The following is a 113,979-nucleotide window of genomic DNA, read 5'->3' on the forward strand; positions in this document are numbered from 1 at the left end:
GATGCGCTGCACACTCACCGATTCGGCGGTGCCCAAGTGCTGGGCGAAAAGACTTAACCGCAGTTCTTCGAGCATCCAACGCGCCCGAGCGATCTGTGGCTCGGGATGCTGCTCAAGCGGAAGAGTTCCGCCGGCATCTTTGTAGCGACGGGTCGCCAACTCGACTTCGGACATCCAACCACGGTCGCGACCAGGATTCTCGGTGAGTTTCGCAACGCGATGCTCAATGCCCTTGAGATAGACGGGCACGCGGCGTAGTTGAGTGAGCCCGGTGGCCGAAACGAAGCCCGGATAGACGAGCGCGTCGAGCTGTTCACGTGCATCGCCCAGGGGCGCGATGAGGTGCATGCTGGTGGCGGCCCGGATCGCTTTATCGGCCAGTCGCGTGCCCGAAACAATGGATGCCACGAGCGATACTGTCGCAAAGAGCGAGTCGACCAGTCCTGCCGAAATTTCGTTGCGCAGCGCCTCGAACTCGGCTTGCGCGAAGATCTCGCGATCTCCCACCACAGAGTCAACGCACGCGCGCAAACAATCGTCGAAGAGAGCATTCGTGGAGCGATACGGGCTCTGCGCCAACACTAGTTTTTCGTTGCCGGTGAGGTGTTCGTTGATGTAGCCGAGCGGCGAGGGAATCGCCAGCAGCAAGAGTCGGCGCACACCGCCCTGGTGCGCGATGGCCTGATCGTAGGGCGTCGACATGAGGCGAATGGAGACCGAGTCACCGTCATCCACGAGGGCAGGGTAGGCGCGGATCGTGTTGCCGCCGTGCTTGGTATCGCGCGATCGATCGAGGTGCCCGAAGTCCCACGCGGTGATTCCTGAGCGTTCGAGAGTGGTGGCCGCCCGTTCTGTCGAACCTTTGTCGGCGCCCTCAACGGCACGAGCAACGCTCTCGCGGGCAACCGGCTTGAGGCTTGCCTGCAGGCTGCGCAGCGACTTATTGGCTCCGACCTTCTTGCCGCGTTCGTCGATGACAGCGAAGGTCACTTTCAAGTGCGCGGGAACTCGCTCGAGTTCAAAGTCGGATGCCACCACCCTCACATAGGTCAGGCGGGTGATCTCTTTAGCGAGGTATTCGGTCAGGCCAGGGCCGTCGTCGAGGGCCGCAGCGGTCGGATCGGTGGGAGCATTTTCGAGCAAGCGACGAGCCCAGTCGGCCGCGGGCACGACGTTGCGGCGGATTGGCTTGGGCAGCGCTTTGATCAGCGCCGTCACGAGCTCTTCGCGCAGTCCAGGTACTTGCCAATCGAAGCCTTCCGGGCGAAGGCCGGCAAGCAGCGGCAGCGGCACGGCGACGGTGACGCCGTCGTCGTCAGTTCCTGGTTCAAAGCGATACGTCAGGCTGAGCGTTTGATCGCCGCGCACCCACGTGGACGGGAAGGCGTTCTCGTCGACTTCGGCGTCATCCGCGTTTTCGAGGAGATCGTTGGTGGTGAGGGTCAGCAGGTCAGGGGAGTCGTGACGGGCTTTCTTCCACCAGCCCTCAAAGTCGCGCACCGAGGCAACGGTGGCGGGGATGCGCTTGTCGTAGAACTCAAAGATTGTTTCGTCGTCGTGCAGAATGTCGCGTCGGCGGCTGCGCTCTTCGAGTTGTTCGAGGTCGCGGCGCAGGGCACGGTTGGAGGCATCGAAGCCCCACACACGCTTGTCCCGCTTAGTTAGGTCGTCTTCACCCTCGACGAGCGCATGACGAATAAAGAGTTCACGAGCGGCGGGTAAGTCAACGCGAGAGAACTGGATGCGGCGGCGGGCGGCAAGCGTGACTCCATAGAGCGTTACACGTTCGAACGCGACGGCGGCTCCCTGCTTTTTCTCCCAGTGTGGCTCTGAGTAGCTACGCTTCACGAGATCGCCGGCGAGCTTCTCAGCCCAGACGGGGTCAATCGCGGCGTTGGTGCGCGCAAAGAGCCTGCTCGTTTCCACGAGCTCGGCGCTCATGATCGCGTTGGGCTGTTTCTTGGCGAGAGCCGAGCCGGGGAAGATGACAAAGCGGGTCTGACGCGCGCCGATGTAGTCGCGCTTCGCAACATCCTTGAGGCCAATATGGCTGAGCAAGCCAGCCAACAGTGAACGATGGATGCCGTCGGGGTTCGAGTGGACGTCACCGATCACTAGCCCGAGCGGTTTGGCCATTCGGCTCAACTGTCGGTAGACATCGTGCCATTCGCGCACGCGCAAATGGTTGAGATATTCGCTTTTGCACATACGTCGAAACTGGTTGCCCGAGAGCTTTTTCTGCTTCTCTTCAAGATAGTTCCAGAGATTGAGCAGGGTGAGAAAGTCGCTCGTGGGGTCGATGAAGCGGGCGTGCTGTTGGTCGGCTTGCGGTCGCTTATCGAGGGGGCGTTCGCGGGGGTCTTGAATACTGAGGGCCGCGACGATCGCCATCACTTCGCGCGTGGTGCCGTGCTGCTTCGATTCGATCACCATGCGGGCAAGGCGAGGGTCGATGGGCAACTGCGTGAGCTGCTTGCCGATGCGGGTGATTCGCGGCGCGGCTTCCTTCGCGGCGCCATTCGCGGTGCGGGGGCCGTTGACGCTCGATGAGGTTTTCGTGCTGCGAATTGCGGCGATGTTCTCGACCGCGCCAAGTTCGGTGAGCAGATCGAGACCGTCTTTGATTCCGCGCGAGTCTGGCGGTTGCAGGAAGGGGAACTCGGCGATGTTGCCGAGGCCAAGCGACACCATCTGCAGGATGACCGCCGCAAGGTTGGTGCGCAGAATCTCGGGCTCCATGAACTCAGGCCGAGAGTTGAAGTCCTCTTCGGAGTAGAGCCGAATCGCAATACCGTTACTCGTTCGACCGGAACGCCCGGAGCGCTGATTGGCGCTGGCCTGGCTGATCGCTTCGATCGGCAATCGCTGAATCTTTGCGCGCGTGCTGTAACGACTGATGCGCGCCGTTCCCGCATCGATGACATAGCGGATGCCGGGCACAGTCAAACTGGTTTCGGCGACGTTGGTGGCCAGCACGATCCGGCGTCGCGTGCCGGGAGTGCGTCGTGACTCGAAGACTCGGTGTTGTTCGGCGGCGCTCAGGCGGCCGTACAGCGGCAGCACCTCGGTGCCTTCGTGCAGTCCGCCACCGCTGATGCGGCCGCGAATCGCCTCTTCGGCATCCCGAATCTCGGTTTCACCCGAGAGGAATACGAGCACGTCGCCGTCGCTTTCGAGCGCGAGTTCGTCGAGCGCGTCATTGATGCCTTGGAGGTAGTCGCGGTCGGCGCGGTTCGCGGCCTCTTCTTCGGCGTCGTCTGCTTCCAGCTCTTCGGCAACGAGCGGGCGGTAGCGAATCTCGACCGGATAGGTGCGGCCAGACACTTCAATGATCGGTGCGTTGTCGAAGTGCTTCGAGAAGCTCTCGGGATCGATCGTGGCGCTCGTGATGATGATGCTGAGGTCGGGGCGTCGGGCCCGCAATTGCTTGAGGTAGCCAAGCAAGAAGTCGACCGTGAGACTGCGCTCGTGGGCCTCGTCGATGATGATCGCGTCATACTTCTTGAGGTCGCGGTCTCGGTGAATTTCGTTGAGCAAAATGCCGTCGGTCATGAGCTTCACGCGAGTGTTCTTGCCCACACGGTCGGTGAATCGCACTTGGTAACCGACGAGGTCACCCATCTCGGTTCCGAGTTCTTCCGCAATGCGCTCGGCAACTGTTCGCGCCGCAATCCTTCGCGGCTGCGTGTGCCCGATGGATGTCTTGCCGAGTTCCAGCAAAATCTTGGGTAGCTGGGTGGTTTTCCCGCTACCGGTCGCGCCGGCAAGGATCACGACTTGGTTATCGCGGATGGCCGCAAGGATGTCGTCTTTGCGCTGGCTGACGGGCAGCTCAGGCGGGTATGTCACCACCACGTCAGCGGGCAGCGCGGCTGCGGTGCTGGCGGAGTGAACCTCTGATGCAGACATAGCCCTTCAGCTTACTTGCTGTGGGCGGTAACTAGGGTGTCGGCGACAACCAGCGTCGCAGCATCCGGGTCACTGCGGGCAGCAGTAGGTAGGTCATGATCGGCGTGAGGCACAGAGTGGTGATGAGCACATGCACGAGGATCGGGAGTGCATCCCACCCCGGAACGAGCAGGGTGACGACGTAGGTGAAGAGCAGGTTGAGCGGAAAGAACCCGAGCCAAATGATGACCGCTTGTTTCCACCGCGGGGGAGCAGCAGGCGCGCCAGAACTCGTGCCTGCATGTTCAACGGTGATCTCGGTTGGCTCATCGAACCAGCCCTCGATTCCGGTGCGGCGTTCGGTGCGTTGATCGTGCACGAACCCGCTGCCGCTTTGCAGCCACCACGCACGTTCGGGGGATTGTTCCCAGTGCAAGAGTGCTGCATCATCCGCAAATCGGTACAGCATGTGCCATGTGGTGCTGTTGGTGCCGGCACGCACCCAGCCTGAGCCAAGAAAGCCGGGGTAGCTGGTGGCAAGGTTGATGCCTGTTTGCATCCAGGCGGTGGCTTCGGCGATGCGCGCGGGGTCAACGGTGCGTTCAATAGAAATGGTGATGGGGGCGTTCTCTGGGGGCATCAGCGCACTCCTTTCTGTTGTCCAGCGGCAACAGTGACAGCCGGTGTGGGCTTGGCTGTGTTCAATTCTACGGCGGATGCTCGCCGCTCAGTCTTGGCTGATGTTAAGTTCTTGCGACACCACGACACCTCTGTAGCGTCAACAAATGTGGCTCCCGCCCTACCCTCGCTCATCCGCGCATCACCCCTCTGTGGGTTAACGACAGTTAACTGACGCACGATTATGTCGATCTTGTTTCAAATTGTGCGAATCGTCAGTTTTCCTTGCCTCAGTGTTCAGGTTTGGGGTGTAATGGCGGCCATGGGATTGGTCTATGCCGTCCCCTCGACCACCTTTCTACTGGAGGAAAGATGAAGAAGAAGCGCGTCTCAGCTGTCATAGCTGTGCTCGCGGCTGGAGCTCTCGCCCTTACAGGGTGTACTCCGCCGTATGAGTCCGAAGTTATTGCCGACACCGAAATTACAGTGGCGTGGAATGACCTGATCGACAACTTCAACGGAAGCAGTGCAGCAGGTAACAACACGGCGAACGCAGTCGTGCTGTACATGATGAACTCGTCGTTCCTGTACTACAACGACAAGCCAGAGCTTGTTCGCAACACCGACTTCGGATCGTTTGAGAAGACGAGCGATGACCCGCTGACGGTCAAGTACACACTCAACGACAATGTGACGTGGTCGGATGGAACCCCCATCGACTCCGCTGACTTGCTGCTCGCGTGGACCACCATCTTCGCCGGTGTTAAGGATGCAGACGACGCTCCGCTCTTCACCCACGCCAACCCGCGTGGCGACCTCGCTTCTGCGATGCCAGAGATCGACGACAAGAGCATCACGATCGTCTACGACAAGGCCTACGTTGACTGGGAGATCCAGTTCGACCTCGGCGTTGCCGCCCACGGTGTTGTTCAGCTTGCGTACCCCGACATCACCGATGTTGATGAGGCCAAGTCGCAATTCGTCGAGGCTGTGCAGAACGATGACGTCGAATGGCTCACCCCAGTAGCCAAGGCATGGAACGACGCCTACCAGGCCCCGAGCACGCCGGACAATGAACTTGTTGCGCTGTCGAGCGGTGCCTATGTTCTCGACGAGCTCGTCGAGAACGAGTACGTTGCGCTGAAGGCAAACCCGCTCTACACGTGGGGCCCTTCGCCGAAGTACGAGCGCATCATCGTTCGCCAGATCGAGGACTCGACCGCTCAGGTTCAGGCCATCGAGAACGGTGACGTGCAGATTGCTGCCGGCCAGCCGACCCCCGACGTGCTTGAGCTCGTCAAGGGACTCGACAACGCCGACTACGTCACCGCGGATGAGGCCACCTACGAGCACATTGACCTCACCTTCAACAACGGTGGCCCCTTCGACCCCGCCACTTACGGCGGAGATGAAGACAAGGCAAAGGCTGTTCGTCAGGCATTCCTCAAGGTTGTTCCTCGCCAGGAAATCCTCGACAAGCTGATCACGCCGCTCAACCCCAATGCGACTCTGCGCGACTCGATCCTGCAGATCCCCGGTGCTCCCGGATATGACGAAATTGCGTCAAGCAACGGTTCGGATGCGTACGCCGAGGTCGATGTTGACGGTGCCAAGCAGTTGCTTGCTGATGCCGGAGTAACGACTCCTGTTGAGGTCAAGTTCTGGTACCCCGAGGGCAACGTGCGTCGTGCAACCGAGTTCGAGTTCATCCAGCAGTCGGCAGCACTTGCCGGCTTCACGGTTGTCGACGACTCAGAACCCACGTGGGCCTTCACCGATAAAGAAGCAATGCCGATTAACCCGCACGACGCGACCATCTTCGCGTGGCAGTCGACGAGCCTCGCGCTCACCGGCTCCGACCAGTACCTCGGTACCGATCAGCCAAGCAACTTCGGTGGATACTCCAACACCACCGTTGATGGTCTCCTCAAGGACCTCGAGACCGAGCTGGACCCTGCGGCCCAGAACGAGATCCAGGTTGAGGTCGAGAAGCTGGTATGGGATGACGCTTACGGCGTCACCATCTTCCAGTTCCCCGGCATCACCGTGTGGAACAACTCAGTAACCAACGTCAGCCCGAGTCCGCTGTCGCCGACCTACTTCTGGAACTTCTGGGAGTGGGCACCGGCCGACGCTGAATAACTCGGTAGTGCCTTAAGGGTGGGCCGGGCTTCAAGCCCGGCCCACCTCGCACACGTTCTCTGCCGCCCAGCGGCACTGTTTTTGTTCCGTACTGTCATGCCCCCGAAATGAGGACCCCCGGTGTTGACCTTTGTCGCCAGGCGCCTCGTGGCCACTATTCTTGTGCTTCTTGTGGCCTCGTTCGTCGTCTACGTTCTCACCGCGAATTCCGGTGATCCGCTTCAAGAACTCCGGGGTAGTCGAGACCCCAGCGCTCAAGACCAGATCAAGTATTTGAGCGGTGTCCTCAATCTCGATCAACCGCCGGTGCTGCGCTACTTCTCGTGGCTTGGCGGTGTCGGAGCCTGCTTCATCGGTCAGTGTGACCTCGGTATTTCAGTTGCGCGAGGCGAACAGCCCGTGATTGAAGCCATCAGCGGAGCGCTCGGCTCCACTCTCCAACTCGTTCTCGCCGCGACGATTCTTGCGATCGTGATCGGCGTTGCTATCGGAATGACCACCGCACTTCGTCAGTACAGCGGGTACGACTACGTGGTCACTTTCCTTACTTTCGTCTTCTATTCGCTGCCGATCTTCTGGGTGGCGGTACTGCTGAAAGAATTCGGCGCTATTCGCTTCAACGAATTCTTGGGTGATCCCGTCATGCCGTGGTGGTCGATTGTGCTTGTCGCGCTCATCATGGGCTTCATCGCCTCCGCCGTCGTCGGCGGAGAGTTGCGAACGCGTGTTATCGCTTTTCTCAGTGTTGGTGGTGGAATAGCCGCGTTGCTCATTCTGCTCGACGTGACTCGCTGGTTCGAAAGCCCGTCGATCGGCTACGTCGGTATTGCGCTGATGTCCGTGGCGACGGCGGCGGTCGTGCTCTTCACCTCGACCGGGTTCCACAACCGTCGAGCTCTGCTCGCAGTAGGAATCGTCGTCGTGCTGACGATCGCATTGAGCTGGCCGTTCCAGTTCCTCTTCTACTACCTCAACAGTGCGTGGACCGTGTTGCTCGTTATCGCGATCATGGCGGGGCTGGGCATCGTGGTCGGCTTGCTGGTCGGAGGCGACGGCAAAGCGGTCATTGCGCGAACTGCGGGCCTCGTCGGAGGCTTGGGCGTTATCCCGCTCGTGCTCGACCAGATGTTTATCCGTTGGGATGAGTACGTGGCGCGCATCCCGCTCAGCAATGGTGTTATCGCGACGATCGGGGCTTCGACGCCCGCTATCCGACGCGTGGATGACACGTGGTTGAACATGCTCGATTCGCTCACCCACATGCTGCTGCCCACAATCGCGCTCATGATCATCTCGCTCGCGGCCTACACGCGCTACGCTCGCGCCAGCCTGCTGGATGTCATGAATCAGGACTACGTGCGCACCGCTCGGGCCAAGGGCCTCGGCGAACGGACGGTCGTTATGCGTCACGCCTTCCGCAATGCCATGATTCCGATCGCCACCATCATTGCGCTCGATTTTGGTGCGGTTATTGGTGGAGCAGTGATCACGGAAAGAGTCTTCGCCTGGCAGGCCATGGGTTCCCTCTTCAATGAGGGTCTTCATCGCACCGACGTGAACCTCGTGATGGGCTTCTTCCTCGTCACCGGTATTCTCGCCGTAATTTTCAACGTTGTCGCCGACCTGTTGTACTCGGCCCTTGACCCCAGAATTCGGGTGAGCTGATCATGACCGACAAGAACCCGTTAGCCGACGAACAGTCGGTGGGCCAAGAACTCAGTATTGAGCAGCGTGCGACCGTCGGACTCAGCCAAGGTGCGATCGTGCGTCGCCGCTTCTTGCAACACCGTGGCGCGGTCATCTCAGTATTTGTGTTGATTTTCCTCGTGCTTCTCGCGTTTACTTCGGTGGGCACTGTCATCGGCGGCACGGGCAAACTCACCCCCGATGCATCCTCGACTCGCCTGATTATTGACGGTTTCCGTATCCCCGGCTGGTGGAGTTCCACGTGGTGGGAACGCTATGACATCGTTCTGCCGGGCGGTGCCCCCACTTTCACGTGGTGGCCCTTCAGCTTCGGCGAGCACCCCTTCGGTCAAGACAACACAGGCAAGGATGTCTTCGCGCGAGTCATGCGCGGAATGCAGCAGTCACTCAACGTCGTCTTCATCGTCGGCATCATTTCGACCGTCATCGGCGTCGTACTCGGTGCGCTCGCAGGGTACTACCGCGGTTGGATCGATCAGCTCATCATGCGCATCACTGACGTCATCATCATCGTGCCGCTGCTCGTGCTCGGCGCCGTGCTGGGCCGCACGATCGGTGGTGATGCGTTCTTGCTGGCCGTCATGATCGGTCTCATCGCGTGGACCGGAATGGCGCGACTCGTGCGCGCCGAATTCTTGAGCCTGCGCGAGCGGGAGTTCGTTGATGCGGCGCGGGTTGCTGGTGCGAGTGACTTCCGCATCATCTTCCGCCATATCCTGCCGAACACCGTCGGCGTGATCGTCGTCAGCGCAACACTGCTGATGAGCGCGGTCATCCTCCTCGAGACGTCGCTGAGCTTCCTCGGATTCGGCATTACCCAGCCGGATATCTCCCTGGGGCAGATCATTAGCGAATACAACGAAGCGTTCAAGACTCGGCCCTGGCTGTTCTGGTGGCCCGGGCTGTTCATCGTGATTATTGCGCTGTGCATTAACTTCATCGGCGACGGATTGCGCGATGCATTCGACCCTCGGCAGAAGCGAGTTCCGCGTCAGCGCAGCCTCGGCTCCGAAATCACGACCTTCTTCAAGGCGTACATTCCCGGGGCGCGTCCCGGCGACGGAACGTCCAACAAATGAAGGCCGCGCAGCTAGACGAGCGTCGTGAGCGCGCCGAGCACAATCAGAGCAACGAAAGCCGCGATGGTGCGCCAGTGCCACGCAACTCGCAGCTTCGAGAACTCGCTCGTCGCGGCATCCAAATGACCGTCGTCTCGCAACTGTTCCCAGTGGCGGCGGATGACGAACGCGGCTTGGCCAGAATCCGACGTGATGAGATCGCCGGGTCGCACCGTGCCCGCCAAGTAACTCGATTCGGGCAAGTTCTTGCCATCTTGGCGAACGGCGCTGTACACGGAGTGACGGCCGGGAGCGGGTGCAGCCCACGCAGTAACCGTGCCATGCGCTGTCTCCAGAGTGAGCGCGTATTTGGTATCGATGCGGCGGATTTCAGGCCACGCGACGTCAACCGTGCGCAGCACATTGCGCAGGCTCACGCCGGACGCAGTGACGCGAACGTTAGGGCGCCAGAACATCGCCCACGTGAGCAGGCCGAGCAGTCCGAAGACGGGCGTGACCTGCAGGGCATCCAGCCATCGGCCCTGAAGAGCCGTGACTATAAGTCCTGCAGCAAAGGCAGCAATGACGACGATGGAAAGTACGCGCCCGAATCGCGAGTGCAGGGTGAAGTTTGGCGACACGGAACTATGTTCCCACGAGCACACCGCATCCAGGGTGAAGGGCGAAACTCCTGATGACTGAAACAGCAACTACCGCGACTACTACCAAGGTTCCGGCAATCGAGGTCACTGACCTTGGCGTCGACTTTTGGGTCGAAGGCGAATGGGTTACCGCGGCCAAGAATGTGAGCTATAGCCTGCAGGGAGGCGAAGTCCTCGCCATTGTGGGGGAGTCGGGTTCGGGCAAGAGCACGAGCGCGATGGGCTTGCTCGGGCTGCTCCCTGAGAATGGTCGCATTTCGGGCAGCGTCAAGCTCGCGGGTGAAGAACTCGTCGGGGCATCCCTGCACCGCTTGCGCCAGCTGCGAGGTGCGGGGATCGCGGTGATCTTCCAAGAGCCTATGACCGCACTCAACCCGGTCTATACGATCGGGTTCCAGATCATTGAGGCTCTTCAAGTGCACCACCCCGGCATGCTGCGAGTCGATGCGCGCAAGCGTGCCCTCGAGCTGCTGGCCATGGTCGAACTTCCCGACCCACAAAAAGCATTTGACTCGTACCCGCACCAGTTGTCTGGAGGGCAGCGCCAACGCGCAATGATCGCCCAGTCGATTTCGTGTGAGCCGCGCGTGCTCATCGCCGATGAGCCCACGACTGCTCTCGACGTCACGGTGCAGGCCGAGATTCTTGAACTCTTGCACCATTTGCGCTCCAAGCTCGACAGCGCGATCATCCTCATTACTCACGACATGGGTGTTGTCGCTGATCTCGCTGACCGCGTGATGGTCATGAAAGATGGCGAAGTTGTGGAGACTGGAACAGCAGATTCGCTGTTCGCGGGCGCCACGCATCCGTACACCCAGGCCCTGCTGGCTGCAGTGCCGCACCTCGGCGAAGCGGGCGACGCGTCAGCATCGAAAGATGACCGTGAGGTCGTTCTCACGATGTCGAGTGTCGCCATTGAATACCCGAAGCGCGGCCGCGTGCCCGCGTTCCGCGCTGCCGATGACATCAACCTCACTATTCGTCAGGGTGAAGTGCTCGGGCTTGTGGGGGAGTCTGGCTCGGGCAAGACCACGATTGGACGTGCCGTTGTTGGTTTGCTTCCCGCCGTCGAAGGAACCCTCGACATCGTCGGCACCAACATGGTGGGGATCAACAAGAATGATCTGCGCGCCGTGCGTCGCGATATCGGCATCGTCTTTCAAGACCCAGGTTCGTCACTAAACCCGCGTATGCCGATTGGTGAGAGCATCGGAGAACCGTTGCGCCTTGGTGGTGGCTTCAGTCGCAAAGATGAGGAAGCGCGCGTGAGCATGTTGCTCGACCGAGTGCAGCTTTCCGCCCACATGCGAAACCGCTACCCGCACGAGTTGTCTGGTGGTCAGCGCCAGCGAGTCGGAATTGCACGCGCTCTCGCGCTCAGCCCCAAATTGCTGGTCGCGGATGAGCCGACGTCAGCGCTTGACGTTTCGGTGCAGGCGAAAGTGCTTGAGCTCTTTCAGGAACTCCAGAAGGAACTCGGCTTTGCGTGCCTCTTCGTTACCCACGACCTTGCGGTCATTGACATTCTTGCCGATCGGATTGCTGTGATGCACCGCGGAAAAATTGTCGAGCAGGGAACGCGTGATCAGGTGCTGCGCAGTCCGAAAGAGGAATACACGCAGCGACTCATCGCCGCTGTTCCTCTGCCCGATCCAGAGGAACAGCGCCGACGTCGCAGCGTGCGCGAAGGACTCTTCTCTTAGCCGTCGGTGTCGGCCGGGGCAAGATCCCCGGCCCCACCGGTAGTTCCGCTGCCGTCAGAGAGCGACTTGATTTGTTCTGTGGTGAGCGGAGCCCACGGCGTGCCGTCGGGGTCTGATGAGAATGCGGCCGGGCTGTCGCCCTGGTTCCACCACTTTGCTTCGTAGGGAACACCGTCGAACAGAACGCGATCGCCTTCTTCGTACGCTGACGTTCCGTTCCAGTTGGAGTAGGTGCCTTCGGGAACCGTCGGTACTTTGACGGGAGTTTCACCATCGAGCACGGGGCCAACAAGTGTCCACGGGGTTTCCCACGAGTTGAGTACGGGGTTGTCTGGCACCTCGCCTCGCGTCCACCACTTGGCCTGATACACGTTGCGGTGCCACACGATCTTGGCGCCGGCAAGGTAGCTCGCGTCCTCCTGCCAGATGGCATAAGGGCTTGTTGCGGGGTCATCCACGAAGTCGGCGGGGTCAGCAGGTTCTTCTGTTGTGATGGTCTTTGCAGAGCTCGCGACGTGGCCGTCGTAGCCTTCAGCAAGAACGTCGGCGAAGAACAGATCGCCCTGAGCCACACCACTGCAGGCGTCGGAGACTCGCGTGACATCGGCATAGTTCGGGCCACACGTGGTGTCGCGGTTGAGCGACCACATCGACATGCGACCTGTGCCCTTTTCTAGCGCAAACTCGTTGAGCGCCACGGCGTCTTTCATGGTGAAGACTTCATCTTCGTTGTCGTTCTGGCCGATCATCGGGGTTGCCCCGAGCTTGGTCCAGATCGTAGCGTCGGTCAGTTCGATACCGGCTTGGTCGTAGAGCACACCGAGTTGACGGTGCGTCTCCTGGAGCGAACGAATGGATGCTGCTCCGCTCGTTTCGCCATCGGCCAAGCTCTCGCCGAAGTTCATCGTCATGATGTTGACGCCGGAGACGTCAACCCCAGCATCCAGCATTTGGGCGACGGCGGTTGTGCCGTCTTCCGTAAGGCCGAAGGTCGCAGCGGGAAGCGTGAGCCAGACAGCGAGATCCTCGCCGGCAGCCCGGCGCGACTCTTGCAAGCTGGCGATTGCAGCAGCGCGGCGCTCACCGGCGGCAGTATCGGTCAGGTTCTCGCCCTCAATGTCGAGGTCAATCGTCGTGGAGGCGTAGCGGTTGAGCACCGAATTGTAGGCGGCGACGAGAGCGTTGTGGTCGGTGCATCCGGTCGCGAGCTCGTCGTTGAGGAGCCCGCCGAACGAGATACCCACGTCGCCACCCTGCTGTTGCAGACGTGCGATGCGGCGGTCGAGGTCGAGGGAAACGGCGGCCTCATCCATCGTGTAGGCGGTGCCCCACGTGGGAGTGCATGCGCCATCCTTCGCCGCAACGATGAACGACAACATGACCTCTTTGCCGCTCTCCTTCGTGGCGGACTCGAACTCGTAGCTAGGAGTTGCAGTCACATCCACGTAGGCAGCGAACCAGGGGTCAGGCGCGGGATCCGCCTGATTGGATGCCCATGCTTGATAGGCGAAGAATCCTCCTGAAGCGACAGCGATCGCTACGACAATGGCCATGACTAGTCGCCGGAAGGAGAGTCTGTGGGTTGCGGAACTCATGATCGTACCTCTCTTGCTTCGTCTACGGGTGGGAGCATCTCGGCAAACACAATTGAGTCGCGCACCTTGGTGTGCACCCCGCTGTCATCGCCGTAGTACAGAACCGAGCGCCAGTCGAGGGTTGTCGGCTCAACGACGACGTTCTCCTTTTGCTTTGATTTCTTGCGGTCTCGCTCGACGAAGAGCGGGCGAGTGACGCCGAGCCAAATATCGACGACGGTATTCCAGATGCCGATGTACGACACGAGCGCGAGTCCAGCAAGAATCGTGTTGAACGCAGCAAAGGCGGCGTTTCCCCAGTTTTCGGCGTTAAGGTCGCGCCAGAACGTGAAGGCCGAGAATCCGATAATGATGAGCGGCGAGATGACGTACAGCAGCGGGGTCGCGGTGCGGTTACGCACCTTGGGAGTGCGTGCGAAGGGGATCTTTTTGCTAGTGATTGCCTGTTCGATTGACTTGATGACCCCGGCAAGGTTGACGGGAAGCAGAATCAGGTTGAAGCCATAAATGCGGAAGATGTCGGTGAACCGATAACCGCAATACCGAAGGTCGGCCCCCATCGACAAGAAGTAGGGAACCGCGGCCAAGAGCACGACTGGGCTCAAGAGTCGGCTGTCGTAGGGGTAAGCGAGCAAGAAGACGAGCCCGAAACTGGCCCAGGCGATCGACGTCATGTAGTTCACACGCAGGAAGAACTCAGTCCACTGAACGGTCTCGCCGCGAGCGCGACGTTCCCGCATTTGGCGCAAGAGCTTTGGCATGATCAACAGACCACCGTTGGCCCAGCGGCGACGCTGAACGACGAGCGAGCCGAAGTCGGGCGGAGTTGCGCTGTAGCTCAGGCGCTCGGGGTAGTTTACGAGCGTCCAACCGTGAGCGCCCAGGTCGATGCTGGATTCGGTGTCTTCGATGACCGTGCGGTCTTGAACGAAGCGCTTGACGGTGAAGCCGCCCACGGTTTCGGTCTCGACAATGTCATCCAGAGCAGCCTTGCGAATCACAGCATTGGCGCCTACCCAGAAGGTTGCGCCGTAATAGGACTTGCCCTGATGCAGGATGTGCTGCAGGTCGGTAGTGGCTCCCGCCAAACGTTCGATGCGCGTGCTGGCACCGCGGAAAGAGGAGTAGGGAGTCTGCGTGACAGCTACCCGCGCGTTGTCTGCCTGCTCAAGCAAGTAGACGAGACGGAGGCAGTAGTCGCGCAAGAGCAACGAGTCGGCGTCGAGCGTGAGGAGGTATTCAGAGTCGGGGATGGAGAGATCGCCAGCTTCAGGGCGGCTGACGGGACGCAGCACTGTTCCATCGGGAGTCTCTTCTGGACGGTAGTGGCCGCCCATGAGTCCGATGTACGCGTTGAGGTTCATCGCCTTGTTCGCCTCGTGTGACACGGACGCGTAGAGCTTGCGTTCGAAAGTGGAAAGCGTTGCATCGAAAGTGCGCGAGAGGCGGCGGTAGAGCTCGTGCAGGCGCGCCGTCGGAGGAACCATGTGCTCGTCGAGGGCAGCGCCGAGGGCGTCTGCCGTGAGCTGTAATTCGTCGGCGAGGCCCTGAAGGACCTGAGTGACGAAGAACTCATCAACGTGGTCGATACGCTGTTCGTTGTCGGCCTTCGTCTGTAACCATGCTGCGGCCCAACGGTACTCGTCGGCGAGAGCGTTCACTTCAGACAGCCCGAGCGGGCGGCCCTGTTCTAGGCGCCACTCAAACGAGGCAAGCGCGTCGCCAAAGCGTTTACGCGGAACCGAGAGCTCTGACTGAATCTGCTCCGTCAGCATCCGCGACTTCGCAAGCTGAGCTGCGGCATCCGGGTCTTTGGGGAAGGGCGGGTCGTCGAGCAAGAGCACGACGCGAAGGCTGGGGTACTCCTGAAGGCAGGCAGACCACAGAGTGGCGCGCACGACATCCGGCTCTTCACTGTAGCTAGGGACAAGAACCGTGATTGAGCCTTGGTTGTCGGCAAAGTGTCGGTCTAGTTCGGCCCGCGGCACTCGAGCATGAGCGCGAAAGCGCTGATAGGCGCCGTGGCGCGCGATCAGGTACATGAGCGCAGAGAACGTCAGGAACGTCACGACGATGAGATACGAAACGGCTTCTGCCGTGAAGCGGAAGCTTTCGGTGCCATTGTTGATGAACTGGCGCAGGATCGTATAGATCACGTACACCAGCCAAAACACAACTGTGGCGACAATCGAGAGACGTGCGAGCGCAATAGTTCGGTCGCTCGGAGCTGGGTGGACGGTGGGTAGCGGTTCGAGGCGCGATTCTGCGCCCCATTGGCGTCGCCGGGCAGGCGCAACCGTAGGATTTTTGGGCATGTTGGTTAGGTCCCCTAGTGCAAGATCGGCATCTTTCGGGTAGACGCCGGCGGGTAATCCTGCACCGCCCAGTATTTACACTGGGAGTTTCTTAAGCAACCCGATTCTATTACCTACAGAATTGGTCTACCCCGAGAATTAGGTCTAGTAAGCTGCGCAAATGCCGTGAATAAAGTGGTTCACCTAGGGAGGTATGGATGCCGCAGTCGATCGCGATCATCGGCGCTGGTCCCTCTGGATTAGCCGCCTCCCGGGCTCTCGCCAAGGCGGGTCTTTCGTACGTCGGTTTTGAGTCCGCCGACGGCGTTGGCGGACTCTGGAATATTGATAATCCGCGCAGCACAATGTACGAGTCTGCGCACCTCATCTCTTCGCGTACTACGACGGAGTTTCGAGAGCTGCCGATGACCACTGCGGCGGATTATCCGAGCCACCGCGAGCTTCGCAAATATTTCCAGGCGTACAGCGATCGCTACGATCTGGGAGAGAATTTTCGCTTCTCCACGACGGTCGACCGAGTCGAACCCGCTGACGGTGGCGGGTGGAACGTGACGAGTGTTCGTGAGGGAAGCGCACCAACCATCGAACACTTTGACAGTGTCGTGCTGGCCAATGGCACCCTCGCGCACCCCAATATTCCGCAGTTTGAGGGTGAATTCACGGGCGAGATCATCCATTCCGCCGACTACAAGAAAGCCACGGTCTTCGCGGGTAAACGAGTACTCGTGGTAGGGGCAGGAAACAGTGGATGCGACATCGCAGTCGATGCTGTGCACCATGCGGACAGTATCGATTTGAGCGTGCGGCGGGGCTACTATTTCGTTCCGCGATATCTGTTTGGCAAACCCGCGGACACATTCGACCAGGGGCGCCCGCTGCCAGCTCGCCTCAAACAATTTATCGACACCCGGCTACTGCAGATGTTTACGGGAGATCCCGTGAAGTTTGGCTTTCCTCGTGCCGATTACAAGATCTATGAATCGCACCCCATCGTGAACACTCTCGTGCTCGGACATCTGGGGCAAGGTGACTTGAAAATTGTGCCCGCGCCGAAACGTTTCGACGGAAACTCCGTGCATTTCACCGATGGCACGCACGCTGATTACGACCTCGTCGTTCTTGCGACGGGCTACACGCTTGCGTACCCCTTTTTGGGGCGGGAGCATTTAAATTGGTCTTCCTTGGCTCCAGAGCTCTATCTGAATATTTTCCCGCCGAGCTTCAACGGTCTATACGTGATCGGAATGATCGAGGCGAGTGGGATCGGGTGGCAGGGTCGTTATGAACAAGCTGAGTTGCTCGCCTCCTACCTTGTCGCTCAAGAAGAGACCCCGCGCGCCGCCGCGCATTTTCGCACGCTGGTTGAAGAACCGTGGCCCGACCTCACCGGCGGCTACAAGTATTTGGCCCTGGAACGTATGTCGTACTACGTCAACAAAGACGCCTATCGGCGCGCGGTGCGGCACGCTCGAGAGACCCTCACCCGTAAGGCCCGCGCCATTAAGGAACGGCCATGAATATCGATGATGCGCTGCTCAACTTCAGCCCGGGCTCGCTCGTCGCGCTCAGCGTGGTGCTCGGCCTCATCATGTTCGGTATCGCGCTCGACACGAGTCTGGAAGATTTTCGTGCCGTACTGAAAGCTCCTCGCGCTTTCGCAATTTCGCTGGTCGCGCAGCTCGTTCTCTTGCCTGCCGTCACCTTCGGGCTCACCCTGTTGCTGCAGGTCGGGCCGTCGATCGCTCTCGGGATGATCCTCGTCGCTTGCTGCCCGCCGGGGAACATTTCCCAAGTGCTCACCTACCGAGCGCGGGGCAACGTCGCCCTCTCGGTCTCGATGACTGCCGTCACCAATGTGATCTACATCGTTATGTTGCCGGTGAACCTGTCGCTGTGGGGTGGCTGGCACCCGACAGCATCCGCGATTCTCGAAAGTGTCAGCCTCAACGGTTGGCAAATGCTGCTCGAGATCGTACTGATTATTGGGTTGCCGTTTGCGCTAGGTTTTGCCATCAAGAATCGGTGGCCCGCCTTCGCTAAAAAAGTGCAGCCGACGGTGAAGTGGATCAGTTTGCTCGCCCTACTCGGGTTCATCATTGCGGCGCTCGCGGGCAACTTCCCGTTCTTCATCGCCTACGTTGGCGTTGTTCTGTTGGCTGTCTTTCTGCACGACGCCGTCGCGCTCGGACTCGGCTACGCCAGTGCGCGACTCGGCGGACTCGCCCTGTATGAAGCGAAAGCTGTCACTTTTGAGGTCGGGATTCGCAACGCCGGGCTCGGCCTTGGCCTCGTCTTTACCTTCTTTGGGGGGCTAGGCGGGATGGCCGTTGTTGCGGGATGGTGGGGCATCTGGGACATCATCGCGGGACTCGCACTCGCCACATGGTGGGGACGCCGTACGGCGCGCAGTGCCAAGAGCGGGACTGGGCGAGATTCCGGTCCCCCCGCGAATGAACCGGAGGTCAACGCATGAGTCGAGTACTAGTGACGGGCGGCAACGGATTTCTGGGTACCTTCGTGGTGGCGGGGTTGACAGCATCCGAATCGATTGAGTGTGTAGTGAGTGCGGATATTCGCCCGCCGAACCCCGGCGTGCGGTTGCCAGGGGTGCGCTATGAGCGAGTCGACGTCACGGATGCTGCGGGCTTGCCCGACTTGCTTCGCCGGCAGAACATCGACACCGTCGTTCACCTCGCGTCGATCGTGAACCCCAGCAGAAGCACGACCGTGAGTCAAGAATTTGCGGTGGATGTAGAGGGCTCGCGCGCAGTGTTCGCTGCCTGTGTTGAAGCCGGAGTCTCGCGAGTTGTTGTGTCCTCCAGCGGTGCAACCTATGGGTACCACGCGGATAACCCTGAATGGATTACGGAGAGCACGCCCTTGCGCGGCAATGACGATTTTCCGTATAGCCGCCACAAGCGCCTAGTCGAAGAAATGCTCGCCGATCTGCGCGTGACCGCCCCGCACATGTCTCAAACAATTTTTCGCATCGGCACCATTCTCGGACCAGGGTTAGAGAATCAGATCACAGCGCTCTGGAACTCTCGCCGGTTGCTCACGATCGCTGGCTCAGAGAGTCCCTTTGTGTTCGTGTGGGTCGACGATGTCGTCGCCGCCGTGGTCCGTGCGGCGACAGGAGGCCCTGCGGGTATCTACAACGTTGCCGGTGATGGCAAGGTCACGATTAAAGAGATCGCCCAAGCTCTTGGCAAGAAACAGTTGATTCTGCCAGCGTGGGCGCTCGCGGCCGCATTGTGGGTTAGCCACGCTCTGCGTCTCACGGCGCACGGCCCAGCTCAGGTAAATTTCTTGCGCTACCGACCGGTGCTCTCGAATACGGCTCTCAAGGAATCTTTCGGCTTTATCCCGAGCAAGACAAGCCGCGAAGCGTTGGACGCCTATCTTGAGGCACGCTCTCTCCAGTAGCTCATGACTGAGTGCCGAGAGGCGCAGAAGGGCTCCAGATGTACGGTGTCGTGCTTGTAATCTCGACGAATCCGCGGCGCTGGAGAATGGGGCTGCTCTCCGGTGATGCGTCGACCTGAAGAAAGCGCACGCCTCGTTGCTGAGCGCGCTGAGCTCGGGCCGCCGCGAGGGCACCGTAAATGCCTTTTCCTTGCCACGCCGGTGCGGTCGACCCGCCCCAGAGCCCGGCGAAGTCGCTGCCGGGAGTGAACTCTATTCGTGCTCCCGAGACGATTGTTCCTTCCGCCTCGGCGACGAAGAGCACTGTCAGTTCGGGGGCGGCGGCGAGCTGCGCTTCTAGTTGCTCAATGAGCCAGGAGAGGTCGTCATTCCAGACCTCGGAGAGCATCGTGCTCAAGCCGACGATGTCGTTGTGATCGTTGGTCTCGCGAATCACAACACCGGCAGGCAGTGGCCGCGCGACGAGGAGATCGCTCGTATGCCCGACGAGAACGGCCTCCTTTTCTTGCGCCTCAAATCCGGTACGTTCGAGGCGTTGAGGGATATCGGCGGGCAGGTCGTGAGCTCTGGTCTTCCACTCCACGGCTTCGCCTCGCGCCGCGAAGTGGTCGCGGTGCTTGGCTATCAGCGCATCGAGTTCGCCACCGCTGAGGCCGAGGTGTTGGGTGGTCTCGACGAACCCTTCGCCGCGCCCCGTGACGCGCATAACGCCGTCGGTGACCTCGAACGTGACCCCGGCGGGCGGATGCTCGGGCACGACGAGTCGCTGTTGGGAGTCGTAGAGCGCCAGAAGTTCGGCGGGAGAAGTCATGGCTTCACACTACGGTGGAGCGGAGCTCGAAGGCGCGCACGTCGCGACCACTGCGAATCTGTATACATTTCATGAAGAATTCGCCTTGATTTCTCCCTAAGCAAGCCTAGACTGAAGTTCTTGTATACAAATCACGGTGTGTGGCTCGCTACGCCGCACACTGCTCGCGATTCGAGGAGGTGCGTGTGGCGATACCTATGAGGGCAAGCGAACGCGCCTACCAAGCCCTCCGCGACGACATCGTCGAGTGGCGCCTCGCGCCAGGCACCATCCTTGGCGAGGTCGAGCAAGCTGCACGTCTCGGTGTTTCGCGCACTCCGCTACGCGAAGCCCTCTCTCGGCTCATGGCGGATGGGCTCGTGGCAAGCCAATCCGGTCGGGGACTCGTCGTTACTGACGTGTCGGTTGACAACATCCGTGAACTTTTTGATGTGCGCAAAGCACTCGAAGTGAAAGCGGTGCGCATCGCCGCCCGGCAGCACACCGGCAGGGCCTTCGCCGATCTTGAGCGTGAGTTCGCCACCGTTCCTGAATTGCTGGCGCGCGACGATGGCGATCGCAGCGCGTACTTCGATTTGGTGCGGCGCTTCGATAACGCAGTCGATGATGCGGTGCGCAACGACTACCTCACGGGGGCGCTCAATTCGTTGCGGACTCACCTCGTGCGCGTGCGCCGACTCGCGAAAGACAACCCGGAGCGCCTTGCCGCTGCCGCCCGCGAGCACCTCCTTATTGTGCAAGCGATCGTCGCTCACGATGCTGAACTTGCCGCTCATGCCACCCATGTCCATCTCCATTACGCGCTCACGAGCGCTCTAGCCATGGCCGCAGATTCTCCGCTGCGTGCCGCCAATTGAAAGGCTCCATAGTGAAAGACCACGCTCTCCGCGTTTACCGCAGCGACGAAAATCTCGCTCGCGAAGATCAGCTCGCCCACAAGATTGCCGCCATCGCTGCTGAACAGCTTGAACCAACGGATGCCGTGACCGACATGGTCATTAACCGTGTAATTGACAACGCTGCTGTTGCCACCGCATCCCTCACTCGTGCGCCGGTCGTTGCTGCTCGAGCGCAGGCCGAGCGTCACCCATACTCGCCCGGAGCCACCGTGTTCGGTTCCGACCTGCGCGTCAGCCCGGAGTGGGCGGCCTGGGCCAATGGTGTTGCCGTGCGCGAACTCGACTACCACGACACGTTCCTGGCGGCCGATTATTCGCACCCGGGCGACAACATCCCGCCGATTTTGGCTGTTGCTCAGCACACGGGTCGCACGGGTGCTGACCTGCTGCGCGGGATCGTTACGGGCTATGAGATTCAGATCGACCTCGTGAAGGCGATCTGCCTGCACAAGCACAAGATTGACCATGTTGCCCATCTCGGCCCGAGTGCGGCCGCCGGTATTGGAACCCTCCTCGGCCTCGACACCGAGACAATCTTCCAGGCCGTTGGCCAAGCGCTGCACACAACGACAGCCACGCGGCAGTCGCGCAAGGGTGAGATCTCCACCTGGAAGGCTCACGCCCCGGCATTCGCGGGCAAGATGGCCGTTGAAGCAGTCGACCGTGCCATGCGCGGCCAGACCAGCCCCACCCCGATTTATGAAGGTGAAGACGGCGTGATTGCGTGGATGCTCGACGGTCCAGACGCGCACTATGAGGTTCCGCTGCCCGAGCTGGGGGAGGCGCGCACCGCGATCCTCGACTCGTACACGAAGGAACACTCGGCCGAATATCAGGCGCAAGCGTGGATCGACCTCGCCCGCAAGCTGGGGCGCGAGCATCCGGAACTAGTGGAAGAGAACATCAACCGCATCGTGCTGCACACGAGTCACCACACGCACTACGTGATCGGCTCCGGGGCCAATGACCCGCAGAAGTACGACCCCAACGCGAGCCGTGAAACCCTCGACCACTCCATTCCCTATATCTTTACGGTTGCCCTGCAGGATCAGGAATGGCACCACGTCAACAGCTACGCCCCCGAGCGTGCCAACCGCCCAGACACCGTTGCGCTCTGGAAGCGCGTCACGACTCAAGAAGACGCCGAATGGACGCGTCGTTACCACTCGATCGATCCCGCCGAGAAGGCTTTCGGCGGTCGTGTCGAGATAGAGCTGACCGACGGCAGCCGCATTGTCGAAGAGATTGCTGTTGCTGACGCGCATCCGCTCGGTGCTCGACCCTTCGCCCGCGAACAGTACGTCACCAAGTTCCGCACCCTCGCGGATGGTGTGCTCGCGAGCGACGAAATCGAACGCTTCTTGGCTGCGGCCGAACGACTGCCGGAACTGTCGGCATCCGAACTGGGCGAGCTGACCGTGCGCGGCAACTTCCCCGCCACGACCGCCAAAGGAATCTTCTAATGCTGTACGCCCAGACCGATCCAGCGACCAAGCGTGCCCAGTTTCGCGAGCGTCTCGCGAGTGGCGAACTGCTGCGCGTGCCCGGTGCGTTCAACCCATTGAGCGCTCGCCTCATTCAAGACAAGGGCTTCGACGGTGTCTACATTTCGGGGGCCGTTATCAGTGCCGATTTGGGCTTGCCCGACATCGGCCTGACGACCCTCACTGAGGTGGCTGGTCGTTCGCAACAGATTTCGCGGATGACCGACCTCCCGTCGCTCGTTGACGCCGACACCGGTTTCGGCGAGCCGATGAATGTGGCTCGCACCGTGCAGACTCTTGAAGATGCGGGGGTCTCTGGCCTCCACATCGAAGATCAAGTCAATCCGAAGCGCTGCGGGCACCTCGACGGCAAAGCCGTTGTCGACACCGACACTGCCCTCAAGCGCATCCGAGCGGCTGCGGACGCGCGACGCGACCCGAACCTGCTGATCATGGCTCGCACCGACATCCGTGCCGTTGATGGTTTGGATGCTGCGATGGATCGCGCGAAGCAATTAGTTGACGCGGGTGCTGACGCAATCTTCCCCGAGGCGATGAAAGATCTCGGCGAGTTCGAGGCGATGCGCAAGGCGGTGGATGTTCCGATCCTCGCAAACATGACAGAGTTTGGTAAGAGCGAACTTTTCACCACAACGCAATTGAGCAATATCGGCGTAAACATTGTTATTTACCCTGTAACCCTGTTGCGTAGTGCAATGGGTGCAGCAGAGCGCACCCTCGATGCAATCAACGCCGACGGCACCCAGCAGTCTGCCGTGGCTGAGATGCAGACGAGGGCTCGCCTGTATGAACTGCTCGACTATGAGAGCTACAACTCTTTTGATTCGTCGGTGTTCAATTTCACTCTCGATGGCCACTACTAACTGAAGACTCACACAACACTTTCACTGACAGCCCGTCACTCGACAGACACCACCGAGGAGCAACATGACTGACTCAACCGGAACCCCCGAGAATGAGATCCGCAAGGGCCTAGCCGGCGTCATCGCTGACACCACCGCGATTTCGAAGGTCAACCCCGAAACGAACTCGCTGCTTTACCGCGGTTACCCCGTGCAAGAGTTGGCCGAAAAGTGCACCTTTGAAGAGGTCGCCTACCTGTTGTGGCACGGCGAACTGCCGAACGCCGAGCAGTTGGCAGCATTCGAAACATCGGAGCGTGCCCAGCGTCACCTCGATGCGCACACGAAGCGAGTGATCGACGAGTTGCCGCTCTCCGCGCATCCGATGGATGTCGTCCGCACCGCGGTCAGCGTGATCGGTGCCCTCGACGACACTCTCACCGACCCCGCGAGCATGATCGACGAAGAACTCAACCAGAAGCGTTCGCTCACCCTCTTTGCGAAGCTGCCCGCGATCATTGCGTACGATCAGCGTCGCCGTCGCGATCAGGAGCTCGTTGAGCCGCGTGATGACCTCAGCTATTCAGCAAACTTCTTGCACATGACCTTCGGCGAGGTTCCTGACCTCGTGGTCGTTAATGCGTTCGACGTTTCGATGATTCTGTACGCCGAGCATTCCTTCAACGCGTCGACCTTCACTGGTCGAGTCGTCACGAGTACGCTCAGTGACCTGTACAGCGCTGTCACGGCAGCCGTTGGCGCCCTCAAGGGCCAGTTGCACGGTGGAGCGAACGAAGCCGTCATGCACGTCTTTGATGAGATCGGCTCAGCCGCAAACGCTGAGCCCTGGCTCGAGACGGCGTTGTCAGAAAAGCGCAAAATTATGGGCTTCGGTCACCGTGTCTATAAGAACGGCGACTCACGCGTGCCCACGATGAAGGCAGCGCTCGAAACTCTCGTGACCGAGTTTGATCGCCCAGACATGCTTGAGCTCTATGACGCTCTGGAGTCGGCGATGACGAGCCGCAAGAACATCAAGCCCAATCTTGATTACCCGAGCGGCCCGGCCTACAACCTCATCGGGTTCGACACCGACATGTTCACGCCGCTGTTTGTTGCTGCGCGGATCACCGGATGGACGGCTCACATCATGGAGCAGGCTGCGTCGAACTCGCTCATCCGTCCGCTCGCTGCGTATTCGGGAGTTGACGAGCGCCACATTTCGTAGCGGCGGCGTTCGCTAGGGGCTTGAGCGACGGGGATGGAACCTCCAGTTGTGAGTGGCAGGATGGGGATATGACTGTTCCCCAGATTCAACTGAACGACGGCAATTCCATCCCCCAGCTCGGTTTCGGTGTCTTCAAAGTGGACCCCGAGGAGACCGAGCGCATTGTCACTGACGCGCTCGAAGTTGGCTACCGCCACCTCGACACCGCCATGATCTACGGCAATGAGCAAGGCGTCGGCAACGCCATTAAAGCGTCGGGCATCCCGCGCGAAGAACTCTTCATCACGACGAAGCTGTGGAACAGCGACCAGGGCACAGACTCTGCTCGCGACGCCATGGATCTCAGCCTCGAGAAGTTGGGCCTCGACTATGTGGATCTGTACCTCATCCACTGGCCCCGCCCCGACCTTGACCGCTACCTTGACAGCTGGCTCACGCTTGAGCAGCTGAAAGAAGAGGGCAAGACACGTTCGATCGGTGTCAGCAACTTCCACCGCCCCCACCTCGAGAAGATCATTGCGGGCAGCAACACTGTTCCTGCGGTTGACCAGATCGAGCTGCACCCCGCCTTCGCTCAGCGCGACCTGCGTGCGTATGGCGCAGAGCTGGGGATGCGCATTGAGGCCTGGGGCCCTCTCGGGCAGGGCAAGTACGCCCTGTTCGGCGAGACTGCCCTCGAGACTGCCGCCGCAGCACACGGTGTTTCACCCGCCCAGGTTGCTATTCGTTGGCACCTGCAGAACGGCATCATCGTGTTCCCCAAGTCGAACTCGCGCGAGCGTATGGCCGAGAACTTCGATGTCTTTGGCTTCGAGCTTTCCGCGGACGAGATGGCATTGATCGATGCGATCGACCGCGACCAGCGTGTCGGTGCGAACCCCGACGAAGCTACCTTCTAGGGCGCACTTTTCGTTTCTGGCACAGGCCGGCATCCTCACTCACTTCGGTGCATGGATGTCGGCCTGTGTGGTGCGGCCCGCTGGTACGCTCGACATTTACAGAGTGTTTCTCGGGTTAGTGCATCCGGGCGCTAGACGACCATTTGAGCGGCGAGGACCAGAGTCATGACAAACCCCGGTCTCTATCAGGCCCCCACCGAAGGCTGGGCATTCATACCGTTTCTCGGTGCCGTGGCCACTTTCGGGATCGCCGTGATCGCTGTGCTGTATTGGTTTGCTGGGCCTGGGCGCACGTTTCGGCTCCGAGCGTGTGCGCTCACTGTTCTGGCTGTTGTTGCGGGGGCGGCGAGCGTGCTTGGCCTGATCGCGGCAGCGGAAAGCTTCGAGGAACGGGATTCGGCTGCCTTCGCTCAGTACACGACCGCAGTACAAGAGTGGGCTGCTGAGAAATACGGTGTCACTCTCACGCACGACGACGTTGCGGACATGATGCGCGGACGTCCCGCGGTAGTTGAACGAAACGGCGCGGACTGGCAGGTCTTGCTCGAAGTTTCGGCACCCAACGGCAACGTCGAACTGCGCGACGCTCGCGAACTACCGGCACAGTGACCTGCAAGCGAAAGAGGCAGCATGGATAGGTCTGTTCTACTGGCGTGCCTTCAGAATGTTGCCCGCCGCGAGCTGCTCCACGGGCTCGCTTCGAACAGTCCGCGTAAGCACACCAGGGAGTTGCGGGTGCGATTCGCCCCTCCGGATGCTTCGTTCTGGCCACCGCTGCCGTTACGTTAGGGGAGTGATGCGAGGAATCCGACGAACGCTCAGCGTTGGCCCGTGGCCTGTTGTGCTCAACGCCTCGCTGTTCGGCGCAGTGGCTGGCCTCATGCTTGCGCTCGCAATGGTTGCCCCAAGCTGGGGTTCCGATATGTTCGGCATCTTTCTACTGGTGTTTCTCATCTTTGCGCCTATCGGAGGTGGCATTGTTGGGCTTGTCTCGGTCGGCGTAGGACTTGGCCTCCGCGCTCTCCTCAGTTTTGGCGGTCACCTCAGTAGCACTTTTGTGGCTGTTACTTCTAGCGCCGGTCTCTTGGCGGTCGCGCTTCTATTGATATGGATCGTGAGCGGACCCCTCGGTCTAACTCTCTTGGCGTGGCTGCCGATCATCTCGGCGATTATCGGCGTCGTGTGGTTCGGCGTCTGGTCACGAATGCGGGCGGTTCCTTCAGCCCCAACGAAAGAGGAATTTCTCCGGCCAACCTCGGAAAGCTATCGATCCCCGACCGAGGCAGAGCTGCGGCTTTTGCGTGCTTTGGTCGAACGAGCCCCGCGGTTCTCGGGTTCGCTTGCCACCCTCTCAGCGCTGACCGTTGCACCAATCAACGATGGCGGTATGGGCAGTTTGGCGATCGGCCCTCCTTCGCTAGAACGACGTTTCGAGGATTAAGTAGCGGAGGCAACCTTCTTTGATGTTGACGGCATGTGGGTTTCCGCCACGCTGAACGTGGATCAGTTCGGTGAGCTATTTGAGCTCGACGTGTTCGAAGGTGATTTTTCTCCGCTGCGAGAAATCCCCCAAACGTTTCGGCGAGAGGCCAACCGGGACACTTAGCGTCACAAGGTTCGAAGGTGTCGAGCGAGCGTTCAGATTAACGGAGACAACGCTGGCGTAGCTCTAGAAGTTGATCGGCTTTGGTCGCTCGGGGGTATGGCTTTTCCCGTCGGCAAGTATCGCGGTCACCATTGATACCGCTCGGGGGTCGAGGCTGTCACCCGGGTAGAAATCCTCGTACAACTCGTCAGCGTCGTCGAGGGAGCTGATCTCGCACAAGCTCAGGAGTAGTCGGATGTCGCGGGTGTCGCGACCGGGGCGGTTGGCGCGCAGTTTCATCGCCAAGAGTGCCTCTTTGGATGCGACCTGAATGACGATGTCGTCGCGATCATAGATCGTGTCCCATTCAACAGCGCGGCCGAGGGCCGGCAGAGCATCCGCTTTGGTGACTTCAAAATTGAGCCAGGTGGGATCCCAATCGTGGCGTTGCGCAACACGGGCGGCGGCGGAGGCGACCGCAGCATCACTCCCCGGGCGAACGTGCAGTGAATCGAGATCTTGGGTGGTTCCGCGGTCGAAATAGCGCAATGAGAGGGCCGCTCCGCCAACCAACCGGATTCCTGCCACTTCGCCCTCGGCGCGTAGCTCGGCAATCAGTTCACGCAATCCGGTGATGATGTCATCCCTGTCGAGAGTGGTTGCCACGATTACACGCTCTCGAACGTGTCACGCCACGCAAGAACGCCGCGTTTAGCGAACTCGGCGGGGACTTCTGCGAGGGGAGCAACAGGGTCTGCGGGATCTACGTCAAGATTTCGGTGTTTGCTGAGGAACCGGTTGGGGAGATCGACCCACTGCGGCAGAGGAATTCCCTCGTCGGAGAGGCGCCACGCTACAAGCGCTGCTAGTGCGGCATCCCACGCCGGGTCTCGAGTCGACTCGGGCTCGGCAAGCCCGAGGACTCCGCGAATCAGTCCGTGCTCGGCCACAAGGTTGTCGTTGAGCTGCAGCAGGGCGCGAAGGGCTCTGTCTTTGTCGCCGGCAGCGAGCTGGTGACGGATTTCGGTAGCGGCGGTTGCGGCGTCGTCCCGGCGAGTGGGGGCCGAATATAACCGGTGCCCCGCTCCAGCTAAAAGGCGGTCAATCGTGTCGAAGCTTGCATCGCGCCCTCGTTCAGAGCGGGAAACGCTGCCCTGATCGATCGAGGAACGAGAAGCAAGCTGCTCCTGGGTGAGGTGTCGACTTTTTCGGGCAGCGCGAACCAATGTGGATGCATTCGCCATAGTGATCACCGCCCTTCTTGCTTCTAAATATAGCTTGGAAAACATATTTTGGTGAGGCCAGGTAATTTCGGATGCTCCCGCTCGCTGGGCTGTCCACGATCACTAGCGAGATCGCTCGTCATTAGACTCGAGTGCAGGAGGCAACATGAGCAAGCGCGGGCAGAAATCTCCATCTAAGGTGCGGATGATGGCTATGGCACTCGTCGACGAGAGTGGCCTTCGCTGGGAGTTCGATACCTCGTTGGGCTATAGCAATGGCCGCGCTCTCTCGGAATTCGTGGAGCGACCTAGCGTGAAGCGGGTGCTTCTCCAGCGCGATCGAGACGTGAGCGACATCACCGCGAACTCGACGAAGCGCCGAGAACTGATGAATCCCGAACATGGCAAGCGCATCAACCCTTCTGAGGAGTACGACGCCGGAATCTATCGACGTGGGCCGGACGAGATCGCAGTGATCTCGCTCATTCACTGAAGACGCTCATCGGTTGGGGACGCCCGAGGTGCGGATAGTGGGTAGATTTCTCAGCGGGGATGTTCCCCAAGATTCGGATGGTCATGGAACTGCTAACGTCAGGCCCAGGGGCGCCGATCCCGGCAACCAATGCCCAAGGGTTTCTATTTCTCGGCATGTTGTTGCTGTTCGCTGCCACATACACTTGGACGCAGCGAAAAACTTATGCGCGCAAGAGTCGCGAGCGTTTCGAGAAATTGGGTTGGACGTGGTTTGCGCGCCGGATGCCCGACCGTAGGTGGCACCGGATATCAGTTGTCTTCGCGGTGGCCTGGGGCGCGATGGGGATGCTGTCTCTCCTGGCCGGCGTTGTGTTTGTCTTCTTGGGCACGTAGCAAGGTCTACCGTGATGAGCTAAGCAGGACGTCGTTATTCGACCTGCGAAAGTCCTACCTCCACCGCTGCCCCTGGCGGCGTCTCCACGAGCAACCCCGTCCCCGCGAACGCAGCCTCGAGGTCGGCACGGGTTTCGGTGAAGTGTCCCCACCCTTCGGTGTGGAGGCCAACCACATGGGTGGCGCCCAAGATGTTGGCGGCTTCTGCGGCATCCGCTGATGTCAAAGTGAGAGGGCCGTTGACCGCGGAGATGCGGGCAGCACCCGCGAAGAGCACCGCGATGTTGATGTCGGGGAAGCGGTCGGCGATTTGCTGCACGAGCGGCAGGGAGGCGTTGTCGCCGCTGACGTAGATGGTCGGTTCGCCCTCGGCCTGCAGTACGAATCCGGTGACCGGGCCGAGTCGGGCCTCGGAACCGGGAGGGCCGTGCAGTGCGGGCACCGCGGTGACGGTGACGGCACCGACCACGACGGATTCCCACGAGTCGAGGCCGACAACGCCGCCGCCGAAGAGGTCAGAGCCCGCCTTCATGGTGCTGATCGTCAGCACGCCGGTGGCGAGAAGTTCGAGCCCCTCGTAGTCGAGGTTGTCTTGGTGCTCGTGATGCGACAGCAACACCAGATCGACAGCGCCAACATCCGCTCGGCTCAGCGCCGGACCCGCTGTCTTGGTGAGCGGCACACCGCCCTCGTCGGGGTAAAGCTGCGGGGCATCGAATGTGGGATCAGTCACAATGCGCAATCCCGAATATTCGAGCAACGCGGTGGGGCCGCCAATGTAGGTCACGGTCAACTTCGACATACTCTGAGACTATGCCCAATCGTCTGGAAACTGCTGCGAGCCCGTACCTGAGATCACACGCCACCAATCCGGTGGACTGGTGGGAGTGGTCTGCCGAAGCTTTTGCCGAAGCGGAACGCCGCGATGTGCCCGTGCTCGTCTCCATCGGCTACTCCACGTGCCACTGGTGTCATGTGATGGCGCGCGAATCATTCAGCGACCCCGTACTGGCCGCCTACCTCAACGAGAACTTTGTAGCGATCAAAGTCGACCGCGAAGAGCACGCCGAAGTGGACTCCACCTACCTGGCGGCGGCATCCGCCTTCACGCCCAACCTGGGCTGGCCCCTCAACGTGTTCGTCACGCCAGCGGGGCGAGCATTCTTTGCCGGCACCTACTGGCCGCCGACCGCTGTGGGGCAGCATCCGGCATTCCGGCAAGTGCTCGAATCGGTGGCGGATGCGTGGCTCACCCGCCGCGAACAGGTCGAGACCAGCGGCAGTGCGATAGCCCAAGCGCTCGCCCAGAGCCGCGGTGTCGAGAGTGAGCTCGTCGCCGACTTCGCGCCCGTAATCGATGCGCTTGCTGCCGCCGAAGATCTCGAGCATGGCGGATTCGGCGACGCCCCCAAATTTCCGGTGACGCCGGTGCTGCGGTTCCTTCTCGATCGCGGTGCCCGCTCCGCCGAACACTCGCCCGAGGCAGCCGGTCTCGCTGACCGCACGCTGAAGGCGATGGCGGCATCCGCCCTGCGCGACCCGGTCGATGGCGGCTTCTTCCGCTACTCCACCCAGGCCGACTGGAGCGACCCGCACTACGAACGCATGCTCTACGACAACGCCCAACTGCTCGCCGCGTATGCGCTCGCCGACTCGGCCAAGGTTGCCACAGGCGTCGCCGAGTTCTTGCGCGACAAACTGCTGCTGCCCTCGGGAGCTTTCGCATCGGGCCTCGATTCCGAGAGCACCGTCGACGGCAAGCGCGTCGAAGGCTTCTACTATTCGCTGGATGCCGCGAGCCGCGCCCGCGTCGAAGCCCCGCCCCGCGACGACAAGATTCTCACCGGCTGGAACGGTCTCGCCATCGAAGCACTCGCCTTGGCCGGCGCACGTCACGGCAACCCCGAGTGGATCGCGCTGGCCCGCGGTGCCGCCGACTTTCTGCTGGCTGAGCACGTGGGTGTTGGTGGTGCTGGCGATGCGGGGAAGCGGCTCGTGCGCACGTCGATCGACGGCATCCTCTCCGAGGCGGCAGCAACCCTCGAAGACAGCGGGATGCTCGCTCAAGGTCTGCTCGAACTCTCGATCGCTACCGGCGAGGTTCGCTACGCGCTTGCCGCGCGCGACCTCATCGACGGAGCGCTCGCAGCGGGCGCCGCAGGGTCAGGTAGCTCACCCTTCGGCCTCCCCGGCGGCAGTGATTCAGTGCTCGCCGCCCAAGGTCTCTCCACCGAAGCTGACATCAGCGACGGAGCCCACCCCAGTGGCCTCAGCGCGATGGCCGCCGCCGCTCACACCCTCTTCGCCCTCACCGGCGACGCCCAATACCGGGATCCCGCCGAAGCGTCCATGAAGCTGGTCGGCCAACTCGCAGCCCAGCAACCGATCTCGTTCGGAACCGCCCTCACTCTCATGTCGGAGCTCGGTGCACCCTTGCGCCAGCTCGTCGTCGTGACCGGGGATGAGGCGGGCGACGAGCTCACGATTCTGGCCCGCAAGCTGCACCGCGCTGGAGGCATTGGTGTCGCGGTCTCGCAGACTCAGGCAGACGCTTTTGCGGCATCCGGTTTCGAGCTGTTTGCTGCACGCACCGCCACTGACGGCGCACCCACGGCCTACCTGTGCGAAGAGTTTGTGTGCCGCTTGCCACTCACGGATGCGCGTGCGCTGGAGGCGCTGCTGAGCGCGAACTAGCGCGTGTAGACGTCGCGCCGATGCCCCAGCGTGATGACGACTACGAGCAACACGTCATCCTGAATTGTGTAGACGATGCGGTAGTCACCGATGCGCACGCGAAACCCCGGAAGCCCCTGAAGCGCCCTGGCACCCGGAGGCCGTGGGTCTTGGGCGAGCAGTGCGATCGCGCCACGAATTCTGTCGCGATGCTGATGGTTAACCCGTTCAAGGGCGCGCGCCGCGGCGGGCGTGACCTCGATGCGATAGGCCATTACCAGCCCAGATCTGCCTTGACCTGATCCCAAGGAATGTTCGGGCCCTCGTCGGCCATCGCTTCGTCAAAGGCAGCAACGTCTTCAGCATCTTCTAGTGCATCCATCATGCGCTCATACTGCTCTGGGCTCACGACAACGGCCGCGCGCTGTCCGCGACGCTCGATGAACACAGCTTCGCGCTCCGACGTGGCGATGACCTCGGAGAAGTTCTTGCGGGCATCCGCGATGCTGGTGGTTGACATAGCTCAAGTGTACGTTTGCAACCCTGAAATGTACATCACGAGGCACAACGCGGCCGCCAAGACACCAGCGCCTGCGAGCTAGAGAATCCCCAGCGCCTGCCGCACGTGCACGTATTGGGTGAGGAAGGCACGTTCGTCGAGGCGTTTGCGGCGCATCCACGACGTCACTTCGCTGTTGCTTTTACTCGCGTTGCACGAGCCGCAGGCGGGCACAACATTGCCGACGGTGTAGCTGCCGCCGCGGGAGATCGGCTGCACGCAGTCCTTCTGGAGTGCAGAGTCGGTGGCGGTGCAATAGGCGCAGCCGCCCCATTCGCGCTTGAGTTCCTCCCACTGCTCAGCAGTGAGATCGTTGTCGGCTGCATCGACCCGACGTTTGCGGCGCCGTGCAGCACGCGCGCGTCGAGTCTGAGCTACAGCCATACCGCTAAGTTAGTGCACCGTCGACCTCCGCCTAGGCTGAAACCATGGACGGATTTCTTGCCGGCGGAAACATGAACGCCGTCGAACGCAGCGGCAACACTGTATTACGCAGCGTTGGTGCGTGGACGCCGACGGTGCACCGCTACCTCGACTATCTTGCGGTGGCGGGAATCAATTGGGCACCGCGTCCACTCGGCATCGAGAGCGGCCGGGAACGCCTCTCCTTTATTGAGGGCGATGTGCCGCTGTATCCGTTGCCCGACTGGGTGTGGCCGGATGCCGTGCTTGAGCAGGGCGCCCGCCGCCTTCGGCAGCTTCACGACGCCAGTATCGGATTCGGTCTAGACGGTGCTGTCTGGCAGTCGCCGGCGAAGATCCCAGCAGAGGTCATCTGCCACAACGACTTTTCACCCCACAATCTGGCCTTCGTTGACGGAGAGATCGTAGGAGCAATCGACTTCGATATGTGTTCGCCAGGCCCCCGGCTCTGGGATCTCGCCTACTTCGCGACGCGAGCCGTGCCGCTGACATCGGTGACCCCCGACAACGCGCCGGGGATGGATGATGCCCGTCGCCGAGTAGAGCTTCTCTTGGCCGCTTACGGTTCGGATGCGACGTGGAGCGACATTCTTCGTGTGGCAGCTATCAGACTCCACGACCTCGCGCAGATGTCTCTCGACAAGGCTGTGGAACTTGAGAAACCGCACTTGCGCGACGAAGCCGCTGAGTATGACCGCGACGCGAACTTTCTGCGCGAGCTCATGGCCGACGAGCGTCGAACGAGCCAGCAACCGAACTGAAGGCCGGTCGTCTAGCGCCCTGCGCGACGCGAGGAGATAACCCCGGTATCGAAGCCGAGCAAGTGCAGCCCGCCGTGGAAGCGTGCGTGTTCGACTTTGAGGCAGCGGTCCATGACGACCGAGAGTCCCTTCGATTCGCCGTAGACGGCGGCATCCTGATTCCAGATTCCCAGCTGTACCCAGACGGTGGGGGCACCGATGGCCAGCACGTCATCGATGACGGCGGGGATGTCGCTCGCTTTGCGAAATACGTCAACGATGTCGGGAACTTCGGGAAGCGAAGCGAGGTCGGGGTAGGCCTTGTGGCCCAAGATTTCGTCGGCGTTCGGGTTCACGAAATACACGCGGTAGTCGCTCGACTGCAGCAGATACGTGCCCACGAAATAACTTGAGCGGGCAGGGTTCGGCGACGCACCCACAATCGCAATCGACTTCGCTTGACGCAAAATCGCGAGGCGTTGTTTCGCGTCGGGTCCCACCCAGGTGCGCTGTGATTTCAGCAACTTCGCGAGCGGTGAACTGGCCGGCAGATCGCACGTGAGCCCGTTGCTGAGCTGGGTGGTCTGCACTTCTTCTGACGACATCCTTAGCCCTTCGTCGCTTCGGTCAGTGCCTGATCGAGGTCATCGATGATGTCTTCGGGGTCTTCGATGCCGACGCTGATGCGCACCACCCCGGGCAGTACGCCCGCATCGGTGAGCTGCTGCTCGGTGAGCTGCGCGTGCGTTGTGGATGCGGGATGAATCACGAGCGTTTTCGCATCGCCAATGTTGGCGAGATGGCTGGCCAGCTCCACGCTTTCGATGAACTTCTGGCCAACCGCACGGCTGCTCTGCGTTCCTGTTGCACGAACCTCAAACGAGAAGACCGAACCGGCACCCTTCGGCAAATACTTCTGGGCGCGTTCGAAGTGTGGATGCCCCGGCAAACCAGCCCAGTACACCTTCTCGATGCGCGAATCGGCCTCAAGCCATTCGGCAACCAGACGCGCGTTGTCGACGTGCGCCTGCATGCGGAAGGGAAGCGTCTCCACGCCAGTCGCAAGCAACCACGCAGAGTGCGGCGAAAGGGCGGGGCCGATGTCGCGAAGCTGCTCAGCCCGCAATCGCGTGAGGAAGGCGTATTCGCCGAAGTTGCCGCTCCAGTTGAGGCCGCCGTAGCTCGGCACTGTTTCATCGAAGAGTGGAAAACGGTCGGTTGCCCAATCGAAACGGCCGCTCTCCACGACAACACCGCCGAGAGTTGTGCCGGCACCGCCGAGAAACTTGGTTGCCGAGTGGGTGACAACATCCGCGCCCCACTCGATCGGCCGGTTCAGATACGGAGTGGCCACCGTCGAGTCGATGATGAGGGGCAGATTGTGGGCGTGTGCAACCTCGGCCAAACCCTCAATGTCGGCAATCTCGCCCGAGGGGTTGGCGATAGTTTCCGCAAAGATCAGCTTCGTCTTGTCCGTGATGGCCGCCGCATAGTCGGCAGGGTCGGAGGAGCGCACAAACGTGGTGTCGACGCCGAAACGGCGCAGCGTGACATCCAACTGCGTAATCGAGCCGCCATAGAGATTGGCACTCGAGACAATGTGATCGCCAGCACCCGCGAGCGAAGCAAAAGTGATGAACTGCGCACTCAGCCCGCTGCCGGTCGCCACAGCGCCGAGTCCGCCCTCAAGCGACGCCACTCGTTCCTCAAAGCTCGCGACCGTCGGGTTGGCAAGCCGAGAATAGATGTTGCCGTACTTTTGCAAAGCGAAGCGGGCTGCGGCATCCGCAGTGTCATCAAAGACATACGCGCTCGTTTGATAGATCGGCAGGGCGCGAGATCCTGTCGCCTCATCAGGGATGTTGCCCGCATGAATCGCGCGCGTGCGAAAACCATAGTCTCGATCAGCCATAGGCTCAGGCTACAGAAACGGATGCCGTCGGCGGACTTTCGACGTAACAGAACGCCATGAAGTGGCCGGGTTTCGACCGCGAAAGGCCGAACCCGGGCTGGCCTAAACCCAGGTGGGCAACCACCAGCGCAGTCGCAGCAGGTCGTAGTCGATCGTCTGGCCGGTCCAGAGCGGCCAGAAGAACACGCTGACCGCGATGGCGACGACGACAAAGACGGCGGCGACGCCGAGCCCGCTCGTGCGTCGGTAGCGATCGTCGTCGGATCTGCCGATGATCACCCCGAGCGCGGCAACGAGCGCCAAAATCAGGTACGGCTCGAACACGATTGTGTAGAACTGAAAAACGGTGCGGTTCAAGTACAGCAACCACGGTAGGTAACCCGCGGCGACGCCCATCAGAATGAAACCGGTCTGCCACTGGCGGTAGCGCACAAGTCGATACACGAGGTAGAGCACGGCTGCGGTGGCCGCCCACCAAATGATGGGGTTGGCGATTCCCGAGATCGAAGCGCCACAGGCATCCGCAAGACAGCCGTCTTCGCCGCGGGACAGGTTTTCGTAGAACATGCTCGTCGGGCGGATGAGCAGCAGCCACGTCAGCGGGTTGGCTTGATAAGGGTGCGGTCGGCTTTCGCCCACGTGGTAGCTGTACACGCTCGACTGAAAATGCCACAGACTTTGGATGTCGAGAGGCACCCAGCTGAAGGCTCCCGCCCACGCATTGCCATCGGTCTCGGCCCACGAGCGGTCGTAGCCGTTGTCGCTGAGAAACCAGCCGATCCACGTGCTGAGGTACACGAGCAAAGCTACCGGCACGGTGAGTAGAAAACTGACGGGGGCTTGCTTGAACAGGGTGCCGGAACCCCAAAAGCTGATGCCGGCGCGACGGCGAGCCAGGGCATCCACCACGAGGCTGTAGACGGCGAAGGCGGCCAAGAAATAGAGGCCGTTCCATTTGACCGCGGCGGCAAGCCCAAAGGCGATGGCGGCGGCGATGAGCCACGGTCGCCACCACAGCGCTGGCCCCCACTCAGTGCTGGCGCCTCGCATCCCGCGTCTGCTGATCCACATCGCCAACCGGGAGGCAGAGTGCTCTCGATCCAGCAGCATCGCACCAACACCGAGCAGGGCGAAGATCATCACAAAGTTGTCGAGAAGCGCTACCCGGCTCATGACAATGGCGTTTCCGTCGATCGCCAGGAGCAGCCCCGCGAGGGTGGCGAGCACAGTGGAGCCGAACAGTTTCTTGGCGATCAGCATGAGCACGACGACCGCGAGAATGCCGACGATGGCGGTGGCGATGCGCCAGCCGAAAGGGTCTTCGCCTCCGCCCGGCAGCATGCCCAAGCCGATCAACCATTTGCCAAGCGGCGGATGCACGACAAACGACGGATCGTTCAAGAAGATGTTGACTTTGCCGCCGTTGAACAGGGCATCCGCTTCGGCGGGCCACTGCGCCTCGTAGCCGAGGTTCACAAGAGTCCACGAATCCTTCACATAGAAGGTCTCATCAAAAACCAGCGACGACGGATGCCCGAGGCCCACCAATCGCGTGAACGCCGCGATCACCAGCACTATCGCCGGCCCAGCCCACCCGAGCCACCGCTGGAGCACGGGATTTCTCGCCGCCCACCAGTCATCGAGGCGGGAACCTTCATCGTGGTGACGGGGTGTGTGCGACGGTGAGTGAGGGAGAGGCGATGCGGCGTTTTCGCTTTCACCAGAGGTGTCGGGGGCGCTCGACAGTAGTTCATCGAAGTCGCGCGGGGTTCTCTGGCTCACCCCGCAATGTTACTGAGCGTTGTGCCGTGCTGCTGCCGAGCGCAGCCCGAGTGAGGACAGTATGCCCTCGCGGATCACTCGGGCGGTGCCGTCCAGCGCCCGCTGGGGGTGCCGAATGATTGCCAGATCCACGCGACAGCGGTTTCTGCAGCTGGGCGCGGATCCATCGCGAGCCAGGCTTCGATGATGCCGAACGTTGCGCCGGTGATGCTTGCGCTTTCAATCTCCAAGGCGAGGTCGTCTCGGTGCTCCGCGCTGTGGCTCAGGATTCCTTCGCGCACAATCTTCTTCAATCGAGCCCGCATGCGGGACGCGACAAGGGCGGAGCCGCGCGGGCTGAGCGCGCTCGAATAGACCTCTGAGTTCGAGTCGATGTGAGACAGGTAGTTGGTGAGGGCGGGCGGGGCTTCGTCACTTTCGGGATCGAGGTCGGCCAGTTGCACGCCTGCTTCATCTGCGGCTGATTCGATAGCGAAGGCGAGCAGCGTCTCTTTGTCGGCGTAGTGCTGGTAGAAACTGCTGCGATTTACTCCGGCACGCTCGGCGATGTCGCCGACCGTCACTTCGTCAAGAGGGCGCTCTTGAGTGAGGGCGAAGAGTGCCTCTTGCAGGCTTCGCCGGGTTCGTTCTACTCGAGCATCCATCCGTTGATTCTGACAGATGTTTGCCCTGAAACCGTGAGTTTTCCGACAACTGTTGGAAAAGCGCTAATTCTGCGAATACCATGGTCACTGGCCCAACGACGTGCTCGTTTTATATCCCCAACGAGAGGTCTCTTTCAGCATGGCTGAACTCCTTTACCGCCTTGGCCGATTCTCGGCCCGTCGCGTGTGGCTTGTCATCGTGAGCTGGCTCGCCGTCTTGGGTTTGGCCGTGGGCGCTTTCGCTCTCTTCGGTGGCACCCTCACCTCATCGATGTCGATTCCGGGCACTGAGACAGACCGGGTCTCTGCAGAGCTCAGTGATCGAATCGGAGACGTGAGCGGTGCATCCGCGACAATCGTTTTCGCCTCCGAAAGTGGCGACAAGTTCACCGCCGAGCAACGCGAGAAGATCACCACAACTCTCGAAGACTTGACCCCGCTCGACCACGTCAGCGGCGTTATTGATCCCTTCGAAACGGATGCTCAGCGCAGCGAACAGGCACAGGAACTCTCTGACGGCCGCGATCAGATCGCTGCCGGAAAACAGCAGCTCGTTGACGGTCAGACGCAACTGGATGCGGCGAAGCAGGAGCTGCAAGCCGGTCAAGCGCAACTCGATGCTGCGATCGAACAAGCTAAAGCAGCCGGTGTCTACGACGCATCGGTAGCGCAATTTGAGGCTCAGCAGGCCCAAATTGATGCCGGCATGGCACAGATCGATGAGCAGCAAGCCACGATCGATGACAACGCTGCGACGATCGAAGAGAACGAGCAGAAGCTCGAATATGGCGAGCGCCTCATGGAGGCGGCAGCCAACATCACCACAATCTCCGACGATGGGGCGACGGCTTTGGGCCTCGTCACGTTCGACGTCGACCTTTTCGATGTGTCGGGAGAGCTCAAGAGCACGATCGCATCGCAGCTCGAGAATGCCGATATCCCGGGTGTTCAGGTTGACTACTCTTCGGCGATCGCTAACTCCACCGATGGCCTTCTCGGTGTCGGTGAAATCGTCGGTGTGATCTTGGCTGGGCTCGTCTTGCTCATCCTTTTCCGCGCATTCCTGCCTGCCGTGCTCCCCATCGTTTCGTCGGTCATTGGTGTCGGAATTGGTGTCGCCGGAGCGCTGGCCTTCTCCGATGTTGTGCAGATGACATCCGTCACCCCGATTCTTGGAGTGATGCTTGGCCTCGCGGTCGGAATCGACTACACGCTCTTCATCGTGCAACGCCACCGCAGGCAACTCGCTGCCGGTATGGAGCTTCACGAATCAATCGGTCTCGCCAACGGAACCTCCGGCAACGCCGTGTTGTTTGCCGGCTCTACAGTGCTCGTCGCTTTGCTGGCGCTGAACGTCAGCGGAATCCCGTTCCTGGGAGTGATGGGAACGGTTGGCGCCGTCTGCGTGCTGATTTCAGTTCTGATCGCAGTCAGCCTTACCCCAGCGCTGCTGTCTCTTCTCGGCAAGCGAGTGCTGTCGCGTCGATCACGCGCCAAGATCGGCCACGAGTCTCAGCAGCAGAAGCCGCCGCGCCCGATGCGAACCGGTCGCGCGGTAGCGACTCTCGTGCTGACAGTAATCGGTCTTCTCATCATCGCTATTCCCGCGATGTCGATGCGCTTGGGGTTGCCAGACGGTTCCTCCGAGCCCGCAGATTCGACCCAATACCGTTCCTACAAGCTTGTCGCTGAAGAGTTTGGAGCCGGCCAGAACGGTGCACTCTTGGTCACCGCAAGTCTGCCGGACGCGGTTTCTGAAGATGATGTTCTCAAAACTCAGGCCGACCTCGCTGATCAGCTGATGGCGTTTGATGACGTTGTCGCCGTGGCTCCCGTGGGTGTCTCTGACGAGAACGACTTCTTCGCCTTCCAAGTGATCCCCACGGATGGGCCTTCTAGCGTCTCGACGGAAGCGCTCGTGCACAACCTGCGCGATAGCTCACCGATCGATGGAGACATCGCTCTCGGGGTTGCCGGTACCGCCAGCGGAAATATCGATATTTCAGAGAAGCTGGCATCAGTGTTGCCGCTGTACCTCGCGGTTGTTGTCGGGCTATCCCTGCTGATTCTGATTCTCGTGTTCCGCTCGATCCTCGTACCGATCATCGCCACCGCGGGATACGTCCTATCGCTCCTGGCGGCCTTCGGCGCCATCGTCGCGGTCTACCAGTGGGGATGGTTGGGGGCGATCTTCGGCATCACCGACCCTGGCCCGGTGCTGAACTTTGCGCCGATCATCATCATGGGTGTGCTCTTTGGCCTCGCGATGGACTACCAGTTGTTCCTCGTGTCAGGCATGCGAGAGGCGTACGTTCACGGCGTGCCTGCCAAGGCCGCGGTCATGAGCGGACTCCGCAGCGGCCGAGCAGTGGTGACCGCTGCAGCGATCATCATGATCGCCGTCTTCGGTGGCTTCGTGTTCTCCCACCTCGCGATGGTGCGACCCATCGGATTCGGCCTTGCAATTGGTGTGCTCTTCGACGCATTCGTTGTGCGCATGTTGCTCATCCCCTCGCTCATGCACCTGCTCGGTGCATCCGCGTGGTGGTTGCCGAAGTGGCTTGACCGCATCATTCCGAGTGTCGATGTTGAAGGTGCCGCGCTTGAGCGCAGCCACCCCATGCACGCGGCCGAGACGGATGACGCACCTAGCGCGACCGCGACACCGACAGGCACCGCGCACTAAGTCAGCCTCGCGTACCTCGCGCATGTTTAGTCGTGCACAGTACTTCGCGCACAGTACTTAGCGCACACTGCCCGGAGGGGTTCCGCCTTAAAGCGGGGTCTCTTCGGGCAGTAGTGCGTTCGGGCCCGCTCCCGGAGCGCCCGGCACGCGGGAGGCCGCCCGCACCGCCCCAATCGAGGCCGCAATAACGAGGGCGATTCCGACACCCTGCACGAGCGTGATGCTCTGGCCGAGCACGAAGAATCCCGCACCCGTCGCGATAGCCGGAGCCAACGCCATCAGCACCGAGAAAGCGGCAGCAGAGATGCGCCGCAAGGCAATGAGTTCGAGGGCATAGGGGATCGCTGAGGAACAAATAGCCACCGCGAGCCCCCGCACCAGAATGGACGGCTCGAGCAGAGTGCTGCCCGCTTGAGAGATGCCAAAAGGGAGGCTGATGATCGCGCCGATTGCCATGGCGATGGCGAGACCATCCAACCCGGCAAAGACCTGCCCAGTCTTGCGCGACGCCAAAATATAGCCAGCCCACGACACTGCGGCGGCCAGCGCGAAGGCGACGCCGACGGGGTCGAGAAAGCCGATGCTGCCGAGGCTCAACAGGGCGACTCCCGCAAAAGCGAGCACCGCCCACAGCCACGCACTTGCCCGCCGCGCCACGATCACAGACAGCACGAGAGGCCCGAGCACCTCGATCGTGACCGTTGCCCCCAGATCAACCCGAGAGAGCGCTTCATAGAACAGCAGGTTCATCCCGCCGAGCGAAATGCCGAACACCAACGCCATAAGCCAGGCGCGCTTCGAGATGGCGCGCAGATTGGGTCGCGCGATCGCGAGCAAAATCGCGGCCGAGAACACGAGTCGCAACGACACCATTCCGCCAGGGCCGACTTCGGGGAACAACAGCACGGCAACCGAAGCACCCACGTCTTGAAAGATCAAGCCAAAGACGACGAGCATTGCGGCGCCGAGGGGAGTGCCCCTCAAGGGTGACGGAGTCGACATAGTGCAACACTACGACCCCGGCAGCAGTGCTCCGCACGCGAACGGTGCGGGTGGGAGAATGGGGGAGTGATCATTCTTGCGGCGACTCCCATCGGCAATCTGGGCGACGCCTCCCAGCGTCTCATTGAGGCCCTCACGAACGCCGAAGTGATCGCGAGCGAAGACACCCGAACAACCGTGCACCTCATGCGCGCCCTAGGCATTGACAATCGCCCACGGCTGATCCCGCTGCACGAACACAACGAGTCAGAGAAGGCGAGTGAAATCGTCGAACTCGCCCGTGATGCCGATGTGCTTGTTCTCAGCGACGCCGGGATGCCCGCCATCAGCGACCCCGGATTCCCGCTCGTCTCGGCAGCCGCCGCCGCCGGAGTCACGGTCACCGCGCTGCCCGGCCCGAGTGCCGTGCTCACCGCGCTCGCCGTCTCGGGACTGCCGACCGACCGCTTCAGCTTCGAAGGCTTTCTTCCCCGCAAGGGACGCGTCGCCTACTTCCGTGGCCTCGCTCGCGAAGAACGCACCATGGTGTTCTTCGAAAGCCCCAATCGTCTTCCCGCAGCCCTCGCCGACCTCGCGACCGCCCTCGGCGACGACCGTCGCGCCGTCGTGTGCCGCGAACTCACCAAAATGTACGAAGAAGTCGCCCGCGGAACAGCGGCCGAACTCGCGGCGAAATTTGCGGATGGTGCCCGGGGTGAGATCTGCCTCGTCGTCGAAGGCGCCGCACCCGCGACATCCGACCTGCCGACGGCGGTCACGTATGTGCTCTCGCTCGTGGCCGACGGTGCACGGTTGAAAGAAGCATCAGCCGAGGTCGCTGAGCAAACCGGGTTGAGTAAGCGCGACCTTTACGAAGCGGCCCTGCAGGCCAAGAAGAAGTAGCGGCGTCGCACCGCGCGGGAACCACCGTTCTGCAACGAGAAGGCCTGCCGCGGGAGAAACGACAAACGCCCGAGTCGCTTCCCTGTCTGCCCCGGAAGAGCGGTGCAGGGATGCGACTCGGGCGAAAGCGCGAGCCAGTGGTGGAGGCTAGGCGGCGACGGGAACCTGAGCGGCTTCCGGAGCGACCGCAGTCTCGCTCTTGCGCACGAAACGCTTGAGCAAGATAACGATCAGTGCCGTGACGATCATTCCCGCGACAATCGCGACCAGGAACATCGGGAAGGGGTTGATCGCGAAGAACACGAACACGCCACCGTGCGGTGCCTGCGAGGTGACGCCGGCCGCCATGATGATTCCACCCGTAACCGCACTACCAATTGCACTGGCAGGGATCACACGCAGCGGGTCAGCAGCAGCGAACGGGATGGCGCCTTCAGAGATGAACGAAGCGCCGAGCAACCAGGCTGCCTTGCCGTTTTCCTTCTCGACGGGCGAGAACAGACGACGAGCGAGAAGGGTCGAAGCGAGAGCCATCGCGAGTGGAGCAACCATTCCCGATGCCATGACGGCGGCCATGATCATCCACGGTGCCTGATTGTCGATCGCACCGGCGCTGAGGCCAGCTACCGCGAAGGAATACGCCACCTTGTTGACCGGGCCACCGAGGTCGAAACCCATCATGGCTCCCAGAATGAGACCGAGAACGACAGCGGATGCGCCGTTCAAGCCATTGAGGAAGTCGTTGAGTGCGACGGTGAGCGACGCGATCGGTCCACCGAGAATCAGCACCATCAGGCCGGACGCAAAGATCGACGCGAGCAGTGGGATCACGACAACGGGCATGAGACCACGGAACCAGCTCGGAGTCTTGCGCTGGGCGAGCCAGTGAGCAGCAACACCGGCGAGGAGTCCACCGACGATACCGCCGAGGAAGCCAGCACCCATGAGGCCAGCGACCGCACCGGCCGTGAAGCCGGGGGCGATACCGGGGCGGTCAGCAATCGCGTACGCAATGTAACCGGCTAGGGCGGGAACAAGGAAGCCCATCGATGCTGCACCGATCTTGAATGCCGCAGCACCCAAGTACGCCGCGACTCCGCCATCAGGCAGGTTCCAGAGGCTGTTCTGAACGATGATGTCGCCCGCAGTCTCCGTGATGAGGTACCCGCCGAGCAGGAAGCCCAGGGCAATCAGCAGACCGCCACCGGCAACAAAGGGAATCATGTAGCTCACACCGGTGAGCAGAGCGCGCTTGACGGTCTGACCGAAGTGCTCGTCTTTAGTGCTGCTGGTGGATTCGCTGGCAGCACCACCGGCAACGCGAGCGGCCTTGGGGTCCTGAGCGGCGGCAAGAGCTTCAGCAATCATGGCGTCTGGCGCGTCAATGCCGCGCTTGACGGGTGACTGCACGAGAGCCTTGCCGGCGAAACGGCCCTTGTCGCGAACATCCACATCCACGGCAAAGATGACGGCGGATGCCGCAGCAATAACCGCAGGATCAAGCGGCGTTGCGCCTGAAGAGCCCTGAGTCTCGACGTGGAGTTCGACGCCAGCACGTTCTGCGGCAGCGGCGAGTGAATCGGCCGCCATGTAGGTGTGGGCGATGCCGGTGGGGCAGGCGGTGACGGCGACGAGCACGGGGCGTGCAGCACCCTCAGTGGGGGCTGCATTCTGGGCGGGAGCCGCTGGCGCCGCTTTCTCTTCTGGTGCTGTGGCTTGCTCGACGAGAGCGACGATGTCTTCGCGAGTTTTCGCTGCACGCAGGCTGTCGACGTACTCGGGGTTCACGAGTGACCGCGCAAGAGCGGAGAGAACCTTGAGGTGTTGTTCGTCGGCGCCAGCGGGGGCAGCGATCAAGAAAATCAGGTCGGCGGGAGCATCCGTAGCGCCAAAGTCGACGGCGGGATCGAGCCGCGCCATGACGAGAGTTGCTTCGGTGACTGCTTCTGAACGGCAGTGAGGAATAGCGATACCGCCAGGAACTCCGGTATCGGTCTTCTGCTCACGGGCCCAGGCGTCGTCAAAAAGCGACTCTGCATCGGTGGCGCGGCCCTGTGCGGCGACGAGATTCGTCAGCGCACGAATGACACCTGCGCGGTCGGTGCCGAGATCGGCATCCAACAACACGAGGTCGGGGGTGATGAGTTGCGACATTGCTTTCTCCTTGTATGCAGCAGTTGAGGTGCTGAGGTTTACTGGTTGCCCGAACGGCTGAGCACGTGCACGTCAGCAGCATCGGGATGGGTGAGATCGGGGGTTGGCATGGTGCTGCCCGGCAGTGAAGCGGCTGCTGCGCCGTGAGCAACAGCTTGAGCGAGGCGACGTTCGGGGGCGGCGCCGCGCTGATCCGCTAAGAGGTAGCCGGCCAGTGAGGCGTCTCCTGCTCCGACGGTGCTTTTGGCAGCGACGGGAGGCATGGTGGCTCGCCAAGTTTCGTCGGCAGTCACGAGGAGTGCTCCGCGCGAACCGAGGGTCGCGAGTACGGCCCGGCAGCCGCGCGAGACGAGCGTGAGCGCAGCGGCAGCCGCGGCATCCGGATCGCTCTCGAAGGTGTCGGGAAGTCCCGTGAGTTCAGCGAGTTCTTCAGAGTTGGGCTTGATGAGGTCAACGCCAACCCCGGACTCGATGAGGGCCTGCATGGGCGCGCCCGACGAGTCGACGGCAATGCGCGGCAGAGGGCCGTCGGTGGCGGCGCGAATGGCGTGAACGACGCGCACATAAAAATCAGTGCTCAAGCCGGGAGGAAGCGACCCCGCGAGAACGACCCATTCGGCACGGCGAGCGTGCGAGACGACGAGATCGATGAGAGCGGCATCATCAGCAGTGGTGAGCTGCGGGCCCGGCTCGTTGATCTTGGTTGTTGTGCCGTCAGGTTCGGTGATCGTCACGTTGGAGCGCACACGGCCCTCGATCGGCAGTCCCGCCGTGGGGGTGTGCTCGGCGCGCAAAGCAACAAGCATGGGGTCAGAGGCATCTCCGGGCAGCACGGCAACGGTGTCGAGACCCGACGCGATCAGCGCTCGCGATACGTTGACGCCTTTTCCGCCTGGCTGCTCACTGCTCGATCTCGACCGCTGAACTTCGCCGCGGTCGAGAGCGGAGTCGAGCTCGATCGTGCGGTCGAGGCTGGGGTTGGCGGTGACGGTGACGATCATGCGATCACCGTTTCAACATCCGCGTGCTCAAGGGCTCGAGCGAGATCGTCGTCGGGCGACTGGTCGGTGATGATGGTGTCTACCTCCGAGAGTGACGCAAAGCTCATGAGCGTTTCGATGCCGAGTTTTGACGCATCGACGAGGGCGATCGCGCGACGAGATCCTCGAGTGAGGGCGCTCTTGACGGCGGCTTCGTCGGGGTCGGGGGTGCTGAAACCGAAGTCGGCGTGCACTCCATTGGCGCCCAAGAACGCAATATCGGGGCGGATGCTCGAAAGCTGGTTGAGAGTCGCGGAACCCACCGCAGCGCCCGTGATGCCGCGCAAGCGACCGCCGATGAGCTGAACTTCGATGTGGGGGTTCTCGCTCACGATTGCCGCGATCGAGATCGAATTGGTGATGACGGTCAGTGACCCCGTGGATGCCGCGGGCTGCCAGTAACGCAAGTGCTGAGCGAGCCGGCTTGTCGTGGTGCCCGAGTCGATGCTGATTGCGCCAGTGAAGGTGGACGGAATGAGCGCCATTGCGGCCAGCGCAATGCGCTCTTTGGCATCGGAATTGCGGTCGGTGCGTGCGGCGACGCTTTCTTCGACGCGACTAATCCGAGCTGCGGAGACTGCACCGCCGTGCACGCGGCGGAGGATGCCTCGCGCTTCGAGCTGGTCGAGATCGCGGCGGACGGTTTCGCTGGAAACGTCGAAGGTGCGGGCAAGCTCGATTACGGCAACGCGACCAGCTTCAGCAAGTTGTCCCTCTATGTGCTGTTGCCGCTCTTCTGCGTACATTCCGTAATCTCCTTTGATTGCTCACGCCCTGACCGCGTGTCTGTGAGAATACGCCCGTTTTATCGTTATTGCAACACAAATAAAGAAAAAGCCACACGTTCCCACATTCAGTGGGGTGGGATCCGGATTCTGAGTCGCTTGAGCGCTGGGTAACAGCCTGCGACAGCACTCACCCCGCGCCCGGCGTAATCAATCAACACAGGCGAATACAATGAAGGCATGTCTGCCGGCGACTCCTTCTACATTGCGACGCCCATCTTCTATGTGAACGACGTTCCCCATATCGGGCACGCGTATACGGAGGTGGCCGCCGACGTTCTTGCACGCTGGCACCGTCAGCGAGGTGAAGACGCCTGGCTGCTCACCGGCACCGACGAGCACGGCCAGAAGATTCTGCGCACCGCAGTCGCAAACAACACGACCCCACAGGAGTGGGCCGACCGTCTCGTTGCCGACTCATGGCAGCCGCTGCTCGAGACAATCGACATCGCGAACGACGACTTCATCCGCACGACCGATGAACGTCACGAGAAGGCTGTTGCCACGTTCTTGCAGCGTCTGTACGACGATGGTCACATCTACGCGGGCGAGTACGAGGGCTACTACTGCGTCGGTTGTGAAGAGTACAAGCAGCTCGACGACCTCGTTACCACTCCCGATGGTGAGTACAAGGGCCAACTCGTGTGCGCGATCCACTCGCGCCCCGTCGAGATTCTCAAGGAAAAGAACTACTTCTTCCGCATGAGCGACTTCGGGCAGAAGCTGCTCGACCTCTACGAAAGCCAGCCCGACTTCGTGCAGCCCGCGAGCGTGCGCAACGAAATCGTGCAGTTCGTCAAGCAGGGCCTCGACGACCTCTCTATCTCTCGCTCGAGCTTCGACTGGGGCGTCAAGGTGCCCTGGGACGAAACCCACGTCGTGTACGTCTGGTTCGACGCTCTGCTCAACTACGTCAGCGCCATCGGCTACGGCGTCGACGACGAACAGTTCGCCAAGCGCTGGCCCGCCGTGCAACTTGTGGGCAAAGACATCGCCCGCTTCCACGCCGTCATCTGGCCAGCCATGCTCATGGCAGCAGGCCTGCCCGTGCCGCGCGCCGTCTTCGGTCACGGCTGGTTGCTAGTCGGCGGCGAAAAAATGTCCAAGTCGAAGCTGACCGGCATCGCCCCTAGCCAAATCACCGACACCTTCGGTTCCGATGCCTTCCGCTACTACTTCATGAGCGCCATCACCTTCGGTCAAGACGGCTCCTTCAGCTGGGAAGACCTGAGCGCGCGCTACCAAGCAGAACTGGCCAACGGCTTCGGCAACCTCGCCTCGCGCGTCATCGCGATGGTGAACAAGTACTTCGATGGTGAGATTCCGGCGCTCGGTGAGCTCACGGCATCCGATGAAGCGATCGTCGCCACCCAGAAGCGTGCGACCGAGAAATCGAACACGTTCATCGACAAGTTTGCAATCAATGAAGCACTCTCATCGGTCTGGGAACTCGTGGATGAACTCAACGGGTACATCACCGAGCAAGAGCCCTGGGCGCTGTCAAAAGACCCCGCTAAGCGCGAACGACTCGGTACGGTGCTTGCCACGACCGTCAACGGTCTGGGCACACTCGCGATCTTGCTGTCTCCAGTGCTGCCCAAGGCAACGGCCAAACTGTGGACCGCTATTGGTGGCGTCGGCGAACTGAGCGAGCAGCGCATCGATGACGCCCAGAGCTGGTCGCACTCCGGGCGAGTCACAGCCCTCGAGTCATCGCTGTTCCCGCGCATCGAAGTGGATGCCGAGAGCGGCACGGCGTGACCGAACCGTTCATCAGACAGCGTCATCGCAGCGCCGAGGAGAAGGCGAACGAGAAGCTGCAGTATCCGCCGCTGCCGGAACCTCTTGAGGGCGTTGTCTACGACAATCACACGCACCTCGAGATCGCCGATGGTGGGCCGGATAACCAGCTCGATTTTCACGAACACTTGGCACGCGCTGCCTCGGTGGGGGTTCGTGGCGTAGTTCAGGTTGGCACGGATGTCGCGACGAGTCGCTGGTCGGCCGAGCTCGCGGCTACCCACCCGCAGGTTCTTGCTGCGGTAGCGATCCACCCGAACGATGCTCCCGAGCTTGAGAAGGCGGGGGAGTTGGATGCTGCGCTCGCCGCGATCGACGAACTCGCAGCACTGCCTCGCGTGCGCGCGGTTGGCGAAACGGGTCTCGACTTTTTCCGCACGGACGACGAGGGTCGCCCCGCGCAGTTCCGTTCTTTTGAAGAGCACATTGCGATTGCTAAGCGCCACGGCTTAGCGCTGCAGATTCACGATCGCGATGCCCATGACGAGGTCATTGAGACTTTGTTGCGGGTGGGTGCGCCGGAGAGAACCGTCTTCCACTGTTTCTCGGGCGACGCCGCTATGGCGCGTATCGCGGCCGATAACGGCTGGTTTTTGTCGTTTGCGGGCACGGTGACGTTCAAGAACGCCGCGAATCTTCGCGAAGCACTGTCGGTGATTGATCTCGACCGCATCATGGTCGAGACCGATGCTCCCTATCTCACGCCGCATCCGCTGCGCGGCCGCCCGAACGCTCCCTACCTGATGCCGTACACGGTGCGGGCGATGGCAGCGCATTTGGAGATCAACGAACTTGAACTCTCCTCGCAGCTCGCCGCGACGACCGAGGCTGTGTATGGTTCGTGGGATACCGAATTATCCGAGAATGTAGGCACGCGATGAACACCCTGCTCGGTCCTGCGGAGATCCGCGATCTTGCTGATCTGCTCGGCATTCAGCCCACCAAGAAGCTGGGCCAGAACTTTGTCATCGATCCCAACACGGTGCGCCGTATCGTCAAGGCCGCCCACGTCGTCTCTGGCGAAACAGTGGTCGAGGTCGGGCCTGGGCTAGGTTCGTTGACGTTGGGGATTCTGGAGACCGGGGCATCCGTCGTCGCTGTCGAGATCGACAAGCGGCTTGCTGCCCAGTTGCCCATCACGGTCAGTCAGCTGCAGCCGGATGCTCAACTCACGGTCATCACCGACGATGCGTTGCGCGTGAGTGCGTTGCCGAACGACCCCCGTGTTTTCGTCGCGAACCTGCCTTATAATGTCTCGGTTCCGGTGCTGTTGCATTTCTTGGAGCACTTCGATTCACTCGACCGCGGTCTCGTGATGGTGCAGGCCGAGGTCGGCAATCGTGTCGCGGCGGGCCCGGGCAGCAAGGTCTACGGTGCGCCGAGCATCAAGGCGGCTTGGTATGGCGAATTTTCGACGGCTGGTCTCGTGAGTCGTCAAGTGTTCTGGCCTGTGCCCAACGTCGACTCGGTGCTTGTGCGTTTTGAGCGTCGCGAACAGCCAGGCACGATCGAGGAGCGCAAGGCGACGTTCGCACTGGTGGATGCCGCGTTCCAGCAGCGTCGCAAAATGCTGCGTCAGGCGCTCTCTGGCGTTCTCGGCAGCTCGACGGCCGCCTCTGAGCGACTTGTTGCGGCGGGTATCGCTCCTACCGCTCGAGGCGAGGAGCTCACGGTGCTCGATTTTCTTGCTATTGCGCGCGCGGCCTAAAGTCTTACGCTCCTCGCGATTGTTGCGACGCCCCTGAACTCAACCATTCCGTTTGGTGCCAAACGACGGTAGGTTGGCCTCATGTCGGACGCAACGAACAGCACCCCCAGTGACCGCGACGTTCTGGAAGGAACGGGCCGGCATCCGGATGAATGGTTCGCCTTTCTCGATATGGCGGGTGCGACGACATGGCAGCACGAAGAATTTGTGGCCTGGTTTGAGGCAAACGCCTCTCACGTAAACGCCGAGTGGGTAGAAGGCGTGACTGCGCGCTATGCCGCCGTTCGGGGTCTGACGATTTCGAAGTAATTTCGGAGGTGTAACGAGACCCTCACAATTGTGCGCAAGTGCGCGTTATCCCCAGCCCGCGCACAGACAGGTACGTTCTGCACGGTAAGTTTGGAGAATGACTACCGTCCCGGCAGCCTCCACAATGGTTCACACTCGTGCCCCTGGCAAGGTCAACGTCTTTCTCAAAGTGGGCTCGCTCCTTGATGACGGTTACCACGACGTCGCCATTGCTTATCAAGCAGTTTCTCTCTACGAAGATGTTCGCGCTTTTCCTGCCGACGACTTCTCGGTGTCGGTTACCGGCACGGTCAATCTTTCCCGCGTGCCCACTGACGGTTCGAATATCGCGATCACGGCGGCTCGACTACTTGCGCGTCGCACTGGCTACCGCGGCGGCGTTCGCCTCGAAATCGACAAGCACGTTCCTGTTACGGGGGGAATGGGCGGTGGCTCCGCGGATGCCGCGGCAACCCTCCTGGCCTGTGACGCGCTGTGGGGCACCAACATCTCTCGCGAAGAAATGCTCGGCCTTGCTTCTGAATTGGGTTCCGACGTGCCCTTTGCGCTCACCGGCGGAACCGCAATCGGAACGGGTCGTGGCGACCAGCTCAGCCCGGCTCTCGCCAAGGGGCAGTTTCAGTGGGTCTTGGCGCTCGCCGACTACGGGCTCTCCACTCCGGAGGTGTACACCGAGCTCGACAAGCACCGTCAGCGTCACTCTCAAGACATTTTTCCCGCCGAAGTTGCACCGTCGGTCGACTCTGACGTGTTGCAAGCTCTCCGCGCGGGCGATCCGCACATGCTCGCCGAGTGTCTTCACAATGACCTTCAAGCACCCGCGCTCAAGCTGCAGCCCTCGTTGGCCTCAGTGATTGAGCTTGGCGAGAAAAATGGTGCTCTCGCCGGAGTCGTTTCAGGTTCCGGTCCCACTGTCGCGTTCCTCACGGCCGACCTTGATTCGGCTCTCGAATTGCAGATCGCGCTGAGTGCAGCGCAAATGAACGTGGTGCGGGCGACCGGTCCCGTTCACGGCGCGCGAATCATTAACGACTAACCCGGCTAGGCTTGCCTGAATGGCACACCTTCTTGGCGCTGAGTCCCTTCATCTTGAATTTCCGACCCGCGTAATCTTCGACAATGTCACGATCGGTCTCGACGAGGGCGACCGTATTGGCATCGTCGGTCGCAACGGTGACGGCAAAACTACCCTCATGCGGATGCTCTCCGGCCGTCTGGAGCCCGACGAGGGTCGCGTGACGCGTCGCAACGGTGTGCGCCTTGGCATGCTCGACCAGGCCGACGAACTCGACGGCAGCAAGACGGTGCACGAGACCGTCATCGGCGATATTGATGAGCACGTCTGGGCGGGCGACCCTAAGGTTCGCGACGTTATTGCGGGCCTCGCCGCTGACATCCCGTGGGAAGCCAAAGTGGGCGACCTCTCCGGTGGTCAGCGTCGCCGTGTTGCCCTCGCTGCTCTCTTAATCGGTGACTGGGATGTCATCTTCTTGGATGAGCCCACTAACCACCTCGACGTTGAAGGTATTTCGTGGCTTGCCGGCCACCTCAAGCGCCGTTGGGGCACGAACGCCGGTGGGCTGCTGGTCGTCACTCACGACCGGTGGTTCCTCGACGAGATCTGCACCGCCACGTGGGAGGTGCACGATCGCCTGATCGAGCCCTTCGAGGGCGGCTACGCGGCCTACATTCTGCAGCGCGTGGAGCGTGACCGCATGGCGGCTGCCTCGGAGTCGAAGCGTCAGAACCTTATGCGCAAAGAGTTGGCATGGTTGCGTCGCGGCGCTCCCGCGCGCACGACGAAGCCGAAGTTCCGCATTGATGCCGCCAACGAACTCATCGAGAATGAGCCGCCAGCCCGCGATAGCGTTTCGCTGTCGTCGATGGCGATGCAACGCCTCGGTAAGGATGTCGTTGACCTCGAAGACGTGACCGTCACTTATCAGGTCACCGACCCGGCATCCGGCTCGACGACGGACAAGACAGTGTTGAAAGATCTCACCTGGCGCATTGCTCCGGGCGAGCGCACGGGCATCCTCGGCGTAAACGGTGCGGGAAAGTCGACGCTGCTGTCACTCGTTTCGGGAACCCTCTTGCCCACAAAGGGTCGGGTTAAGCGCGGCAAGACGATCAAGGTCGCCACTCTCACCCAGCAGCTTGCCGAGCTCGAAGACGTGTGGAACGAGCGCGTCAGCACTGTCATCGGTCGTCACAAGAGCACCTATGTCACGGGCGGCAAAGAGATGACGCCGACCCAAATGCTCGAGCGGGTCGGTTTCACGAGCACGCAGCTTTCCACTCCCGTGAAAGACCTGTCGGGTGGTCAGAAGCGCCGACTGCAACTGCTGCTGATCTTGCTCTCCGAGCCCAACGTGCTGATTCTGGATGAGCCAACTAACGACCTCGATACCGACATGCTCGCGGCCATCGAAGACCTCCTCGATACCTTCCCCGGCACGCTCCTCGTCGTCAGCCACGACCGGTATCTGCTCGAGCGCGTCACCGACCAGCAGTACGCCGTGATGGAGGGCAACTTCCGTCACTTGCCGCGCGGGGTCGACCAGTACCTCGAATTGCGCACTCAGCAGCTCAAGGGTTCCTCGGGCAACGCTTCGGGCGCTGCCGCGGGCGCTCCGGATGCCACGGCCGCAAAAGCGAAACCCAAGTTGGGCGGTGCAGAACTGCGCAACTCGCAAAAGGAGCACGCTGCGGCTGGTCGCAAAATCGCCAAGCTTCAGGACCAGATTGCAGAACTTCACCAGCGTATGGCCGCGCACGACCAGTCAGACTTCGCCGGCCTTGGCGCTCTCGTGGGCGAACAGCAGGCTCTGCAAGAGGCCCTCGACACCGTCGAGACCCGCTGGCTCGAACTCGACGAACTGCTCTCGTAGCGCGCCGCTGAAGGCCGTAGCGCCCTGCAGGCTTGCTCTAGCCGAGTGCCGCAACGCCTGCAGCGCGCGCAATTTCAACTGCGCCGTAAGAGAGCAGTGCGATGACTGCCCATGAGATCAGCGCGACCACGAGGGCGCGACCTCCCGTGCGCACCAGATTGCCGATGCTGATCGAAGCGCCGAGCCCAAAAAGCGCCATGCCGAGCACGAGCTCTTGACCGTAAGCCGCCACCTCGAGAAAGCCATCGGGTAGCGGAATGAAGGTGCGCACGAGCACGGCAGCAAGAAAGCCGACGACAAACAGGGGCAGGATAGCCGGGCGCTTGACTTCGTCACGATCGGCGGCAGGTTCGCCGGCTTCGCTCGCGGCTGCCGCCTGTACGCGGTCGGCCCGCGCGGCGACCACACCGGCGAGCGCGACCATGGGAGCGAGCATTGCGACCCGGGTCAGCTTCACCACGACAGCAACGGCGAGAGCGGTCGCTCCCGCGATTTGAGCCGTAGCGACGACCTGCCCGACGTCGTGCACGCTCGCGCCAACCCACATGCCGAACTCTGCCGTGTCGAGACCGAGGAGGGGGCGCAAGGCAGGGAGCAGTGCGATGGCGAGGGTGCCACACAGTGTGACAAGCGCAATCGGGGTAGCCGTGTCGGAGTCCTTCGCGCGAGTGACACCCGCCATAGCGCCGATGGCCGAAGCGCCACAGATTGAAAATCCGGCAGCGATCAGCACCGGTTGCTGGCCGGGCAGGCGCAGCATCCGTCCGAGGCCCCACGTGAAGAAGAACGTGATGACGACAATTGCCACGATCATGCCGAGCACGAGCCAGCCCAGCTCGGCAATGTTCACGAGGCTCAGCTTGAAGCCGAGCAACACAACACCGATGCGTAGCAAACGTCGGGAAGCAATCGCCAGGCCCGGCTTCACGTCGGCGCGAACCGAATCGCGCCAGGGCAGGGCGGCGAAGAGGATGCCCAACACGACACACGCGGTCAGGGTCGGTATCGCCGGCACGAGAAAACTGATCAGCAGAGCGAGAGCAAAAGCGGCAAGCGCAAGACCGAGCCCGGGGGAGTTGCGGCGAAACGCGGTCGGGGCTTGCAGGTTATTCACCGTCGAGGCTCAACTTTCTGAGCAGGGAGCTCAATCGTTCTTGTTCCAGGGGAGACATGCGCGCCAGCAGGGCTGTCTCGTCATGCACGAGAGAAGTGATGGCCTCATCGACGCGTTCGCGCCCACTGGCCGTCATGATCACAATCACTCCGCGACCATCATTGGGGTCGGTGCGACGCTCTACTAGTTTGCGGGCCACCATGCGGTCGATGCGGTTCGTCATCGTGCCGCTCGAAACCATTGTCTGCTGCACGAGAGCAGTCGGACTCAACTGGTATGGAGCGCCGGCCTTGCGCAGGGCAGAAAGCACGTCGAACTCCCACGGCTCGACGCCCGCGACAGCAAAAGCGGCCTTACGGGCGCGTTCGAGGTGCTTGGCAAGGCGACCGACACGGCTGAGAACATGCAACGGCGCAAAGTCGAGATCGGGGCGCTCGCGCGACCACGCTTCGACAATTCGGTCGACTTCGTCGCGTTGGGGCATCCGGTTATTATCTCAGCTTCAATCCCCGGATGTGCGCCACAAACGCGCCCGAGAACCCTGAAGAAACGTGTGTGAAGGCTCCGAATCGGGCTACGTGCACGACAGACGGCCAATGATCTGGCAGAATTGATGCGCGCCTTCGGGTGCGGTCCGCTTTGGTGTAACGGCAGCACGGCAGCCTTTGGAGCTGTCCAGTCTAGGTTCGAATCCTAGAGGCGGAGCTGTAAGAGATTGTGGAGACCCAAGCGCTCCTATTGTCGAGACCCTTTCAGAAGGATTTCAGGGCAAAGAGAAAGCCGGAACCCGACTTCACGTCGAGGTTCCGGCTTTGTGCTTTGTCGGGCCGGTTGGGCGCCCTTCGGTGCTCGTTTTCGGCGAGGACAGTCTCTCCAGTTGCTTCATCGCTCACGCAATCTTGAGCTAGGGTACGGCGGCGCGGGCTTCTTCTCTGGGCGCGGCAGGTAGATGTAGGTCTGTACAGACTCTTGCTTCTGGCCGGTTTCCGAGTTCGATCAGATTCGGAAGGTAGAAGGCTCGCTCGTCGCTCCCGCCCTAGCGGCGCGAGCTCAGATGTTCGCGAACGAAGGCGATCTGCTGAGGAGATAGCGGTTCCCATCTGGAATTCATGGGGTGATCGGGGAATCCTTGACGAAGCACACGCCGCACTGCTCGTCCCTCGTCGTCATACCCGAGCTGTTGCGCTAGGTCTTTCGGTGCCATTGGAGTCTCCATGGACGGATGCTATATGACACCGTCGGCAGTAATCGATCTATCCACGCGGGCTAGTTGCGACTAGTCAAGCTCTCGCTACCGTATGTTCGACATATGAAGAAGAGTCGCAAACTTGAGCAGCACATCGCAGTGTTCGGCGAGAGCGGAAGCGGGAAGACAGTCCTGCTCTCGTCTTTCTACGGTGCCGCACAAGAGCCACACAATATCAAAAAGCATGGGTTCAACGTCCTAGCCGAGAATCCGTCGCAAGGAACCCATCTCTCCCAAAACTACTTGGGAATGAAACAGTCGGCGACGCTGCCCGAAACCAACCGTTTCTCGGCTAAGTCCTACTCGTTCTTGGTCAAAGTGAAGCATAGGGCTCAAGCCAAGGCGGCCAAGCAAGCCGGCGCCGATGCCCTTCGAGTGGTGTGGCATGACTATCCCGGTGAGTGGTTCGAACGCGATGTGAGCGGCCCCGAAGAAGCTCAACGCCGGATCGACACGTTCGGTGATCTGCTTCAATCAGACGTCGCTTTCCTGATGGTGGATGGGCAGCGTCTCCTGGATAACGTCGGCGAAGAGGAGAGATATCTCAAGTCTCTTTTTACCAATTACTGCAACGCATTGCTGCTGATGCGCGACGACCTGCTAGACAACGGAAAGCCTCTCGTTACTTTTCCACGTATCTGGATCCTCGCCCTCTCGAAGTCCGATCTTGTTCCAGATATGGACGTTTACGAATTCAGGGATCTTCTGTTGGGCAAGGCGGGGGCGGACATGGAGAAGCTGCGGGATGTGCTCGCAACTATGGTCGAATCCAATCGTGCACTTTCTGTCGGTGAGGACTTCGTTATCTTCTCGTCCGCAAAATTCGAAGCGAACAAGATCGAGGTCTCCAAACGTGTTGGGCTTGATCTGGTGCTGCCTCTGGCATCAGTGTTTGCCTTCGAGCGACAGCTCCGGTGGGTTCAAGCTGGTCATATCGGTCGAAAGGTAGCGCTCAAGCTTCTAGAGAACGCCGAGGTTGTGTCGTTCGGCCTCGGAATTTTGGGAGGTGGAATTGCAAAACTTATCGGCTCGAAGAACAAAGCTGCCGCCGTCGCGGGCTTCCTCTTGGCCCAGGCTGGCCCGGCACTCGCGGAGTACGCAAAGAACCTAGAAAAGAAAGTGGCTGACCTCGACGCGCAAGGCATCGCTAAACAGGAAGACCTCACAGCGGTGCTCACGAAGTTCCGGGCAGACCTGTACAAGGCCGAAGAGGAAAGAATATTTCTACGGAGCCTTCTATGAAGCTGATCTGGGCAACCAGAGGGAAAACGTGGGGATTCAGATTCCTTGAACGAGGCGGCTTCAGCGATCCTCTGCCGGAATACGACGCTGTGTTCGCTGGTGTCGAGGGGCGATCAGAGGCCTATTGCCGCGTCGGAAATCTGGTCGCTCTGCGATTCCCCGACCCGCTCGGACGCCGCGATGCCGCCGGCAGGGTGATACCGCACGAGTTTGTTGTGTTCCCACCCCTGGCCGATCAAGTGCACTCGGTCGAGGACGGACTCAAGTTGGTTTGGCCGCTTTCTCAGGTCGCGGACAGATTCGCACAGGTGTGGGCACAGTCTTCGCCGCCAACGGATGAATGACTCGATTATTTTGGTCCCCGCAAAGTTCTTGCGAATCGGTTGCGTCAGGGGTCGCATGTGGGGTGTTGCGCGACCTGGGCTGAACCCTGAGTTGGGGGCTAGCTGACGTTTGATTGCCGCTGTACTCTCTGGATGATTCCTGACTCGCTCACCGCTTAAACCCGAGAGGCTTTGCCGCCGATGTATCGCCGCTCTGTTGTTCTGCTCGTCGTGGCTGTGCTGGCGCTCGCGGGATGTTCGTCCTATCCCGACATTCAAGACGACTATCAACCGTCTCAAGAGCGCCCTCAAATCGAGGGCGAAAACTCCGCAGATCAACAGCCCGCCGAAAGCGAGGCGAGTGGGGGATGGCTCTGTTTCTCAGACCCGACTTACGACGACGACTGGCACAACGATTACGTCTGTTCGAATGGCACAACTATCGAACGCCCGTACTTGATTCCGGAAGATCCGTTCGTGGAGTCGTGGGAGCTTGAGGCCGCGGCTGCTGCCTACGAGGACAGTTTGAACCGCTAACCGCGCTAGACGGAAGAATCTCCCGCTTCTTCCCAGTTCTTACCGAGTTCTCGGCGCGCGTTCTGAGTGCGGCTCATTCAGGGCACAATAGGTCTATGACCGAACACACACTCGCCGTCATTGTTCTCGCAGCAGGCCAAGGCACTCGCATGAAGTCTGCCAAGCCCAAGGTTCTGCACCGCCTTGCTGGCCGTGAGCTCATTGGGCACGTCGTTGCCTCCGCGCGCGAGCTCAACCCCGACCACGTCATCGCGGTCGTGCGTCATCAGCGTGACGAAGTGGTAGCAACGCTCACCGAACTCATGCCCGACATCCTGATCGTTGATCAAGATGACATTCCGGGCACCGGTCGCGCCGTCGAGGTTGCCGTTGATTCCTTGCCTGCCGACTTCGATGGGGATGTCGTTGTCGTCAGCGGCGATGTTCCCCTCCTCGACTCGGCCACTCTTGCGTCGCTTCTTGAGCAGCACCGCACGCAGTCGGCCGCGGCAACCGTGCTCTCTGCCATCCTCGACGATGCCACAGGCTACGGCCGCGTCGTTCGCGGTGCCGATGGTGGCCTCGACCGCATCGTTGAGCAAAAAGATGCCAACGCCGACGAGATTGCGATCACAGAAATCAATTCGGGAACCTACGTGTTCCAGGTCGGGCCATTGCGCGAGCAACTCGTTCGCATCACAACTGACAACGCTCAAGCCGAGAAATACATCACCGATGTTGTCGGTCTGCTTCGCGGGGTCGGCGCAACGGTCGCTGCTATGCCCGTGACCGCCGGCTGGATGGTCGCCGGGGTCAACGACCGCGTGCAACTGGCCGAAGCTGCTCGTCGTATGAACGAACTCATCGTGCAGAAATGGCAGCGCGCTGGCGTCACGATTGAAGACCCTGCAACGACCTGGATCGATGCCGACGTCACCCTCAACCCCGATGTTGAAATCTTGCCGGGCACTCAGCTCAAGGGCGCAACGCTGGTTCAATCCGGTGCCATCATCGGGCCAGACACGACCCTTGTTGACTGTGAGGTTGGCGAGAATGCTGTCGTGAAGCGCACTGATGCAACTCTCAGCGTGATCGGTGCCAACGCCTCTGTCGGGCCCTTCGCCTACCTGCGCCCCAACACCCGGTTGGGCGTCAGCGGCAAGATCGGCACCTTCGTCGAAACAAAGAATTCCAGCATTGGTGAGGGCAGCAAGGTGCCTCACCTCAGCTACATCGGTGACACCGAAGTGGGTGAACAGTCCAATGTAGGTGCCGGAACGATCACGGCAAATTACGACGGCGTGAACAAAAACCGAACAGTAGTGGGCTCGCATGTGCGCAGCGGATCGCACAACGTGTTCGTCGCTCCGGTTAGGATTGGTGACGGAGCGTACACCGGAGCCGGTTCGGTCATCCGAAAAGATGTACCGGCGGGCTCACTAGGCATCAACGTCGCTCCACAGCGCAATATCAGTGGCTGGGTTGAAACCAATCGGGCGGGTACTGCAGCAGCTCAGGCAGCTGCAGCAGCAAACGACGATAACGACGCCTGACCGAAGCACGCCGTAACCGCGGCAGAGAGCGAGTCCCCACGTGGCCAGCATCAAGATTTCCGGTCAAAAGCGACTCGTGCTTGTATCCGGGCGCGCGCACCCGCAACTCGCGATCGACATTGCTGAAGAGCTCGGCAGCGAGCTCGTGCCCACCGACGCACGCACCTTCGCGAATGGTGAAATCTACGCCCGCTACGACGAAAGCGTTCGCGGTTGCGATGCCTTCGTCATCCAGTCGCACACCGAGCCCATCAACGAGTGGCTCATGGAGCAACTGATCATGGTGGATGCCCTCAAACGTGCTTCCGCCAAGCGCATCACTGTTGTCTCGCCCTTCTACCCCTACGCCCGTCAAGACAAAAAGGGTCGCGGTCGCGAGCCGATCAGCGCGCGCCTCATTGCTGATCTGTACAAGGCCGCAGGCGCAGACCGCATCATGAGTGTCGATTTGCATGCTGCTCAGATTCAGGGATTCTTTGACGGCCCTGTCGACCACCTTTTCGCCATGCCGGTGCTGCTTGAGCATTTCAAGCAGCAGCTTGACCCTGAAACCCTCACGGTGGTCAGCCCCGATATGGGCCGCGTTCGCGTTGCCGATATCTGGAGCGACAAGCTCGGCGCACCTCTTGCGATCATCCACAAGCGCCGTGACCCGCTGGTTCCCAACCAGGTCACCGTTCACGACATCGTTGGTGATGTTGATGGCCGAGTTTGCCTGCTCGTTGACGACATGATCGACACCGGCGGAACGATCGTTAAGGCTGCTGAAGCGCTCAAGCGTGCTGGAGCCCTCAAGGTCGTTGTCGCTGCAACTCACGCGATCTTCTCCGACCCCGCTCCCACGATTTTGCAAAGCGATTTCATCGACTCAGTAGTTGTTACCGACACCCTGCCCGTGCCGGAACACAAGCGGTTCCCGACGCTCACGATCCTGCCGATCGCTCCGTTGCTGGCTCGCGCCATCCACGAAGTATTCGATGATGGATCGGTCACCTCGATGTTCGATGGTGCTGCTTAACCACTGAGAGAGTTCTCCGCGCCCATCGTGTAGTTGGCTAGACGATCCGCAACATACAGTTAAGCCATGACTGTGTTGTCCGACCGACCCTGGTTCGCTCACTACGCTGACGGCGTTCCTGAAGAGATCTCGCTGCCCGAGGGATCGCTCTACGATCTCGTGGCTGCGTCTATCGCCGAGTATCCGCGCGGGATCGCGCTGGAGTTCTTTGGTCGTGAGACCACCTACAGCGAACTGGGCGATCAGATCGACCGTGCGGCCGAGGGCCTGCGACTGCTCGGCGTACAAAAGGGTGACCGGGTGGCACTCGTCTTGCCCAACTGTCCCCAGCACATTGTCGCGTTCTATGCCGTGCTGCGACTCGGTGCCGTTGTCGTGGAGCACAACCCGCTCTACACTCCTCGCGAGTTGCGGCATCAGTTCGAAGACCACGAGGCGCGTGTCGTGATTGCGTGGAACAACGTGGTCTCTACCGTTCAGGATCTGCCCGCGGATATTGCCGCAGAAACCATCATTTCTGTCGACGTGACACGCTCAATGCCGTTTATCACTCGAGCGCTCTTGCGTTTGCCGATAGCGAAAGCGCGAGAATCGCGAACCGCCCTGACCACACCGGTCAGCGGAACGATCGTGTGGGAAGACTTGCTGAAGTCTGAGCCCATCGATGCCCGCATCGTGCGCCCCGACGCTGATGATCTCGCACTCATCCAGTACACGAGTGGGACAACGGGCAATCCTAAGGGAGCGATGCTCACGCACGTGAACCTCTCGACCAATGCTGCGCAAGCGCGCGCCTGGGTTCCTGCTGTGCCCCGTGGCAAGGCCGTCGTTTACGCGGTGCTCCCGATGTTTCACGCCTATGGCCTCACCCTCTGTCTGACGTTTGCGATGAGCATGGGCGCGCGACTCGTGCTCTTTCCCAAGTTCGACCCCGATCTTGTGCTCGCCGTCATCAAGAAGCGGCCGGCGACGTTCCTGCCGGCCGTTCCCCCGATCTACGAACGCCTCACTACTGCAGCTGACGCAGCAGGGGTCTCCCTCAATGGCATCGAGATCGCGATCTCCGGGGCGATGCCCCTGTCGGCGTCCGTCGTGGAGCCGTGGGAGGAGCGTACGGGCGGAACTCTCGTGGAAGGCTATGGTCTCTCGGAGACGAGCCCCGTGCTGATGGCCAATCCTGTCGGCCCTACTCGTCGCCCAGGAACCGTCGGGCTGCCCTTGCCCAATACTGAGATCCGCGTCGTGGATCCCGAGAACCCGACGGTGGATCGGCAAGCGGGCGAAAAGGGCGAGCTTCTCGTGCGCGGTCCGCAAGTATTCTCGGGCTACTGGCAAAAGCCAGACGAGACCGCTGAAGTGTTCGTCTCCGCGACCGACGGTGGCAAAGACTGGTTCCGCACCGGCGACATTGTTGCGGTCGATAGCGACGGCTTTGTGAGCATTGTCGACCGCATTAAAGAACTCATCATCACGGGCGGATTCAACGTTGCCCCGAGCGAAGTGGAAGATGCGCTGCGACAGCATCCCTCGATAGCGGATGCTGCGGTCGTCGGCTTACCGAGTGAGCACAGCGGCGAAGATGTCGTCGCCGCTGTCGTTCTGGCCGACGGCGAGTCTCTCGACGAGAACGCGGTACGGGAGTCGTTGCGGGCGAATCTAGCAGCGTACAAAGTGCCCAAGCGCGTCGTCGTCGTGGACGAACTGCCACGATCCCTCATCGGCAAGGTTTTGCGTCGTGAAGTGCGCGAGCAATTGCTCGCAGGCAACTAGGTGTTGTCTGCCGGGCCCGTGGGAATGATGGCGGGGCCGGGGATGAGCCCGAGAGATCGCAGCAGCGTCTCATTTCCGTTGAAAGCGACCGCGTAGCATTTCCAGCCCGGTTCTCCGTCGCCCGAAAGCTCGAAACGGATGTCGTAGGACACCGCTTGAGGTGCCAAATACTCGGTGTACACAGCGCACGTGCGATTAGCGGTGTTGTTCGCTGTGCCCATGGCCGAGACGATTCCGGGCACGACGAGGCCGATAAGCCCGAGCACAACAACAACGCGCATCACCCACACGAACGCGCGCGAACGCAGCGGCCGTTCCCCGTGGGGCTCGTAGCCTGCGAGTTCGGGATTCTCCTCGAAGTTGCTCATTGTGCAGCCATTCTGTCACTCGCCGCTGGGTATCGTGCGGCGCGAACCCTCACGACACGAATGGCGGCGAACTAGTCGTTCGCCGCCATCTCGGTAAGTGCCTGTGCTTAGTGCGAGTCAGTCGCTTCGATCTCGCTACGGTCGCCTGACCACAGGGTGTGGAAGGTGCCATCCATGTCGACTCGCTTGTAGGTGTGCGCTCCGAAGAAGTCGCGCTGTCCCTGAACGAGGGCGGCGGGCAGGCGCGGTGCGCGCAGGCTGTCGTAATAGGCGAGCGATGATGAGAACGCGGGGGTCGGGATGCCGGCTGCTGCCGCCCCAGCGACAACGCGTCGCCACGAGTCCTGAGTGCCTGCCATCGCGTCGGTGAAGTACGGGGCGCTGACGAGGGCCACGAGACCGGGGTTCTCGGCGTAGGCCTCGGTGATGCGGTTCAAGAAGCGCGCACGGATGATGCAACCACCGCGCCAGATCTTAGCGATCTCGCCCTTCTTGATGTCCCAGTTGTACTCTTCAGCGCCGGCAACGATGGCGTCGAAGCCCTGGCTGTACGCAATGATCTTCGAGGCGTAGAGGGCCTGGCGAACGTCTTCGATGAATGCCGCTTTGTCGTCGATCGTCGGCACCGAGCTGGGGCCGGGCAGTGCTGCGGATGCCGCACGCTGGGCAGGCTTCGAGGAGACAGCGCGGGCGAAGACAGCTTCGGCAATTCCGGAGACGGGCACTCCGAGGTTGAGCGCGGTCTGCACGGTCCACACGCCGGTTCCCTTAGAACCAGCCTGGTCGAGGATGATGTCCACGAGAGGCTTGTCGGTCTTGGTGTCGACCTGACGCAATACTTCGGCGGTGATTTCGATGAGGTAGCTTTCGAGCTCGCCCTTGTTCCACTCGGCGAAGATGTCGGCGATCTCGGCGGGGGTAGCACCGGTGCCCTGACGGATGAGGTCGTAAGCCTCAGCGATGAGCTGCATATCGGCGTACTCGATGCCGTTGTGGATCATTTTGACGAAGTGACCGGCACCGTCGGTTCCGACGTGAGTTACGCACGGCTCGCCTTCGGCAACAGCGGCGATCGACTTGAGGATCGGGCCGAGAGTTTCCCAGGCCTCAGCAGAACCGCCGGGCATGATCGATGGGCCGAGCAGCGCGCCCTCTTCGCCGCCGGAGATCCCGGCGCCGACGAAGTTGATGCCAGTCTCGCGCACTGCCTTTTCGCGACGGATGGTGTCGGTAAAGAGTGCGTTGCCGCCATCGACGATGATGTCACCGGGCTCGAAAGCTTCGGTCAGAGCATCGATCACGGCATCCGTGCCTTTGCCGGCCTGCACCATGATGATGGCGGTGCGTGGCTTCGACAGCGATGCGGCGAATTCGGCATAGTCGGATGCCGGAACGAAATTAGCTTCGGGGTGCTCGGTGAGCAGAGTCTCGGTCTTCGAGTAGGAGCGGTTGTAGATCGCGACGGTGTTGCCTTCGCGGCTTGCGAGGTTGCGGGCCAGATTGGAGCCCATAACTGCGAGCCCTACTACGCCAATGTTTGCGGATGCTTGCTCAGCAGCGGTCATGTCGTTCACTCCTTGACTCTGGGACACAGTTGCGGGCCCCATGTTCATGGCTGGTTGGCCCAATCATCAAGCCTAGGGCACACCGCGCAGCAGTCTTGCGGCATCCGTTCAGCCCTGAGATGAAGCCGCAGTGTGTCTCGACCGAGGGCGTCTGAGCGTTGACGTGTGTCAGTAGCGCTCGGGCTCGGGCCCGAGGGTGAAGCGGCGTCCGGTCACTCCCGTCGGCTTGATTTCTACCCAGACGTATTTGAGTGTCGGGATGAGCGGTGTGAGTGGTAGCTGGTCGGCTTCGTAAATCTCGTCCTGAGATTCGATGATGCGGGCCGTTCCTTTGAGCACAACGCTCCAGGCAGAGTGTGGGCCAACATAGTCGGTTTCGAACGCGACTCGATCGTTGATCGTGAGTTTCAGCAGCTTCGTGCCCTGCGCTGTGCGCAGCATCAGCCGATTGTTGACGGCGATGAAATTGACAGGAGTGATCTCAGGCTCTCCTTGGAAGCTCACCGCTATCCTGCCGAGGCTGGCGCTGCGTAGCAGTTCCCAGCAGGTTTCTGGTGATAGTTCCTCGACCGGATCGTTCAGGTTCTCGCTCATAGCAATTCCTTCCCTGCCCCAATACTCCCATCACCCCGGGCGTCACGCCAGAGTCTTATCCGCGCATTCACGACCCGTGTGGGGAGATATGTGCTCAGAAAGTTTGCATTAAGTCTGCTTTAAGGCACACTAGTCAGATTGATATCAGACGTAACGATGCGTCGAATGTTAGGAATACTGTGGCTTCACAATTTCCACCCCTCATCGTGATGGGTGTCTCTGGATCAGGTAAATCGACTGTTGGCGCTGCCCTCAGCCAAGAACTGGGCATGCAATTCATCGACGGTGACGACCTCCACCCCCGTGCTAACAAAGAAAAGATGGCTGCCGGTCACGCCCTGAACGACGAAGACCGAGCCCCTTGGCTTGAGATCATCGCCGAACGCATCGGCGCAGAACTCGCCGAGGGCAACCCCATCATCGTTGCTTGCTCATCCCTCAAGCGTTCGTACCGCCGCATTCTCACGGCCTACGCGCCGACGACAGTATTCGTGCACCTTCAGGGTGAGCGCGACGTTATTGCTGAACGGCAATCTCACCGCAACCACGAATACATGCCCAACAGTCTTCTCGATTCCCAGTTCAAGACCCTTGAACCGCTTCAGGATGACGAGCGCAGCGTGCTCGTTGATCTCACCCAGACTCCGGACGAGATCGTCCGGTCCATCAAAAAAGACCTCACCGACAACTTCGTCGGCTGAGCTGCACAAAAGAAGTTAGGACAATGATGACCGACCTCCAATTGCTGTGGGAGTTGCCCACCTGGGGCCTGCTCTTGCTTGCCGCAGGCGCTATTGCGCTGCTGCTGCTACTGATCATCGTGGGCCGCGTTCACGCGTTCCTCTCCCTGATCATTGTCAGCTTGGTAACCGCCGTGGCTGCGGGCATCCCGACAAACCAGATAATTCCGACTCTCACCTCGGGCTTCGGTGGCACTCTCGCGAGCGTCGCGCTGCTGGTCGGTTTGGGAGCGATGCTCGGGCGGATGCTCGAGATGAGCGGTGGTGCACAAGTGCTCGCCGACTCGCTCATCGGTCGGTTCGGTGAAAAGCGCGCTCCTCTCGCTCTCGCCGTAGCGTCGCTCATGATGGGGTTCCCCATCTTCTTTGACGCCGGTCTCGTCGTGATGTTGCCGATTATCTTCACGGTCGCTCGTCGACTGGGCGGATCGCTCCTCTTCTACGCCTTCCCGGCAGCCGTCGCGTTCTCCGTCATGCACATCTTTGTTCCGCCGCACCCTGGCCCCGTAGCGGCAACCGGTCTGCTCGGCGCTGACGTCGGACTCGTCTTGATCTTCGGACTCATCGTCGCGTTGCCCACCTGGTATGTCGTCGGATACAAGTTCGGCACCTGGACGGGCAAACGATTCGACATTGCTATCCCCAACATCCTCTTCGGAAGCCAGGATGACGAGAAGGCGGCGCAGTTCAAGTCGAACCCCAAGCTCGGCACCATCCTGTTCCTGCTCCTGCTGCCTCTCGTTCTGATCTTCATGAACACGGGACTCAACGCTCTCGCGACCGCGGGAGTTGTTGACCTGGACAACCCTGTCGTTCAGGTTCTGCGCCTCCTCGGCGAGACCCCAATCGCTCTGCTCATCACCGTCGTCTTCGGAATGTGGCTGCTCGGGTGGAAGCGCAACAAGGAGCGCACCCTCATCGAGACCATCGTTGACAGCGCGCTCGGCCCGGTTAGCTCGATCATCCTCATCACCGGTGCTGGTGGAATGTTCGGTGGCGTTCTTCGTGCCAGCGGAATCGGCGCGAGCATTGCTACGTCGCTTGAATCGATCGGCATGCCGCTCATCGTTGCCGGCTTCGTGATTGCTGCGATCATCCGTGTTGCTCAGGGTTCCGCAACCGTTGCCCTCACGACTGCGGCAGCGCTCATCCAGCCCGTTGTTTTGGCTGATTCTTCGCTCAACCCGGTCGAACTCGCTGCCATCGTGCTCGCGCTCGCCGCCGGTTCAGTTTTTGCTGGTCACGTGAACGACTCGGGCTTCTGGTTGGTCAGCCGCTTCTTCGGCATGGACACCCAGACCACCCTGCGCACGTGGACCGTTGGCCAGGCACTCATTGGTGTCATGGGCTTCGCGATCGCGTTCGTCATCTTCCTCGTCGCCGGAATGTTCTAGGAGATAGCTGTGGCATCTACCCTGTTTGACCTCACCGGGCGAATCGCCCTTGTTACTGGCTCGAGCCGAGGCATTGGTCGCGTAATCGCGCAGGCCCTCGCTGAGGCGGGAGCAACGATCGTGCTGAATGGTCGCGATGAAGAACGCCTTGCCGCCACTCACGCCGACTTCAGCTCCGAGTTCGGGGCCGAACGCGTCTACGCTCGTGCGTTTGATGTAGCGGATGCCACGGCTGTCGCCACCGCGATTGCCGAGATTGAGACATCCATTGGTTCGATCGGGGTGCTCGTGAACAACGCGGGCATTCAGCATCGCGAGCCGATGCTCGACCTCGACGTGGAGGACTGGAACCGGGTCATCTCCACCAACCTCACGAGCGCGTTCCTCGTCGGGCGTGAAGTTGCGCGCCACATGTTGACGCGGGGTGAGGGCAAGATCATTAATATTGCGTCGGTGCAGACCGATCTCGCGCGGCCGACCATCGGGCCGTACACGGTCTCGAAGGGTGGCATCCGCAATCTCACTCGTGCCATGACGGCAGAGTGGGCGAGCGGCGGGCTGCAGATCAATGCGATTGCTCCCGGCTACATCCACACCGAGATGACTCAGGCGCTCGTCGATGACGACACCTTCAATAACTGGATTCTCGGGCGCACACCTGCCGGTCGCTGGGGCACTCCCGCCGACCTCGGTGGCCCCGCAGTGTGGCTCGCCTCGAGTGGTTCTGACTATGTCAACGGCCAAGTCATCTTCATTGATGGCGGCATGACGGTTGTCGTCTAACTCCCTGCCATAGTGCCGAGCCTCGCGCTCGGTTTAGTTCTACAGAAAAGATTGTTATGACAAGTGCAGCCCCCGCCGAAACTCTCGCGGTCACGATTCACGCTCAAGATGACTTGCGCGTGGAGAGCATTCCCTTGGCCGCCCCGGCCGCCAACGAAGCCGTGGTTCAGATTGCGTTCGGCGGGGTCTGCGGGTCAGACCTGCACTACTGGTCGCACGGGGCTGCGGGGGAGTCGATTCTCAAAGCTCCGATGATTCTCGGCCACGAAGTGGTCGGCACCGTCGTTCAGCAGGCTGCTGATGGCAGTGGTCCCGTTGCGGGAACGCCTGTCGCCGTGCATCCGGCAACCCCCGGTGGAACCGAGCCGCGCTGGCCAGAAGACCGCCCTAACCTTTCGCCCGGCTGCACCTACCTCGGCAGTGCCGCACGTTTTCCGCACACCGAGGGTGCCTTTGCCGAGTTCGTCACCTTGCCGAGCCGGATGCTGCGAGCACTCCCTAACTCTCTGACGCTGCGCGATGCCGCACTCGTCGAGCCCGCCAGCGTGGCTTGGCATGCGGTTTCCCGTGCCGGAGACGTTCGCGGAAAGCGAGCCCTCGTCATCGGCGCTGGCCCGATCGGTGCGCTCATCGTCGCCGTTCTCAAGAGAGCAGGTGCCAGCGAGATCGTGGCCGTCGACATGTTCGCCGGTCCGCTCGCGATTGCACGCCAGGTCGGCGCAACCGACACGCTTCACGCGACCGATGCGGATGCCATCGCCGCCGTCGACGCCGACATCGTCTTCGAATCATCGGGCAACTATCGCGGTCTCGAGTCTGCCGTGCGCGGTGCGACTCGTGGTGGTCGCGTCGTCATGGTCGGGCTCTTGCCGTCTGGTCAGCAGCCCGCGCTCATTTCGCTCGCCATTACGCGCGAGTTGGAGCTTGTAGGGTCATTCCGTTTCACCGACGAGATTGATGACGTGATTGCGGCGCTCGCCGATGGCAGCCTCGTTGTTGCTCCGATCGTGACGCACGAGTTTGCGGCATCCGATGCTCATGACGCGTTTGCCACGGCCACGGACTCGGAGAACAGCGGCAAGGTGCTGCTTCGCTTCTAGCGTCGCGACGTTCTCAGTCGAGAAATATGCGAGGTTCGCCAGCCCAGATGGGCTCGACCTCTTCGATGGTGCGGCTCATGATGCGTTCCATAGAGGCGAACGCGTCTTCGGGGCGTTTGCCCTGAATGGCATCCGCAACGTCCACGTGCAGTTGCAGTGCTTCTTCGTGCGGTGTGGACGGCATGAGGCCGCGGTTGGTGCGGCCCGTGAGCACTTCGGCGATCACGCGGTCGAGGCGCGCGAACATTTCGTTGCCGCTCGCTGCCAGCACGAGCGAATGAAAACGGATGTCGAGTTCGAGAAACAATTCAAGGTCGCCTGAGCGCCCCACGGCTCGCATTCGCGCGGCGAGCGCGAGTAGCTCGCCGGCGGCTTCGTCGGAGGCGTGGGTTGCGGCGAGCTGTGCGGCTTGGGGTTCGATCGCGCTGCGCAGTTCGGTGAGTGAGCGCAGTTGGCGCCCGTTTTCGGTTTGCTCGAGGCGCCAGCGAATCACGAGGGGGTCGTAGAGGCTCCACTGCGCCATGGGTTGCACGCGCATGCCTACTCGCTTTACTGAGGCGACCATGCCGAGCGATTGAAGAACGCGCACGGCTTCTCGTACGACTGAACGGGACACGCTGTAGCGTTCTTCGAGTTGTTCAGCGAGCACCGTGGATTCGGGGGAGATCTCGCCCGACACGATACTCAGCCCGAGATCGTTGAGCACGCGTGCGTGAAGGCCTCCGGACATGCTTCAAGAGTAGTGGCTTAGGTCCGCGTGGGCCTGTCGTCTAGTCCCACAAACATCGTCTCGTGAAGAATCAAGACGTGGCGCTCGATAATGGCGACTGCGGCTACCGGGTCGCGGTCGCGGAGGGCTTGCACGAGTTGAGCGTGCTCTTCGTTGTCGTGGTGCAGAAATTCGATCGGATAGGGCAAAAAGTAGCGATAGAGCTCGTGGAGGGCATCCCGGTAGAGGGGGACTGCCCAGTCGAGTCCGCTCGCCGCGGCGATCGCCGTGTGAAGTTTCTCGTCGGCGGCGTGGTATTCGGCCCAGGTGTGAGAGTTCCCGGCTTGCAGCACGAGGTCATCGAGAGCGTTGAGTTGCTCTGCGCTGGCGCTCAGGGCGGCGTGGTGAGCCAATGCCGTTTCTAGCAGGGTTCGTTTATTGATGAGCGCGCGAACTTCGGTCGTGTCCGCGCGGAATGCTGCGACGGCATCGAGCGGAATGTCGCTGGGGGTTTCGCTGACGAAAGTGCCGCCTCCTCGTCCGCGTTTGCGAACAAGGAGGTTGTCGTCGGCGAGGCTTTTCAGGGCTCGGCGAACGGTTATCTCACTCACTTCGAGTGCTTCGGCGACTTCAGAGTCTGCCGGGAGTGCTTCGCCCGGCTTGAGCAGGCCGAGTTGGATCGAGAGCGCAATTCTGGCCCGAACGGTGTCGACCGCGCTCAAGCGTGTGATGCCTGAAATCGCGGGCGAATAGAGGGCGTCGACGCTGGCAGCGGCGCCGGTACCGTCCTGTGCTGTGCTCCCCATTATTCAAGACTAAAGCCTGAGGGCTGGACTTAACTGATCATTATGATCTATTTTGTTTTCTGTACCACGCAACGCAGGACGGTGACGGGTGCAGAATGACGCAGAAGTCGAAACAGGGGAGTGTAATGCCAAGGCAGATAACGATCGCCGGAGTGCAAGCAACACCGCACTCGATCGGTGCGCCACTCACCGCGTTGAGCGACGAGCTCGAGAATGTACTCGCGACATCCGGAGCCGTCGACATCGTCGTCTTTCCGGAGCTGCATCTGTATGGAGCCGACGCAATCGCGGTTGCCGACCGCAACGACGCCCTGCGTCGAGCTGCCGTGCCGCTCGATAGCGAGTACGTGAAAGAGCTTGGGCAGATTGCGAAGCGGGCCGGAGTGTGGCTTGTGCCTGGCAGCATCTGCGAGCGAGGTCCGCACGGAGAACTGTTCAATACGGCACTCGTATTCTCACCTGACGGCGAGCTGGTCTCGCACTATCGCAAGGTCTTTCCGTGGCGCCCGTCAGAGCCTTACGACATGGGCGATCAGTTCGTCGTCTTCGACATCGATGGCATCGGTCGCTGTGGTCTCTCTATTTGCTACGACGCGTGGTTCCCCGAATCAGCGCGACAGCTCGCCTGGATGGGGGCCGAGGTCGTGCTGAACATTGTCAAGACGACAACGCCTGACCGTGCTCAAGAGCTTGTTCTCGCCCGCGCGAATTCCATCGTCAACCAGACTTTCACGGTCAGCATCAACTGTGCGGCACCGATCGGTCAGGGCCGCAGCATTGTGGTCGGGCCAGAAGGAGAAGTACTCGATGAAGCGGATGACGCTGCCTCCGTGCTTCTCCACACCCTCGACCTCGACGACGTCACTCACGTTCGCGAGGTCGGCACCGCAGGCGTCAATCGCATGTGGTCCCAGTTCACCCCCGAAGACCCAACGCTCGAGTTGCCGATTTACAGCGGACGCATCTCACCTTCGCGTTGGACACCGCAATCAGCACTACCTAACCAAGAGGATGCTCGACCATGACCACTAACCAGACCCTTGCCCGAACTCTCAAGCTGCCCTCCCTGGTGCTTTTTGGGCTCGCCTATATGACTCCGCTCATCGTGCTCGGCATCTTCGGTGTCGTCGCGTCTGTCACGAGCGGAGCCAGCGCGGCGGCATACCTCGTCGCTACGGTCGCCATGTTGTTCACCGCATTCAGCTACGGACGAATGGCTGCGGCCTATCCGTTGGCTGGTTCGGCGTATACCTACGTTCGGCGCACCATTGATGCTCGCGTTGGCTTCATGGTCGGCTGGGCTGTCTTGCTCGACTACCTCTTTTTGCCGATGGTGATCTGGTTGATCGGTGCTGCCTATCTTCAAGCGCAGTTTCCAGCCGTTCCGACGTGGGTCTGGATCGTCAGTTTCATTGCGATTACCACGGCGCTGAACATCCTTGGCATTAAAGTCGCCAATCGCGCTAACTACATTTTGATGGCGTTCCAAGTGCTCGTTATTGGCCTTTTTGTCGCGCTGTCCATTGGCTCGGTTGTCGCGGCTGACGGTGCCGCTGGGCTCGTGAGCCCCGCGCCATTCACGGGTATCGAGAGCTCGTTTGCTAGCGTCGCAGCGGGTGCAGCAATCGCCGCTTATGCATTCCTCGGGTTCGACGCGGTGACGACGCTCACTGAAGAGACGATTGAGCCGCGAAAGACCGTCCCGCGCGCGATCCTCCTTATTGCGCTCATTGGTGGCGTGATCTTCGTTCTCGTGTCGTACACAACACAGCTCGTCTACCCCGGTGGCGTGTTCGAGAACCAAGATTCCGCGGCCTTTGATATCGCTTTCCAGATCGGTGGCAATCTCTTTAGCGCGGTGTTCCTTGCCGGCCTGATTTTGGCGCAGTTCGCTTCGGGACTCGCTGCCCAAGCATCCGCATCACGCTTGCTCTTTGCAATGGGTCGTGACGGAGTGTTGCCGCGACGTTTCTTCGCTGCGGTCAGCAAGCGCTTCCGTTCGCCCGTGTTCAGTCTTGTCACGGTAGGAGTTGTTGGGTTCGTCGCGCTGTTCCTTGATGTCGCAACCTCGACCTCGTTTATTAACTTCGGTGCATTCATTGCCTTCGCGATGGTCAATGTGTCGGTCATCGTTTACTACGTCAAGCGAAAGAGTGAAGGCACGAGTCTGAACCCGGTGATGTACCTGGTCGTTCCTGCGATCGGTGGCATCGTCACGCTTTACCTCATGACGCAACTCGATTCGAACGCGATCACACTTGGCCTGGTCTGGCTCGCCATCGGTGTTGTGATTCTGGGCGTCATTACCCGGGGATTTAAGAAGCTGCCGCCAGAAATCGAATTTGCTGAAGTAGAGGACTAATCGGTCAACTCGGAACGTTCTGTACGGTCTGATGGCCTGCGGCACTGCTGCAGGCCATCAGTGGGTTAATTCGGCGATTTTCCGTGTAAACTCAGCAGTTGAACTTCGGCGAGGGAACCATCTGGTTCCGTTATCGACGCGGCGGGCAAGTCACAGGGCTTTTCCTCACGTGGCAGATCTATGGTCTGCCGGCGTTCGAGTTGAACTACAGACAATGATCTGGGCACTGCGCCCGCCACGAGAACTCCGCTCGTTGCAGGTGTCAGGCCCACAACAGACTTCGGTCTTCAGAGGAGAAAAACTATGGCTAAGCCAGGCGTAAACCACGTCGTCACGGATGCCCGTGAGTCCTTCGGTAAGGGCGCTGCCCGCAAGCTTCGCGCTGCGGGCAAGATTCCTGCCGTCATCTACGGTCACGGCACCGACCCCATCCACGTTGCCCTTCCCGGCCACGAGATTGCGCTGATCCTGCGTAAGTCGAACCAGATCTTGGACCTCGACATCAACGGCAAGAGCCAGCTCGCTCTCGTTAAAGACGTTCAGAAGGACCCCGTTCGCCAGATCATCGAGCACATCGACCTCGTCGTCATTCGCAAGGGTGAGAAGGTCATTGTTGATGTGCCGATCCACGTCACCGGAGAGTCCGCTCCTGGAACGATCGCAAACCTCGACGCACCGACCATCTCGGTTGAGGCTGAAGCAACTCACATTCCTGAGTACTTCACCGTCGACATTGAGGGCCGCGAAGAAGGCGCTCACATCTACGCCAAGGACATCACGCTCATCGAAGGTTCGGAACTGCTTTCCGACCCCGAGCTGCTCGTTATCGGTGTCAGCATGCCGCGTGCATCGGTCGAGGCTGAAGCTGCTGAAGAAGAAGCCGCAGCTGTTGCTGCTGAAGCTGCTAGCGCCGAGGCTGCTGAATAATCAGATTCTTCCGCAAGCGAGAAATCGTGGATGACCAATGGCTAGTAGTCGGGCTCGGTAACCCCGGGCCCGGCTACGCCGGTAATCGCCACAACGTGGGCCACATGGTGTTGGCCCACTTGGCCGACGAACTGTCGGCCACGTTTAAGAACCACAAAGCAAACGCTGCTGTGGCAGAAGGTCGCAGTTTTGGGGATGGCCCCAAACTGATTCTGGCTAAGCCCAATTCTTTTATGAACCTTTCGGGTGGCCCGACCGCTGCACTCATGCGGTTCTACAAGCTTCCTGTTGAGCGACTCATCGTCGTGCACGATGAACTCGATATCGACTTCGACACGGTGAAGCTCAAAACCGGTGGTGGTCATGGCGGCCACAACGGCATCCGGGATATCGCTGCCGCCGTCGGATCACCCGACTTCACGCGGGTTCGCGTCGGCATTGGCCGCCCGCCCGGTCGTCAACCCGCCGCCGACTTCGTGTTGCGTGACTTCTCGGGCGAGGAGCGCACGGTTCTGCCGAACCTGCTCGGTGATGCTGCGGATGCCGTGGCGCTGGTCGCCAAAGAGGGTCTCGAAGCGGCTCAGCAACGTTTCCATAGCCCGCGCTAGTTCGGGCGGGAAACTGTCTCGCCTGCGACGGCGTCTCTGCGCTGTGGGTGAACTCTCATCGGAGCGTCGGTGGCCGCGAGTAGAGTAATCCGGTGACTCTCGACGGAATTATCTCAGCGCTTTCGCGCGCCCAAACGGTAGAGAGCGCCCTGCGTTTCTCTGCGCGCAGTGCCGACTTCTCCCTCGTCGAAGGGTTACGTGCGCCCCTCATCGGTGGTCTGCTCACCGCGACAGATTCGCCGCGATCGATGCTCGCTGTCACCGCTACCGGGCGTGAGTCTGAATCTCTGCGCCGGTCGCTGGCAAGTTACCTCCCGGGTGCCCAGATCGTGGAGTTTCCGGCATGGGAGACTCTGCCGCACGAGAGATTGAGCCCCAGTGCCGAAACCGTGGGCAAGCGAATGCAGGCTTTGCGTGACCTCGCTAAGTGGCGAGAGAATCCGGTTGGCCAGTTTGTGTTGGTGGCGTCTGTGCGGGCAGCGTTGCAGCCCATTGCCGACAACCTCATCACTATCGAACCCGTTGTGCTCGCCAAGGGTGGCCGCAACTACGACCTGTCGGCGCTTTCGGAGCGACTTGTTGCTCTGGCATATTCCCGTGTCGACATGGTGACCCGGCGCGGGGAGTTCGCTGTGCGGGGTGGCATTCTCGACGTGTTCGCTCCCAACCACGAGCATCCGCTGCGGCTTGAATTCTTTGGTGATGAGCTCGAACAATTGCGCGAGTTTTCGGTCGCCGATCAGCGCTCGATCGACGGCGATATCGAGCATGCCGAGCTGGTGCCGAGTCGCGAACTTCTGCTGAGCGATTCGGTGCGTCAACGTGCTCGCGAAATGCAGCACGAGTTTCCGAGCCTCTCAACGATGCTCGCGAAAATCGCGGAGGGCATCCCGGTCGATGGCATGGAGTCGCTCGCGCCGGCGCTCGTCGACAAGCTCGTTCCGCTCACTCACTACCTGCCAACGGATGCCGCAATCGCTGTGCTCTCGCCAGAAAAGGTGTCTTCACGAGCCGTCAATCTCGCCGAGACCAACCAAGAATTCTTGAGTGCGGCGTGGAACGCGGCCACCGCGGGTGCCGAGGCTCCCATTGATTTGGATGCGGGAGACTTTCTCACGCTCAACGCGCTTCGAGCGTCCGCGGGGGAGCGCCCCTGGTGGACCCTCAGCACGTTCGACTCGGGAGAGGCGGATGCGGCGACGCTGCTCGATGCTGCAGAAGAGGCATCCGAATATGTGCGCATCGATGCCACGGCTACGCCCTCGTTCGCGGGAACCGTTGACGGCGCCCTCGACCACGTGGGCACGCTGCTTGCCGACGGCTGGACTGTGGCGATCGTTGCGGAGGGGGCGGGTCTTGTCGAACGCACGGCAGATCTGCTCGGCGAGCGGGAGCTCTCCGGGCGTGCGGTCGAGGCTTTTCCGGCCGAGACAGAACCCGGCGTTGCGTACTTGCTGCGGGCCTCCGTCGATCACGGTTTTGCCATGCCTGAAGCCAAGCTTGCGGTACTGAGTGAGGGCGAGTTTTTTGGCCGATCTGTCGGATACGCCTCGCGACCTGCTCGCAAGCTCGCCACCCGACGCAAGAACGTTGTTGATCCGCTTCAGCTCAAGAGCGGTGACCATGTGGTGCACCAGACCCACGGCATCGGCAAGTTCATCGAGTTGGTATCGCGTGAGGTCAGCACCGGTGGTCGCAATGCGGTCAAAACTCAGCGCGAATTTCTTGTGCTGGAGTATGCGCCGAACAAGCGTGGCTATCCCGGCGACAAACTGTATGTGCCCACTGACCAGCTTGACTTGCTCTCGCGCTACGTCGGTGGCGAAGCTCCCTCGCTCAACAAAATGGGCGGTACCGATTGGTCGGCGGCCAAGAGCAAAGCGCGCAAGGCCGTTCGCGATATTGCGGTCGAACTCGTCAAGCTCTACAGCGCCCGCATGGCGAGCAAGGGCTTTGCCTTTGGGCCGGATACTCCCTGGCAGCGCGAGCTAGAAGAGGCGTTCGCTTACGCCGAAACTCCTGATCAGCTCACGACGATCGATGAAGTGAAAGCTGACATGCAGAGCCCGGTTCCGATGGACCGGCTGCTCAGCGGTGATGTGGGATACGGAAAGACTGAAGTTGCCGTTCGGGCCGCGTTCAAGGCTGTTCAAGACGGTAAACAGGTCGCCATGATCGTGCCAACGACCCTGCTCGTTCGCCAACACATGGAGACCTTTGCCGACCGCTTTGCCGGGTTCCCCGTGCATTTGAGAGCACTCAGTCGTTTTCAGACGGAAAAAGAGTCTCGCGAAACGATCGCCGGGCTCGCCGACGGAACCGTGGATGTTGTCATCGGCACCCACCGGTTGCTCTCGAAGGGCGTCGGTTTCAAAGATCTCGGCCTCGTCATCATTGACGAAGAGCAACGCTTTGGTGTTGAGCACAAGGATGCTCTCAAGAAACTTAAGACCAACGTCGACATCTTGGCGATGACGGCAACCCCGATTCCGCGCACCTTGGAGATGGCTGTCACGGGCATCCGCGAGATGTCGACTTTGGCTACTCCGCCCGAAGATCGGCATCCGATCCTGAGCTTTGTCGGGCCCTACTCTGAGCGTCAGGTTGGCGCGGCGATCCGCCGCGAGCTTCTGCGAGAGGGGCAAGTCTTTTACGTGCACAACCGGGTGAGTTCCATCAACCGGGTTGCCGCCAAGATTGCCGAACTGGTTCCGGATGCTCGCATCGCGATCGCCCACGGCCAAATGCCCGAGTCGGCCCTTGAGCAAGTGATGGTCGACTTCTGGGATCGCAAATTTGATGTGCTCGTCTCCACCACGATCGTGGAGACCGGGCTCGACATCCCCAACGCGAACACGCTCATCATCGATCGTGCCGACAAGTACGGCCTTAGCCAGTTGCACCAGTTGCGTGGTCGAGTGGGGCGTGGTCGTGAGCGCGCCTACGCGTACTTCCTGTATGACGAAGAGAAGCCGCTGAGCGAAACCGCCCACGAACGACTCGATACGATCGCCGCGAACAATGAGCTCGGTGCCGGAATGCAGATCGCCATGAAGGACCTCGAAATTCGTGGTGCCGGAAACCTGCTCGGAGGTGAGCAGTCTGGCCACATCGCTGGCGTCGGTTTTGACCTTTACCTGCGCATGATTGGCGAAGCCGTCTCGGCGTTCCGCGGTGATGTTGCCGAAGGTCAGACCGAACTGCGGCTCGAGTTGCCCGTGGATGCCAGCATCCCCGAGGAATACGTCGAGAGCGAGCGATTGCGGCTTGAGGCCTACCAGAAGCTTTCCGCGGCAAGTGCGCCCTCGGCATCCGCCGACAGCATCGATCGGGTGCTGGAAGAGCTAACCGACCGGTATGGCGAGCCTCCCGAGGAAGTGAAACACCTCATTGCGGTGTCGCGATTGCGCCGGATGTCGCAGCGCCTACGACTGAGCGAAGTGGTCGTCATGGGCGACAAACTACGCATCGCTCCGGCTGAACTTCTCGATTCTAAGCAAGTGCGGTTGCAGCGCATGTATCCGGGGTCGAAGTATCATTCTGCAGCCTCAGCGGCGATCATCCCGCTACCGACGGGCGCTGACGATGGTGCGCTGATCGAGTGGACGAAAGACCTTCTCGTGTCAGTGTTTGGCGCGCAAGACACCGCCGAGGAACTCGCCGAGGTCGCTCTCGCTGCCGAAGCCGCAGAGAAGCTTGCGGCCGACAAAGCGGCGGCGAAAGCTGCTGAGCGAGCAGAAGTGGCGAAGGATGCCGGTGCCGCACCCACATCAGCTCAGTAGCTGAGTGTGGCGCTCGGCACGTCGTTAGGCCACGTCGGGTGAACCAGCGGCGGGCGCGACGGCATCCACTTCGGCAGCATCCGCCGTGTCCGCGGTCGGCTCAACTGAGGTTGGCCGGGGTTTCGGGGAGTGCATAAAGGGGGTGCGTCGACCATCAATGCGGTGGACGCGCCCGATTGCCATCGGGATCAGCACGAGCGAACGAAGGTCAAGTAGCGCGTGCGCGATGATCGTGATGAGGATGCTTCCTGTGAGCACATAGAGCGCCATAAAGGCTGCACCGAGCACTGTCGTGACAATGATGCCGGCCAGTCCTTGGTACGAGTGCATGAGGCCGAACAGGAGAAGGCTGACTGTGATCGCGACGATTGCGTTCCCGGTGGTCGCGAACAGCAGAGCGGGTAGCGCGAGACGAAAGAGGAGTTCCTCGACCAATCCAGCGTTGAGTGAAAGCAGCCCGCCCAGCACGAGCTCTTGACGATTGCGGGGGAGTATCGCTTGAACGTCGCCAACGCTCACTACTTCGTCCCCCTCTTTTCGCACCGAGATGATGGCTACGACGGTGACGGCGATGACGCCGACGGCAAGACCCGCTATTACACCGGCGGTGACGCCAGGGCGGGCAGAAAGAACACCGAGCAGTGAGGTCACCCACGGCCACGCTCGCACTTCAGCGAGCAGGGGAGTGGCGAATTGTCCGCTCGCGAGTAGAGACGCCAGAGCTAGGCCACCGAATAAGAAGAACGAAATGAGTAGCCAGCGGCGCAGCATCAGTTGTCGACGTCGAGTTGTGCGGAACCTTTTGAATCGGCGGTATTCGCGCTTGTCCCGGCGGAGTGTTCGCAACGCCAATGCCGCCAATACACCGAGGAGTGTGACCCACAGGAGGGCGAGCATGAGCGGGTTCTCGGGGTCAAGCATGAACCAATCGTGCCACGAGAATGCGAGTGTAATCTGGAACCCATTCCAGAATCGTTGACCAGCGGGACAATCCGCAATAGTCTGCCCACGGGTGGGATCGTGCGGACGCTATCCGGCGTGAATGACGACGTGGTGCGCTCGCTTGAGCGCAGAAGAGAGCAGGAACTGTGACACACGAGCCGAACCGCGAGTTCAAACTTGCAGGCATGAAAGACGTTGCAGACCGCGCGGGGGTGGCGATGTCTTCGGTGTCACGAGTGCTCTCTGACCACCCTGACGTGAGTGATCGCATGCGCGAGAAAGTGCTCGCTGCTGTCGAAGAGCTGGGGTACGAGCCTGACGTCCTCGCTCAGAGTCTTCGCACTGGTGCGACGCGTACTATCGGCGTCCTCGTTGCCGACATCTCGAATCAGCTCTTCGCCGAAATTTCACACGGTGCAGAAACGGTGTTGCGCGCAGAGGGCTATTCAACTTTTGTCGCGAATTCTCTCAACGACCCCGAGATCGCGGTGAAACAGCTCCGGATGCTTATCAAGCGTCGAGTCGACGGACTATTGGTTTCGGTGGGAGAAGAAGACGGCGGACCCATCGTGGATGCCATAGCTAATTCTGGCCTCCCTACCGTCCTGATTGACCGTCACTTGGGAACGGCGGGAGCGTCTCGTGTGTTGAGCGACCATCGCGCTGGAATGTCTGAAGTGATTCACAAGCTGATTGGCTTGGGGCACAAGCGAATTGCATTGATCAATGGAATTCCGAACGTCTTGCCCGCGATGGAGCGAGCCGCGGCAGCACGGGCGGCGGCCGAAGCGCATCCAGGTGTCACAATCGACGTGATTTCCGGCACCTTTTCTGCGGAGCACGGTGAGGAGGCGACGCGAGCCGTGGTTTCGAGTGCCCAGCGTCCCACTGCGATCGTGGCGGGAAGCAATCAAATTCTTGTCGGTGTGTTTACTGCGCTCCGCGATCTCGGCCTCAGGGCACCAGCTGACGTGAGTTTGGTGACGTGTGATCCGGTCCCTCTCGCCGAGTTTATGACTCCAGCGCTCGACACGATTTGGCGAGATCGTCAGGAATTGGGCGCGGTTGCGGCGGGACTGATGCTTGAGGGCCTGCGCGGAGCAGCACCACGGGAAGTGGTGCTGTCGACTGAGTACCGCGTTGGCGGGTGTGTGGCCGCGCCGCCAGTCTGATGCTCAGCGAGAGCAGAACGGTTCGTCTGGTTTTACGGCGCGTGGGCTTGGTTGTCTAGCAAGAAAGAGACCACTACCGGGAGTTTCCGGAATCCTTTCCAGAAACGTTGACGGAATCGGTTCTAGGTGGTTAGTATCGCCACAGTGCAACGCGGCCGACCTGGTCGCTTCGTGCAGGGCCGGGTCACCGACGGTCCGCCGCCGGTAAACGAATTGGTCAGTCCACAGATCAATCAATCGGCTCAGCAATTCTCAACGAAGAGATGGGACACACAGTGGTACAGAACCGAATCCGGCGAGCAGCACTCGCCGCGGCTGCAGCTGTTGCAGTCGGCATTGCGATGGTGGGCTGCGCGCCAGCATCCGAAGCTGAACAGGGCGAAGTTGAAATTCGTTTCTCCTGGTGGGGAACGGACTCACGTCACGAATTGACCAACGAGGCGCTTGACCTGTTCGAGGAAAAGAACCCCGGAATTACGGTTGTTCGTGACTTCGGGGGCTTCGATGGATACATCGACAAGCTGCTCACTCAAGCTGCAGGCAACAACTCTCCCGACGTTTTTCAGTTGTACGAAGAGGTGCTTCGCGAATTCGCCTCGCGTGGCCAGCTTTACGACCTCAACGAAGCAACGAGCCAAGGTTTGAACCTTGAAGGCTGGGATCAGGCGCTTCTCGACACGAGCACAATCGATGGGTCGCTCTCGGCTCTTCAGTTTGGCCTCACCACCCAGGCGTTCATTTTCAACACCGAGCTGTTCGACCAAGCAGGCGTCTCGATCCCCACAGAGGGGTGGAGCTGGGACGACCTTGCAACCGCAGCCAAGCAGGTCAGCGATGGCACTGACGCTGGAACCTTCGGCGTTACTGATCTCTCGACCGGCTATCAAGTGTTCGAGGTGTGGGCGAATCAGAACGGTGAGGCCTACCTCACCGATGAGGGCCTCGGCTTCTCTGCGGAAACCCTTGAAGAGTTCTGGCAGTACTGGGCCGACCTGCGTGCATCCGGTGCAGCAACGCCAGGATCGTTGACTTCGGAATACCCCACCCCGTTCGATGCAATTATCGCCAGCAAGGCGGCATCGGGCTTCATCTTCGCGAACCAGATGGCTGCCGTTCAGTCGAGCATCGAAGCTGAAATCGCCGTAGACCGGATGCCGGGCGAAACCCCCACGGCCGGTTCGTACTTGCGCACCGCGATGAATATTGCCATCGGATCGAAGACTGAGCACCCCAAGGAGGCAGCAATGCTCGTTGACTTCTTGCTCAACGACCCTGAGGCCTACGAAATCCTGGGCATCGACCGTGGTGTTCCTGCTAACCCCGCTGTCGGAGACGCCGCCACGGCCGACGTTGACGACGTAACAGCGAAGGGTCTGACCGTTATCGACGGTGTTCGTGCCGACGGCGCAGCTCCACCCGTGCCGCCGAAGCCCGGCGCCGGTAACGTGAACGCACTATTCGCGGAGCTCGCTCAAGAGGTTCAGTTCGATCGCATGAGCATCGAGGATGCTGTTGCTAGCTTCATCGAGCGCGCCGAACAGGAACTGAGCTAGTACACAATGTCACTGCCTCAGACCTCTAACGACGCGTCAGATCTTGCTGACGCGCGCGGACGGTCCGAGTCGCGTCCGGGTCGGAGAGCCATCAAGGCTCCCCGGCCCGGGGGTACGCGCTCGTTGCGTCGCAGAATGATGCTCGACCGCGCTGCGCCTTACCTCTTTCTTGCCCCGTGGCTGATCGGCTTTGTCGTCATCACCTTCGGGCCCATGCTCGTCTCGCTGTACTTGTCGTTCACCGACTACAGCCTGCTGAGCCCGCCCGAGTTCGTCGGTTTCGAGAATTACGAGCGCATGTTTACAGCCGATCCGAAGTACCTAGAGTCGGTGCGGGTTACGGCGATCTACGTCTTTGTCTCTGTGCCACTTCAGTTGGCTTTCGCACTTCTTGTCGCAATGGCGCTCAACCGCGGCATCAGGGGATTGGCAATTTACCGATCGATTTACTACATTCCGTCGCTGATCGGTGGCAGTGTTGCGATCGCGATTCTGTGGCGACAGATGTTCGGCCAGTCAGGATTGGTAAATCAGGTTCTCGCGCTCATCGGTATCGACGGGCAATCGTGGATCGGGCATCCGGACACCGCCCTGAGCACACTGATCATTTTGAACGTGTGGACCTTCGGGTCGCCCATGGTTATCTTCCTGGCGGCGCTTCGACAAGTGCCTGTCTACCTCTACGAAGCTGCCGCCGTCGACGGTGTCGGCGCATGGGGAAGATTCCGGCACATTACGTTCCCGATGTTGACCCCTATCGTGCTCTTCAACATGATCTTGCAACTGATCGGTGCGATGCAGGCGTTTACGCCGGCCTACGTGGTGTCAGGCGGAACCGGCGGTCCCGCAAACTCAACGCTGTTCTACACGTTGTATCTGTATCAGCGAGGCTTCACCGGCCTCGAGATGGGTTACGCCAGCGCGATGGCATGGGCACTTCTGCTTGTGATCGCGGCGATCACCGGAATCAACTTCTGGCTTTCAAGGTATTGGGTGCACTATGACGACTAATCTCACCGGAATTGTCGGAGCGAAGAAAAGCAAGGGGCGTAAGGCTCTCTCGCATTTCCTCATCATCGGGTTTGGCATGCTCATGCTGTACCCGGTTCTGTGGATGATCGGAAGCTCTTTCAAAGACACTGCGCAGATCTTTAGCGAAGTCTCGTTGATCCCAAACCCTGTCGTGACGGATAACTACCAGCGCGGCTGGGAAGGCGCCGGCATTGGGTTCTCCACGTATTTCATGAACTCGACAATCGTGGCCGTACTGGCCGTTGCCGGAAACCTCATCGCGTGTTCGCTAGCCGCCTACGCCTTTGCGCGACTCGACTTTAGGTTGCGTCGGGTGTTGTTCGGAGCGATGTTGGCCACGATCATGTTGCCGTATCACGTGGTGATCGTACCGCAGTACATTTTGTTCGCGCAGCTTGACTGGGTGAACACGTTCCTTCCGCTCGTCGCTCCCAAGTTTTTGGCGGTCGACTCGTTCTTCATCTTCCTCATGGTTCAGTTCATGCGGGGATTGCCGACCGAACTCGATCAAGCAGCGAGAGTGGATGGCGCGGGCCCATGGCAAATCTATTGGAGGATCATTCTCCCGCTGACCGTGCCAGCACTCGCGACCACCGCGATCTTCACGTTCATCTGGACATGGAACGACTTCTTTACCCCCACCATCTACTTGAGCGACCCGCGGCTATATACGGTGCCACTCGGTTTGAACTCCTTCCTCGATTCAACGGGGGAGTCATCGTGGGGCCCGATGTTCGCTATGGCGGTTCTCTCCTTGGGGCCATTGTTCGGATTCTTCCTCGCAGGTCAGAAGTACCTAACGAGCGGTATTGCCACGACAGGTTTGAAGGGATAGCTCAGTTTCATGAAGAAAGCACGCATTGCAGTTGTTGGCGCAGGAGGTATCGGGGCGGCAGCCCATCTGCCGGCCATTACTGCGCTTCCCGATCAGGCTGAGCTTGTCGGCATCGTCGATCTCGATGATGCACGCCGAACTGAGGCCGGTGAACGTTTTGGCACAGACAGGCTCTACAGCGACCTCGCGCTGATGATGGCGGAGCAGCATCCAGACATCGTTGTTCTTGCAACGCCGCCCCATACGCACGAACCTCTCGCGATCCAAGTAATGCGGGCGGGGGCATGGGTCTTTTGCGAAAAGCCCATGACCGGGTCGCTGGCATCGGTCGATCGGATCGCTGCGGTCGAAGCTGAAACTGGCCAAGCGTGCGTGACGGTGTCACAGTTTCGCTACTCGGGTGGCGCGCGTCAAGTGCGCGACAAGCTGCGAGGCGGCGACTGGGGCTCAGTGCTCACGGGATATGCAAACACCTCCTGGTATCGCGGGCCGGAATATTGGCAAACGAGTTGGCGTGGAAAGTTCGCCACCGAGTTCGCCGGAGCGACGACAACTCAAGCTCACCACGCGATTGACCTGTTGCTCTGGCTAATGGGTGACTGGTCGAGTGTTGCTGGATTCGCCGACACTCTTGATCGGCCGATTGAAGTTGAAGACGCTAGTACTGCGGTTGTGCGTTTCGCCGGCGGTGGAATGGCAACGCTGCTTTCACAAGTGCTGAGCCACCAGCAGGAGACCCGAATTCAAGTCACCGCGCAGAAGGCAACGGTCGACCTCGAAACGCTCTATATGCCGTTGATGGGGGAGTGGACTGTTCGCCAGGTCGATGCCGAAGGCCAGTCTCGCGTAGTCGAAGACTGGGCGGAGCCTGAAGGAGAAAAGCAAGCACACCGCGAGCAATTGGCCAACATTTTGGCCCACTGGCGTGCCGGTGAGAGGCCGGAGCTCATGGTCGCTGAAGCGCGCGCGACTATCGAGTTCTTGACTGCTCTCTATAAGTCTGCTGCCACCGGAACATTGGTTAAGCGCGGCGATATCGTCGCGGGCGATCCTTTCTATGAAGCAATCGATGCGGGTGGCCCGTCTCGGGCGGAAGGTAAGAAGTAGCATGCGGATCACCGATCAGACTGATGGCCTCGATGTCATCGCAAACGACGTCGTCATCGCGGAGTATCGACTAGGCAGCGAGATTGACGCCGTCAATACTCCTAAGCCGCACTTCCACCCGCTGCGCACTCTCGGCGGGGCTCAGATAACGGATTTTGCTCCAGAGGATCACCCCTGGCATCAGGGTCTTCAGTTCGCTTTTCCCCGCGTCGGGGACCACAACCTATGGGGCGGCGGAACGTATTTCGGTCCTGAGGAGGGCTACAAGATCGTTGCGGATCAGGGGAAAATCGCTCATCAACGCTGGGATCAGCGCGTCAACGAGGGCGCTGACGTTGGCTGGACCGAGCAGCTCGATTGGATTGGGCACAATCGCGAGCCGCTCCTGGCGGAGAGCCGAACGGTTGCGCTGAGCGCAAGCGTTGCGTCGAGAGCCGGATGGATTCTGGACTTCGATTCTGTGCTCAGCAATGCAACGTCTGAGGAACTAACGTTGGCGACTCCCGCCCAGCGTGGTCGAAGTGACGGCGGCTATGGTGGCCTATTTCTCCGCCTCGCTGAAGGATTTACCCCCGTCGCCCTCACGGGAGAATCAGGTGAGATCACTTCTTCAGGAGCGCGCTCGCGCACTCTGGTCCTGTCAGGCACCACCGGAGCGGGAGAGGCTGTCACACTCGGGCTCGCCTTCGCGGATCCTGATCCGGTTGGTGACCAAGCGTGGCTTTATCGCTTTGAGGACTTCCCGGCGATCGGCTGGGCTGGCGCCTACGAAACCGCGTACACGGTTCCGGTGGCGAGCTCGCTCGAGTTGCGCCATCGTCTCGCGATCTATGACGGGCTCGTAGATGTCGACGCTGTTCGCGCCGATTTGGCTCTCTAGGACTTAGCGTCGCTAGCGGGCCTAGGGCTCTAGAGCGAACTGCCGTTGGCGGCCATCACCGCGCGGACCTGTGAGCCCTCAAGGTCGCGATAACCAGTATCGGTCGTCAACGAAAGAACGGTAGCGACGGCGGCGGCATGGCCCAGTTCGAAGCACTGGGCTGTGACTCGTGCAGAAGCGAGTGCTTCGTGCTCTGCACTCAAGCAACGACCAGCCACAATGATGTTTTCGCCCACTGCGGGGACGAGCGTGTTGTAGGGCACTTCATAATAATCATCGAGTAACCAGTGCAATTTTGGCCGATTGCCGCTGTGTAACTCAATGGGCCACGGAGAACGCACGATTCCGTCCTCGCTCTTGCGGCATTCAACGACGTGTTCATTGCTCAGCGTTTCTACTCCGACAATGCTCCGGGTCTGACGGATTCCCGCTTCAACACCCGTATCGACTACGTACGCGTTACGGCATCCGGCAACAGTGGCGGAGAAGAACTGCGCATAAGCGCGCACTTGCTTGCGTCCCAACATCTCGGCGATCGTAAAGTCTTCAGGGTCAACAACGTTGAGCATCCTTCCGTCGCTATCGCTCAATCGAGTGGCATTCACGAGCAATTCGCCGGGACGAGTTGACCGGAAGACCCAGATCTTCTCACGGGGCAGATCGGCACCAGCCTCCCTCTGGCTCGCTATCGCGGCGGTGATCGTGGGAGGGCTAATCGTGTCGTCGCCCCACTCCTCCCAAAACGCGTCCGTATCCACCCCACCCAGACGGAAGAACATTGTGGGGTTCTGGATACGGCCCTCATCTCCAAAGAAGTACTGGCCGCCGCCGCGAGCGACCACTGCAGCGTCGCCTGAGGCATCAATTACTCGACGGGCGTGGATGGCGCTGAGGCCTGCTTTGGAATGGATGACAACGCCGGCATAGCGGTCGGCATCCAGGATCACGCCGGTCACCTGAGTGTGAAACATTACGCGAACGCCGGAGTTGAAAAGCAACGAATCTGCCACCTCGCGCCAGACCAGCGGATCGTGCGCCACCGTGTAGGTCAGTCCGTATCTCTGCGGCGATGTGACACCTGAACGAGCCTCGAGCGCAGCACGGAATCTCTCCGCAAAGCCGTGCACCACTTGAACGGGCGGTGCGTGGGTCTCTGATGCAAGGTAAAGTCCGCAGATCGTCGCGGAGAGGCCGGCGACGGCTGATCCGCCTGCAAAGCCGTATCCTTCGACAACGATGACAGAGAGCCCTGCTTCAGACGCAACGGTGGCCGCCGCTACGCCAGCGGGGCCAGCGCCGACAACAACGACATCGACGTCGGCGAGAACCGGCAAGTCGTGCGACAGGGTGTGGCGCTGAGGAAGCTGCCAGAGCGCAAACGCGGTCTCTACGGGAGTGCGTGTCATGAGCTGACCTTTCTTATCACGGGCGAGGAACGTCACAGACTTCGGAACCGAGCAGGGCGTTTTTCTACGAAGGCGGCGACACCTTCAATGCCGTCAGCGCTGGCAAAGAGATCGAGAAGCTCGTCAGTTTCTGTGGTTGTGCCGATCGTTGTGGCGCTCGCGGCATGCACCGCGCGCTTGGCAGCCCGAACAGCTAGCGGTGCCCGCTGTGCGATCTCAGTAGCCAACATCTGGGCAGCCTTATCTGATGTCCCTTCCGGTGCCACGTGATTGACGAGTCCCCACTGCAGCGCTTGCTGGGCACTGAGAGTCATCCCTGAATAAATGAGTTGCTTCGCGCGACGGACTCCGATCGCTTCGGTCAGGCTCGCGGTGCCGGCCCAACCTGGGATTAGCCCGATGCGCGTCTCTGGCAGTCCTAAAGTTGCGCGCTCGCTTGCCACGATGAAGTCTGCCGCGAGGGCAAGTTCAAGACCGCCGCCCAAGGCCATTCCGTCAATGCTCGCGATGACGGGCACTGGAGCCGAGCGAACGAGATTGACGAGCGTGAGTGCGCGCTGAGTGAACTCCGCGAGGTCCGCGGCGGAAGCGCGGTGGTAGCTGGCGATGTCAGCTCCGGCGCAGAATGCGCCTGGGGCTCCCGCGAGTACGACTGCGTCGATCGTGGCGGTGCCGTCAGCGCTATCGCGCAGCGCAGTGAAAACGTCGATGAGGGAATCGATCATTTCGCGATTGAGACTGTTTCTTTTCGCCGGCCGATTGAGGCGGATTATTGCGATCGACCCCAAGCGCTCCACTTGGATCAGTTCATCGCCGCCGTGGCTGGGTGCAGTGGTTGCGGTGCTCCGGTCGGCGCCGGCAATCATCGGAACACCTTGTTCGCGGTGAGCGTTGCGATCGCCTCTGGAGAGTAGCCGGCCTCGGCAAGGATCTCTGTGGTGTGATCGCCGAGCGCCGGTGGGGCGGTGCGAACACCGGGACGTTCGCCGCCGTAGCTGACAGGATGACGGAGCACTCGAATGTGACCCGCTGTGTCATGGTCAAAGGAATCGAAACTATTGTTGTGATTCACTTGCGGGTCATCAATGACCTGCTGGTAGTTCTGAACCGGAGCGGACCAGATTCTGTGGTCATCAAAGATCTCGAACCATTCCGATGTTGGGCGCTCGACGATGTAGTTTGCTACGCGATCGTTGATCTCATCGCGTCGTTCGAAAGAATTCTCCTCTCCGATTGAGGCAAACCATTCGTCGTCGAAAAGTTCGCTGAGAGTCGCAAGGCTCGTCAGGGAAATGCACACGTGTCCGTCCGCCGCAGCGAAGACTCCGTAGGGGGCTTTGTAATAAGACGACGAGACCCCCGAGGCTGAGCGAGAGTCATCCCAGCCGTTGAGGGCGTAGTTGAGCGGTTCAATCTGCAGATCGAGCGCGGCATTGAGCAGATTGCTTTCCACTCGGGTTCCGACACCGCTTCGTTCACGACCGTGGAGCGCCGCGAGGATGCCCATGGCGCCCAGTACTGCCGCGTGTTGATCGACAACACAAGCGCCCACCGGTGTGGGGTCCTGATCCGCCCGTCCGGTCGCCGCAGCTAGCCCAGACATCGCCTGCACGAGAACGTCTTGGCCCGGGCGGTCGACGTACGGGCCGTCGGAACCATACCCCGAGAGTGAGCAGTAGATCAGTTTCGGATTGATGGCTTTGAGGGCGTCGTAGCCAAGTCCCAGGCGGTCGAGGGCTCCGGGGCGGAAGCTCTCGATCAGAACATCGCTCGACCGCACGAGTTCGAGCAGTGGTTCAAGCGCATCCGGATTCTTCAGATCCACCGCCAAACTCCGCACGTTGCGATTGGCGAGAGTGAAGAACGGGCTCAGCCCATTGATCAGGCGACCCGGGCCAGTCCACGAGCGCTCGAAGGCTCCGTGCGGAGGTTCCACTTTGATGACATCAGCGCCGAGGTCGGCGAGAATCTGGCTCGCTGACGGACCCTGAAGAAAGTGGGTGAAGCTGAGTACTCGGATTCCGGAAAGCATGCTGTTGCCCATCGTTGTTGATATGAGTGATCTAAAAAACGCCAGTTCGTACCTGGAACTTGCTCGGTTTGCCGTAGGTATCGCCGCCGGAACTGACCCAGTGAGCAACCCACCTCACCATGGCGTTGATCGGAACAATCGGGTTGCCGAGTTCTTCGGCGGCACGGTCGCAATTCACCGTCAGGCTTGAGTCGCTCTCGGTGCCTTCGAAAAGCGGTGTCTTGCCGAATTCTCGACCGAAGGCTTCTGCTAGGTAGCGCACGCTCACGGTTTCTGGCCCGCCGATATTGATCGGAGTTGAGGGAGTTTCGCAGCGAGTAAGGAGGCGCGCGAAGTGGTTGATTGCATCGCCCTGCCACATCACGTTGACATTGCCCGTCTCGAGCGGGATCGGTACTTCGTTGTACACCCAATCGGCGATCTCTTGAAATACGCCGTAACGCATATCGATGGCGTAGACAAAGCGAACGAGCCGACCGGGAGTGTTATTGACTTCAGAAAAGTATTGGAACATGCGCTCTCGGCCGACCACTGAGTTTGCGTACTCTCCTGGTCGCGCCAGCGGAAGGTTGTCTTCCGTGACGCCGCCTTGTCGCGAATCGCTCCAGGGGTAGACGTGGATGGTCGATAGCGCAACGATCCGCGACTCGCGGTAATGCTGCGCGACGAGAGAGGGGACGTAGGTATTCATGGCCCACAGGAAGCCTTCGCGGCCGCGGAAATCGAACTTGAGACCAGCCATGTAGATGACGTTGGCGACGCGGGGTAGCGCGGCGACGGCATCCGGGTTGAGCAGATCGCAGACAATGGTCTCAACGCCGAAACTATTGAGGTGTTCTTGAGAGCCCGCCTCGCTAAAGCGTGCAACTCCGATGACGCGCTTAGTCGGGGCCGCTCGCTTGATCATTCGAGCAAGAGTGACTCCCATTTTTCCCGCGACACCCAAGATCACAATATCGCCGTCGAGGGTAGCTAACTCGTCAATCGTCGCCTGGGTGGGCAGCGACATGAAGTCCTCGAGATGTGCGGCGTCGTCGAAATGGCTGGGCAGCTCAGCGGTATCGAGAGTGGACGCGACGGTGCGTTCAGTCATAGTGATGTTCCTCAGTGAGTGGTGGTCAATGGCTCTGCTGGGTGATTGCTCAGCCAGCGGTCAAGATTTTCGCGCACGAAAGAGTCGTCGTTCATGTGCGGATGCTGCGCATAGATGCGCTCGATTTCAGCGAGCTGGCCGGGGGAGAGCGCTTCGTTCTCGTCGAGGCACCACGTGCCTTCGAACAGTCCCTGCCTTCTCAAAATCTCGTGGCATCCGGGAATGCAGCCGGCAAAGTCGTGGGCTGCATCGTATATAGCGCTATTGCAGTCAGTGACGATGGAGTCGAGCGCGAGCAAGTGCTGGGGTGTTGCGTTGCGCTCTTGCGTGAGCTCGTTGAACTGCTGAACCGCAGCGCGTGTCCAGACGCTCCAGTGCCCCAATAATCCCCCACGGATGCGAACGGTCACTGTCGTACCATCGCGGGGAATCGCGAACGGCTGAAGGAGATCGAGAACGATGTGGTCGTCGTTGCCCGTGTAGAGCGTGACTCGGTCCTCTGCCCTTGCGGCAACGACGGCACGCACGATCTCGAGGGTTCGATAGCGGTTAAAGGGAGCCATCTTTATCGCGATGACGTTCTCGATTGCCGCGAACTGGTGCCAAAAGTCGAACGAGAGGTGGAAACCTCCGACTTCGGGCAGAAGCGCAAATCCAATGAGAGGTATCTCGGCGGCGACGGCGCGACAGTGTTCGAGAAGCTGGACTTCGTTCCATGATTTGAGTGCCGCGAGGTTGAGGAGACCGGCGTGGTAGCCGTGGCGTCTCGCTATTTGAGCTTCAGCACGCGCTTGCTCCGTATCCCCGACGAGGCCGGCGACGAGAGCGATGGGGCGCGAGGTCCAGGTGCGGGACTCCTCCGCAGCAAGTTCGAGGACTCGCTCGAACATTCCTCGTTCACGAATTGCGAACTGCGTGGTGTGAACGCCTACGGCGAGTCCTCCGACGCCGGAGTCAAGGTAGTAGCGAGTGAGCGCACGTTGTCGAGTTTCGTCGAGAGCGCGTTCAGCAGTGAGGGAGAGCAAGTGGGCAGGAATGACGGTTCCCGCATGCAGTACGTCATAAGCAGCTTGCTCAGAATCGATTCCAGACGAAGACTTCATCGTCACCTTCCCTTTGTCGCTCACGATCAAACCACAAACCACCGAGGCTTCGCAATCGTTTCCAGAAACGAATGCAGAATCAGTAGACCACGTGGAGTGAAGCGGACGAACTCGCGGCTAGCGGCTACGCCACTGTGCGGTCGACATGGGCCGCCATCCGCTCGCGAGCAGCGGCAGTATCGCCTTCTCGGAGTGCATCGAGGATGCCCCAGTGCTCAGCGAGCAGACTCTTGCGATCTCCGGGGCCTTGACCGCATCCACCCCACGTCTCTATCCACAACTCATGCGTTGTCCGCTGGAACTCGATCAGTAATCGGTTGTTTGTGAGGCGGGCGAGGAGCGCTTCGAAACGAACGTCAACGCTGCCGGCGGGGGAGGTGTCCGCAACTTCGCTTTCCACCTCGAGGAGGTGCGCGTGCACGTGAGAGAAGTCATGGTCTCCATCGCCGAGGATGAGTACTACGCGGTCTTCAAGCGCTGCACGCACAGAGACCAATTGATTGAGCGACTCCTCGCTGCCGGGCGTTACCCGACGAATATAGTCCGTCATCGGATTGGCCAACGGTTCTCTCACGAAGCTGCCGGAATTGCGGCGAATCTCGATACGTCCCATGCTCTCAAGCGAGCGAAGAGCTTCGCGAAGGGAGACTCTACTGACCGAGAACTTCTCGGAGAGCGCGCGCTCCGAGGGTATGCGGTCACCCGATTCAAGTCCCTCTATGAACTCCAGTAGCTGCTGCAGCACCAGGTTGTAGACGGCACCATTTGCGAGGGGGAGGACCGTAAATCGCCCGCGTTTCGCGGTTGTGTCATCCACGCGCTATTCTCCGAGCACTGTCAACGTTCAACGGTTCAAGCCCGCTGAGGTCGAGTTCAAACCCTGTGCCGAACGGCGCATCCATCATGGTGTTCAATGTTACGGCTCCGGCAGTGACGTGCAATCGGGCGGGGGAGTTGCCTTCGCGAACGAAGGCGTCGGGGTGAGCATCAAGGAGAAGGTCATTGACGTCGACTGCCAATGGTGCGGGCGTTCCCCAGTAGTGGTGGCCATTGCGCTCGATATGAGTGAGGCCCATCGTGGCTGCCACGACAAGGTCTTGATTGATGGTGAGTGGGGCAACCGTGGAAAGATCCTCTGCGGTCAGAATGGTGGCTGCTTGGCTGCTGTCATTGACGTGACGAGACGCGACGAGGGCCGCGTTGGCAAGGCCGCGAATCACTCCTTTGCAGCCTTTGTAGGTTCCGCCGGCATAACCGAGATCCATCGCTCTGCGAACCGTGTCGAGTGCCTCGTCCGACTCGTCAATGATCACCGAAAATCGTTCACCGATGGAGCGCAACGCGGTACGGCTCGATTCGTCTAGGGCATGACTGCGATGGATGGGCTGCTCGATGGCAATCAGCTTCTCGCGAAGGAGGGCATCGATTGTGGGGTCAGCGGTGAGCGCGTTGAGCCAGTTTTCTAGGGCTTCAGCCGTTGTCATGGATTCGTTGCCGTCGATCGTCCACTGGGGAGAGCAATCGTGGGCACGACAGACCTCATCGATGCGCTTCAAGCGAGTGATGTCGTCGCTCGCGTTTCCCGCGGTCTTAATCTTCAAGTATTTCGCGCCGTACCGTGCGAGTACGGATGCGAGGCTCACTGGAAGCCCGTCTCGGGGGTCATCGCGCACTTCGTCATCAGTGAGGGGATCCGAGAGTCCCACAGTGTGGCGAATCGCGATCGTCGGTGCGGCTTCGTTAACGGTGAACTCGGCAAGCGGGCGACCCCGGAGCTCTGGATGAATGCGACCGATGTCTATTCCGAAGGTGTCGCTATGGATAGCTTTCACGAAGGGTGTACCGAGCAGGCGACAGCTGGCATCGATGAGCGCGCGTTCGATCATGCTCGTGCCGAGTCCAGCGACGAGGCCCGGCACTTCGTTTGTCATTGCCCAGGATGCTTGGTCTCGCTCAAGCGATTGCCAGAGATCGAAGACTGTCTCTGCCTGCGCGTTGCGGGCGAGGGCGGCGGCGTTCTGGATTGCTCCCACGAGCTCCTCGACGTCATCAACAAAGAGTGAATCGGGGTTCTTGGTGAACCATTTCGGAGGAAGGTGCTCAGAGGCAAATCCGCGTGCCGATGTCACGCCGTTGCTCGCTCTCAGTTCGACGATGACGTGCGGGGCGGCAGTCATCTCGGCGATTCCATAGCGAAACGGAATTCGTGTGTGGATTGCTGTTACGTGCAGATTGACTGCGTCAATACGAATCACGAGTACCCTTCCCTCGGTCTGTGGTCAGACCAATCTAGCGGTGTCCTCGGAGATTAGCAGGCAGCCCACATGCCGAGCCTCGCTGAAGAGGCTTCGTCTTCAGCGTTCCTGAGCTCAGACCAGTAGCGGTCATTGGGACCCACTTTGAGGGCCTCGGCGGCACCGAGCTCGACCATGGCGAGATTGATGAAAGTGCCGTCCTGAAGGTAGACGTAGAGCAGTGAGCGACCATAGCGATCTTCGGGCTCGCGGTCATGCAGGGCCCACACGGCGGTGCCCTCGGGAAGAAAGTCGCGCAGCAGCTCTCGCGCTTCGATCCCGTAGCATTCTTCGGCATCCGGTCGCTGTGCGCTAGAGAGTTCTGGGGTGTCGATCCCGATCAGGCGCACCTTCACTTCGGCGGTGCCATTATCGAGATAGAGGGTGTCGCCGTCGTGCACATAGTTGACGGTCGCCATGAAAGCGCCAGAGGGAATGGCGTTGACGGTCACGCCGTCGTGCCCGCTGCCGCCGTCGCTCCCGCCAGTGCACGCCGCGATTGCTGCTACCCCGATGAGGGCTGCAGTGAGCGGGATGCCGATCAGGCGTGATCGTCTAGGAACAGCGGGCACGCCACGATTCTTACACGCTCACCACGCTGCCGTGCTGTTGCGGGCTAAGCGGGTAAGGGCCTTTAGCTGCGGGTGCGTGAAATCCTGTCGAGGTGCGGCTCAAGCGCGAGAGCGGTGGCCGCGCCCACCTGTTTGCCCCATTGCGAATGCGCGTTCTTCCAATTGAGATTCGCTTGAATGAACTTGTCGCAGTCTTCGAGGCTGGGATACACCGCGTAGCGCACGCCAGGAATAGTCTCGGCGATAGTGAGCGAGGCGCGATTGAGGCGCGTAATTTGCAGGGCCATTAGGCGGTGCAAAAATCGCGGCATGGCTCTAAACCTGTACATCGGCGGGATGGCGGCAACCACGACGGGGCAGTCTGGGTGGGCTCCTTGCCGAACCGTGCTGATCAGTTCGTGCAGCCCGGAACTCCACGCTTTTGCGGTTGTACCGAGCAACACGTCGGGTGCTCCAAGGAGAATCACGAGAACGTCGACGTCGAGATCCGCTGACGGCAGCTCTTGTACGGCGCGAGCCATCGTGAGCTCAGTGTCGGTGATGGTCGTCCACGAGCATCCCGTGGAGTGCTCGCGCGCGACGTAGCGAGCGGCCTGCGATACAACGCCAAGGCCGTGATTGAGCACACCGTAGCTGGATGCCCCACTGTCTCCGATGAAAAGCATCCGTGGTGGGTCGGGGGCGACAACTTCGCCTTCGGGTTTACCCGCGGGGAATAAGGCATTCGACATTTCTGACCGATAGCCCAAGAGGTTGACCTTCAACAGAGGCCGAAAGAGGTGAAGGACACTGGCAGTTAGGCGACGGACGAACGCGGTGTGTGATGGCACACCGGTTGCGCTCTGCGGAGAGGGGGTCGTCGGGGCCACGACACTTATCGTGGCTGACGGCTCTCGTCGTTGACTGTTAGACATGCCCTAATCGAATACGTGATTTCCGCTTATTTTGTGGAGTGGGAGGATGGAGTTATGACAGAGCCCGCTGCGTCCCACCCTGAACTCGAAACATTGATCGGCACTCTAGAGCGATTGCGTGCTCCAGGGGGCTGCGCGTGGGATCGCGATCAAACCCATGCCTCGCTGGTTCAATATCTCGTCGAGGAGACCTACGAACTTGTGGACGCTTTAGAGACCGGCACGGATGCCGACATCGTCGAGGAACTCGGTGATGTGCTGTATCAAGTGCTTTTCCACTCCGACATCGCGGCGGAAGCTGGTCGGTTCACGCTCGAAGACGTCGCGGCCCATATGACCGCAAAAATGGTCGGTCGCCACCCGCACGTGTTCGGTGACACAACAGCCGAGACGGCGGATGATGTCATCGCCGTATGGGATGACCTCAAGAAGACCGAGAAGCCGCACCGCACGAGCGTGACTGATGGGATCCCCGAGAAAATGCCCGCGCTAGCTTTGGCCGACAAACTGCTGGGGCGTGCCCACAAGGTTGGTCTCCTCGATGCGACGGCACCCGGGGCGATCAATGTCACTGAAGAAGATGAACTCGGCCCGCTCTTGCTGACTATCGTGGCATCGGCGAAGGCGCACGGTTTGGACTCTGAACGTGCTTTGCGCACGGCACTTCGTCAGCTCACCGCTGAGATCAAAGAGCACGAAGCATCGAACTAGAGTCAGGGTGCTTGGGCCGGTTTGCCAGCGGACTGCGCTAAACCCGGGTGGGTGGTGCCCTCCTTAACCCGAATAAGGAGGGCACCGGCGCGACGCCAGCAAACGAGACATGTGATCGCATGTCGATCGTCTACAGAAATGGCATCACGCGCTGAAGGATCGGTGGGATTACCCGACCTACCGATCCAGCGTTAGAGAAGCCCTGGTGAGGGGGTTTCAAGTAGTAGTGGTGCCGCCAATAGGTTTACGGCACAAGGAGAAATCATAACTCCTGTCTCATTCATACGCAAACGATAGTTGAATTAATTCTCAGGGAACGCAGACGCCACGCGACGCGACCCCTCGTGCGAGCCAACCCGTATTGGCAAAATCATTGCGTATCTTGCTGATAAATCCCTGACTAGGCTCACGTTCCGTGTACTAGAGGTGCACGCACGCAACGAAACTCGCGTCGGTGCGAGAGAATAAAGAAATGGCGTCAACGGTAAACCCTCCCCGCGGAATGCGGGATTTTCTTCCGAACGAAAAAGCTCAGCGTGAGCGTGTACTCGGTGTTATTAGGGCGAGCTATCGAGCTCACGGTTTCGACGAGATCGAAACCCCCGTTATGGAAGACAGTTCACGCCTGCATGCCGGCCTGGGCGGTGACAACGAGAAGCTCGCTTTCGCTGTGATGAAACGTGGCCTCACGCCAGAAAAGCTGCAGACGGCATCCGATGCTCTTGAGCTCGCTGACTTAGGGATGCGGTTCGACCTCACCGTTCCGCTCGCCCGGTTCTATGCCACGCACCGCGCTGAGCTTCCGAAGGTGTTCCGCTCGATTCAGATGGCGCCAGTGTGGCGCGCGGAACGCCCGCAGAAAGGTCGCTACCGCCAATTTGTGCAGTGCGATATTGACATCATGGGGGAGGCAGGTCCCAGCGCTGAGATTGAACTTATCACCGCCACTGCCGCAACCCTTGATGCCCTCGGGGTGCAGGGGTGCACGATCAGAGTCAACGATCGTCGACTGCTCACGAGCTCGCTCAGCATTCTCGGTTTTCCGGCTAAAGAGCATGAAGCGGTGCTCATCACTGTCGACAAACTCGACAAGCTCGGTTCTGACGGTGTCATCGCAGAACTGCGCGAACGAGCCTTCCCCGACGAGCCCGTAGCGGCGCTCGCCGAATTCTTGACCCGCCCCGCCCCCGAATCCACTCCTCGATTCAGCGCGGATGCGATCCGTGCTGCCCTGCCTGCTGGCGTCACTGAAGACGTCATCCTCGAACTTGCGGCAATTGGTCACGCGGTTGAAGCCGGTCGCGGCGACTCCGGTTCACTTATCGAGTTTGACCCGTGGTTGGTGCGGGGAATGGGGTACTACACGGGAGCGATCTTCGAGGTCGCGCATCCCTCGCTCGGGTATTCCCTCGGTGGCGGTGGCCGTTACGACGGAATGATTGGCCGATTCTTGGGCAGCGATGTTCCTGCGGTCGGGTTCTCGCTTGGCTTTGAACGTTTGGTTGATTTGGTCAAAGTGGGTGCCGCTCACGACGACGATCAGCTCGCCCTGATTTATGACGCCGATGTCGACGCAGCCGTTCTCGTGCGTCTTCAGGCAGCGCTTATTCGTGACGGCAAGCGGGTTCGGCTCGAGGCCCGACCGAAAAAGTTGCCGCAACTTCTCGATCAGCTCCGGGATGCCGGTTTCACGAGTTTTGCGACGGTCCGCGCCGATAGCACGAGCGTTGATAGTCTCGAATTCAAGCCGCTGACTGGCTAGGCGGTATTCAACCTTCGAGGGAGAATTCGTGAACGTCAAAGCAATTCCGATTCTGGTCTTTCTTGCTCTCAGTTTCGGCCTCTCGTGGCTGTTCGCGCTCCCGCTGTGGTTGTCGGGCGGTTTACAAAATCCGTTCTTCATCGTGTTCAGTCTGATGATGATGTTCACGCCGGCGATCGCGGCGCTCGTGGTCGTGTTCTTTGTGGAGAAGCATCCGGATGCTCGCTCCCGACGGCTCGCGCTCGGCCTCGGTTCGGTGCGTCCGGTCGGCCGTTTCATTCGCTATTTGGCGTTAGCGATGGTCGTTCCGCCTGCACTGATTCTGGCGGCGCTCGGCGTCGGTGCGGTCGTCGGTGTTTATCCGGCTGATTTCGTGAACTTCTCTGGTTTTGAGGCGATGCTCGACAGCCAGTTGCAGGCGCTCGGTCAAGCTCCTCTGCCCGTTCCGATTGGGCTGCTTGTGGCCGCACAGTTTGTGAACGTTGCGATTGGTGCGGTGATCAATACGATTCCGGCGCTCGGAGAAGAACTCGGTTGGCGCGGCTGGTTGTTGCCTCAATTGCTGCCCCTCGGCATCGTTCCGGCGCTCCTCATTTCGGGAGTCATTTGGGGGCTGTGGCATGCACCGCTCATTCTGCTCGGGTACAACTATCCCGGCACTCCCGGGTGGCTCGCGCTGAGCGCGATGGTGGGCATGACAATCGTGATTGGCGCAGTGTTCTCGTGGCTGCGCATCCGTTCTGCCTCGGTGTGGCCGGCTGCGTTGGCGCACGGTGCCTTCAATGCGGCGGCTGGGTTCTCTCTCATCTTTGTGATGGTGGGCGAATCGTTCGACCCCGTGCAGGCCACTATCTTGGGCTGGACCGGATGGCTCGTGCCGCTCGTTCTCGTCATTGTTCTGTTGGCCACCGGGCAGTTCCGTGCCGCGCAGCCGCAGCTCGCGACTACTCGAACGGAGTCAGCGCCTGTCGCTGGCGCGGAGTAGGCTTTCACACGGACATCCACCACTGTCAGTCCAAACAAACTTTCTTTAAGGAGACCCCCTGTGGCTTTGATCGAAGCAGTTGGCGCCCGCGAAATTCTTGACTCCCGGGGAAACCCCACGGTTGAGGTTGAGGTTTTGCTCGATGATGGCGTCGTTTCTCGCGCGGCAGTTCCTTCGGGAGCATCCACCGGCGCATTTGAGGCCTACGAGCTTCGTGATGGCGACAAGGACCGTTACCTCGGCAAGGGCGTTCAGAAGGCCGTTGACGCGGTTATCGACGACCTCGGCCCCGCAATTGAAGGCCTCGACGCCTCCGACCAGCGTCTTGTCGACGCTGAGTTGATCGCTGTCGATGGTTCTGAGAACAAGAAGAACCTGGGTGCGAACGCTATCCTCGGTGTTTCGCTTGCTGTCGCGAAGGCCGCTGCTGATTCGGCAGACCTTCCCCTGTTCCGTTACCTCGGCGGCCCCAACGCTCACGTGCTCCCCGTGCCGATGATGAATGTCATTAACGGTGGATCGCACGCCGACAGCAATGTCGACATCCAAGAATTCATGATTCTCCCGCACGGCGCAGAGACCTTCAGCGAAGGCCTCCGTTGGGGCGTTGAGACTTACCACGTGCTCAAGGGACTGCTCAAGAGCAAGGGCCTCAGCACCGGCCTCGGCGACGAGGGTGGCTTCGCTCCCGACCTCTCCAGCAACCGTGCAGCGCTCGACCTCCTCATGGAAGCAATCGAGAAGGCTGGCTTCACGCCAGGCAAGGACATCGCGGTTGGACTCGATGTTGCTGCAACCGAGTTCTACAAAGATGGTTCTTACACCTTCGAAGGCGTTTCGAAGTCCGCTGGCGACATGAGCGCGTACTACGCCGAGCTCGTCGCTGCGTACCCGCTCGTCTCGATCGAAGACCCGCTCGACGAAGATGATTGGGAGGGCTGGGCTCAGCTCACCTCCGAAATCGGCTCGAAGACGCAGATTGTGGGAGACGACCTCTTCGTCACCAACCCGAAACGTCTTGCCAAGGGCATCGATGCAGGCACAGCTAACTCGATCCTCGTCAAGGTGAACCAGATCGGTTCGCTCACCGAGACCCTCGACGCTGTCTCGCTCGCTCAGCGCAGCGGTTACACGGCTGTCATGTCGCACCGTTCAGGTGAGACCGAAGACACCACGATCGCTGACCTCGCAGTAGCGCTCAACACCGGCCAAATCAAGACTGGTGCACCTGCTCGCTCCGAGCGCGTAGCAAAGTACAACCAGCTGCTGCGCATTGAAGAAGAGCTCGGCGATGCAGCAGTTTACGCCGGCCGTTCCGCCTTCCCGCGGTTCAACGGCTAGCGTTCACTCGCGTCGTCTAGCATCGAACGCATGGCTAGGCGAGTACGAGCAAAAAAGGTAGCGGTGTCGCTGCCCGAGGAGAGCGCGCCAGATCATTGGCTGCGCACGATCCGCTTCTCGGGCTTCACCGTGCTCATGCTTGGTTTGCTCATACTCGCCGTCATCGTGCTTGCTCCCAACCTGCGGATTCTGATTGATCAACAGCAGACCATTGCGCAATTGCAACAGCAAGTGGATGAGGCTCAAGAGTCGGTTGACCAGCTCAATGAGAATGTTGCTCGTTGGGATGATCCGGCCTACATCGAATCTCAAGCTCGCGACCGCCTCTACTACGTGTACCCGGGCGAAGTGAGCTATTTAGTCACGGGCGAGGCCGCCGATGTTACGACCAGCGATGGTGTACCGGTGAGTGCGAGCATCCAAACCACCCAGATTGATTGGGTACACACTCTCGTGTCGTCCATCTACACTGCTGGTCTCACGGAAGATGCCCCTGACGAGCTCACCGCCCCCGTAATTGAAGGACCTCAGCAATGACCACCCCACCGTTTGACACCGTCAGCGATGAAGATGTGCGCATTGTGTCGCTTCAACTGGGTCGCCCCGCTCGCGACGTGATTGGCATTGCGGCGCGCTGCGTGTGCGGCGCTCCGACTGTCGTGTCGACGAAGCCGCGCTTGAGCGATGGAACGCCGTTTCCCACTATCTATTACCTGTGCCATCCAGCGGCTACGGCATCCGTGTCGACGCTCGAAGCGGAAGGCCACATGCCTGAACTCGCCGCGCTGCTCGAGGGCGACATCGGTGAGCAGTATCAGGCCGCTCACGATGCCTACATCGCCGACCGCGATGGCGTCGAGGTTGTTCCTGAGCTTGCTGGTGTCTCGGCTGGTGGCATGCCGACGCGGGTGAAGTGCCTGCATGCTCTTGTCGGGCATTCGCTTGCAGCGGGCCCCGGGGTAAACCCGATTGGGGACATCGCGCTTGAGCGTGCCTCGTGGAGCCCCACTGTGTGCCAGTGCCCCGATTATTCGGATGCCGTTGAGCAGGGTGAGCCTGAGCAGGGTGCCGCTGATCAGGGTGTTGCGGTGGCCGAGTCGGCGGAGTCCGGCAAATGAAGCGCTGGGCTGCTGGCGTCGTCTTGATGGCGAGTCTGGCATCTGTGTTGGTCGCGACACCCGCACATGCGGATGCCGTGCGCGATCAGGAGTATTGGCTCCAGGAGTACGGCATCGAGGCCGCGTGGAAGACCACGAAGGGTGCCGGCGTCACGATCGCGGTTATCGATACCGGGGTTGATGGCACGGTGAAGGAACTCGTCGGCGCTGTCACGGGTGGCACCGACTTTTCGGGTCAAGGCTCACCGAATGGGCAGAAGCCTGTCGGCGACGAGAACCCAGCCCACGGCACTCTTGTTGCTTCGCTTGCTGCTGGTCGCGGCACCGGCACGGGTGCTGGTGTCATCGGTGCGGCTCCGGCAGCAAACATTTTGGCCATCTCGATTGGCTTCACGGGCGGCCCGATTAGTTCGGATGATCAGATCGCTCAAGCCGTTCGCTATGCGGTCGATCAGGGCGCCGATGTCATTAACCTTTCGCTGACTCGCGAAACGTTGGACTGGCCGGTGAGTTGGGACAGCGCTTTTCTCTACGCCATGGATAACGACGTGGTGGTGGTGGCTGCGGCCGGAAACCGCGGCAGCGGAACGACCTCGGTTGGGGCTCCTGCAACGATGCCGGGCGTTTTGACGGTCGCTGGTGTCGATGTGAATGGTGTTGCAAGTTTCAATGCGTCGACGCAGGGCATCACGATTGGTGTTGCTGCCCCGAGTGAAGACCTCGTAGGCGTCGCCCCTGGTGGCTCGCATGTGCTGTGGAACGGTACTAGTGGAGCAACCCCGATTGTGGCGGGAATTGTCGCTCTCGTGCGTGCCGCGCATCCGGAACTGGATGCCGCCAACGTCATCAATCGCATCGTGACGACGGCGCACGATACTGGCGCTCCCGGACCCGACGCGATTTACGGTTTCGGTTTGATCGATGCTGAGGATGCCGTCAACGCGAACGTGTCTCTCGTCGATGAGAACCCGATGGGGAGCCTCGCGGACTGGATCACGATCTACCGTCGCGCGGAGTCAACGCCAGTGCCTGTGCCGACGTTTAGCCCCTCGCCAGTTCCTGATGATGAGGACGATGCGACGACGATTGCTGGCCCGACGAGTCCTCTCGGAACGCTGCTGCCGACAGTGAGCATGCTTCGCAATGTGGGTGTACCACTTGCTATTTATGGACTTTTTTTGGTCATTTTGGCCGGTTCTGGGGTTCTGGCTTTCCGTCGGTTTAGGAGTATGCGCGAGACAGAGTAAGTTTGGTGGCGAACTTCCCTTTTAGGAGACTCTGACTCGTGCCAAAAATCTTGATTGTCGGCGGCGGTTACGCCGGTTTTTACACTGCTCGCAAGCTCGAAAAGTGGTTGCGCCGCGGCGAAGCTGAGGTCACCATGGTTGACCCGCTTCCCTACATGACGTACCAGCCTTTCTTGCCTGAGGTCGCTGCGGGCTCTATTGAGCCCCGCCACGCGGTTGTTCCTCACCGTCGCCACTTGAAGACCACCAAGGTCATCACGGCGAAGGTCACCGGAATCAACCACGCGGCGAAGACGGCAACGATTCAGCCCGAAGTCGGTGACTCGTGGGAGATGGATTACGACCTCGTTGTCGTCACCGCAGGTGCTGTATCGCGCACCTTCCCGATTCCTGGGGTTGCCGATGAAGCAATTGGTATGAAGACCATCGAAGAGGCTGTTGCTGTTCGTGACCGTCTCCTCACCAACTTCGACAAGGCAGCCACTTTGCCTGCTGGGCCCGAGCGCGACCGTCTGCTGACGTTCGTGGTCGTCGGTGGTGGCTTTGCCGGCATCGAAGCCTTCGGTGAAATGCGCAGCCTTGCCTCGTCGCTTCTGGGGCTCTACCCGAACCTCAAGTTCGAAGACACCCACTTCCACCTCATCGAAGCAATGGGTCGCATCATGCCCGAGGTTTCGCTGGAGACAAGCAAGTGGGTCATCAAGAACCTTGCCGACCGTGGCGCACAGATTCACCTCGACACCCAGCTGAAGTCAGCTGTCGGTGGCGTGGTTGAGTTGTCGACCGGCGAAAGCTTCGAGTCCGACACAATCGTGTGGACCGCTGGTGTGATGGCGAACCCTGTTGTTCGCAGCACCGACCTTCCCATCGAAGAGCGTGGACGTATCCGTGTTCAGGCTGATCTCCGTGTCATCAACGATGACGGTGTCGTCGCGGATGCGTGGGGCGCCGGCGACGTGTGTGCTGTTCCTGACCTCACCGGTGGTGGCGTTGGCGGTTTCTGCGTTCCGAACGCTCAGCATGCTGTTCGCCAGGCCAAGCTCATGGCCAAGAACATTGTGGCGGCGCTTCGTGGCGAAGAGACCAAGGACTACTTCCACAAGAACCAGGGTGCTGTTGCCGGTCTCGGTCTGTACCACGGTGTCTTCCAGTCCGGCAAGATCGCGATCAAGGGTTTCCCGGCCTGGTTCATGCACCGTGGTTACCACGGCATGGCGATGCCAATGTTCGAGCGCAAGGCTCGCGTCTTCGGCAACTGGATCATCAACTTCTTCTGGGGTCGCGACACCATCTCGATCGAAGCACGCGTAGAACCGCGTCGCGCATTCGAAGAGTTCGCATCACGCCCCAAGTAGTGTGATCGCATGCTCCACGCGCAAGCGTGGGGCGTGCCCCGATAGCCCAATTGGCAGAGGCAGATGACTTAAAATCATCACAGTCAGGGTTCGAGTCCCTGTCGGGGCACTTCGTCTCATCGCTGATTATCAGCCGGGAGTTGGACCAGGATTGAGCGTCCGCCTTGCGACGAGAGCCAGCAGGTTTCGGTGAAATCGCGATTGGCCGTTTTAGAAATGCCGCTGGGTCGTCATCCGATAACATGTCCAGCATTCGACTGGTTGCCGCCAGACATCATGTCCACGCTGCTCCGCAATGTCAGTTGTGTGTGAAACTATCTTTGTATATGAGCAGGAGGTCCTGAGATGTCTGTTGTAATCAATTACATGTCGGCTGATTCAATCGCAAAACGGCGCGCTGAGCTTCTCGATCGTGCAAACCTCAGCTTGGACGAGTTGCGAGTTCGAGACGAACGCTACATGCTCGCACCTAGCGAACAGTCAACTCTTCGAGAGCTTGAGGATCTGGATTACTTGGAAAAGGTTAGTTAGAAGATTTCGCAGCGCAGTGACGAAATCCGATCGGGACCTCAAAGCTGAAGTCACGGCGTTTACGGAGCGTTTAGTTGATACTTGTTCAACGGTCTTGGGCGAATCAGTAGAGTTCGCGGTCAATGTTGGCCCGGCCGGTGCTACGAATCAACACATCACCATAAACCAGGCTGACGCTCTTGGGATTGCATTAAAAGTCGATGGCGATATCGTCTTTCGAATGGTGGTCTCGTATAAATGTGGTTGGCATCCTGATCAACATTTCTTCGCTGTCGAGGGGTCATCGTTCATCATCAGAATTGAAGATGTAAATGAGCCAATCCTCCATTTTGATTACGTGCGTAATGCGGGAAACACGGTGCCTGTCTCCCACATAAACGTCCATGCTCATCGAGACGAGCTCGTTTTTGCGCTGATGAAGGCTAGTTCGGGACGAGGAAAGGCGCGTGCCCGGGCGTCGGGTGCTGGAAAAATACCTCGGATTTCGACGCTGCATATCCCGCAAGGCGGGCATCGGTTTCGGCCGTCTATTGAGGACGTGTTCGAGATGATGATTCAAGAATTCGGAATCGACCGCAGTGCAGATGCTCTCGACGCGATCCAAAATGGGCGGTCTGAATTTCGGTCAATTCAAGTTAGCGCTGCTGTCTCCGATGATCCTGCCGCAGCGGCGCGGGCCTTGGAGCGATTGGGGTACAAGGTTCGTGCGCCTACGCCCGCTGCACTTCCTCGGGTCGATCGCTTAACTCGGTATTGAAATCGCAGGCAAGGTCTCAGGCCTTGTGCGCATTAGGCGGGAAGAATTTCTGTCAGCAGGTTCTGGATGCGCGCCTTGATGTCATCGCGAATGGGGCGCACCTCGTCGATGCCCTTGCCTTTGGGGTCGACGAGTTCCCAGTCCTCATAGCGTTTGCCGGGGAAGATGGGGCAGACGTCGCCGCAGCCCATCGTGATGACAACGTCCGAGGCCTGCACCTGATCGGTCGTCATCAACTGCGGGACCGCCTGGGAGATATCGATGCCTTCTTCAGCCATCGCCTGAATTGCGATGGGGTTGATTTCGGTGCCGGGCTCAGAACCGCCCGAGCGCACCTCGACCGCGCCATCCGAGAGCGCCGTCATATAGCCGGCTGCCATTTGAGATCGGCCAGCGTTGTGGATGCAGACGAAAAGCACGACAGGCTTGCGGGCCTCGGCGGGGGCAGCGGTTTCGGTAGTCATGACTAAAGCATAGATGAATGTCTATGCGTTGCGCGAGAGGTGCGAGGCGCCCCGCGATTAGTTCACTCAGTGTTCACCGGCGGCAGCGAGCGCAGCAGCTCCCGCACCCGGGCGTCGATGTCATCGCGCACGGCTCGCACGCCATCCATTGCCATACCGGCGGGGTCGGGGAGTTCCCAATCGAGGTAACGACGGCCGGGGTAAATCGGGCACGCGTCGCCGCAGCCCATCGTGACCACGACATCCGCGCCGCGCACGACCTCATCGGTTAGCGGCTTGGGATATTCGCCATCGACCGAAACGCCAATTTCGTCGAGGGCGGCCACAATCTTGGGGTTGATCGACTCGCTCGGTTGGGAGCCAGCGGTCAAGACCCGCACCCGGTCTCCGGCGAGGGAGCGCAGGATGGCGGCAGCGAGCTGCGAGCGGCCCGCATTCTGCACGCACACGAAAAGCACATCGGTCGGCGCTGCGGGGGTGGCGGGATCCGCCTCGGGTAATGCGCCAAGTCGATCGGCGGCGAAACGTGACGTGTGAGACGACAAATGGCGGTCGCGCGGCGCCCCCTGGCGCAAGAGGTCGTAGCTGCTGGCCACGTACTCGGCAACGGTCTCTCGTGAGAAAACACCGGTGAAGCGCACGGCGAGATCGTCGGTGATGCGCTCAAGGACGGCGGAATCAACGGTCGCGGCGGCAGCCGCGGGGGAGCGCTGCACAAAGTCAAAGACGTCGGCGAGGCGCGACGGCACGAGCGAGTACCAGACCTGGCGTCCTTCTTGAGCGCTCTGCAGAATTCCATCGGTGGCCATGATGCGCACGTGATGGCTCACGGTCGGCTGGGTCAGGCCGAGGCGTGCGGCGAGGTCGGTGACACCGCGGCGGCCTTCGGGGGCATCCATGAGCAGGCGCAGAATCTGAACGCGCGTAGGGTCGGCGATTGCGCGCATGCTGTGGGCGATACGTTCGGCCACAGCGCGTTCGGAGGTGGGTGACTCGCTCGCTGGCATAGTCAGCAGTCTATTCGTCGCCGGCTAATTCATAGACAGTTATCAATGTTTGGGTATGATCGCGCCATGACCGCACCCCGCACTTTCACCCTCGCCCGCCGCCTCACCGCAGAATTTGTGGGCAGCGCGGGACTTTGCGCCGTCGTGATCGGCTCCGGCATCGCGGCGCAACAACTCTCACCGGGTGACGTGGGGTTACAACTGCTCGAGAATGCTCTCGCCACCGCGTTCGGGCTCGGCGTGCTCATCCTCGTGTTTATGACGGTCAGCGGGGCGCACTTCAATCCGGTTGTCTCGATTGTCGATTCGCTCACCGGGCTGCGGTCGTGGCGCGACACCGCTATCTACATTCCCACGCAGATTGTCGGATGCATCGCCGGCGCGATTCTCGCGAACCTCATGTTCGGGCAGGCCGCTGTCACATTCAGCAGCACTGTGCGCCTGACGCCGAGCCATTTTCTCAGCGAGGTCGTCGCAACCGCCGGACTCATCGTCGTGATCTTCGCTCTCGTACGCACCGGGCGTGCGAATCTGGCACCGATCGCGGTGGGCGCTTATATCGGCGGCGCCTATTTCTTCACGAGCTCAACGAGCTTTGCGAATCCGGCCATCACGATCGGCCGGACGTTCAGCGACACGTTCGCTGGAATCGCCCCGGGATCGGCCCCCGGCTTCATCGCGGCGCAACTGCTTGGCGCAGCAATCGGCTTCGGCCTCGTGCGCTGGCTCTTCGCTGAGCAGCGGATCGCCTAGTCGCGCAGCGGCGACCCGACAACCTCAAAGCGGTTGCCGCCCATCTCGCCGCTCAGGAGGGGCATCGCTTCTTTGATCGCAGCCTGCACACTCGCGAGCTGAAGCGAAAGCTGGTGAGCTTCGGCCGATTCCCAGAGTTCGGAGACGAACACAGTGTCGGGATGCTCGTCGCTCACGCCGACCTCATAGCTGAGGCATCCGGCGCTATCGAGGTCTGTGCTGCGGCGCGTAAGGATGGCGACAACCTCATCGCGGTGGCCGGGTTGAACACCGAGGGTGCCTACATTTGCGAAAGTCATTGTTCAACTCAACTGCACCGCCGGGGGTGGGTCAAGCGTCAATCTCCTCGGTGAGCTGCCGGTGGGCGTCACCAGTCGATGCGACCCGTTGTGCTGCAGGCGCGCTTCTGGGAAAGTTGAGCAATCGCGGCGCTGGCGCCACCCCCGGTTGCGCCGTGCCTTCATCATTCAATGCCGCGCCCCGAAGGAATCCGTGAAGCTGCTCAGCACCCCCGCAACGCCCTGGCACACGCCCGATGAATACTGGCAGGGCCTCGCCGATGCCACGGATGCTCTCGATGCTCCCTACGGGGTGATCTCGCTGGAGGCGCTCTCGCACAATGCTGCCGATATGGTGCGCCGTGCATCCGGGGTGCCCATTCGGGTGGCGAGCAAGTCTATTCGGGTTCGTGCGGTCATGGATGCCGTGCTTGAGCTTGATGACTTTCGGGGCGTTCTGGCGTACACCCTGTCAGAGGCGCTGTGGTTGGCTGAGACGATTGACGATGTGGTCGTCGGCTACCCCTCGGTGGATCGTGCGGCGATTGCGGCGCTTGGCACCAGTCCGGCGCTCGCCGAACGTGTCACGCTCATGATCGACTCGGTTGAGCACCTCGATTTCATTGACTCGGTGCTCTCGCCACAACATCGCGAAACGATCCGGGTTTGCATCGATATTGATGCGTCGTTCCAATCACCTCTGCTGGGCCACGTAGGCGCCCACCGCTCTCCAGTGCGTTCGGCGGCTCAAGCGCGCGCTTTGGCGAGCACAGTGGGGGACCGCGCCGGCTTTACTCTCGTCGGCGTTATGGCCTACGAGGCGCAGATAGCCGGGGTCGGCAACCGGCCGCCGGGCAAACCAGTCTTCGGCAGGCTGCTCGATGTCGTCCAAGCGGCATCGGCGAAAGAGTTGCGTGAACGTCGAGGAGAAATCGTGGCGTCTGTGCGCGAGATTGCCGAACTCGAGTTCGTCAACGGCGGCGGAACCGGCTCGCTCGAATCCACCGCTGACGACAGCTCCGTTACCGAGATCGCAGCAGGCAGTGGCCTGTTCGGGCCGCACCTGTTCGACCAATACAGCCATTTCACTCCGGCGCCGGCTGCCGCATTCGCCCTCGCGGTTGGCCGAAAGTTCTCCTCTCAGATCGCGACGATGCACGGTGGCGGGTGGATCGCATCCGGCGATCCCAGCCCCGATCGGATGCCCCAGCCCGCGTGGCCCGAAGGCTTGAAGTTTCTGCCGCGCGAGGGTGCAGGCGAAGTGCAGTCACCGCTCACGGGCCCCGCGGCTGAACACCTTGAGGTTGGCGACCGTGTGTGGTTCCGGCACACGAAAGCGGGGGAGCTTTCTGAGCATCTCACCGAGTTCGCGGTGGTCGCTGAGGGCCGCATCATCGACACCGTGCCGACCTATCGTGGCGAAGGCAAAGCGTTCCTATGACAGTCCCCGAGCGGATGCCGCCGGCTGAGGCCCACGCGTTGAACCCTGTTCCGGCATCCGTACGTCCCGGTGCCGAGTGGCGCAATTGGGGGCGATCCGAGCGTTCTCGACCCGAATTTGCGGCTCGTCCGGAGAGCGTCGACGAGGTCGTGGCGGCGGTGAACTTCGCACGCGAGAACGGGCTGACCGTGAAGGCCTGGGGTGCCGGCCACAGCTTCAGCTCGATTGCGGCAACCGAGGGCCTGCACGTTGATGTGGGGGCGCTTTCGGGCATCGTGGCGGTTGATGGAACTCGGGTGACGCTCGGCGCCGGAACGAACCTCTATGAGCTCCCCGCCCTTCTTGAACCCCTCGGGCTTGCCTTGACGAACATGGGCGACATCGATCGCCAGACCATTGCCGGTGCGATCTCTACCGGTACTCACGGCACGGGTGCCCGCTTCGGCGGCATCGCTACTCAAGTGCGGGCGGTGACACTCGTGACGGCGGCGGGTGAGGTGCTGCGCATCACTGCGACCGAGAACCCTGAATTGCTCGCGGCGGCGGCCCTCAGTCTCGGCGCGCTCGGCATCCTTGTTGAGGTGACGCTCGAGTGCGTGCCGACGTTCCTGTTGCATGCGGTGGAGCGCCCAGAACCCGCGGAGACCGTGCTCGCTGAGTGGCTGCAGCGAACTGCCGAAACCGACCATTTTGAGTTTTACCTGTGGCCGCACACGACGACGGCGCTGACCAAGAGCAACACTCGGTTGCCGGGCGATGCGCCGCGGCATCCGCTCACTAGATTTTCCCGCTGGTTCGATGATGAGTTCATGGCCAATGGCGTCTACCGTGCTATTTGCGCCGCGGGCAACCGGGCGCCCGCGATCATCCCGCCCGTGAACCGTCTCGCCGTAAAACTGTCGGGCAATCGCGAATTTACCGATGTCTCGAGCAGTGTCTTTGTCACCGATCGCACGGTGCGTTTTCGCGAAATGGAATATGCCCTCCCCCTCGAAGCGGTGACGGATGCCGTACGCGCCATACAGCAATTGATTGCTGACCGAGGGTGGAGAATTTCGTTCCCGATCGAGGTGCGTTCGGCGGCTGCGGACTCATTGCTGCTGTCGACCGCGTCGGGGCGGGCCACCGGATATGTCGCGGTGCACCGGTATTGGCGCGAAGATCCTGCCGAATATTTTCGGGAGGTGGAGGCGATCTTGATGGATCATGGTGGTCGCCCCCACTGGGGAAAGTTGCATAACCGGCATGCCGATTCACTCGCGGGGGCTTATCCGGGTTTCAATGAGTTCGTAGCGGTACGCGACCGTCTTGATCCTGGTCGCGTTTTTGCGAACGATTATCTGCGCCAAGTTTTGGGGCAGTAGCTGCCTGGGGCCGAAGTCAGGCTAAGAACCATGTAGCGAGAGGGCGCGATTATCAAAGCCATTGTGTGTGGAGCAGGAATTGCGGGGCTGACCGTCGCCGGCCAATTGGCAGAGCGCGGGTGGGATGTCACGCTTCTGGAGGCGGCGCCTGAGCGTCGCACTCAGGGGTACATGATTGATTTTTTCGGGCCCGGCTATGACGCCGCCGAGAAAATCGGCATCCTCGAGCGGTTGCGCGAAGTGCATTATCCGATCAGCGAGGCGCGGTTTGTGCGGCCCAATGGCCGAAGTCAAGCGGTCGACTATTCGGTGGTGGCAGCCAACGAAAGCGGCAAGCTCATGAGCCTGATGCGTCAGGATCTTGAGCAAGTGCTCTTCGATGTGCTTCCCGACAGTGTCGATGCGCGTTTCGGTAGTGCTGTCGTGTCAGTCGAGGATCGCACCGATTATGTCACTGCGGTGTTGGCGGACGGCACACGAATTTCGGCGGACATTGTGGTGGCGGCCGACGGAATCCATTCTGCTGTGCGGCATGATGTGTTTGGCGATTCGGCGGCGTTCGACCGGCAGCTGGGCATGCACACGTGCGCGTACACGTTCGACTCTCCACGGCTGCACGCGAAATTGGGCGACGCTCTAGTGTCGAGCGATGAGCGGGATCGCATGGTCGGGCTTTACGGTCTGCGCAACGGCAAGGTGGCTCTGTTCGCTGCGCACCGGGTCGCCGATACGGTCCTTCCTGCCGACCCCCAGCAGGCCATTCGTGACGCTTACCGGGACATGGGCGACGACATCGATGAGGCTATCGAGAAGTGTCCTGACACTGAGCACGTGTATTACGACCAGGTCGCGCAAGTGGAGCTGCCGGTGTGGAGCCGAGGCCGGGTTGTCTTCGCCGGAGACGCCTGTCAAGCGGTGTCGCTGCTTGCGGGGCAGGGTGCCTCACTAGCGATTGCCGGGGGAGTGCTGCTCGTCGAAAAGATTTCGAGTGGTGTTGAACTGAGCGCTGCCTTCGCTGAGTATGAGGACGAGTGGATGCCGGTGGTCCTCGAGAAGCAGGCCGCTGGGCGTCGTGCCGCCAATGGCTTTCTTCCGCAGACCGCGGTTCAGTTGTGGGTTCGCCGCGCGGCCCTCGCGCTGTTGTCTTCGCGATTCTTCGGCCCCTTTGTCTCGACGAGGATCACGGGAACGAAGCCGAGCAAATAGGCATTCCGCCCGTGTTTGGGGGTCAACTGGCACCATTTTTCTCGGTGGAGGCACAGCAGAACGCTCTATAGTGATGGCATGGAATTGCTGATCGTACTTGGCGTCATCGTTCTGCTCGTCGTCATCGTTGGTATCTACCTCTGGACGACGTATAACTCTCTGGTGACTCTCAACGTTCGCGTTGATGAGGCGTGGAGCGACATCACCGTTCAGCTCAAGCGTCGTGCTGACCTGCTGCCGAACATTATTGAGGCGGTCAAGGGCTACGCGGCTCACGAGAAGGGCGTCTTCGAGGCTGTCACTAAGGCTCGCGCCGAGACGTTGAATGCTCAGGGTCCTGTTGATGCGGCCGAGGCTGAGAATCACATGCAGTCTGCGCTCAAGAGCATCTTTGCTGTCGCTGAGGCATACCCGCAGCTGCAGGCTAGCCAGAACTTCCTCCAGCTTCAGGGTGAACTTGTTGACACGGAAGACAAGATTCAGGCCAGCCGTCGCTTCTACAACGGTGGTGTACGCGAGCTCAACACCAAGATCAAGGTCTTCCCGAACACGCTGTTCGCTCGCAACCTTGGCTTCACCGAGCGTGACTTCTTTGAGGTTGCCGATGCAGCCTCGATCGCTGAACCTCCCCGCGTTCAGTTCTAATTCGTTTTCTCCCTCACTTGCGTGACCAGGAAGTTTAGATGTATCGCGCCATAGCGAAAAACAAGCGCAACACCGTTCTGATCATCATTCTGTTTGTCATCCTCATTGGGTTTCTTGGCTTTGCGCTGAGCTTTTTGATGGGTGGCGACCCGCTGACGGTCACTATCGGCACGATCATTGGTGCTGGTGCTTTTACGGTGATTCAGTACTACGCGGCGTCGAAGCAGGCGTTGTCGATGAGTGGCGCGGTGGAGATTCAGAAAGCCGACAACCCTCGCTTGTACCGCATCGTCGAGAACCTGTCGATTACGACGGGTACGCCGATGCCGAAGGTCTACATCGTCAACGATCCTGCACCGAACGCGTTCGCGACGGGCCGCGATCCCGAGCATGCTGCGGTTGCGGCAACGACCGGCATCCTTGACTTGCTTGACGATGCCGAGCTTGAGGGTGTGATGGCTCATGAGATGGGTCACGTGCAGAACTACGACATTCGGGTATCGATGATCGTGTTCGGCCTTGTGGTCGCCGTCGGTTTCATCTCGGACATTGCCTTGCGCTTCACGCTGTTTGGTGGTCGAGGCAACAACAACAACTCGAACCCGATCATGATCGTGGTGGGTTTGGCGGCGCTCGTCATTTCGCCGCTGGTTGCTGCCGCGGTGCAGGCATCGATTTCTCGCCAGCGTGAGTATCTTGCGGATGCTACGGGGGCGCTCACGACGCGTCATCCGGATGCTCTGGCAAGCGCTTTGCAGAAGCTGTCGGATTACAGCCGGCCGATGAAGAAGCAGAACTCGACAATGGCACACATGTGGATTTCGGATCCGACGAAGCCGGGCATCATGGATCGCCTGTTCAGCACTCACCCTCCGCTCGCTGACCGCGTTGCTCGACTGAGCAAGATTGGCGGCGGCTTCTAGTCGACCCAGCCGATTCTGGATCTCGCAGCGGTGCGGTTCTGTAGCTGGTGCCGTTCAGTGGCTAGCGACTAGCGCTGTAGTTCTGTCTCGATTGCGGGGGAGAGCGTGCCGCGCCCGGTGATGCTGATCTCGCTCATGCCTTGCCAGTGCGCGATCTCGCGCAGAGTCGGAACGATGCGTTCGGCGAGAGCGCCGGTGCTGCTGGCCAGCTCGTCGAGTCCTTCTTCGTGCCAGGCGGATTGCACGCGCAGCACACCTGCTTGGCGATCTGTTTTGAGGTCAATGCGGCCGACGAGGGCGTCATCCACGAGCACGGGCAGCGAGTAGTAGCCGAACTGGCGCTGGGGTTCGGGGGTGTAAATTTCGATCCGGTAGTGGAAGCCAAACATGCGTTCGGCGCGTTTGCGATCCCAGACCACCGGGTCGAAGGGCGAGAGCAGCGCGACGTGTTCGATGCGACGGGGGATGCGTGCATCGCGGTGGCGCCAGGCGGGCTGGTTCCAGCCGCGCACGGTCACGGGAACGAGCTCGCCGGCATCCACAAGTTCGGCGATAGCGGGGCGAACGTCGACGTTCTTCAGCCGAAAGTAGTCGGCGAGGTCGGATGCCGTGCCAACTCCGAGCGCCCGTGCTGACTCCGCGACCAGAGCGCGGTGCGCGTCGGCGCGGGTGACTTCTTGTTCGCGAAGTTCGGTGGGAATGACGTGCTCGGTGAGCGCGTAGGTGCGTTCGAAGCGGGTGCGTCCGGCGGTGACGACGTCGCCCCAGCGGAACAGCATTTCGAGCCCTTGCTTCACGTCGGACCACCCCCACCACGGCCCGGTGCGGCGGTTGGCGTCGTGCTCGATTTCGCGGGCGGTGACGGGGCCGGTGGTGGCCAGCTCGTCGCGCAGCCACTGCAGCATGGGCTGGTTGTTGCGCACCCATTCGTAGCGCTCGGCGTCGCGTTCGCGCAGCGAGTTCATTTTCCAGCGCCACAGCGGCCAGGATTCGAGCGGAATGAGGGCAGCTTCGTGCGCCCAGTATTCGACATAACGGCCGGGATTGCGCGGTGTCGGTGTGCGGAACGTTAGCGCATCCAGCGCGGCCTTGTCGTAGTGGCCAAGGCGCGCAAAGACGGGCTGGTAATGGCTGCGTTCGAAGACATTGACGGAGTCGAGTTGCAACAGCCGGATGCGGTCAAACAGCAGGTTCAGCTGTCGCGTTGCCGCGGGGCTAGCTGCACTCGCGGTGCCGCGCCCGAAGCCTTGCGCAGCGAGCAGTACTCGGCGCGCTTGCGCTGCAGAGAGGGAATCGACCACGCCTCGACTCTACCGAGCGGCGGCGACATCCATTCACTCTCGCAACGAGCAGCCTTGCCCGAGCAAGTGTGTTTGCGTCGTTCATCGTTTGTTTACCGGGATGACAGTAGCCGAGGCATCCGGTTCCGTACCGTCAACTAACGGATCGTTTCGGTACCCTCTGCCCGCTCACAGCGCGGGCGGCCGCGACGGTCGTTGGAGGAAGTCTTGTTCACTAAGCGCACCCTCGCCGCTGTTGCACTTGTTGCAGCGTCGGCGATCTCACTCAGCGGTTGCAGCACCACTGGGGCAGCTGCTGGCGATGTTGACGCATCGACCGCAACCACCGTTGAAGACTTCGGCGGCATGGACGCTCTTATTGCAGCCGCG

The 113,979-nt window shown here is 60.6% G+C and carries 104 protein-coding genes and 2 tRNA genes (2 of these 106 running past the window's edge); 65 read left to right on the forward strand and 41 right to left on the reverse strand.

Annotated elements, in window-relative coordinates; all coding sequences use genetic code 11:
• Nucleotides 1–3,909: the 5' portion of an ATP-dependent RNA helicase HrpA gene (gene hrpA / locus AACZ26_RS09755; RefSeq protein WP_339621136.1), read on the reverse strand. It extends 21 nt beyond the left edge of the window; the window shows 3,909 of its 3,930 coding nt (coding positions 1–3,909); it begins with the start codon at nt 3,907–3,909; its stop codon lies off the left edge, out of view.
• A 31-nt stretch (nt 3,910–3,940) separates the two neighbouring features.
• Nucleotides 3,941–4,528, reverse strand: coding sequence for an antibiotic biosynthesis monooxygenase (locus AACZ26_RS09760; RefSeq protein WP_339621137.1), 588 nt, complete (start codon nt 4,526–4,528; stop codon nt 3,941–3,943).
• 350 nt (nt 4,529–4,878) lie between these two features.
• Here AACZ26_RS09760 and AACZ26_RS09765 point away from each other — a divergent pair, with 350 nt between their 5' ends.
• From AACZ26_RS09765 to AACZ26_RS09775, 3 genes are all read left to right on the forward strand, one after another.
• A complete protein-coding gene (locus tag AACZ26_RS09765; protein ID WP_339621138.1) occupies nt 4,879–6,648 on the forward strand; it encodes an ABC transporter family substrate-binding protein in 1,770 nt (589 codons plus the stop codon).
• A gap of 120 nt (nt 6,649–6,768) precedes the next feature.
• The gene (locus tag AACZ26_RS09770; protein ID WP_339621139.1) at nt 6,769–8,313 is read left to right on the forward strand and encodes an ABC transporter permease; all 1,545 of its coding nucleotides are present in this window, start codon (nt 6,769–6,771) and stop codon (nt 8,311–8,313) included.
• Nucleotides 8,314–8,315: 2 nt separating this feature from the next.
• Nucleotides 8,316–9,434 (forward strand): ABC transporter permease, encoded by a 1,119-nt coding sequence (locus tag AACZ26_RS09775; RefSeq protein WP_339621140.1) that lies wholly within the window; start codon nt 8,316–8,318, stop codon nt 9,432–9,434.
• 11 nt (nt 9,435–9,445) lie between these two features.
• On the opposite strand, the gene AACZ26_RS09780 is transcribed toward AACZ26_RS09775, so the two are convergent.
• A complete protein-coding gene (locus tag AACZ26_RS09780) occupies nt 9,446–10,054 on the reverse strand; it encodes a PH domain-containing protein (protein ID WP_339621142.1) in 609 nt (202 codons plus the stop codon).
• Between the two features lie 53 nt (nt 10,055–10,107).
• Here AACZ26_RS09780 and AACZ26_RS09785 point away from each other — a divergent pair, with 53 nt between their 5' ends.
• Nucleotides 10,108–11,781 carry an ABC transporter ATP-binding protein gene (locus AACZ26_RS09785; protein ID WP_339621144.1) on the forward strand — a complete coding sequence of 558 codons (1,674 nt, stop codon included), beginning with the start codon at nt 10,108–10,110 and terminating at the stop codon, nt 11,779–11,781.
• On the opposite strand, the gene AACZ26_RS09790 is transcribed toward AACZ26_RS09785, so the two are convergent.
• Together AACZ26_RS09790 and AACZ26_RS09795 are read right to left on the reverse strand one after the other, a co-directional pair.
• Entirely contained in the window at nt 11,778–13,376 is a 1,599-nt protein-coding gene (locus AACZ26_RS09790; protein ID WP_339621146.1) for a carbohydrate-binding protein, read from the reverse strand. The two genes, AACZ26_RS09785 and AACZ26_RS09790, sit on opposite strands and share 4 nt — an antisense overlap.
• The gene (locus tag AACZ26_RS09795) at nt 13,373–15,691 is read right to left on the reverse strand and encodes a glycosyltransferase family 2 protein (RefSeq protein WP_339621148.1); all 2,319 of its coding nucleotides are present in this window, start codon (nt 15,689–15,691) and stop codon (nt 13,373–13,375) included. Before AACZ26_RS09795 ends, AACZ26_RS09790 begins: the two co-directional genes overlap by 4 nt.
• Before the next feature lie 197 nt (nt 15,692–15,888).
• Here AACZ26_RS09795 and AACZ26_RS09800 point away from each other — a divergent pair, with 197 nt between their 5' ends.
• From AACZ26_RS09800 to AACZ26_RS09810, 3 genes are read left to right on the forward strand one after another with little or no spacing between them, the layout of a single operon-like run.
• On the forward strand, nt 15,889–17,208 hold the full coding sequence (locus AACZ26_RS09800; protein ID WP_339621150.1) for an NAD(P)-binding domain-containing protein: 1,320 nt from the start codon (nt 15,889–15,891) through the stop codon (nt 17,206–17,208).
• Nucleotides 17,205–18,164, forward strand: coding sequence for a bile acid:sodium symporter family protein (locus tag AACZ26_RS09805; protein ID WP_339621152.1), 960 nt, complete (start codon nt 17,205–17,207; stop codon nt 18,162–18,164). The genes AACZ26_RS09800 and AACZ26_RS09805 overlap by 4 nt, the downstream gene beginning before the upstream one ends.
• On the forward strand, nt 18,161–19,117 hold the full coding sequence (locus tag AACZ26_RS09810; protein ID WP_339621154.1) for an NAD-dependent epimerase/dehydratase family protein: 957 nt from the start codon (nt 18,161–18,163) through the stop codon (nt 19,115–19,117). The genes AACZ26_RS09805 and AACZ26_RS09810 overlap by 4 nt, the downstream gene beginning before the upstream one ends.
• Nucleotide 19,118: 1 nt before the next feature.
• Here AACZ26_RS09810 and AACZ26_RS09815 read toward each other — a convergent pair whose 3' ends face one another.
• The gene (locus tag AACZ26_RS09815) at nt 19,119–19,928 is read right to left on the reverse strand and encodes a GNAT family N-acetyltransferase (RefSeq protein WP_339621156.1); all 810 of its coding nucleotides are present in this window, start codon (nt 19,926–19,928) and stop codon (nt 19,119–19,121) included.
• A 197-nt stretch (nt 19,929–20,125) separates the two neighbouring features.
• On the opposite strand from AACZ26_RS09815, the gene AACZ26_RS09820 reads away from it, so the two are divergent.
• From AACZ26_RS09820 to AACZ26_RS09850, 7 genes are all read left to right on the forward strand, one after another.
• Entirely contained in the window at nt 20,126–20,785 is a 660-nt protein-coding gene (locus tag AACZ26_RS09820; protein ID WP_339621158.1) for a GntR family transcriptional regulator, read from the forward strand.
• Nucleotides 20,786–20,793: 8 nt separating this feature from the next.
• Nucleotides 20,794–22,290, forward strand: coding sequence for an MmgE/PrpD family protein (locus AACZ26_RS09825; protein ID WP_339621623.1), 1,497 nt, complete (start codon nt 20,794–20,796; stop codon nt 22,288–22,290).
• Nucleotides 22,290–23,195, forward strand: a complete 906-nt coding sequence (gene prpB / locus AACZ26_RS09830) for a methylisocitrate lyase (RefSeq protein WP_339621160.1) — start codon at nt 22,290–22,292, stop codon at nt 23,193–23,195. The genes AACZ26_RS09825 and prpB overlap by 1 nt, the downstream gene beginning before the upstream one ends.
• A 64-nt stretch (nt 23,196–23,259) precedes the next feature.
• A complete protein-coding gene (locus AACZ26_RS09835) occupies nt 23,260–24,402 on the forward strand; it encodes a bifunctional 2-methylcitrate synthase/citrate synthase (protein ID WP_339621162.1) in 1,143 nt (380 codons plus the stop codon).
• Nucleotides 24,403–24,470: 68 nt separating this feature from the next.
• Nucleotides 24,471–25,301 (forward strand): aldo/keto reductase, encoded by an 831-nt coding sequence (locus tag AACZ26_RS09840; protein WP_339621164.1) that lies wholly within the window; start codon nt 24,471–24,473, stop codon nt 25,299–25,301.
• Nucleotides 25,302–25,466: 165 nt separating this feature from the next.
• Nucleotides 25,467–25,910, forward strand: coding sequence for a hypothetical protein (locus AACZ26_RS09845; protein WP_339621166.1), 444 nt, complete (start codon nt 25,467–25,469; stop codon nt 25,908–25,910).
• A gap of 187 nt (nt 25,911–26,097) precedes the next feature.
• Nucleotides 26,098–26,742, forward strand: a complete 645-nt coding sequence (locus AACZ26_RS09850) for a DUF6984 family protein (RefSeq protein WP_339621168.1) — start codon at nt 26,098–26,100, stop codon at nt 26,740–26,742.
• A 228-nt stretch (nt 26,743–26,970) separates the two neighbouring features.
• Here AACZ26_RS09850 and AACZ26_RS09855 read toward each other — a convergent pair whose 3' ends face one another.
• Both AACZ26_RS09855 and AACZ26_RS09860 read right to left on the reverse strand, forming a co-directional pair.
• The gene (locus AACZ26_RS09855; RefSeq protein WP_339621170.1) at nt 26,971–27,552 is read right to left on the reverse strand and encodes a hypothetical protein; all 582 of its coding nucleotides are present in this window, start codon (nt 27,550–27,552) and stop codon (nt 26,971–26,973) included.
• 2 nt (nt 27,553–27,554) lie between these two features.
• Nucleotides 27,555–28,130 carry a helix-turn-helix transcriptional regulator gene (locus tag AACZ26_RS09860; protein WP_339621172.1) on the reverse strand — a complete coding sequence of 192 codons (576 nt, stop codon included), beginning with the start codon at nt 28,128–28,130 and terminating at the stop codon, nt 27,555–27,557.
• Nucleotides 28,131–28,275: 145 nt separating this feature from the next.
• Between AACZ26_RS09860 and AACZ26_RS09865 the strand changes: the two genes are divergently transcribed.
• Both AACZ26_RS09865 and AACZ26_RS09870 read left to right on the forward strand, forming a co-directional pair.
• Nucleotides 28,276–28,602, forward strand: coding sequence for a hypothetical protein (locus tag AACZ26_RS09865; RefSeq protein WP_339621173.1), 327 nt, complete (start codon nt 28,276–28,278; stop codon nt 28,600–28,602).
• 59 nt (nt 28,603–28,661) lie between these two features.
• Entirely contained in the window at nt 28,662–28,976 is a 315-nt protein-coding gene (locus AACZ26_RS09870; RefSeq protein WP_339621174.1) for a hypothetical protein, read from the forward strand.
• A gap of 34 nt (nt 28,977–29,010) precedes the next feature.
• Here AACZ26_RS09870 and AACZ26_RS09875 read toward each other — a convergent pair whose 3' ends face one another.
• A complete protein-coding gene (locus AACZ26_RS09875) occupies nt 29,011–29,778 on the reverse strand; it encodes an MBL fold metallo-hydrolase (RefSeq protein WP_339621175.1) in 768 nt (255 codons plus the stop codon).
• Nucleotides 29,779–29,789: 11 nt separating this feature from the next.
• Between AACZ26_RS09875 and AACZ26_RS09880 the strand changes: the two genes are divergently transcribed.
• Entirely contained in the window at nt 29,790–31,670 is a 1,881-nt protein-coding gene (locus AACZ26_RS09880; RefSeq protein WP_339621176.1) for a DUF255 domain-containing protein, read from the forward strand.
• Here AACZ26_RS09880 and AACZ26_RS09885 read toward each other — a convergent pair.
• From AACZ26_RS09885 to AACZ26_RS09895, 3 genes are all read right to left on the reverse strand, one after another.
• Entirely contained in the window at nt 31,667–31,924 is a 258-nt protein-coding gene (locus tag AACZ26_RS09885; protein ID WP_339621178.1) for a type II toxin-antitoxin system RelE/ParE family toxin, read from the reverse strand. The two genes, AACZ26_RS09880 and AACZ26_RS09885, sit on opposite strands and share 4 nt — an antisense overlap.
• Nucleotides 31,924–32,169, reverse strand: coding sequence for a type II toxin-antitoxin system Phd/YefM family antitoxin (locus AACZ26_RS09890; protein ID WP_197134372.1), 246 nt, complete (start codon nt 32,167–32,169; stop codon nt 31,924–31,926). Before AACZ26_RS09890 ends, AACZ26_RS09885 begins: the two co-directional genes overlap by 1 nt.
• 78 nt (nt 32,170–32,247) lie before the next feature.
• Nucleotides 32,248–32,592 (reverse strand): HNH endonuclease, encoded by a 345-nt coding sequence (locus AACZ26_RS09895; RefSeq protein WP_339621180.1) that lies wholly within the window; start codon nt 32,590–32,592, stop codon nt 32,248–32,250.
• Between the two features lie 44 nt (nt 32,593–32,636).
• Here AACZ26_RS09895 and AACZ26_RS09900 point away from each other — a divergent pair, with 44 nt between their 5' ends.
• Nucleotides 32,637–33,392, forward strand: coding sequence for a phosphotransferase (locus AACZ26_RS09900; protein WP_339621182.1), 756 nt, complete (start codon nt 32,637–32,639; stop codon nt 33,390–33,392).
• 11 nt (nt 33,393–33,403) lie between these two features.
• On the opposite strand, the gene AACZ26_RS09905 is transcribed toward AACZ26_RS09900, so the two are convergent.
• The 4 genes from AACZ26_RS09905 to AACZ26_RS09920 form a co-directional block, all read right to left on the reverse strand.
• Nucleotides 33,404–33,976, reverse strand: coding sequence for a CoA-binding protein (locus AACZ26_RS09905; RefSeq protein ID WP_339621184.1), 573 nt, complete (start codon nt 33,974–33,976; stop codon nt 33,404–33,406).
• Nucleotides 33,977–33,978: 2 nt separating this feature from the next.
• Entirely contained in the window at nt 33,979–35,283 is a 1,305-nt protein-coding gene (locus AACZ26_RS09910) for an O-acetylhomoserine aminocarboxypropyltransferase/cysteine synthase family protein (RefSeq protein WP_339621185.1), read from the reverse strand.
• Between the two features lie 102 nt (nt 35,284–35,385).
• Nucleotides 35,386–37,065: a phospholipid carrier-dependent glycosyltransferase gene (locus AACZ26_RS09915; protein ID WP_339621187.1), complete on the reverse strand. Its 1,680-nt coding sequence runs from the start codon at nt 37,063–37,065 to the stop codon at nt 35,386–35,388.
• A gap of 74 nt (nt 37,066–37,139) precedes the next feature.
• The gene (locus AACZ26_RS09920) at nt 37,140–37,709 is read right to left on the reverse strand and encodes a TetR/AcrR family transcriptional regulator (protein WP_339621189.1); all 570 of its coding nucleotides are present in this window, start codon (nt 37,707–37,709) and stop codon (nt 37,140–37,142) included.
• A 139-nt stretch (nt 37,710–37,848) separates the two neighbouring features.
• Here AACZ26_RS09920 and AACZ26_RS09925 point away from each other — a divergent pair, with 139 nt between their 5' ends.
• Entirely contained in the window at nt 37,849–40,395 is a 2,547-nt protein-coding gene (locus tag AACZ26_RS09925; RefSeq protein ID WP_339621191.1) for an MMPL family transporter, read from the forward strand.
• An 87-nt stretch (nt 40,396–40,482) separates the two neighbouring features.
• Here the strand turns inward: AACZ26_RS09925 and AACZ26_RS09930 are convergent, their stop codons facing one another.
• A complete protein-coding gene (locus tag AACZ26_RS09930; RefSeq protein ID WP_339621625.1) occupies nt 40,483–41,352 on the reverse strand; it encodes an EamA family transporter in 870 nt (289 codons plus the stop codon).
• A gap of 111 nt (nt 41,353–41,463) precedes the next feature.
• On the opposite strand from AACZ26_RS09930, the gene rsmI reads away from it, so the two are divergent.
• Entirely contained in the window at nt 41,464–42,279 is an 816-nt protein-coding gene (gene rsmI / locus AACZ26_RS09935; protein WP_339621193.1) for a 16S rRNA (cytidine(1402)-2'-O)-methyltransferase, read from the forward strand.
• 147 nt (nt 42,280–42,426) lie between these two features.
• Here rsmI and AACZ26_RS09940 read toward each other — a convergent pair whose 3' ends face one another.
• Genes AACZ26_RS09940 through AACZ26_RS09950 form a run of 3 tightly spaced genes read right to left on the reverse strand, consistent with a single transcriptional unit; the run spans nt 42,427 to nt 46,219 of the window.
• Nucleotides 42,427–44,433 (reverse strand): fructose-specific PTS transporter subunit EIIC, encoded by a 2,007-nt coding sequence (locus AACZ26_RS09940; RefSeq protein ID WP_339621195.1) that lies wholly within the window; start codon nt 44,431–44,433, stop codon nt 42,427–42,429.
• 38 nt (nt 44,434–44,471) lie between these two features.
• Nucleotides 44,472–45,434, reverse strand: coding sequence for a 1-phosphofructokinase family hexose kinase (locus tag AACZ26_RS09945; protein ID WP_339621198.1), 963 nt, complete (start codon nt 45,432–45,434; stop codon nt 44,472–44,474).
• Nucleotides 45,431–46,219 (reverse strand): DeoR/GlpR family DNA-binding transcription regulator, encoded by a 789-nt coding sequence (locus AACZ26_RS09950; protein ID WP_339621200.1) that lies wholly within the window; start codon nt 46,217–46,219, stop codon nt 45,431–45,433. Before AACZ26_RS09950 ends, AACZ26_RS09945 begins: the two co-directional genes overlap by 4 nt.
• 219 nt (nt 46,220–46,438) lie before the next feature.
• On the opposite strand from AACZ26_RS09950, the gene metG reads away from it, so the two are divergent.
• From metG to AACZ26_RS09980, 6 genes are all read left to right on the forward strand, one after another.
• Nucleotides 46,439–48,019, forward strand: coding sequence for a methionine--tRNA ligase (metG, locus tag AACZ26_RS09955; protein WP_339621202.1), 1,581 nt, complete (start codon nt 46,439–46,441; stop codon nt 48,017–48,019).
• Nucleotides 48,016–48,939, forward strand: a complete 924-nt coding sequence (locus AACZ26_RS09960) for a TatD family hydrolase (protein WP_339621204.1) — start codon at nt 48,016–48,018, stop codon at nt 48,937–48,939. The genes metG and AACZ26_RS09960 overlap by 4 nt, the downstream gene beginning before the upstream one ends.
• A complete protein-coding gene (rsmA, locus tag AACZ26_RS09965; RefSeq protein ID WP_339621205.1) occupies nt 48,936–49,766 on the forward strand; it encodes a 16S rRNA (adenine(1518)-N(6)/adenine(1519)-N(6))-dimethyltransferase RsmA in 831 nt (276 codons plus the stop codon). The genes AACZ26_RS09960 and rsmA overlap by 4 nt, the downstream gene beginning before the upstream one ends.
• 81 nt (nt 49,767–49,847) lie before the next feature.
• A complete protein-coding gene (locus AACZ26_RS09970) occupies nt 49,848–50,075 on the forward strand; it encodes a 4-diphosphocytidyl-2C-methyl-D-erythritol kinase (RefSeq protein ID WP_339621206.1) in 228 nt (75 codons plus the stop codon).
• A 97-nt stretch (nt 50,076–50,172) separates the two neighbouring features.
• Entirely contained in the window at nt 50,173–51,111 is a 939-nt protein-coding gene (locus tag AACZ26_RS09975) for a 4-(cytidine 5'-diphospho)-2-C-methyl-D-erythritol kinase (protein WP_339621207.1), read from the forward strand.
• A gap of 19 nt (nt 51,112–51,130) precedes the next feature.
• A complete protein-coding gene (locus tag AACZ26_RS09980; protein WP_339621208.1) occupies nt 51,131–52,966 on the forward strand; it encodes an ABC-F family ATP-binding cassette domain-containing protein in 1,836 nt (611 codons plus the stop codon).
• Nucleotides 52,967–53,003: 37 nt separating this feature from the next.
• Here the strand turns inward: AACZ26_RS09980 and AACZ26_RS09985 are convergent, their stop codons facing one another.
• Both AACZ26_RS09985 and AACZ26_RS09990 read right to left on the reverse strand, forming a co-directional pair.
• A complete protein-coding gene (locus tag AACZ26_RS09985; protein ID WP_339621211.1) occupies nt 53,004–54,080 on the reverse strand; it encodes a putative sulfate exporter family transporter in 1,077 nt (358 codons plus the stop codon).
• Nucleotides 54,073–54,564 carry a MarR family winged helix-turn-helix transcriptional regulator gene (locus AACZ26_RS09990; RefSeq protein ID WP_100389650.1) on the reverse strand — a complete coding sequence of 164 codons (492 nt, stop codon included), beginning with the start codon at nt 54,562–54,564 and terminating at the stop codon, nt 54,073–54,075. Before AACZ26_RS09990 ends, AACZ26_RS09985 begins: the two co-directional genes overlap by 8 nt.
• Before the next feature lie 149 nt (nt 54,565–54,713).
• Between AACZ26_RS09990 and AACZ26_RS09995 the strand changes: the two genes are divergently transcribed.
• The 6 genes from AACZ26_RS09995 (at nt 54,714) to AACZ26_RS10020 (ending at nt 61,748) form a co-directional block, all read left to right on the forward strand.
• Nucleotides 54,714–54,785: transfer RNA gene (locus AACZ26_RS09995), tRNA-Gln, on the forward strand.
• A gap of 640 nt (nt 54,786–55,425) precedes the next feature.
• Complete coding sequence (locus AACZ26_RS10000; protein ID WP_339621213.1) at nt 55,426–56,568, forward strand: ATP/GTP-binding protein; 1,143 nt, start codon at nt 55,426–55,428, stop codon at nt 56,566–56,568.
• Between the two features lie 524 nt (nt 56,569–57,092).
• A complete protein-coding gene (locus AACZ26_RS10005; RefSeq protein WP_339621215.1) occupies nt 57,093–57,428 on the forward strand; it encodes a hypothetical protein in 336 nt (111 codons plus the stop codon).
• Nucleotides 57,429–57,523: 95 nt separating this feature from the next.
• The gene (gene glmU, locus AACZ26_RS10010) at nt 57,524–58,960 is read left to right on the forward strand and encodes a bifunctional UDP-N-acetylglucosamine diphosphorylase/glucosamine-1-phosphate N-acetyltransferase GlmU (RefSeq protein ID WP_339621217.1); all 1,437 of its coding nucleotides are present in this window, start codon (nt 57,524–57,526) and stop codon (nt 58,958–58,960) included.
• A gap of 40 nt (nt 58,961–59,000) precedes the next feature.
• Nucleotides 59,001–59,978: a ribose-phosphate diphosphokinase gene (locus AACZ26_RS10015; protein ID WP_339621218.1), complete on the forward strand. Its 978-nt coding sequence runs from the start codon at nt 59,001–59,003 to the stop codon at nt 59,976–59,978.
• A gap of 66 nt (nt 59,979–60,044) precedes the next feature.
• Nucleotides 60,045–61,748: a long-chain-fatty-acid--CoA ligase gene (locus AACZ26_RS10020; RefSeq protein ID WP_339621220.1), complete on the forward strand. Its 1,704-nt coding sequence runs from the start codon at nt 60,045–60,047 to the stop codon at nt 61,746–61,748.
• Here the strand turns inward: AACZ26_RS10020 and AACZ26_RS10025 are convergent.
• The 3 genes from AACZ26_RS10025 to AACZ26_RS10035 form a co-directional block, all read right to left on the reverse strand.
• Nucleotides 61,745–62,116 (reverse strand): hypothetical protein, encoded by a 372-nt coding sequence (locus AACZ26_RS10025; protein ID WP_339621221.1) that lies wholly within the window; start codon nt 62,114–62,116, stop codon nt 61,745–61,747. The two genes, AACZ26_RS10020 and AACZ26_RS10025, sit on opposite strands and share 4 nt — an antisense overlap.
• 107 nt (nt 62,117–62,223) lie before the next feature.
• Complete coding sequence (gene gndA / locus AACZ26_RS10030; protein ID WP_339621626.1) at nt 62,224–63,681, reverse strand: NADP-dependent phosphogluconate dehydrogenase; 1,458 nt, start codon at nt 63,679–63,681, stop codon at nt 62,224–62,226.
• Between the two features lie 168 nt (nt 63,682–63,849).
• Nucleotides 63,850–64,275, reverse strand: coding sequence for a pyridoxamine 5'-phosphate oxidase family protein (locus AACZ26_RS10035; RefSeq protein ID WP_339621222.1), 426 nt, complete (start codon nt 64,273–64,275; stop codon nt 63,850–63,852).
• 179 nt (nt 64,276–64,454) lie between these two features.
• On the opposite strand from AACZ26_RS10035, the gene AACZ26_RS10040 reads away from it, so the two are divergent.
• From AACZ26_RS10040 to AACZ26_RS10055, 4 genes are read left to right on the forward strand one after another with little or no spacing between them, the layout of a single operon-like run.
• Nucleotides 64,455–64,976 carry a gluconokinase gene (locus AACZ26_RS10040; protein ID WP_339621224.1) on the forward strand — a complete coding sequence of 174 codons (522 nt, stop codon included), beginning with the start codon at nt 64,455–64,457 and terminating at the stop codon, nt 64,974–64,976.
• Nucleotides 64,977–64,999: 23 nt separating this feature from the next.
• Complete coding sequence (locus AACZ26_RS10045) at nt 65,000–66,409, forward strand: GntP family permease (RefSeq protein WP_339621225.1); 1,410 nt, start codon at nt 65,000–65,002, stop codon at nt 66,407–66,409.
• 9 nt (nt 66,410–66,418) lie between these two features.
• Nucleotides 66,419–67,192, forward strand: a complete 774-nt coding sequence (locus AACZ26_RS10050) for an SDR family oxidoreductase (protein ID WP_339621226.1) — start codon at nt 66,419–66,421, stop codon at nt 67,190–67,192.
• 56 nt (nt 67,193–67,248) lie between these two features.
• Nucleotides 67,249–68,292, forward strand: a complete 1,044-nt coding sequence (locus AACZ26_RS10055; RefSeq protein WP_339621227.1) for an L-idonate 5-dehydrogenase — start codon at nt 67,249–67,251, stop codon at nt 68,290–68,292.
• Between the two features lie 13 nt (nt 68,293–68,305).
• On the opposite strand, the gene AACZ26_RS10060 is transcribed toward AACZ26_RS10055, so the two are convergent.
• Nucleotides 68,306–69,022, reverse strand: a complete 717-nt coding sequence (locus AACZ26_RS10060; protein ID WP_339621229.1) for an FCD domain-containing protein — start codon at nt 69,020–69,022, stop codon at nt 68,306–68,308.
• A gap of 17 nt (nt 69,023–69,039) precedes the next feature.
• Complete coding sequence (locus AACZ26_RS10065; RefSeq protein ID WP_339621230.1) at nt 69,040–69,807, reverse strand: FCD domain-containing protein; 768 nt, start codon at nt 69,805–69,807, stop codon at nt 69,040–69,042.
• A gap of 125 nt (nt 69,808–69,932) precedes the next feature.
• Here AACZ26_RS10065 and AACZ26_RS10070 point away from each other — a divergent pair, with 125 nt between their 5' ends.
• From AACZ26_RS10070 to mfd, 5 genes are all read left to right on the forward strand, one after another.
• The gene (locus AACZ26_RS10070; RefSeq protein WP_339621232.1) at nt 69,933–70,832 is read left to right on the forward strand and encodes a carbon-nitrogen hydrolase family protein; all 900 of its coding nucleotides are present in this window, start codon (nt 69,933–69,935) and stop codon (nt 70,830–70,832) included.
• Nucleotides 70,829–72,169 (forward strand): APC family permease, encoded by a 1,341-nt coding sequence (locus tag AACZ26_RS10075; RefSeq protein WP_339621233.1) that lies wholly within the window; start codon nt 70,829–70,831, stop codon nt 72,167–72,169. Before AACZ26_RS10070 ends, AACZ26_RS10075 begins: the two co-directional genes overlap by 4 nt.
• Before the next feature lie 303 nt (nt 72,170–72,472).
• Nucleotides 72,473–73,096 (forward strand): 50S ribosomal protein L25/general stress protein Ctc, encoded by a 624-nt coding sequence (locus AACZ26_RS10080; RefSeq protein ID WP_339621234.1) that lies wholly within the window; start codon nt 72,473–72,475, stop codon nt 73,094–73,096.
• A gap of 26 nt (nt 73,097–73,122) precedes the next feature.
• Nucleotides 73,123–73,704, forward strand: a complete 582-nt coding sequence (gene pth / locus AACZ26_RS10085) for an aminoacyl-tRNA hydrolase (RefSeq protein ID WP_339621235.1) — start codon at nt 73,123–73,125, stop codon at nt 73,702–73,704.
• A gap of 92 nt (nt 73,705–73,796) precedes the next feature.
• Nucleotides 73,797–77,486, forward strand: coding sequence for a transcription-repair coupling factor (gene mfd / locus AACZ26_RS10090; protein ID WP_339621236.1), 3,690 nt, complete (start codon nt 73,797–73,799; stop codon nt 77,484–77,486).
• 24 nt (nt 77,487–77,510) lie between these two features.
• Here the strand turns inward: mfd and AACZ26_RS10095 are convergent, their stop codons facing one another.
• Nucleotides 77,511–78,407 (reverse strand): type II CAAX endopeptidase family protein, encoded by an 897-nt coding sequence (locus tag AACZ26_RS10095; protein WP_339621237.1) that lies wholly within the window; start codon nt 78,405–78,407, stop codon nt 77,511–77,513.
• A gap of 206 nt (nt 78,408–78,613) precedes the next feature.
• Between AACZ26_RS10095 and AACZ26_RS10100 the strand changes: the two genes are divergently transcribed.
• From AACZ26_RS10100 to AACZ26_RS10125, 6 genes are all read left to right on the forward strand, one after another.
• Nucleotides 78,614–79,600: a LacI family DNA-binding transcriptional regulator gene (locus AACZ26_RS10100; protein ID WP_339621239.1), complete on the forward strand. Its 987-nt coding sequence runs from the start codon at nt 78,614–78,616 to the stop codon at nt 79,598–79,600.
• Between the two features lie 275 nt (nt 79,601–79,875).
• Entirely contained in the window at nt 79,876–81,153 is a 1,278-nt protein-coding gene (locus AACZ26_RS10105) for an extracellular solute-binding protein (protein WP_339621241.1), read from the forward strand.
• 135 nt (nt 81,154–81,288) lie between these two features.
• Nucleotides 81,289–82,164 carry a sugar ABC transporter permease gene (locus tag AACZ26_RS10110; RefSeq protein ID WP_339621242.1) on the forward strand — a complete coding sequence of 292 codons (876 nt, stop codon included), beginning with the start codon at nt 81,289–81,291 and terminating at the stop codon, nt 82,162–82,164.
• Nucleotides 82,154–83,020 (forward strand): carbohydrate ABC transporter permease, encoded by an 867-nt coding sequence (locus AACZ26_RS10115; RefSeq protein WP_339621243.1) that lies wholly within the window; start codon nt 82,154–82,156, stop codon nt 83,018–83,020. Before AACZ26_RS10110 ends, AACZ26_RS10115 begins: the two co-directional genes overlap by 11 nt.
• Nucleotides 83,021–83,029: 9 nt before the next feature.
• Entirely contained in the window at nt 83,030–84,127 is a 1,098-nt protein-coding gene (locus AACZ26_RS10120; protein ID WP_339621244.1) for a Gfo/Idh/MocA family oxidoreductase, read from the forward strand.
• Nucleotide 84,128: 1 nt separating this feature from the next.
• Nucleotides 84,129–85,007, forward strand: coding sequence for a PmoA family protein (locus AACZ26_RS10125; protein WP_339621245.1), 879 nt, complete (start codon nt 84,129–84,131; stop codon nt 85,005–85,007).
• Between the two features lie 29 nt (nt 85,008–85,036).
• Here AACZ26_RS10125 and AACZ26_RS10130 read toward each other — a convergent pair whose 3' ends face one another.
• From AACZ26_RS10130 to AACZ26_RS10170, 9 genes are all read right to left on the reverse strand, one after another.
• Entirely contained in the window at nt 85,037–86,413 is a 1,377-nt protein-coding gene (locus AACZ26_RS10130; protein ID WP_339621246.1) for an FAD-dependent oxidoreductase, read from the reverse strand.
• A 32-nt stretch (nt 86,414–86,445) separates the two neighbouring features.
• Complete coding sequence (locus tag AACZ26_RS10135) at nt 86,446–87,279, reverse strand: enoyl-CoA hydratase/isomerase family protein (protein WP_339621247.1); 834 nt, start codon at nt 87,277–87,279, stop codon at nt 86,446–86,448.
• Complete coding sequence (locus AACZ26_RS10140) at nt 87,276–88,445, reverse strand: CaiB/BaiF CoA-transferase family protein (protein WP_339621248.1); 1,170 nt, start codon at nt 88,443–88,445, stop codon at nt 87,276–87,278. Before AACZ26_RS10140 ends, AACZ26_RS10135 begins: the two co-directional genes overlap by 4 nt.
• Nucleotides 88,446–88,476: 31 nt before the next feature.
• Nucleotides 88,477–89,538, reverse strand: a complete 1,062-nt coding sequence (locus AACZ26_RS10145) for an NAD(P)-dependent oxidoreductase (RefSeq protein ID WP_339621249.1) — start codon at nt 89,536–89,538, stop codon at nt 88,477–88,479.
• An 11-nt stretch (nt 89,539–89,549) separates the two neighbouring features.
• Nucleotides 89,550–90,641, reverse strand: a complete 1,092-nt coding sequence (locus AACZ26_RS10150; protein ID WP_339621251.1) for a dihydrodipicolinate synthase family protein — start codon at nt 90,639–90,641, stop codon at nt 89,550–89,552.
• A gap of 124 nt (nt 90,642–90,765) precedes the next feature.
• Entirely contained in the window at nt 90,766–91,458 is a 693-nt protein-coding gene (locus AACZ26_RS10155; protein WP_339621253.1) for an FCD domain-containing protein, read from the reverse strand.
• The gene (locus AACZ26_RS10160; protein ID WP_339621254.1) at nt 91,451–92,896 is read right to left on the reverse strand and encodes a hypothetical protein; all 1,446 of its coding nucleotides are present in this window, start codon (nt 92,894–92,896) and stop codon (nt 91,451–91,453) included. The genes AACZ26_RS10155 and AACZ26_RS10160 overlap by 8 nt, the downstream gene beginning before the upstream one ends.
• A 53-nt stretch (nt 92,897–92,949) precedes the next feature.
• On the reverse strand, nt 92,950–93,507 hold the full coding sequence (locus AACZ26_RS10165; RefSeq protein ID WP_339621256.1) for a thermonuclease family protein: 558 nt from the start codon (nt 93,505–93,507) through the stop codon (nt 92,950–92,952).
• A gap of 62 nt (nt 93,508–93,569) precedes the next feature.
• A complete protein-coding gene (locus tag AACZ26_RS10170) occupies nt 93,570–94,238 on the reverse strand; it encodes an SGNH/GDSL hydrolase family protein (protein WP_339621257.1) in 669 nt (222 codons plus the stop codon).
• A 237-nt stretch (nt 94,239–94,475) separates the two neighbouring features.
• Here AACZ26_RS10170 and AACZ26_RS10175 point away from each other — a divergent pair, with 237 nt between their 5' ends.
• The 11 genes from AACZ26_RS10175 to AACZ26_RS10225 all read left to right on the forward strand — a co-directional run bounded on the left by AACZ26_RS10175 (nt 94,476) and on the right by AACZ26_RS10225 (nt 104,228).
• Nucleotides 94,476–95,132: a MazG family protein gene (locus AACZ26_RS10175; protein WP_339621258.1), complete on the forward strand. Its 657-nt coding sequence runs from the start codon at nt 94,476–94,478 to the stop codon at nt 95,130–95,132.
• Between the two features lie 472 nt (nt 95,133–95,604).
• On the forward strand, nt 95,605–96,894 hold the full coding sequence (gene hisS, locus AACZ26_RS10180; protein WP_339621259.1) for a histidine--tRNA ligase: 1,290 nt from the start codon (nt 95,605–95,607) through the stop codon (nt 96,892–96,894).
• 28 nt (nt 96,895–96,922) lie between these two features.
• Complete coding sequence (locus AACZ26_RS10185; RefSeq protein WP_339621260.1) at nt 96,923–97,879, forward strand: type II CAAX prenyl endopeptidase Rce1 family protein; 957 nt, start codon at nt 96,923–96,925, stop codon at nt 97,877–97,879.
• 60 nt (nt 97,880–97,939) lie between these two features.
• Nucleotides 97,940–99,220 (forward strand): phosphopyruvate hydratase, encoded by a 1,281-nt coding sequence (gene eno / locus AACZ26_RS10190; RefSeq protein WP_339621261.1) that lies wholly within the window; start codon nt 97,940–97,942, stop codon nt 99,218–99,220.
• A 30-nt stretch (nt 99,221–99,250) separates the two neighbouring features.
• Nucleotides 99,251–99,757 carry a septum formation initiator family protein gene (locus AACZ26_RS10195; RefSeq protein WP_339621262.1) on the forward strand — a complete coding sequence of 169 codons (507 nt, stop codon included), beginning with the start codon at nt 99,251–99,253 and terminating at the stop codon, nt 99,755–99,757.
• Nucleotides 99,754–100,338: a DUF501 domain-containing protein gene (locus tag AACZ26_RS10200; protein WP_339621263.1), complete on the forward strand. Its 585-nt coding sequence runs from the start codon at nt 99,754–99,756 to the stop codon at nt 100,336–100,338. Before AACZ26_RS10195 ends, AACZ26_RS10200 begins: the two co-directional genes overlap by 4 nt.
• Nucleotides 100,335–101,585, forward strand: coding sequence for a S8 family serine peptidase (locus tag AACZ26_RS10205; RefSeq protein WP_339621264.1), 1,251 nt, complete (start codon nt 100,335–100,337; stop codon nt 101,583–101,585). The genes AACZ26_RS10200 and AACZ26_RS10205 overlap by 4 nt, the downstream gene beginning before the upstream one ends.
• A 38-nt stretch (nt 101,586–101,623) precedes the next feature.
• Nucleotides 101,624–102,940 (forward strand): NAD(P)/FAD-dependent oxidoreductase, encoded by a 1,317-nt coding sequence (locus tag AACZ26_RS10210; RefSeq protein ID WP_339621265.1) that lies wholly within the window; start codon nt 101,624–101,626, stop codon nt 102,938–102,940.
• Between the two features lie 35 nt (nt 102,941–102,975).
• Nucleotides 102,976–103,049: transfer RNA gene (locus tag AACZ26_RS10215), tRNA-Leu, on the forward strand.
• 236 nt (nt 103,050–103,285) lie between these two features.
• The gene (locus tag AACZ26_RS10220) at nt 103,286–103,471 is read left to right on the forward strand and encodes a hypothetical protein (protein WP_339621267.1); all 186 of its coding nucleotides are present in this window, start codon (nt 103,286–103,288) and stop codon (nt 103,469–103,471) included.
• 16 nt (nt 103,472–103,487) lie between these two features.
• A complete protein-coding gene (locus tag AACZ26_RS10225) occupies nt 103,488–104,228 on the forward strand; it encodes a hypothetical protein (RefSeq protein ID WP_339621268.1) in 741 nt (246 codons plus the stop codon).
• A gap of 32 nt (nt 104,229–104,260) precedes the next feature.
• Here AACZ26_RS10225 and AACZ26_RS10230 read toward each other — a convergent pair whose 3' ends face one another.
• Together AACZ26_RS10230 and AACZ26_RS10235 are read right to left on the reverse strand one after the other, a co-directional pair.
• Nucleotides 104,261–104,692: an arsenate reductase ArsC gene (locus tag AACZ26_RS10230; RefSeq protein ID WP_339621269.1), complete on the reverse strand. Its 432-nt coding sequence runs from the start codon at nt 104,690–104,692 to the stop codon at nt 104,261–104,263.
• A gap of 62 nt (nt 104,693–104,754) precedes the next feature.
• Nucleotides 104,755–105,699 carry a metalloregulator ArsR/SmtB family transcription factor gene (locus AACZ26_RS10235; protein WP_339621270.1) on the reverse strand — a complete coding sequence of 315 codons (945 nt, stop codon included), beginning with the start codon at nt 105,697–105,699 and terminating at the stop codon, nt 104,755–104,757.
• A 66-nt stretch (nt 105,700–105,765) separates the two neighbouring features.
• Here AACZ26_RS10235 and AACZ26_RS10240 point away from each other — a divergent pair, with 66 nt between their 5' ends.
• The gene (locus tag AACZ26_RS10240) at nt 105,766–106,452 is read left to right on the forward strand and encodes an MIP/aquaporin family protein (RefSeq protein ID WP_339621272.1); all 687 of its coding nucleotides are present in this window, start codon (nt 105,766–105,768) and stop codon (nt 106,450–106,452) included.
• Here the strand turns inward: AACZ26_RS10240 and AACZ26_RS10245 are convergent.
• Nucleotides 106,449–106,751: a putative quinol monooxygenase gene (locus AACZ26_RS10245; protein ID WP_339621273.1), complete on the reverse strand. Its 303-nt coding sequence runs from the start codon at nt 106,749–106,751 to the stop codon at nt 106,449–106,451. The two genes, AACZ26_RS10240 and AACZ26_RS10245, sit on opposite strands and share 4 nt — an antisense overlap.
• A 193-nt stretch (nt 106,752–106,944) precedes the next feature.
• Here AACZ26_RS10245 and AACZ26_RS10250 point away from each other — a divergent pair, with 193 nt between their 5' ends.
• The 5 genes from AACZ26_RS10250 (at nt 106,945) to AACZ26_RS10270 (ending at nt 112,309) form a co-directional block, all read left to right on the forward strand.
• Entirely contained in the window at nt 106,945–108,171 is a 1,227-nt protein-coding gene (locus AACZ26_RS10250; RefSeq protein ID WP_339621275.1) for an amino acid deaminase/aldolase, read from the forward strand.
• Entirely contained in the window at nt 108,168–109,535 is a 1,368-nt protein-coding gene (locus AACZ26_RS10255; RefSeq protein WP_339621277.1) for a D-arabinono-1,4-lactone oxidase, read from the forward strand. Before AACZ26_RS10250 ends, AACZ26_RS10255 begins: the two co-directional genes overlap by 4 nt.
• Nucleotides 109,536–109,598: 63 nt before the next feature.
• Nucleotides 109,599–110,741, forward strand: coding sequence for an FAD-dependent monooxygenase (locus AACZ26_RS10260; protein WP_339621278.1), 1,143 nt, complete (start codon nt 109,599–109,601; stop codon nt 110,739–110,741).
• A gap of 78 nt (nt 110,742–110,819) precedes the next feature.
• Complete coding sequence (locus tag AACZ26_RS10265; RefSeq protein ID WP_339621279.1) at nt 110,820–111,386, forward strand: LemA family protein; 567 nt, start codon at nt 110,820–110,822, stop codon at nt 111,384–111,386.
• 38 nt (nt 111,387–111,424) lie between these two features.
• On the forward strand, nt 111,425–112,309 hold the full coding sequence (locus AACZ26_RS10270; RefSeq protein WP_339621280.1) for a M48 family metallopeptidase: 885 nt from the start codon (nt 111,425–111,427) through the stop codon (nt 112,307–112,309).
• Between the two features lie 68 nt (nt 112,310–112,377).
• Here the strand turns inward: AACZ26_RS10270 and AACZ26_RS10275 are convergent, their stop codons facing one another.
• The gene (locus AACZ26_RS10275) at nt 112,378–113,610 is read right to left on the reverse strand and encodes a DNA glycosylase AlkZ-like family protein (RefSeq protein ID WP_339621281.1); all 1,233 of its coding nucleotides are present in this window, start codon (nt 113,608–113,610) and stop codon (nt 112,378–112,380) included.
• Nucleotides 113,611–113,817: 207 nt separating this feature from the next.
• On the opposite strand from AACZ26_RS10275, the gene AACZ26_RS10280 reads away from it, so the two are divergent.
• On the forward strand, nt 113,818–113,979 hold the start of the coding sequence (locus AACZ26_RS10280) for an ABC transporter substrate-binding protein (protein ID WP_339621282.1). The gene runs 951 nt beyond the window's last position; only the first 162 of its 1,113 coding nucleotides appear in the window; the start codon lies at nt 113,818–113,820; the stop codon falls past the right edge of the window.

This window comes from uncultured Salinibacterium sp. (assembly GCF_963974405.1).
Classification (GTDB): Bacteria; Actinomycetota; Actinomycetes; order Actinomycetales; family Microbacteriaceae; genus Rhodoglobus.

What these genes read in the sequence shown, in the direction of transcription:
- AACZ26_RS10080 (WP_339621234.1), top strand. Translation starts at nt 72,473, where the DNA reads ATGGCTAAGCCAGGCGTAAACCACGTCGTCACGGATGCCCGTGAGTCC.
- metG (WP_339621202.1), top strand. Translation starts at nt 46,439, where the DNA reads ATGTCTGCCGGCGACTCCTTCTACATTGCGACGCCCATCTTCTATGTG.
- AACZ26_RS10150 (WP_339621251.1), bottom strand. Translation starts at nt 90,641, where the DNA reads ATGAAGTCTTCGTCTGGAATCGATTCTGAGCAAGCTGCTTATGACGTA.
- AACZ26_RS09885 (WP_339621178.1), bottom strand. Translation starts at nt 31,924, where the DNA reads ATGGCCTATCGCATCGAGGTCACGCCCGCCGCGGCGCGCGCCCTTGAA.
- AACZ26_RS10020 (WP_339621220.1), top strand. Translation starts at nt 60,045, where the DNA reads ATGACTGTGTTGTCCGACCGACCCTGGTTCGCTCACTACGCTGACGGC.
- AACZ26_RS10230 (WP_339621269.1), bottom strand. Translation starts at nt 104,692, where the DNA reads ATGACTACCGAAACCGCTGCCCCCGCCGAGGCCCGCAAGCCTGTCGTG.
- AACZ26_RS09990 (WP_100389650.1), bottom strand. Translation starts at nt 54,564, where the DNA reads ATGCCCCAACGCGACGAAGTCGACCGAATTGTCGAAGCGTGGTCGCGC.
- AACZ26_RS10005 (WP_339621215.1), top strand. Translation starts at nt 57,093, where the DNA reads ATGTATCGCCGCTCTGTTGTTCTGCTCGTCGTGGCTGTGCTGGCGCTC.
- AACZ26_RS09930 (WP_339621625.1), bottom strand. Translation starts at nt 41,352, where the DNA reads ATGCTCGTCGTCTTTGGCTTGATCTTTCAAGACGTGGGTGCTTCGGTT.
- AACZ26_RS10115 (WP_339621243.1), top strand. Translation starts at nt 82,154, where the DNA reads ATGACGACTAATCTCACCGGAATTGTCGGAGCGAAGAAAAGCAAGGGG.
- AACZ26_RS09850 (WP_339621168.1), top strand. Translation starts at nt 26,098, where the DNA reads ATGCGAGGAATCCGACGAACGCTCAGCGTTGGCCCGTGGCCTGTTGTG.
- gndA (WP_339621626.1), bottom strand. Translation starts at nt 63,681, where the DNA reads ATGACCGCTGCTGAGCAAGCATCCGCAAACATTGGCGTAGTAGGGCTC.
- AACZ26_RS09895 (WP_339621180.1), bottom strand. Translation starts at nt 32,592, where the DNA reads ATGGCTGTAGCTCAGACTCGACGCGCGCGTGCTGCACGGCGCCGCAAA.
- AACZ26_RS10175 (WP_339621258.1), top strand. Translation starts at nt 94,476, where the DNA reads ATGACAGAGCCCGCTGCGTCCCACCCTGAACTCGAAACATTGATCGGC.
- AACZ26_RS09890 (WP_197134372.1), bottom strand. Translation starts at nt 32,169, where the DNA reads ATGTCAACCACCAGCATCGCGGATGCCCGCAAGAACTTCTCCGAGGTC.
- AACZ26_RS09860 (WP_339621172.1), bottom strand. Translation starts at nt 28,130, where the DNA reads ATGGCGAATGCATCCACATTGGTTCGCGCTGCCCGAAAAAGTCGACAC.
- AACZ26_RS09835 (WP_339621162.1), top strand. Translation starts at nt 23,260, where the DNA reads ATGACTGACTCAACCGGAACCCCCGAGAATGAGATCCGCAAGGGCCTA.
- AACZ26_RS09760 (WP_339621137.1), bottom strand. Translation starts at nt 4,528, where the DNA reads ATGCCCCCAGAGAACGCCCCCATCACCATTTCTATTGAACGCACCGTT.
- AACZ26_RS09840 (WP_339621164.1), top strand. Translation starts at nt 24,471, where the DNA reads ATGACTGTTCCCCAGATTCAACTGAACGACGGCAATTCCATCCCCCAG.
- AACZ26_RS10095 (WP_339621237.1), bottom strand. Translation starts at nt 78,407, where the DNA reads ATGCTTGACCCCGAGAACCCGCTCATGCTCGCCCTCCTGTGGGTCACA.
- AACZ26_RS10245 (WP_339621273.1), bottom strand. Translation starts at nt 106,751, where the DNA reads ATGACTTTCGCAAATGTAGGCACCCTCGGTGTTCAACCCGGCCACCGC.
- AACZ26_RS10145 (WP_339621249.1), bottom strand. Translation starts at nt 89,538, where the DNA reads ATGACTGAACGCACCGTCGCGTCCACTCTCGATACCGCTGAGCTGCCC.
- AACZ26_RS10065 (WP_339621230.1), bottom strand. Translation starts at nt 69,807, where the DNA reads ATGGGGAGCACAGCACAGGACGGTACCGGCGCCGCTGCCAGCGTCGAC.
- AACZ26_RS09905 (WP_339621184.1), bottom strand. Translation starts at nt 33,976, where the DNA reads ATGTCGTCAGAAGAAGTGCAGACCACCCAGCTCAGCAACGGGCTCACG.
- AACZ26_RS09795 (WP_339621148.1), bottom strand. Translation starts at nt 15,691, where the DNA reads ATGCCCAAAAATCCTACGGTTGCGCCTGCCCGGCGACGCCAATGGGGC.
- AACZ26_RS09875 (WP_339621175.1), bottom strand. Translation starts at nt 29,778, where the DNA reads ATGTCGAAGTTGACCGTGACCTACATTGGCGGCCCCACCGCGTTGCTC.
- AACZ26_RS10140 (WP_339621248.1), bottom strand. Translation starts at nt 88,445, where the DNA reads ATGCTTTCCGGAATCCGAGTACTCAGCTTCACCCACTTTCTTCAGGGT.
- AACZ26_RS10200 (WP_339621263.1), top strand. Translation starts at nt 99,754, where the DNA reads ATGACCACCCCACCGTTTGACACCGTCAGCGATGAAGATGTGCGCATT.
- AACZ26_RS10195 (WP_339621262.1), top strand. Translation starts at nt 99,251, where the DNA reads ATGGCTAGGCGAGTACGAGCAAAAAAGGTAGCGGTGTCGCTGCCCGAG.
- AACZ26_RS10045 (WP_339621225.1), top strand. Translation starts at nt 65,000, where the DNA reads ATGATGACCGACCTCCAATTGCTGTGGGAGTTGCCCACCTGGGGCCTG.
- AACZ26_RS10070 (WP_339621232.1), top strand. Translation starts at nt 69,933, where the DNA reads ATGCCAAGGCAGATAACGATCGCCGGAGTGCAAGCAACACCGCACTCG.
- AACZ26_RS09950 (WP_339621200.1), bottom strand. Translation starts at nt 46,219, where the DNA reads ATGTACGCAGAAGAGCGGCAACAGCACATAGAGGGACAACTTGCTGAA.
- AACZ26_RS09810 (WP_339621154.1), top strand. Translation starts at nt 18,161, where the DNA reads ATGAGTCGAGTACTAGTGACGGGCGGCAACGGATTTCTGGGTACCTTC.
- AACZ26_RS10110 (WP_339621242.1), top strand. Translation starts at nt 81,289, where the DNA reads ATGATGCTCGACCGCGCTGCGCCTTACCTCTTTCTTGCCCCGTGGCTG.
- AACZ26_RS09845 (WP_339621166.1), top strand. Translation starts at nt 25,467, where the DNA reads ATGACAAACCCCGGTCTCTATCAGGCCCCCACCGAAGGCTGGGCATTC.
- AACZ26_RS10120 (WP_339621244.1), top strand. Translation starts at nt 83,030, where the DNA reads ATGAAGAAAGCACGCATTGCAGTTGTTGGCGCAGGAGGTATCGGGGCG.
- AACZ26_RS09980 (WP_339621208.1), top strand. Translation starts at nt 51,131, where the DNA reads ATGGCACACCTTCTTGGCGCTGAGTCCCTTCATCTTGAATTTCCGACC.
- glmU (WP_339621217.1), top strand. Translation starts at nt 57,524, where the DNA reads ATGACCGAACACACACTCGCCGTCATTGTTCTCGCAGCAGGCCAAGGC.
- AACZ26_RS10055 (WP_339621227.1), top strand. Translation starts at nt 67,249, where the DNA reads ATGACAAGTGCAGCCCCCGCCGAAACTCTCGCGGTCACGATTCACGCT.
- AACZ26_RS09925 (WP_339621191.1), top strand. Translation starts at nt 37,849, where the DNA reads ATGGCTGAACTCCTTTACCGCCTTGGCCGATTCTCGGCCCGTCGCGTG.
- AACZ26_RS09805 (WP_339621152.1), top strand. Translation starts at nt 17,205, where the DNA reads ATGAATATCGATGATGCGCTGCTCAACTTCAGCCCGGGCTCGCTCGTC.
- AACZ26_RS10135 (WP_339621247.1), bottom strand. Translation starts at nt 87,279, where the DNA reads ATGATTGCCGGCGCCGACCGGAGCACCGCAACCACTGCACCCAGCCAC.
- AACZ26_RS09910 (WP_339621185.1), bottom strand. Translation starts at nt 35,283, where the DNA reads ATGGCTGATCGAGACTATGGTTTTCGCACGCGCGCGATTCATGCGGGC.
- AACZ26_RS10130 (WP_339621246.1), bottom strand. Translation starts at nt 86,413, where the DNA reads ATGACACGCACTCCCGTAGAGACCGCGTTTGCGCTCTGGCAGCTTCCT.
- AACZ26_RS09900 (WP_339621182.1), top strand. Translation starts at nt 32,637, where the DNA reads ATGGACGGATTTCTTGCCGGCGGAAACATGAACGCCGTCGAACGCAGC.
- AACZ26_RS10240 (WP_339621272.1), top strand. Translation starts at nt 105,766, where the DNA reads ATGACCGCACCCCGCACTTTCACCCTCGCCCGCCGCCTCACCGCAGAA.
- AACZ26_RS10125 (WP_339621245.1), top strand. Translation starts at nt 84,129, where the DNA reads ATGCGGATCACCGATCAGACTGATGGCCTCGATGTCATCGCAAACGAC.
- hisS (WP_339621259.1), top strand. Translation starts at nt 95,605, where the DNA reads ATGGCGTCAACGGTAAACCCTCCCCGCGGAATGCGGGATTTTCTTCCG.
- AACZ26_RS10100 (WP_339621239.1), top strand. Translation starts at nt 78,614, where the DNA reads ATGAAAGACGTTGCAGACCGCGCGGGGGTGGCGATGTCTTCGGTGTCA.
- AACZ26_RS10270 (WP_339621280.1), top strand. Translation starts at nt 111,425, where the DNA reads ATGTATCGCGCCATAGCGAAAAACAAGCGCAACACCGTTCTGATCATC.
- AACZ26_RS10235 (WP_339621270.1), bottom strand. Translation starts at nt 105,699, where the DNA reads ATGCCAGCGAGCGAGTCACCCACCTCCGAACGCGCTGTGGCCGAACGT.
- AACZ26_RS09970 (WP_339621206.1), top strand. Translation starts at nt 49,848, where the DNA reads ATGTCGGACGCAACGAACAGCACCCCCAGTGACCGCGACGTTCTGGAA.
- AACZ26_RS09940 (WP_339621195.1), bottom strand. Translation starts at nt 44,433, where the DNA reads ATGTCGCAACTCATCACCCCCGACCTCGTGTTGTTGGATGCCGATCTC.
- AACZ26_RS10170 (WP_339621257.1), bottom strand. Translation starts at nt 94,238, where the DNA reads ATGTCGAATGCCTTATTCCCCGCGGGTAAACCCGAAGGCGAAGTTGTC.
- AACZ26_RS09800 (WP_339621150.1), top strand. Translation starts at nt 15,889, where the DNA reads ATGCCGCAGTCGATCGCGATCATCGGCGCTGGTCCCTCTGGATTAGCC.
- AACZ26_RS10075 (WP_339621233.1), top strand. Translation starts at nt 70,829, where the DNA reads ATGACCACTAACCAGACCCTTGCCCGAACTCTCAAGCTGCCCTCCCTG.
- AACZ26_RS09765 (WP_339621138.1), top strand. Translation starts at nt 4,879, where the DNA reads ATGAAGAAGAAGCGCGTCTCAGCTGTCATAGCTGTGCTCGCGGCTGGA.
- AACZ26_RS10060 (WP_339621229.1), bottom strand. Translation starts at nt 69,022, where the DNA reads ATGTCCGGAGGCCTTCACGCACGCGTGCTCAACGATCTCGGGCTGAGT.
- AACZ26_RS10025 (WP_339621221.1), bottom strand. Translation starts at nt 62,116, where the DNA reads ATGAGCAACTTCGAGGAGAATCCCGAACTCGCAGGCTACGAGCCCCAC.
- AACZ26_RS10255 (WP_339621277.1), top strand. Translation starts at nt 108,168, where the DNA reads ATGACAGTCCCCGAGCGGATGCCGCCGGCTGAGGCCCACGCGTTGAAC.
- AACZ26_RS09775 (WP_339621140.1), top strand. Translation starts at nt 8,316, where the DNA reads ATGACCGACAAGAACCCGTTAGCCGACGAACAGTCGGTGGGCCAAGAA.
- rsmA (WP_339621205.1), top strand. Translation starts at nt 48,936, where the DNA reads ATGAACACCCTGCTCGGTCCTGCGGAGATCCGCGATCTTGCTGATCTG.
- AACZ26_RS09880 (WP_339621176.1), top strand. Translation starts at nt 29,790, where the DNA reads ATGCCCAATCGTCTGGAAACTGCTGCGAGCCCGTACCTGAGATCACAC.
- AACZ26_RS10205 (WP_339621264.1), top strand. Translation starts at nt 100,335, where the DNA reads ATGAAGCGCTGGGCTGCTGGCGTCGTCTTGATGGCGAGTCTGGCATCT.
- AACZ26_RS10035 (WP_339621222.1), bottom strand. Translation starts at nt 64,275, where the DNA reads ATGAGCGAGAACCTGAACGATCCGGTCGAGGAACTATCACCAGAAACC.
- AACZ26_RS09975 (WP_339621207.1), top strand. Translation starts at nt 50,173, where the DNA reads ATGACTACCGTCCCGGCAGCCTCCACAATGGTTCACACTCGTGCCCCT.
- AACZ26_RS10265 (WP_339621279.1), top strand. Translation starts at nt 110,820, where the DNA reads ATGGAATTGCTGATCGTACTTGGCGTCATCGTTCTGCTCGTCGTCATC.
- prpB (WP_339621160.1), top strand. Translation starts at nt 22,290, where the DNA reads ATGCTGTACGCCCAGACCGATCCAGCGACCAAGCGTGCCCAGTTTCGC.
- AACZ26_RS09865 (WP_339621173.1), top strand. Translation starts at nt 28,276, where the DNA reads ATGAGCAAGCGCGGGCAGAAATCTCCATCTAAGGTGCGGATGATGGCT.
- AACZ26_RS10220 (WP_339621267.1), top strand. Translation starts at nt 103,286, where the DNA reads ATGTCTGTTGTAATCAATTACATGTCGGCTGATTCAATCGCAAAACGG.
- AACZ26_RS09945 (WP_339621198.1), bottom strand. Translation starts at nt 45,434, where the DNA reads ATGATCGTCACCGTCACCGCCAACCCCAGCCTCGACCGCACGATCGAG.
- AACZ26_RS09920 (WP_339621189.1), bottom strand. Translation starts at nt 37,709, where the DNA reads ATGGATGCTCGAGTAGAACGAACCCGGCGAAGCCTGCAAGAGGCACTC.
- AACZ26_RS09790 (WP_339621146.1), bottom strand. Translation starts at nt 13,376, where the DNA reads ATGAGTTCCGCAACCCACAGACTCTCCTTCCGGCGACTAGTCATGGCC.
- AACZ26_RS09815 (WP_339621156.1), bottom strand. Translation starts at nt 19,928, where the DNA reads ATGACTTCTCCCGCCGAACTTCTGGCGCTCTACGACTCCCAACAGCGA.
- AACZ26_RS09870 (WP_339621174.1), top strand. Translation starts at nt 28,662, where the DNA reads ATGTTCCCCAAGATTCGGATGGTCATGGAACTGCTAACGTCAGGCCCA.
- AACZ26_RS09785 (WP_339621144.1), top strand. Translation starts at nt 10,108, where the DNA reads ATGACTGAAACAGCAACTACCGCGACTACTACCAAGGTTCCGGCAATC.
- AACZ26_RS09820 (WP_339621158.1), top strand. Translation starts at nt 20,126, where the DNA reads ATGAGGGCAAGCGAACGCGCCTACCAAGCCCTCCGCGACGACATCGTC.